At 66.1% G+C, this 114,102-nt stretch carries 102 protein-coding genes and 10 pseudogenes (1 of these 112 only partly in view); 60 read left to right on the top strand and 52 right to left on the bottom strand.

Features of this window, described 5'->3' with window-relative positions:
- Window positions 1-38, top strand: the end of a protein-coding gene (locus K244_RS0110910) for a substrate-binding domain-containing protein (RefSeq protein WP_051460021.1). The gene continues 1,018 nt to the left of window position 1, outside the view; the window shows 38 of its 1,056 coding nt (coding positions 1,019-1,056); the start codon falls outside the window, past its left edge; its stop codon occupies window positions 36-38.
- A gap of 77 nt (window positions 39-115) precedes the next feature.
- Here K244_RS0110910 and K244_RS24165 read toward each other — a convergent pair.
- From K244_RS24165 to K244_RS0110895, 3 genes and pseudogenes are all read right to left on the bottom strand, one after another.
- Window positions 116-265: pseudogene (locus K244_RS24165) on the bottom strand (IS5/IS1182 family transposase); the annotation flags it as partial.
- A gap of 425 nt (window positions 266-690) precedes the next feature.
- Entirely contained in the window at window positions 691-2,028 is a 1,338-nt protein-coding gene (locus tag K244_RS0110900) for a HAMP domain-containing sensor histidine kinase (RefSeq protein WP_020186298.1), read from the bottom strand.
- Window positions 2,028-2,699, bottom strand: a complete 672-nt coding sequence (locus K244_RS0110895; RefSeq protein ID WP_024816447.1) for a response regulator transcription factor — start codon at window positions 2,697-2,699, stop codon at window positions 2,028-2,030. Before K244_RS0110895 ends, K244_RS0110900 begins: the two co-directional genes overlap by 1 nt.
- A 208-nt stretch (window positions 2,700-2,907) precedes the next feature.
- Here K244_RS0110895 and K244_RS0110890 point away from each other — a divergent pair, with 208 nt between their 5' ends.
- The 3 genes from K244_RS0110890 (at window position 2,908) to K244_RS21855 (ending at window position 8,497) form a co-directional block, all read left to right on the top strand.
- A complete protein-coding gene (locus K244_RS0110890; RefSeq protein WP_036305684.1) occupies window positions 2,908-4,050 on the top strand; it encodes an efflux RND transporter periplasmic adaptor subunit in 1,143 nt (380 codons plus the stop codon).
- Window position 4,051: 1 nt separating this feature from the next.
- Window positions 4,052-7,207 carry an efflux RND transporter permease subunit gene (locus K244_RS0110885; protein WP_020186295.1) on the top strand — a complete coding sequence of 1,052 codons (3,156 nt, stop codon included), beginning with the start codon at window positions 4,052-4,054 and terminating at the stop codon, window positions 7,205-7,207.
- A 369-nt stretch (window positions 7,208-7,576) separates the two neighbouring features.
- The gene (locus tag K244_RS21855; protein WP_155931694.1) at window positions 7,577-8,497 is read left to right on the top strand and encodes a MipA/OmpV family protein; all 921 of its coding nucleotides are present in this window, start codon (window positions 7,577-7,579) and stop codon (window positions 8,495-8,497) included.
- A gap of 873 nt (window positions 8,498-9,370) precedes the next feature.
- On the opposite strand, the gene K244_RS0110875 is transcribed toward K244_RS21855, so the two are convergent.
- Window positions 9,371-10,315: a LysR family transcriptional regulator gene (locus K244_RS0110875; RefSeq protein WP_020186293.1), complete on the bottom strand. Its 945-nt coding sequence runs from the start codon at window positions 10,313-10,315 to the stop codon at window positions 9,371-9,373.
- A 99-nt stretch (window positions 10,316-10,414) separates the two neighbouring features.
- On the opposite strand from K244_RS0110875, the gene K244_RS0110870 reads away from it, so the two are divergent.
- From K244_RS0110870 to K244_RS0110850, 5 genes are read left to right on the top strand one after another with little or no spacing between them, the layout of a single operon-like run.
- On the top strand, window positions 10,415-10,840 hold the full coding sequence (locus K244_RS0110870) for a DoxX family protein (protein ID WP_020186292.1): 426 nt from the start codon (window positions 10,415-10,417) through the stop codon (window positions 10,838-10,840).
- 41 nt (window positions 10,841-10,881) lie between these two features.
- A complete protein-coding gene (locus tag K244_RS0110865) occupies window positions 10,882-11,775 on the top strand; it encodes a VOC family protein (RefSeq protein WP_020186291.1) in 894 nt (297 codons plus the stop codon).
- Entirely contained in the window at window positions 11,772-12,404 is a 633-nt protein-coding gene (locus tag K244_RS0110860; RefSeq protein WP_024816446.1) for a dienelactone hydrolase family protein, read from the top strand. Before K244_RS0110865 ends, K244_RS0110860 begins: the two co-directional genes overlap by 4 nt.
- A 27-nt stretch (window positions 12,405-12,431) precedes the next feature.
- Complete coding sequence (locus tag K244_RS0110855) at window positions 12,432-13,397, top strand: glutathione S-transferase family protein (protein WP_020186289.1); 966 nt, start codon at window positions 12,432-12,434, stop codon at window positions 13,395-13,397.
- A 7-nt stretch (window positions 13,398-13,404) separates the two neighbouring features.
- Window positions 13,405-14,382 (top strand): zinc-binding alcohol dehydrogenase family protein, encoded by a 978-nt coding sequence (locus K244_RS0110850; protein WP_020186288.1) that lies wholly within the window; start codon window positions 13,405-13,407, stop codon window positions 14,380-14,382.
- A gap of 4 nt (window positions 14,383-14,386) precedes the next feature.
- Here K244_RS0110850 and K244_RS0110845 read toward each other — a convergent pair whose 3' ends face one another.
- Window positions 14,387-15,295 carry a LysR family transcriptional regulator gene (locus tag K244_RS0110845; protein WP_020186287.1) on the bottom strand — a complete coding sequence of 303 codons (909 nt, stop codon included), beginning with the start codon at window positions 15,293-15,295 and terminating at the stop codon, window positions 14,387-14,389.
- A 79-nt stretch (window positions 15,296-15,374) separates the two neighbouring features.
- Here K244_RS0110845 and K244_RS0110840 point away from each other — a divergent pair, with 79 nt between their 5' ends.
- The 5 genes from K244_RS0110840 to K244_RS0110820 all read left to right on the top strand — a co-directional run bounded on the left by K244_RS0110840 (window position 15,375) and on the right by K244_RS0110820 (window position 19,271).
- Window positions 15,375-15,650, top strand: a complete 276-nt coding sequence (locus tag K244_RS0110840; protein WP_197027164.1) for a 4-oxalocrotonate tautomerase family protein — start codon at window positions 15,375-15,377, stop codon at window positions 15,648-15,650.
- Window positions 15,651-15,748: 98 nt separating this feature from the next.
- On the top strand, window positions 15,749-17,404 hold the full coding sequence (locus K244_RS21850) for a tannase/feruloyl esterase family alpha/beta hydrolase (protein WP_036305681.1): 1,656 nt from the start codon (window positions 15,749-15,751) through the stop codon (window positions 17,402-17,404).
- 82 nt (window positions 17,405-17,486) lie between these two features.
- Window positions 17,487-17,840, top strand: coding sequence for an antibiotic biosynthesis monooxygenase (locus K244_RS0110830; protein WP_020186284.1), 354 nt, complete (start codon window positions 17,487-17,489; stop codon window positions 17,838-17,840).
- 85 nt (window positions 17,841-17,925) lie between these two features.
- Window positions 17,926-18,570: a glutaredoxin 2 gene (grxB, locus tag K244_RS0110825; protein WP_020186283.1), complete on the top strand. Its 645-nt coding sequence runs from the start codon at window positions 17,926-17,928 to the stop codon at window positions 18,568-18,570.
- 116 nt (window positions 18,571-18,686) lie between these two features.
- Window positions 18,687-19,271, top strand: a complete 585-nt coding sequence (locus tag K244_RS0110820; protein WP_020186282.1) for a hypothetical protein — start codon at window positions 18,687-18,689, stop codon at window positions 19,269-19,271.
- Between the two features lie 433 nt (window positions 19,272-19,704).
- Here the strand turns inward: K244_RS0110820 and K244_RS0110815 are convergent, their stop codons facing one another.
- Window positions 19,705-20,604, bottom strand: a complete 900-nt coding sequence (locus tag K244_RS0110815; RefSeq protein WP_020186281.1) for a LysR substrate-binding domain-containing protein — start codon at window positions 20,602-20,604, stop codon at window positions 19,705-19,707.
- Between the two features lie 118 nt (window positions 20,605-20,722).
- On the opposite strand from K244_RS0110815, the gene K244_RS0110810 reads away from it, so the two are divergent.
- From K244_RS0110810 to K244_RS0110760, 11 genes are all read left to right on the top strand, one after another.
- A complete protein-coding gene (locus K244_RS0110810) occupies window positions 20,723-21,769 on the top strand; it encodes an ABC transporter substrate-binding protein (protein WP_024816445.1) in 1,047 nt (348 codons plus the stop codon).
- 48 nt (window positions 21,770-21,817) lie between these two features.
- Window positions 21,818-22,861 (top strand): ABC transporter ATP-binding protein, encoded by a 1,044-nt coding sequence (locus tag K244_RS0110805; protein ID WP_020186279.1) that lies wholly within the window; start codon window positions 21,818-21,820, stop codon window positions 22,859-22,861.
- Window positions 22,858-23,736 carry an ABC transporter permease gene (locus tag K244_RS0110800; RefSeq protein WP_020186278.1) on the top strand — a complete coding sequence of 293 codons (879 nt, stop codon included), beginning with the start codon at window positions 22,858-22,860 and terminating at the stop codon, window positions 23,734-23,736. Before K244_RS0110805 ends, K244_RS0110800 begins: the two co-directional genes overlap by 4 nt.
- Entirely contained in the window at window positions 23,733-24,533 is an 801-nt protein-coding gene (locus K244_RS0110795; protein ID WP_020186277.1) for an ABC transporter permease, read from the top strand. Before K244_RS0110800 ends, K244_RS0110795 begins: the two co-directional genes overlap by 4 nt.
- Window positions 24,534-24,549: 16 nt before the next feature.
- On the top strand, window positions 24,550-25,668 hold the full coding sequence (locus tag K244_RS0110790) for an FAD-dependent oxidoreductase (protein ID WP_024816444.1): 1,119 nt from the start codon (window positions 24,550-24,552) through the stop codon (window positions 25,666-25,668).
- On the top strand, window positions 25,649-25,951 hold the full coding sequence (locus K244_RS0110785; RefSeq protein ID WP_020186275.1) for a (2Fe-2S)-binding protein: 303 nt from the start codon (window positions 25,649-25,651) through the stop codon (window positions 25,949-25,951). Before K244_RS0110790 ends, K244_RS0110785 begins: the two co-directional genes overlap by 20 nt.
- Window positions 25,948-27,387, top strand: coding sequence for an NAD(P)/FAD-dependent oxidoreductase (locus K244_RS0110780; protein WP_020186274.1), 1,440 nt, complete (start codon window positions 25,948-25,950; stop codon window positions 27,385-27,387). Before K244_RS0110785 ends, K244_RS0110780 begins: the two co-directional genes overlap by 4 nt.
- A 4-nt stretch (window positions 27,388-27,391) precedes the next feature.
- Window positions 27,392-28,516 (top strand): FAD-dependent oxidoreductase, encoded by a 1,125-nt coding sequence (locus tag K244_RS0110775; protein WP_020186273.1) that lies wholly within the window; start codon window positions 27,392-27,394, stop codon window positions 28,514-28,516.
- A gap of 33 nt (window positions 28,517-28,549) precedes the next feature.
- Window positions 28,550-28,897 carry a RidA family protein gene (locus tag K244_RS0110770; RefSeq protein ID WP_020186272.1) on the top strand — a complete coding sequence of 116 codons (348 nt, stop codon included), beginning with the start codon at window positions 28,550-28,552 and terminating at the stop codon, window positions 28,895-28,897.
- Window positions 28,898-29,805: 908 nt separating this feature from the next.
- A complete protein-coding gene (locus K244_RS0110765) occupies window positions 29,806-30,645 on the top strand; it encodes a universal stress protein (RefSeq protein WP_020186271.1) in 840 nt (279 codons plus the stop codon).
- Window position 30,646: 1 nt separating this feature from the next.
- Complete coding sequence (locus K244_RS0110760; RefSeq protein ID WP_020186270.1) at window positions 30,647-33,313, top strand: bifunctional acetate--CoA ligase family protein/GNAT family N-acetyltransferase; 2,667 nt, start codon at window positions 30,647-30,649, stop codon at window positions 33,311-33,313.
- 832 nt (window positions 33,314-34,145) lie between these two features.
- Here K244_RS0110760 and K244_RS0110750 read toward each other — a convergent pair.
- The gene (locus K244_RS0110750) at window positions 34,146-34,988 is read right to left on the bottom strand and encodes a universal stress protein (RefSeq protein WP_020186268.1); all 843 of its coding nucleotides are present in this window, start codon (window positions 34,986-34,988) and stop codon (window positions 34,146-34,148) included.
- Here K244_RS0110750 and K244_RS24405 point away from each other — a divergent pair.
- From K244_RS24405 to K244_RS23595, 4 genes and pseudogenes are all read left to right on the top strand, one after another.
- Window positions 34,973-35,269 (top strand): annotated as a pseudogene (locus K244_RS24405) (cation-transporting P-type ATPase); the annotation flags it as partial. The gene K244_RS0110750 and the pseudogene K244_RS24405 sit on opposite strands and share 16 nt — an antisense overlap.
- Window positions 35,270-35,281: 12 nt before the next feature.
- Complete coding sequence (locus tag K244_RS22685; RefSeq protein ID WP_245259811.1) at window positions 35,282-36,733, top strand: hypothetical protein; 1,452 nt, start codon at window positions 35,282-35,284, stop codon at window positions 36,731-36,733.
- Window positions 36,734-36,735: 2 nt separating this feature from the next.
- Entirely contained in the window at window positions 36,736-37,476 is a 741-nt protein-coding gene (locus K244_RS22680; RefSeq protein WP_051460019.1) for an HAD-IC family P-type ATPase, read from the top strand.
- The gene (locus K244_RS23595; RefSeq protein WP_051460018.1) at window positions 37,470-37,760 is read left to right on the top strand and encodes a hypothetical protein; all 291 of its coding nucleotides are present in this window, start codon (window positions 37,470-37,472) and stop codon (window positions 37,758-37,760) included. Before K244_RS22680 ends, K244_RS23595 begins: the two co-directional genes overlap by 7 nt.
- Window positions 37,761-37,957: 197 nt before the next feature.
- On the opposite strand, the gene K244_RS0110740 is transcribed toward K244_RS23595, so the two are convergent.
- The 6 genes and pseudogenes from K244_RS0110740 to K244_RS24150 form a co-directional block, all read right to left on the bottom strand.
- Complete coding sequence (locus K244_RS0110740; protein WP_020186267.1) at window positions 37,958-38,941, bottom strand: zinc-dependent alcohol dehydrogenase family protein; 984 nt, start codon at window positions 38,939-38,941, stop codon at window positions 37,958-37,960.
- Window positions 38,938-39,261 carry a PhoU domain-containing protein gene (locus K244_RS21835; protein ID WP_024816442.1) on the bottom strand — a complete coding sequence of 108 codons (324 nt, stop codon included), beginning with the start codon at window positions 39,259-39,261 and terminating at the stop codon, window positions 38,938-38,940. The genes K244_RS0110740 and K244_RS21835 overlap by 4 nt, the downstream gene beginning before the upstream one ends.
- Window positions 39,262-39,276: 15 nt before the next feature.
- On the bottom strand, window positions 39,277-39,645 hold the full coding sequence (locus tag K244_RS0110730; RefSeq protein WP_020186265.1) for a PhoU domain-containing protein: 369 nt from the start codon (window positions 39,643-39,645) through the stop codon (window positions 39,277-39,279).
- A gap of 23 nt (window positions 39,646-39,668) precedes the next feature.
- Window positions 39,669-40,001: a phasin family protein gene (locus K244_RS0110725; protein WP_020186264.1), complete on the bottom strand. Its 333-nt coding sequence runs from the start codon at window positions 39,999-40,001 to the stop codon at window positions 39,669-39,671.
- A gap of 167 nt (window positions 40,002-40,168) precedes the next feature.
- The gene (locus K244_RS24155; protein ID WP_020186263.1) at window positions 40,169-41,308 is read right to left on the bottom strand and encodes an alpha/beta fold hydrolase; all 1,140 of its coding nucleotides are present in this window, start codon (window positions 41,306-41,308) and stop codon (window positions 40,169-40,171) included.
- Window positions 41,274-41,872 (bottom strand): annotated as a pseudogene (locus tag K244_RS24150) (poly-beta-hydroxybutyrate polymerase N-terminal domain-containing protein). Before K244_RS24150 ends, K244_RS24155 begins: the two are co-directional and overlap by 35 nt.
- A 217-nt stretch (window positions 41,873-42,089) precedes the next feature.
- Between K244_RS24150 and K244_RS0110715 the strand changes: the two are divergent.
- The 3 genes and pseudogenes from K244_RS0110715 to K244_RS21825 all read left to right on the top strand — a co-directional run.
- Window positions 42,090-42,362: pseudogene (locus tag K244_RS0110715) on the top strand (hypothetical protein); the annotation flags it as partial.
- A complete protein-coding gene (locus tag K244_RS22670; RefSeq protein WP_051460017.1) occupies window positions 42,359-42,832 on the top strand; it encodes a hypothetical protein in 474 nt (157 codons plus the stop codon). The pseudogene K244_RS0110715 and the gene K244_RS22670, both read left to right, overlap by 4 nt.
- Window positions 42,756-43,865, top strand: coding sequence for an AAA family ATPase (locus tag K244_RS21825; protein WP_197027162.1), 1,110 nt, complete (start codon window positions 42,756-42,758; stop codon window positions 43,863-43,865). The genes K244_RS22670 and K244_RS21825 overlap by 77 nt, the downstream gene beginning before the upstream one ends.
- Before the next feature lie 124 nt (window positions 43,866-43,989).
- Here K244_RS21825 and K244_RS23115 read toward each other — a convergent pair whose 3' ends face one another.
- Both K244_RS23115 and K244_RS0110700 read right to left on the bottom strand, forming a co-directional pair.
- Complete coding sequence (locus tag K244_RS23115) at window positions 43,990-44,490, bottom strand: hypothetical protein (protein WP_197027161.1); 501 nt, start codon at window positions 44,488-44,490, stop codon at window positions 43,990-43,992.
- A gap of 17 nt (window positions 44,491-44,507) precedes the next feature.
- Window positions 44,508-44,723, bottom strand: coding sequence for a hypothetical protein (locus tag K244_RS0110700; protein ID WP_155931690.1), 216 nt, complete (start codon window positions 44,721-44,723; stop codon window positions 44,508-44,510).
- A gap of 202 nt (window positions 44,724-44,925) precedes the next feature.
- On the opposite strand from K244_RS0110700, the gene K244_RS21820 reads away from it, so the two are divergent.
- The 7 genes from K244_RS21820 to K244_RS0110665 all read left to right on the top strand — a co-directional run bounded on the left by K244_RS21820 (window position 44,926) and on the right by K244_RS0110665 (window position 51,841).
- Window positions 44,926-45,495, top strand: a complete 570-nt coding sequence (locus tag K244_RS21820) for a universal stress protein (protein ID WP_020186258.1) — start codon at window positions 44,926-44,928, stop codon at window positions 45,493-45,495.
- 1 nt (window position 45,496) lies between these two features.
- A complete protein-coding gene (locus K244_RS21815; RefSeq protein WP_036305676.1) occupies window positions 45,497-45,820 on the top strand; it encodes an ATPase inhibitor subunit zeta in 324 nt (107 codons plus the stop codon).
- 74 nt (window positions 45,821-45,894) lie between these two features.
- Window positions 45,895-46,164, top strand: coding sequence for a cytochrome c (locus K244_RS0110685; protein ID WP_081761555.1), 270 nt, complete (start codon window positions 45,895-45,897; stop codon window positions 46,162-46,164).
- 87 nt (window positions 46,165-46,251) lie between these two features.
- Window positions 46,252-46,674: a YeeE/YedE family protein gene (locus K244_RS0110680; protein ID WP_024816441.1), complete on the top strand. Its 423-nt coding sequence runs from the start codon at window positions 46,252-46,254 to the stop codon at window positions 46,672-46,674.
- Window positions 46,671-47,108 (top strand): DUF6691 family protein, encoded by a 438-nt coding sequence (locus K244_RS0110675; RefSeq protein ID WP_020186254.1) that lies wholly within the window; start codon window positions 46,671-46,673, stop codon window positions 47,106-47,108. Before K244_RS0110680 ends, K244_RS0110675 begins: the two co-directional genes overlap by 4 nt.
- A gap of 776 nt (window positions 47,109-47,884) precedes the next feature.
- Entirely contained in the window at window positions 47,885-48,730 is an 846-nt protein-coding gene (locus tag K244_RS0110670; protein ID WP_024816440.1) for a universal stress protein, read from the top strand.
- A gap of 612 nt (window positions 48,731-49,342) precedes the next feature.
- Window positions 49,343-51,841, top strand: coding sequence for a cation:proton antiporter (locus K244_RS0110665; RefSeq protein ID WP_020186252.1), 2,499 nt, complete (start codon window positions 49,343-49,345; stop codon window positions 51,839-51,841).
- A 5-nt stretch (window positions 51,842-51,846) separates the two neighbouring features.
- On the opposite strand, the gene K244_RS0110660 is transcribed toward K244_RS0110665, so the two are convergent.
- From K244_RS0110660 to K244_RS0110650, 3 genes are all read right to left on the bottom strand, one after another.
- Complete coding sequence (locus tag K244_RS0110660; RefSeq protein ID WP_020186251.1) at window positions 51,847-53,838, bottom strand: adenylate/guanylate cyclase domain-containing protein; 1,992 nt, start codon at window positions 53,836-53,838, stop codon at window positions 51,847-51,849.
- Complete coding sequence (locus tag K244_RS0110655; RefSeq protein WP_197027160.1) at window positions 53,838-57,365, bottom strand: FecR domain-containing protein; 3,528 nt, start codon at window positions 57,363-57,365, stop codon at window positions 53,838-53,840. Before K244_RS0110655 ends, K244_RS0110660 begins: the two co-directional genes overlap by 1 nt.
- Window positions 57,366-57,583: 218 nt before the next feature.
- Window positions 57,584-58,075: a Pycsar system effector family protein gene (locus K244_RS0110650; RefSeq protein ID WP_020186249.1), complete on the bottom strand. Its 492-nt coding sequence runs from the start codon at window positions 58,073-58,075 to the stop codon at window positions 57,584-57,586.
- A gap of 305 nt (window positions 58,076-58,380) precedes the next feature.
- Between K244_RS0110650 and K244_RS21810 the strand changes: the two genes are divergently transcribed.
- A complete protein-coding gene (locus K244_RS21810; protein ID WP_245259758.1) occupies window positions 58,381-58,800 on the top strand; it encodes a transposase in 420 nt (139 codons plus the stop codon).
- An 83-nt stretch (window positions 58,801-58,883) separates the two neighbouring features.
- Here K244_RS21810 and K244_RS0110640 read toward each other — a convergent pair whose 3' ends face one another.
- Window positions 58,884-59,501 carry a TetR/AcrR family transcriptional regulator gene (locus K244_RS0110640; protein ID WP_024816438.1) on the bottom strand — a complete coding sequence of 206 codons (618 nt, stop codon included), beginning with the start codon at window positions 59,499-59,501 and terminating at the stop codon, window positions 58,884-58,886.
- 339 nt (window positions 59,502-59,840) lie between these two features.
- On the opposite strand from K244_RS0110640, the gene K244_RS0110635 reads away from it, so the two are divergent.
- From K244_RS0110635 to K244_RS23585, 5 genes are all read left to right on the top strand, one after another.
- On the top strand, window positions 59,841-61,976 hold the full coding sequence (locus tag K244_RS0110635) for a molybdopterin-dependent oxidoreductase (protein ID WP_020186247.1): 2,136 nt from the start codon (window positions 59,841-59,843) through the stop codon (window positions 61,974-61,976).
- 69 nt (window positions 61,977-62,045) lie between these two features.
- Window positions 62,046-62,354: a ferredoxin family protein gene (locus K244_RS0110630; protein ID WP_020186246.1), complete on the top strand. Its 309-nt coding sequence runs from the start codon at window positions 62,046-62,048 to the stop codon at window positions 62,352-62,354.
- A gap of 11 nt (window positions 62,355-62,365) precedes the next feature.
- Window positions 62,366-63,754 (top strand): FAD-dependent oxidoreductase, encoded by a 1,389-nt coding sequence (locus K244_RS0110625; protein ID WP_020186245.1) that lies wholly within the window; start codon window positions 62,366-62,368, stop codon window positions 63,752-63,754.
- 29 nt (window positions 63,755-63,783) lie between these two features.
- On the top strand, window positions 63,784-63,921 hold the full coding sequence (locus K244_RS23590) for a hypothetical protein (RefSeq protein ID WP_020186244.1): 138 nt from the start codon (window positions 63,784-63,786) through the stop codon (window positions 63,919-63,921).
- Between the two features lie 37 nt (window positions 63,922-63,958).
- Window positions 63,959-64,471, top strand: a complete 513-nt coding sequence (locus tag K244_RS23585; protein ID WP_155931688.1) for a hypothetical protein — start codon at window positions 63,959-63,961, stop codon at window positions 64,469-64,471.
- Between the two features lie 104 nt (window positions 64,472-64,575).
- Here K244_RS23585 and K244_RS21805 read toward each other — a convergent pair.
- Both K244_RS21805 and K244_RS24145 read right to left on the bottom strand, forming a co-directional pair.
- A pseudogene (locus K244_RS21805) lies at window positions 64,576-65,623 on the bottom strand (IS3 family transposase); the annotation flags it as partial.
- Between the two features lie 79 nt (window positions 65,624-65,702).
- A pseudogene (locus K244_RS24145) lies at window positions 65,703-66,025 on the bottom strand (integrase core domain-containing protein); the annotation flags it as partial.
- Between the two features lie 641 nt (window positions 66,026-66,666).
- On the opposite strand from K244_RS24145, the gene K244_RS0110595 reads away from it, so the two are divergent.
- Entirely contained in the window at window positions 66,667-67,641 is a 975-nt protein-coding gene (locus K244_RS0110595) for an LLM class oxidoreductase (protein WP_020186241.1), read from the top strand.
- Window positions 67,642-67,828: 187 nt separating this feature from the next.
- On the opposite strand, the gene K244_RS0110590 is transcribed toward K244_RS0110595, so the two are convergent.
- From K244_RS0110590 to K244_RS0110580, 3 genes are all read right to left on the bottom strand, one after another.
- Window positions 67,829-68,299: a DUF1931 family protein gene (locus tag K244_RS0110590; protein ID WP_197027159.1), complete on the bottom strand. Its 471-nt coding sequence runs from the start codon at window positions 68,297-68,299 to the stop codon at window positions 67,829-67,831.
- Between the two features lie 202 nt (window positions 68,300-68,501).
- Window positions 68,502-68,981: a thioredoxin TrxC gene (trxC, locus tag K244_RS0110585; RefSeq protein WP_051460016.1), complete on the bottom strand. Its 480-nt coding sequence runs from the start codon at window positions 68,979-68,981 to the stop codon at window positions 68,502-68,504.
- Window positions 68,982-69,398: 417 nt separating this feature from the next.
- Entirely contained in the window at window positions 69,399-70,028 is a 630-nt protein-coding gene (locus K244_RS0110580; protein WP_020186238.1) for an NAD(P)H-binding protein, read from the bottom strand.
- Window positions 70,029-70,186: 158 nt separating this feature from the next.
- Here K244_RS0110580 and K244_RS0110575 point away from each other — a divergent pair, with 158 nt between their 5' ends.
- The 6 genes from K244_RS0110575 to K244_RS0110550 all read left to right on the top strand — a co-directional run bounded on the left by K244_RS0110575 (window position 70,187) and on the right by K244_RS0110550 (window position 77,470).
- A complete protein-coding gene (locus tag K244_RS0110575) occupies window positions 70,187-71,299 on the top strand; it encodes an NADH:flavin oxidoreductase/NADH oxidase (protein ID WP_020186237.1) in 1,113 nt (370 codons plus the stop codon).
- A gap of 299 nt (window positions 71,300-71,598) precedes the next feature.
- Window positions 71,599-72,051: a DUF2924 domain-containing protein gene (locus K244_RS0110570; RefSeq protein WP_020186236.1), complete on the top strand. Its 453-nt coding sequence runs from the start codon at window positions 71,599-71,601 to the stop codon at window positions 72,049-72,051.
- Window positions 72,048-73,592, top strand: a complete 1,545-nt coding sequence (locus K244_RS0110565; protein ID WP_020186235.1) for a recombinase family protein — start codon at window positions 72,048-72,050, stop codon at window positions 73,590-73,592. Before K244_RS0110570 ends, K244_RS0110565 begins: the two co-directional genes overlap by 4 nt.
- Window positions 73,593-74,111: 519 nt before the next feature.
- Entirely contained in the window at window positions 74,112-74,897 is a 786-nt protein-coding gene (locus K244_RS0110560; protein ID WP_155931686.1) for a hypothetical protein, read from the top strand.
- Between the two features lie 324 nt (window positions 74,898-75,221).
- The gene (locus tag K244_RS22665) at window positions 75,222-75,968 is read left to right on the top strand and encodes a DUF5681 domain-containing protein (protein WP_020186233.1); all 747 of its coding nucleotides are present in this window, start codon (window positions 75,222-75,224) and stop codon (window positions 75,966-75,968) included.
- Between the two features lie 62 nt (window positions 75,969-76,030).
- Window positions 76,031-77,470 (top strand): DNA modification methylase, encoded by a 1,440-nt coding sequence (locus K244_RS0110550; protein ID WP_020186232.1) that lies wholly within the window; start codon window positions 76,031-76,033, stop codon window positions 77,468-77,470.
- Window positions 77,471-77,655: 185 nt separating this feature from the next.
- Here K244_RS0110550 and K244_RS0110545 read toward each other — a convergent pair whose 3' ends face one another.
- Both K244_RS0110545 and K244_RS23580 read right to left on the bottom strand, forming a co-directional pair.
- Complete coding sequence (locus K244_RS0110545; RefSeq protein ID WP_020186231.1) at window positions 77,656-77,961, bottom strand: hypothetical protein; 306 nt, start codon at window positions 77,959-77,961, stop codon at window positions 77,656-77,658.
- Between the two features lie 79 nt (window positions 77,962-78,040).
- Complete coding sequence (locus K244_RS23580) at window positions 78,041-78,649, bottom strand: SHOCT domain-containing protein (protein WP_155931684.1); 609 nt, start codon at window positions 78,647-78,649, stop codon at window positions 78,041-78,043.
- A 290-nt stretch (window positions 78,650-78,939) separates the two neighbouring features.
- Between K244_RS23580 and K244_RS0110535 the strand changes: the two genes are divergently transcribed.
- Window positions 78,940-79,158, top strand: a complete 219-nt coding sequence (locus K244_RS0110535) for a helix-turn-helix transcriptional regulator (RefSeq protein WP_245259757.1) — start codon at window positions 78,940-78,942, stop codon at window positions 79,156-79,158.
- A 358-nt stretch (window positions 79,159-79,516) separates the two neighbouring features.
- Window positions 79,517-80,587: pseudogene (locus K244_RS23110) on the top strand (IS3 family transposase); the annotation flags it as partial.
- On the opposite strand, the gene K244_RS24140 reads toward K244_RS23110, so the two are convergent.
- The 10 genes and pseudogenes from K244_RS24140 to K244_RS0110475 all read right to left on the bottom strand — a co-directional run bounded on the left by K244_RS24140 (window position 80,489) and on the right by K244_RS0110475 (window position 92,030).
- A complete protein-coding gene (locus tag K244_RS24140; protein ID WP_020186226.1) occupies window positions 80,489-80,815 on the bottom strand; it encodes a helix-turn-helix domain-containing protein in 327 nt (108 codons plus the stop codon). The pseudogene K244_RS23110 and the gene K244_RS24140 sit on opposite strands and share 99 nt — an antisense overlap.
- A gap of 92 nt (window positions 80,816-80,907) precedes the next feature.
- Window positions 80,908-83,004 carry a catalase gene (locus K244_RS0110515; RefSeq protein WP_020186225.1) on the bottom strand — a complete coding sequence of 699 codons (2,097 nt, stop codon included), beginning with the start codon at window positions 83,002-83,004 and terminating at the stop codon, window positions 80,908-80,910.
- Window positions 83,005-83,361: 357 nt separating this feature from the next.
- Window positions 83,362-85,353: a Fe(3+)-hydroxamate ABC transporter permease FhuB gene (fhuB, locus tag K244_RS0110510; RefSeq protein WP_024816434.1), complete on the bottom strand. Its 1,992-nt coding sequence runs from the start codon at window positions 85,351-85,353 to the stop codon at window positions 83,362-83,364.
- Window positions 85,346-86,203, bottom strand: coding sequence for an ABC transporter substrate-binding protein (locus K244_RS0110505; protein WP_020186223.1), 858 nt, complete (start codon window positions 86,201-86,203; stop codon window positions 85,346-85,348). Before K244_RS0110505 ends, fhuB begins: the two co-directional genes overlap by 8 nt.
- 28 nt (window positions 86,204-86,231) lie before the next feature.
- Window positions 86,232-88,295, bottom strand: coding sequence for a TonB-dependent siderophore receptor (locus K244_RS0110500; RefSeq protein WP_197027158.1), 2,064 nt, complete (start codon window positions 88,293-88,295; stop codon window positions 86,232-86,234).
- A gap of 443 nt (window positions 88,296-88,738) precedes the next feature.
- Complete coding sequence (locus K244_RS0110495; protein ID WP_020186221.1) at window positions 88,739-89,662, bottom strand: FecR domain-containing protein; 924 nt, start codon at window positions 89,660-89,662, stop codon at window positions 88,739-88,741.
- A 126-nt stretch (window positions 89,663-89,788) separates the two neighbouring features.
- On the bottom strand, window positions 89,789-90,289 hold the full coding sequence (locus K244_RS0110490) for a sigma-70 family RNA polymerase sigma factor (protein ID WP_245259756.1): 501 nt from the start codon (window positions 90,287-90,289) through the stop codon (window positions 89,789-89,791).
- 179 nt (window positions 90,290-90,468) lie between these two features.
- Window positions 90,469-90,822, bottom strand: a pseudogene (locus K244_RS23105) (IS5/IS1182 family transposase); the annotation flags it as partial.
- A 60-nt stretch (window positions 90,823-90,882) separates the two neighbouring features.
- Entirely contained in the window at window positions 90,883-91,731 is an 849-nt protein-coding gene (locus tag K244_RS0110480; protein ID WP_155931682.1) for an IS3 family transposase, read from the bottom strand.
- On the bottom strand, window positions 91,680-92,030 hold the full coding sequence (locus tag K244_RS0110475) for a transposase (RefSeq protein WP_020186217.1): 351 nt from the start codon (window positions 92,028-92,030) through the stop codon (window positions 91,680-91,682). The genes K244_RS0110480 and K244_RS0110475 overlap by 52 nt, the downstream gene beginning before the upstream one ends.
- Window positions 92,031-92,245: 215 nt before the next feature.
- On the opposite strand from K244_RS0110475, the gene K244_RS23575 reads away from it, so the two are divergent.
- Window positions 92,246-92,461 (top strand): DUF1810 family protein, encoded by a 216-nt coding sequence (locus K244_RS23575; protein ID WP_155931680.1) that lies wholly within the window; start codon window positions 92,246-92,248, stop codon window positions 92,459-92,461.
- A gap of 488 nt (window positions 92,462-92,949) precedes the next feature.
- Here the strand turns inward: K244_RS23575 and K244_RS24135 are convergent, their stop codons facing one another.
- A complete protein-coding gene (locus K244_RS24135) occupies window positions 92,950-93,099 on the bottom strand; it encodes a hypothetical protein (protein ID WP_020186214.1) in 150 nt (49 codons plus the stop codon).
- Between the two features lie 193 nt (window positions 93,100-93,292).
- On the opposite strand from K244_RS24135, the gene K244_RS0110455 reads away from it, so the two are divergent.
- Window positions 93,293-94,171 carry a hypothetical protein gene (locus tag K244_RS0110455; protein ID WP_024816431.1) on the top strand — a complete coding sequence of 293 codons (879 nt, stop codon included), beginning with the start codon at window positions 93,293-93,295 and terminating at the stop codon, window positions 94,169-94,171.
- A 51-nt stretch (window positions 94,172-94,222) separates the two neighbouring features.
- Here K244_RS0110455 and K244_RS0110450 read toward each other — a convergent pair whose 3' ends face one another.
- Genes K244_RS0110450 through K244_RS0110425 form a run of 6 tightly spaced genes read right to left on the bottom strand, consistent with a single transcriptional unit; the run spans window position 94,223 to window position 99,405 of the window.
- The gene (locus tag K244_RS0110450; protein WP_020186212.1) at window positions 94,223-95,017 is read right to left on the bottom strand and encodes a glucose 1-dehydrogenase; all 795 of its coding nucleotides are present in this window, start codon (window positions 95,015-95,017) and stop codon (window positions 94,223-94,225) included.
- A complete protein-coding gene (locus K244_RS0110445) occupies window positions 95,014-96,048 on the bottom strand; it encodes an NAD(P)-dependent oxidoreductase (RefSeq protein WP_020186211.1) in 1,035 nt (344 codons plus the stop codon). The genes K244_RS0110450 and K244_RS0110445 overlap by 4 nt, the downstream gene beginning before the upstream one ends.
- On the bottom strand, window positions 96,045-96,773 hold the full coding sequence (locus tag K244_RS0110440; RefSeq protein ID WP_024816430.1) for an aspartate/glutamate racemase family protein: 729 nt from the start codon (window positions 96,771-96,773) through the stop codon (window positions 96,045-96,047). Before K244_RS0110440 ends, K244_RS0110445 begins: the two co-directional genes overlap by 4 nt.
- 31 nt (window positions 96,774-96,804) lie before the next feature.
- Window positions 96,805-97,572, bottom strand: coding sequence for an ABC transporter ATP-binding protein (locus K244_RS0110435; RefSeq protein ID WP_020186209.1), 768 nt, complete (start codon window positions 97,570-97,572; stop codon window positions 96,805-96,807).
- A 4-nt stretch (window positions 97,573-97,576) separates the two neighbouring features.
- Window positions 97,577-98,398, bottom strand: a complete 822-nt coding sequence (locus tag K244_RS0110430; RefSeq protein ID WP_020186208.1) for an ABC transporter permease — start codon at window positions 98,396-98,398, stop codon at window positions 97,577-97,579.
- A complete protein-coding gene (locus K244_RS0110425; RefSeq protein ID WP_036306610.1) occupies window positions 98,398-99,405 on the bottom strand; it encodes an ABC transporter substrate-binding protein in 1,008 nt (335 codons plus the stop codon). Before K244_RS0110425 ends, K244_RS0110430 begins: the two co-directional genes overlap by 1 nt.
- 210 nt (window positions 99,406-99,615) lie before the next feature.
- Between K244_RS0110425 and K244_RS0110420 the strand changes: the two genes are divergently transcribed.
- On the top strand, window positions 99,616-100,323 hold the full coding sequence (locus K244_RS0110420; RefSeq protein ID WP_020186206.1) for a GntR family transcriptional regulator: 708 nt from the start codon (window positions 99,616-99,618) through the stop codon (window positions 100,321-100,323).
- Between the two features lie 248 nt (window positions 100,324-100,571).
- Here the strand turns inward: K244_RS0110420 and K244_RS0110415 are convergent, their stop codons facing one another.
- Both K244_RS0110415 and K244_RS0110410 read right to left on the bottom strand, forming a co-directional pair.
- Window positions 100,572-101,777, bottom strand: a complete 1,206-nt coding sequence (locus tag K244_RS0110415) for a RhtX/FptX family siderophore transporter (protein ID WP_197027216.1) — start codon at window positions 101,775-101,777, stop codon at window positions 100,572-100,574.
- A gap of 183 nt (window positions 101,778-101,960) precedes the next feature.
- Window positions 101,961-104,186: a TonB-dependent receptor gene (locus K244_RS0110410; protein WP_024816429.1), complete on the bottom strand. Its 2,226-nt coding sequence runs from the start codon at window positions 104,184-104,186 to the stop codon at window positions 101,961-101,963.
- 182 nt (window positions 104,187-104,368) lie between these two features.
- Between K244_RS0110410 and K244_RS0110405 the strand changes: the two genes are divergently transcribed.
- Window positions 104,369-105,322, top strand: a complete 954-nt coding sequence (locus K244_RS0110405; protein WP_020186203.1) for a helix-turn-helix transcriptional regulator — start codon at window positions 104,369-104,371, stop codon at window positions 105,320-105,322.
- A 209-nt stretch (window positions 105,323-105,531) separates the two neighbouring features.
- Entirely contained in the window at window positions 105,532-105,969 is a 438-nt protein-coding gene (locus K244_RS0110400; protein ID WP_245259755.1) for a DUF2218 domain-containing protein, read from the top strand.
- 579 nt (window positions 105,970-106,548) lie between these two features.
- On the opposite strand, the pseudogene K244_RS0110395 reads toward K244_RS0110400, so the two are convergent.
- Window positions 106,549-107,382: pseudogene (locus tag K244_RS0110395) on the bottom strand (IS3 family transposase); the annotation flags it as partial.
- On the bottom strand, window positions 107,343-107,693 hold the full coding sequence (locus K244_RS0110390; protein WP_020186200.1) for a transposase: 351 nt from the start codon (window positions 107,691-107,693) through the stop codon (window positions 107,343-107,345). The pseudogene K244_RS0110395 and the gene K244_RS0110390, both read right to left, overlap by 40 nt.
- 79 nt (window positions 107,694-107,772) lie before the next feature.
- Between K244_RS0110390 and K244_RS23090 the strand changes: the two are divergent.
- Window positions 107,773-108,117: pseudogene (locus K244_RS23090) on the top strand (haloacid dehalogenase); the annotation flags it as partial.
- Window positions 108,118-108,199: 82 nt separating this feature from the next.
- Here K244_RS23090 and K244_RS0110380 read toward each other — a convergent pair.
- The 5 genes from K244_RS0110380 to K244_RS0110360 all read right to left on the bottom strand — a co-directional run bounded on the left by K244_RS0110380 (window position 108,200) and on the right by K244_RS0110360 (window position 114,008).
- Entirely contained in the window at window positions 108,200-109,054 is an 855-nt protein-coding gene (locus K244_RS0110380) for a TonB family protein (RefSeq protein ID WP_020186198.1), read from the bottom strand.
- Window positions 109,051-109,656 carry a biliverdin-producing heme oxygenase gene (locus K244_RS0110375; RefSeq protein ID WP_020186197.1) on the bottom strand — a complete coding sequence of 202 codons (606 nt, stop codon included), beginning with the start codon at window positions 109,654-109,656 and terminating at the stop codon, window positions 109,051-109,053. Before K244_RS0110375 ends, K244_RS0110380 begins: the two co-directional genes overlap by 4 nt.
- A gap of 73 nt (window positions 109,657-109,729) precedes the next feature.
- Window positions 109,730-112,282 (bottom strand): TonB-dependent receptor, encoded by a 2,553-nt coding sequence (locus tag K244_RS0110370; protein WP_081761463.1) that lies wholly within the window; start codon window positions 112,280-112,282, stop codon window positions 109,730-109,732.
- A 141-nt stretch (window positions 112,283-112,423) separates the two neighbouring features.
- Window positions 112,424-113,395, bottom strand: a complete 972-nt coding sequence (locus K244_RS0110365) for a FecR domain-containing protein (RefSeq protein WP_020186195.1) — start codon at window positions 113,393-113,395, stop codon at window positions 112,424-112,426.
- 94 nt (window positions 113,396-113,489) lie between these two features.
- On the bottom strand, window positions 113,490-114,008 hold the full coding sequence (locus K244_RS0110360; RefSeq protein WP_020186194.1) for an RNA polymerase sigma factor: 519 nt from the start codon (window positions 114,006-114,008) through the stop codon (window positions 113,490-113,492).
- Window positions 114,009-114,102: the final 94 nt, after the last annotated feature.

Genomic DNA, 114,102 nt, shown 5'->3' with positions numbered 1-114,102 from the left:
CCGAGGGCCACGATTTCCGGTTGATGGCCGCATTCTAATCGGGTCGCGGCCTTGGAGGGCGGCCTTGTCGATCCGTGAGCGCGTGGATCTTGGTCGTGCGCCCTCCGCGCGATCAGCGGACCGTTTAGTGGCGCCCGCCTTTGCCGCCGGCGGCCGAGCGATGGGCCTTCACCGCGGAACTGTCGATCATGACGTGATCGGCCGGGCCCGCCTCGGCGACCAGCGCCATGAACAGCTTGCGCCAGACGCCCCTCACGGCCCCGCGAGATAGGCGGCGCCTCCCTCGGTCAGGGTCACGCGCCGGTGGCTTCGGACGAACAGCGGTCGGCCGAACCAGTCCTACAGGGCCCGCACACCCGTCCGCTTGACGCCAGCTTGGGGCATCCGTCTCGCCCATTGCTGGAAATTCAACTAAGCTGGGTTCGACGGCTTGCTGGAAGTCTGTCCCGGCTCACCACGGGCGATGAGCTCTGAAAACGGCTCAAGCCGCGGCATGATCCTCCGAGGCGCTAGTCGCGTGACATCGGTCGCAACGGTGGCCGCATTTGGCTCCGTCGACTTCCGGTTTCCCCCGCCGGACGACGGGGGCCCGAGCTGCGGGCGGCGATCGCGCCCCCACGTCGCCCGCAACTCCCCGCTTCACGCGGGCTAGGATACATAGGCCGGCCGCGCCTCGGTGGCGGCAGTGGTTCAAAGACGCAGCGTGAACGCGCTTCCGCTCGAACTGCTGGTCACGAGGACCTGGCCGCGATGCCTGTCGACGATTTGGCGGACAAGGCTCAATCCGAGCCCGGCGCCCCTGCTTCGCGGCGTGACGCGGTAGAACGGCTCGAAGATGAGGTCCTGCTGGTCCGGGGGGATGCCTCCTCCATGGTCCGCCACGACGATCTCGCCGGAGGCGGTCACCGTGACCGAGATTGTCCCACGATTGCCGCCATGATCGATGGCGTTTCGAACCAAGTTGCTGATCGCGCGGGGCAATGAGGAGGGACTGCCCTTCCGTTCCAGCCGCTCCACTTCGCTGTCGAACGTGATCTCGTAGCCGGCGCCGATGGCGAGCGGAGCCAGATCCGCCACGATGTCGCGGGCGATGTCAACCAGGTCGACCATCTCCTGGTGGTCGACGTCATGCTCCTGGCGTTCGAAGTCGAGCAACTGCTCCGCCATTTCGCCCAGCCGCGCGACATCGTCGAGCAGGCGCCGCTGATGCTGTCCTTCCGGCATGCCTTCGATGCGGGTCTGCATGATCGCGATCGGCGTGCGAAGCTCATGGGCCGCGTCGATCAGAAATCGTTGGCGGACCTGGAACTGCTCCTCAAGGCGTGCAAGGACGCTGTTGAACGCGACGATCAGGGGTACGACCTCCTTCGGCACGTCATCGAGCGGCAGGCGCGAGCCGGGCCGGTGCGGATCGATCTCGGGCGCCTTGTTCACGACCCGCTGCAGCCCCTCCAGCCGCTTACGGATGATCCTCGGGACGGTCGCAAACACAGCTGGAAGCGTAAGTAGCAGAAGCGGCACATAGACCGCGTTAAGACCGCTCAACAGCGTAAGGATATTAGCGCTGGCGCTCGTGTTGCCGCCATAAAGCACACGGACTTCGCCCAGAGGCGTCTCTATGACGTCGATCGAGGCGATGTCGTTGGTCTTGCCGTCTCCGCGGATATCTGCGTCCCTGAAGTACCGGGCGTAAGGCGCCAAGCCGAGATAGGGGGCCGGGGTTGCCCCATATGAGGTGATCTCGCCATCGGTCGTCACCACGACAAACCAGAGCTTCTCGTTCTCAGTTTTGAGCGCGTCGAGCCGCGGCCCCGCATCGATGATCAAGCGCCCTTGGGCATCGCGGTCCAGCGCTTCCTCAATCGCGGCCGCCAAGTGGTTTTTCAGGCCGATGTTGGGCGACAGGCGAAGGGACCCATAGACGGCGAGGCCAAGGATCAAAATCGCGATCATGACCACAAAGACGAGACTGAGCTGCCAGCTCAGCCTCCACCACAGGGATGGATTCTTCGTCTCAGCGTCGGCCATCAGTCTTCTCTCAGCAGATAGCCGACGCCGCGGATGTTGTGGACCGTCACACCCGCCGACGCGTCGAGGAGACGCTTGCGCAGCCGGGAGATGTGGGCGTCGAGAGCGTTCGACTGAATCTCGCTCTCGTAATTGTAGACCGCGGCCTCCAGGACCGATCTCAGGACCGTCTTCCCCTTCTTCTTCGCGAGAGCCACCAGAACGAGCATCTCTCGTCTCGGCATCTCGAACGGGACGTCGTCGATCGTCACGCCAAGATGGAGGGGATCGATGGTCATCCGGCCGACGACGATCTCTGGTTCCGCCAGATGCGGCGGTCGGCGCATGACCGCGCGCAACCGAGCCATGAGCTCGTCGACGAGGAACGGCTTGCCGAGATAGTCGTCGGCGCCGACGTCGAGTCCCTCGATGCGCTCCTTCGGCTCGTTTCGGGCGGTCAGGACGATGATCGGCGTGTCGTTGCCGCCCTTGCGCAGCCGTGGAATGAGGCTCAGCCCCTCGCCGTCCGGAAGCCGCCGATCGAGCAGGATGGCGTCGTAGACGTGCTGCCTGGTCAGCTCGAACGCGTCCGTGAGCGTCCTGGTGTGATCGATGATCACGCCCTGCTTCGCAAGCGCCGCCGCCAGGGCCGCCGCCATTTCACGCTCGTCTTCGACCAGCAGCACTCGCATGGACGCTCCACCCGCCTCGGCGTTTCCATCTGCCCAAACCATTGCGTGAACATTACGAGCTCGTGCGCTGACGGGGTAATGCTGACGCAATGGTCGATCGCCAGGAATAGGGGGACTGGTTCGCCATGACGGCGGAGGCCCCAAAGCTCCCGCGGCCGTCGAGTTTCTGGCCGCCAGCTTCGGTTCAGCACTTCCGAGGTGATTCTTCATGTCGCGCACATGGGCAAAGAGCATGGTCGTCGGCGTCCTGCTCATCAGCGCCGCCTATGTCGGCCTGGTGCATTTCGATCGGCCGAGCAAGGCGAACGCAAGGCAGGGTCCCGACGCTGCGCCAGCGGCCCAGACCGTCCGGGCGCCGATCGAACTCACCGACCTCGAAGTGATCAGGCTCGAGCCGACCTCCATGAAAGAGCGGATCCGCGTAAGCGGCGAATTGAGGCCCATCAACCGTGTCGCCCTTCGCTCCAAGGCCGCGGGGACCGTGAGCGAGGTGAATGCGCGTCCGGGCCAGCGCGTGGCCGCAGGCGACGTGCTGATCCGCTTCGAGACCGAAGATCTTCAGGCCGCGCTCGTCCAGCACATCAGCAATCGGGACGGAGCGGCGGCCGAACTGCTCCGCGCGGAGCAGACGTTCGCCCGGGTCGAGCAACTGGCCCAGAAGAGTTACGCGTCGCGGGAACAGCTCGACAGGGCGCGTGGCGACCTCGGAACGGCGCGGGCGAAAGCCGAAGCCCTTTCGGCGCAGATCGATATGGCGCAGACCGCGCTGCGCAATGCCGAGATCAGGGCGCCGTTCGGCGGCGTCGTCTCAGACCGGCTGGTCGACCCCGGAGCGGCGCCGGCGGCCAATGCGGAACTCATGACGGTTGTCGACACCTCGGTGCTCGAGGCCCAGATGCTCGTGGCGACGCGCGACGTCCCGCGGCTGATGGTCGGGGACTCGGCCGAGCTCGAGATCGACGGCTTGAATGGTCGCATGGTCGCCGGAACGGTGGACCGGATCAGTCCTGTCGCCAACGAAGGCTCCAGGTTCGTGCCGGTCTTCGTACGGCTCGAAAACCGCGAGGGTCGCCTGTGGGGCGGCATGTTCGCAACCGGGTCGGTTCTCGTTCGAGAAGAAGCGAACGTTATCGTCGTTCCCGCGACGTCGCTCCGCGAGGACGAGCAAGGCCGCTACGTGCTCAAGCTCGAAGGCGACCGACTTGTCCGCCAGGCGGTCGCGGTCCGCGGCCGCTGGAACGAAGGCGAGAGCCTGCAGATCGACGGCGCCCGCATCGGCGACCTTATCGTCGCCTCGCCTCTCCCCCAGTTCAGGCCCGGAGTCGCTGCGCTTCTCGGGCGGCCGAGCTGACGTGCTTCTGACACGCGTCGCCGTCACGCATCCGGTCTTCACCACCATGATGATGGTGGCGATCCTCGTCCTCGGTTTGCTCGCGCTTCAGCGTCTCGGCCTCGACCAGTACCCGAACGCGGACGTGCCGATCGTCATGGTCGCGACCAGCTATCCGGGCGCGACGCCGGAGACCGTCGAGACGGAGGTCACGCGGCCCGTCGAGGAAGCGCTGAACGCCGTCGGCGGCGTCGAGGAGATCCTCTCGACGTCCTATGAGGGGCGATCGATGGTGCGGGCGAGCTTCAGGCTCGAGGTGAACGGTCAGGCCGCGACCCAGGAGGTCCGCGACAAGGTCGCGGCCGTCGAGGCGCAGTTCCCGGACGACGTCGAGAAGCCGGTCATCTCCCGCTTCAACCTTTCCGATCAGCCGATCCTGTCGATCGCCGTGACGTCTCCGTCGCTCGACGCGCCTCAGCTCACGGCGATCGCGGAGCAGCGCGTCGTCCGTCAGATCACGATGATCTCCGGCGTCGGTCAGGCGACGCTGGTGGGCGGCAGGAAGCGGCAGATCGACATCGCGGTCGACGAGACGAAGATGCGCGCGCTCGGGATCGGGATCGACGAGGTCGTCGCCGCGCTGCGCAGTGGAAACCAGAACCGACCGGCCGGCAGCGTGGTGAGCCGCTTCGGCGAGAACACGATCCAGGTGCAGGGGCGGATCGAGAAGCCGGACGGCTTCCTCGACATGATCATCGCCCGCCGCGGCGGCGGGCCGGTCTATGTCAGGGACATCGCCTCCGTCACCGACGGCGCGGCGGATCCTGAAAGCCTGGCGATCTACAATGGCGAACAGGCGCTCGCGATCGACGTCGTGAAGGTCCAGGACGCGAACACCGTCGATACGGCCGCCGACGTGCGAGAACGGCTGAAGACGCTCAACGCCGAGCTCGCGTCCCATAATGTCGAGCTGCGCGTCGTCACCGACACCTCGATCTCGATCCGGGAGTCGGTCGACCAGGTGCGTTCGACTCTCATCGAAGGCGCCGCCTTGGCTGTGGCGATCGTCTTTCTCTTCCTGAATTCCTGGCGCAGCACTGTCATCACCGGGTTGACGCTGCCGATCGCGATGCTCGGAACGCTCGCCGTCGTCCAATTTCTCGGCTTCACGCTGAACACGCTCAGCCTCCTTGGGCTGACCCTGTCCATCGGCGTTCTGATCGACGACGCCATTGTCGTTCGCGAGAACATCACCCGCCACCTTCATATGGGGAAATCGCACGTGCAGGCGGCCGTGGACGGAACCGACGAGATCGGGCTCGCCGTCATCGCCACGACCGCGACGATCGTCGCTGTCTTTCTGCCGGTCGCCTTCATGGATGGGATCGTCGGCCGCTTCTTCTACGAATTCGGCGTGACGGTTTCGGCCGCGGTCCTGATCTCGCTCTTCGTGTCCTTCACGCTCGATCCCATGCTGTCGAGCGTCTGGTACGATCCGGACGTCCAGCCGGACGCCAGGCGCGGGCCGGTCGGTCGCCTCGTCGCGAAGTTCGACCGAGCCTTCGAGGCGCTGATCAAGCGTTATCGCAGTGCGATCGGCTGGACGCTGCGCCATAGGGCGATCACGCTGCTATCGACGATGGGCGTCTTCGTCGGCAGCGTCTTTCTCGTTCCGCTCGTCGGCACCGAGTTCGTGCCGACGTCGGATGAAGGGCGCTTCCAGATCAACGTGACGACGCCGGTCGATTCCTCGCTCGACTACACCAGCGCCAAGATCCTGCAGATCGAACGCGCGCTTCGGCAGTTCCCGGAGGTGTCCGCGGTATACACCACGATCAACACGGCGAACGCGGTTGGCAAGAACAAGGCCTCGATTCTCGTCAAGCTGATCCAGAACTCGGAACGCTCGCGCGCGCCGCTCGACCTCGCCGATCCGATCCGGAAGCGCCTTTCGGTCATCCCCGGCGTCGACGTCTCCCTCGTCCAGCTCGGCATGGGAGGCGGCGACAGCCCGATCCAGCTCAGCGTGCTCGGCCCGGACCGCGCGGTTCTGGAGCGGATCGCGGCGGAGCTTGTCGACGCCATGCGACGCATGCCCGGCATGGCGGACGTCATGTCCAGCGCCAGCGAGAAGAGTTCGGTCCTTGCCGTTCGCCTGAAGCGCGAGGCGGCGAGCGACCTCAGCGTCGGCGTGCCGGAGCTTGCGCGCATGCTCGCGCCGCTCGTCGGTGGCGAGGAAGCCACGAAGTGGACCGACCCGCTGGGGGAGACCTACGACGTGGTGGTCCGCCTTCCTCGGGCGCAACGGTCGGATCCTGCGGTCATAAGCGGACTGATGCTGACGACCGGCCGTACCGACCCGAACGGCGCCCCAGCGATGGTCCGGCTCGACCAAGTCGCTGACATCGCGGCGGTCCCCGCCGCTGCCGAGATTCGCCGCTTCGACGGGCGTCGGGAGGTCCTCGTCTCCGCGGCCATCTCCGGGCGCGTCCTTGGCGACGCGACGGCCGAGCTCGAAGCGCTCGTCGCGCGCAAGACCCTGCCCGACGGATACCAGATCCGCTTCGGCGGCCAGTCGGAGAACATGGAGAAGACCACCGGTCACATGATCACCGCGCTCGGCCTCGCGGTAATCTTCGTCTACCTCGTCCTCGCTTCCCAATTCGGGAGCTTCCTCCAGCCCCTCGCGATCATGGCCGCGCTGCCGCTGTCCCTGGTGGGCGTTCTGCTCGGCCTCATGGCGGCCGGCAGTACGATCAACATGTTCTCGATGATCGGCTTCATCATGCTGATGGGCCTGGTCACCAAGAACGGCATCCTGTTGGTCGACTTCGCAAACAGGGAGCGCCATCGGGGGCTGTCGCTTCACGACGCCCTCGTCAGCGCCGGCGCAGTCCGCTTCCGGCCGATCGTCATGACGACCCTAGCGATGATCTTCGGCATGATCCCGCTCGCCATGGCGGTCGACGGCGGCGGCGCCCAGCGCGCCCCGATGGCGCACGCGGTGATCGGGGGCCTCCTCAGCTCGACGCTTCTGACCCTCGTCGTCGTTCCGGTGATCCTGTCGTGCACGGACGGCGTCGCGCGCCGATTGACTCGGTTTCTACCAAAGCCACCGGGTCAAGGGATCTCCGCCGGAGGGTCTCCCGACCCTCTTGCATCCCGAGGGACGGATTGAACGGACGCCCGCCCGTCCCGGTCGGACGGCCAAACTCACCGAGAGGGTCTGTCCTTGGCCGCCCGATGGCGAGGGCGGCTCGAGCGGAACCGACTCCTTGAGCAGGCCGTCGGGTGGCGCGCGTCGTTCCTAGTCGACGGTGGCGCTATTGGCCAGCACACCACGAGCCTATATCAGTGAGCGTTTTCAGTTATTTAGACTGATCCCAGAACTCTTCGGCGCGACGCCGTCTCCCGTAATGTTGCGGCAATGCTGGCCTCCCAAACTTGATCTTGTCTTCGATGGCCGGACCGGAACCGTCCCTGGTTGCGAGGACGCGCATCGCACGTTCGGTTTTCACGTCGTCTGATCTGACAAGGAGTTTCAACCATGGGTCCGTACGTGCAGCGTCGTGACGAGAGCGCGTATCAGGGGGTGGGCCCTTCCGGTCGTCCTGGGCCGAAGACTGTTCCGGCGGCGCGACCCTCCGGAGCTCGGTTCGCCGCGATTGCGGCCCTGAGCGCGTTCCTCCCGGCGTCCGCCGCCGCCGCGGATCTAACGAGCTCCGAGTCCGCAGTCGCGGCTCCCGCCCAGTTCGACGAGCGGCGCTACGGCGATTTCCGCGACACGCTCCACGACTGGAACGTCGTGATCGGCGGCGGCGCGATTTACAAGCCGGAATACGAGGGGTCGGACAAGTTTGAGGTGAAGCCGTTCCCGCTGATCTCGGCCACCTATGGCGACTGGCTGCACCTCAACACCAAGGGTCTGACCGTCGACGTCTGGAAATGGGAGGGCTTCAAGGTCTCGGCGCGCGGCGGCTACGAGGTCGGGCGCAACGACAACGACTCCCGCTATCTCAAGGGCCTGGGCGACATCGATCCCGGCGGCGTGGTCGGCGGGCTGTTAAGCTACCAGGCCGGGCCCTTCCAGATCTATGCCGGGCTCGACCAGACGATCGGCGGCAGCGAAGGAATGACCGGCACGTTCGGCGGCAAGGCCTCGCATCAATACGAGCGGTTCATCTTCTCCGCGGACGCGTCTGCGACGTGGGCGAACAACAGGCATATGGACGCCTACTTCGGCATCTCTTCGCGTCAGTCATTGAACTCCGGCCTGCCGGAATACGAAGCGAAGTCCGGCATCAAGCGCGTCGACCTGTCGGCGTCGGTCACCTACATGGTAACCGAGAACTGGCTCGTGACGGGGGTTGGAGGAGCCGGGCTTCTCGTGGGCGACGCGAAGGACAGCCCGGTCGTGAAGGACGACGTACAGCCGTTCGTGATGCTGGGCGCCGGATACCGGTTCTGACCTGCTCTAAGGTCGTTAAAGCCGGGGCGGGGCGCGGCCTCCCTGACCGCGCCGACTGATGCCGCCGCCGAGTATCGGCGCAGAGAGCGAAAGTCATCCGCATCTCGACCGCGGACGTGGTAGGGCGCGTGCTCTCCGAGCAGGTCCCGATCGACGGGGTCGACCGGTCGGTTACGGGCGTGCGGTCCCTGCGGGTGGCGGCCAAGTACTGGCGCGACAGGATCCGCATGGGTGGTCCGACTTTCTCACGGGCCGCGACGTCGCGCACGGCGGTCATGAGGAGGTCGCCGGGTTGCTTGAGACCCACGGGGCCTTCCATGGGAAAGGCCAATCACGCGACCCCCGCCCTATCGCTTCGTTGTCGACGCGAACGGTGCTCGGCGCTACGACGGCATTCAGCCCCAACGTCATCCTTCGCCAATCATATCCGCGCTGGTCACGGCGGCTGTCGCCTTCTGGCACGTTGAGCAGAGCGAGAGCCCCACTATGCTGTCGCGGACGCAGCAAACCCTTCGCCGTCGGCCGCCATCCGGAAGATGATCCACCGGCCGGAACAGTGGGTTCGGAACGCCACGCCTGATCCGCTCGGATAGCAATGCCGCAGAGCGCGACGGACAGGCTGTCGCCCTGCAGGTGACCGACGCGGCCACGCGCCAAGCTCAACAGTCAGAAAGGGCTCGGCGTGTCTGGTGCGGATCCCGTCTCCGCGCTCCGAGCTGCGCAGCGTCGCTTAGCCGTGGCGGTCGCGCTTGCCGATCTTGTCCGGGAGCGCGAGCGCCTCGCTCTGGCTTTGGCTGGACCCAAGGCGGAACTTGGCAATGTCCGTTTGCGGGCGCGAACGGCTTCTATCGGTCGGAGCAGGAACGCGTCAGGTCAGGCGGTCTTGACCTGCGGGGGATAATCTAAGTCGCGATCCCAAGGCGCCGGATGACCGAATTGCAGCGCGAGGAAATCGATGAAGGCGCGTACCTTCGCGGGGGGGCGTCGGTTGGCGGCGTAGACAGCGAACACGCCCGCGAGCTCGAGAGGAGGACGATCAAGCGCGAGGGCGACTAGCCTGCCCGCGCGAATTTCGTCGCCGAGCAAAAACGTCGGCTCATAGACCAACCCCTGTCCGGCGAGAGCTGCGGCTATCAGAGCGTCGCCGTTGTTTGCGCGAAGGTCTCCACGGATAGGAACGTTAGCCTCGCCTTCGACGCCGAATTGCCATCGGTGTGGCCCGAGCGCGCTCGACAGGGTGTAGCCAAGGCAGTTGTGGGAAGCTAGATCGGCCAACGTGCGTGGAGTGCCGTGCCTTTGAAGGTAGCTCGGGGACGCGGCCACCAGGAGGCGGCAGCGGGCCAGCTTGCGCGCGTTCAGCGTCTGGTCGCTGATACGACCGATGCGGATCGCCACGTCCCATCCCTCTTCGACCAGATCGACGACGCGGTCGTTCAAGCCAAGATCGACGGTGATAGCAGGTTGGGCGGCGGAGAACGCGGCGAGCCGCGGCGCCAGCTCGCGCACGCCGAAGGAGACGGGCGCGTTCACCCGTAAAGTGCCGGTCACCTCAAGGCGTTCGGCCGAAGCGACGGCGTCGGCTTCCTCCAGTTCGGCCAGGATGCGCTCGCCGCTCTCGAGGTATCGCCGACCTGCCTCGGTGAGCGTGATCTTTCGCGTTGTGCGGTGGACCAGCTTCACGCCCAGCCGGTCCTCCAGCGCCGCCATATGCTTCGTCGCCATGGTTTGCGACATGTCGAGCGACCGGGCTGCCCCGGAGAGGCTGCCGAGGCCCGCGACGCGCGCGAACACCTGAATGCTCGTGATTCTGTCCAGCATATATCTCACTCCCTGAGTGTGAACTCATATGCCTCAAGGCCGGATTATCAAACTGCGGAGCGAAGTGCATATGGCAGGTATCAAACCTCGGAGACCAAAATGATTGACCTTCGCACCGCCCCTTATGCCGCGACCTCACTTCGCGTCGCACTCGGCATCCTTTTTCTTGCGCACGCCGGCTTGAAATTTTTTGTCTTCACTCCCGCTGGCGCCGCGCAGTTTTTCGCGAGCCTTGGCCTGCCCGGCCCGCTGGCTTACCTCGTAATCATCGCAGAGACCCTCGGCGGACTCGCTCTTGTCGCAGGCGTCTACAGCCGTGTCGTCGCCCTTGCGCTCGTTCCAGTCCTTCTCGGCGCAATTGTAACCGTGCACGGACCTGCCGGTTTCTTCTTCACCAATGCGAACGGCGGCTGGGAGTTTCCTGCGCTCTGGATCGTCGGGCTGGTTGCGGTCGCGCTTTTGGGCGACGGCGCCTACGCTTTCCGTCCGACACCTTCGGCCGGACTTCGATCAGCTCGGGCCTAACGGCTCAAGTGATCCCATTGAGGCGTTCAAAGGAGATCTCGATGACCGTCCCCACTTCAAGCACCATCGAGCGCTCTTCCGTCGATCCGGTGCTGGCGACGGCGCCGCACCGGATATCCAAAGTGACCCTCGTCGTACGGGACCTCGATCGCGTCGCCGGGTTCTACCAGGACGTGATCGGCCTGCGCGAGACGGGCCGCGAGGCCGGCGTCCTGCGCCTCGGGACCGAGGCGGCGACTTTGGTCGAGCTCCGGCATGATCCATCCGTCCAGGTTTCCTCGCCGCGAGACGCAGGGCTCTTTCACACGGCATTCCTCCTGCCTGAGCGTGCGGACCTTGCTGCATGGCTCTCCTTCGCGGCCCAGCGGCGCGTCCCGATCCAGGGCGCGTCCGACCATCTGGTCAGCGAAGCGATCTATCTCGCCGATCCGGAGGGCAACGGCATCGAGGTCTATGCAGACAGACCGAGCGCCGAATGGGTGTGGGACCGCGGGGCCGTCCGCATGTCGACGGACGCCCTCGACGCGCAAAGCCTCCTGAGTGCAGCGGAGGGCGAGGAATGGCGAGGCTTCCCCCAAGGCGGCAAGGTCGGCCACGTGCATCTCCAGGTCGGCGCGATCGCGCCTGCGGAGGCATTCTATGGCAGCGTGCTCGGCTTTGACGTGACCGCCCGCTATCCCGGCGGCAGCTTCTTCGGATCGGGCGGCTACCACCACCAGCTCGCCGCCAACATCTGGAACAGTCGCGGCGCGCGGCCGCGTACAGAGCGGACGACCGGACTGGCGGACGTCGAGATCGCCGTCGATTGCGACACCATCGAAGCCATACGTTCGCGTGCGACGGGGCAGCCTGAGGGCGGCGATGGGACACGCTTCACCCTTCGTGATCCCTGGAACACGTCCATCACACTCACGTCTCCTGAGACCGGCACATGACCTCCACACCATCACCGGACGGATTGGTCGTTCTTTTGCACGGCGTCGGCAGCAACGGCCGGGACTTGCTAGCCCTCGCCGCGCCTTGGCGGCCCTTCTTGCCGGACATCTCGTTCGTCGCTCCCGACGGTCCCTTCGCCTTCGACCAGGGGCCAGGGCGGCAATGGTTCAGCGTCGCCGGCGTGACGCCGGAGAACCGCCCGGCTAGGATTGCGGCTGCACGTTCGGCCTTCGACAAGGTCATGCGCTTCGAGCTCGACCGACATGGCTTCAGGGACAGGTTGGACCGGGTTGTCCTCGTCGGTTTCTCGCAAGGCTCCATGATGGCGCTGGACGCCGTCGCGTGCGGGCGCTGGCCCGTCACGGCGGCGGTGGCGGTCTCCGGCCGCTTGGCGTCGCCGACGCCCTACTCACCATCCACTGGAACGAAGATCTTGCTGCTTCATGGATCGTCCGATCCGATCGTCCCCTCGTGGGAGACGACGCGGGCCGAAGAGGTCCTTCGGGCGGAAGGCCTCGACGTGACTAGCCGGATCTTCCCCGGTCTTGGTCACGCGATCTCGGCAGAAGGCGCGTCTCTCGCACGGGACTTCATCGCGGCCGCCCTGAAGCCCGCCGTCGTCGCCTGACGCGCCGCACATCAGAAGGACAGCGACATGCTCATGAACGGCAAGTGGACCGCCGACTGGCAGCCCGTCCAGGCAAAGGACGAGAAGGGTGGCTTCGTCCGCCAGACCTCGAGCTTCCGCAACTGGGTGACGCCGGACGGGAGCGCTGGCCCGACGGGAGAGGGCGGGTTTCCTGCCGAGGCGGGACGCTACCATCTCTACGTCGCTCTGATCTGCCCCTGGGCGTCGCGCACTCTGATCGCGCGAAAGCTGAAAGGCCTTGAGGACGCCGTCTCCGTCTCGGTGGTGGAGCCGGCGCTCACCGACGAGGGCTGGCGCTTCGGCGACTATCCCGGATCGGATCGCGACGAGGTCAACGGCGTCACCTTCCTGCACGAGCTCTACACCCGCGCGGACCCGACGGTGTCCGGGCGAGCCACGGTGCCCGTGCTCTGGGACAGGGAGAGACAGACGATCGTCAACAACGAGTCAGCCGACATCGTTCGCATGATGAACTCCGGCTTCGGGGCGCTCGCAGACGAGGGAATTGACCTGTACCCCGCGGACCTGTGCGGCTCGATCGACGCCTTGAACGACCGGATCTACCCGCGTCTCAACAACGGCGTTTACCGTGCCGGCTTCGCGACGACGCAGGTCGCCTACGACGAGGCCTTCGGCGACGTCTTCGGCATGCTCGACGAACTTGAGACACACCTCGAAACTCGTACCTTCCTCCTCGGCGAGCGTCTGACCGAGGCGGACATCCGGCTGTTCGTCACGCTGATCCGCTTCGACGCTGCCTATCACGGCCTGTTCAAGTGCAACCTGCGTCGCGTCGCGGACTATCCGAACCTCTCGGCTTACGTTAATCGCATACTGGCCGTTCCGGGTGTCGCGGGCACCGTCAGCATCGACCACATCAAGCGCGGTTACTACTCGATCAAGAGTTTGAATCCTTCGGGGATCGTGCCGCTGGGCCCTCGGCTGGCCTTCGCCGATCTGCTCGTGGGGTGAAGCCGCCATGGCAACGATGAAGGCTGCGGTCCTGTGCGCGCCTGGCGCACCCGACGCCCTGAAGGTCGAGGATCGGCCCGTTCCGGTACCGAACGCCGGCGAGGTCCTGATCCGGGTGCGGGCGTTCGGGCTCAACAGATCCGAGCTCTTCACCCGGCAGGGACACTCGCCAAACGTTCGGCTGCCTCGCGTTCTGGGAATTGAAGCGACGGGAACGGTCGAGACTGCCCCGGGCGGCGAGTTCCAGCCGGGCGCGACCGTTGCGACGGTCATGGGCGGCATGGGACGCAACTTCGACGGCGGCTACGCCGAGTACGTGAAGGTCCCGGCCGGCCAGGTGCAGGCGGTCCGCACCGGCCTGTCCTGGGAGACGCTCGGCGCTCTGCCTGAGATGCTCCAGACGGCTTGGGGGTCGCTCTTCATCGCGCTGCGCCTTTGTCCGGGCGAGACCCTTCTCATCCGTGGCGGCACAACCTCCGTCGGATTAGCCGCCGCCGCCATCGCAAAAGCCGAAGGCGCGATCGTCTGCGCAACGACGCGACGTCCGAACCGAGAAGACCTCCTTCGCTCCCATGGCGTAAGCCATGTGTACATCGACGACGGATCGATCGCGGGACGGGTGCGGGACGCATTCCCAGGCGGCGTCGGAAAGGTGCTGGAGCTCGTCGGGACAACAACTCTCCTTGACTCGCTCGCGTGCGCGAAGCGCCACGGAGCAATCTGCATGAGCGGGATGGTCGGTGACCGCTGGACGCTCGAAGCCTTTGAGCCGATGGCGGCGATCCCGACGGCGGTCAGCTTGACCACGTACAGCGGCGGCGCCGGGGAGTTCATGGCGATGCCCCTTCAGAGGCTCGTCGACGAGGTCGAGAAGGGCGCGCTGCCCGTGAAGGTCGGGCGCGTGTTCCGGCTCGACGAGATCGTCGAGGCGCACCGTTGCATGGAGGCCAACGAGGCGGGCGGAAAGATCGTCGTCCTGCCCTGATGGGTTAATTCAACTCGCCTGCGGCTGCGCGCCCGACGAGATGGTCCACGACGTAACGTACCCGTGGGCTGAGGTGCGCTTGCCGCGGCCAGAGTGCGTGCACCTCGACAGGAACGGTTGAGAAGGTTTCGAGCAACGGCATGAGCGCGCCGCTCTCGACGTGGGGCCGGACCAGCGAGACCGGGAGCTGGCAGATGCCAAGCCCGCCGACGGCCGCGTCGACCATTGCCTCGCCGTCGCTGACCTGGTGTGTGGCGGGAGGCGACAAGCGCTTCACCGCGCCGTCCTCGCGAACCACCCAGGCCAGTGGCGGACCCTTGGGCGAGCCGACGATGCAGCGGTGTCCGCGAAGGTCTGCGAGCGCCTCCGGACGTCCGTGCGTCTCGACGTAGCCCGGAGAGGCGCAGATCACCCGATCCTGGTTGGCGAGGTGCCGCGCGATGAGATGGCTCGAGTCCCGAAGGGCGCCAAAGCGGATCATGAGGTCCACGTCGTCCTGGAAGGGATCGGTCAGGGCGTCGGTGAAGGTGAGACTCAGCGTGAGATCCGGATGCGGCCGCAAGATGTCGATCAGGACGGGCAGTAGGACGCGCCTCCCGAACGCCACTGGCATGTCGATGCGGATCCGGCCGCTCAGGATCCGGTTTGCGGAGGTGAGAGCTGCTTCGGCCGCGGCGATCTCGTCGAGGGCAGAAGCACACGCGGCCAGGTAGGCCTCGCCGTCGACCGTCAGCTTGTTGTTCCGCGTGGTCCGATGGAAGAGCTTCAGTCCGAGCCGTACCTCGAGGCGGGCGATGGTCTTGCCAACCGCGGACTTGGTGATGCCGAGACGGTCGGCGGCGCCCGTGAAGCTTCCAGCACGAGCAGCGGCTACGAAGACGCCGATGCCCGACAACGGTTCGATCTCATTCATGGAAAGGGTCCGTTTGTGTCCAGCGGCGCTACTCAGAATAGATCGGAGGTGTCTTTAAGCGCCATGAGGATACAGTACATTGCGGCTGCTTGTCTCTCTGGCCTTCGGCATCCGCCGAGGGAAGAGCGGCGGAACACATGGAAACAAGATCATGCCGGTCGTACGGGTAAGCTGGTTCGAGGGTAAGGACCACGGACAGAAGCAGAAGGTTGCCGCGGAGATCACGGAGAGCATCGTACGCAACACCGGGACCGACGCGAACTACATCTACGTCATCTTTGACGACGTCGCGCCGAATGACTGGGCTGGCGCCGGCAAGTTGTTCGGTGAACCCACCGCGGCCTCCAGCACTTAGGGACGAAGCGGGCTTCTGTCCTCCAGTCGACATCTCAAGAAGACTCGCGACGGCAGCGGCAACGCCCGCCGCGCACTTCACGTAAGAGGACAAGGTGGATGAGGATCCAGACCCTTCTGGCGATGGCGCTTTCGGTGGGTGCAGCGTTCCCGGGCATTCAATCTGTCGCCGCAGCCGGCCTATCGCGGGCCGCCTGCATTGATCTGGCGGGCCTTCCGGTACCGGAGGCCACGATCGTGTCTGTGTCCGCTGTCGGGGCGGGAAAGTTCACCCCGCCTCCAGCACCCTACGCACCGGACCTCGGCGACCGCGCGGCCAGGATGCCCGCCTTCTGCCGTGTCGAAGCGATCGCGACGCCAACGCCTGACTCTAAGATCGGCATCGAGGTCTGGCTGCCATCTGAAGGCTGGAACGGCCGCTTCCTCGGTACCGGAAACGGTGGTGGGGCGGGATCGATCGCCTATGGTATGGGCATGGTCGAGGGGCTGCGGCGAGGCTTCGCGGTTGCCAACACCGACCTCGGTACGGCGCCGGACATCAACTTGACCGTCGACCAGCCGGAGCGCTGGACGGACTTCGGCCACCGCGCGACGCATGAGATGACCCGTGTGGGCAAGCTGCTTGTCCGGGCCTTCTACGGGTCTGAATCCTTTCGCTCATACTTCGAAGGCTGCTCGACGGGCGGCCAGCAGGCGCTCGGATCGGCGCAACGGTATCCGGGCGACTACGACGGCGTGCTCGCTGGCGATCCCGGCAATAACCGGACCCATGTCGCGACCTCGTTCCTGTGGAACTACAACGCGCTGAACGAAGCGCCAGGCAGCCGCCTGTCGCCAGCGAACCTTGCGATGGTGTCGAAGGCCGTCGTCGACCAGTGCGGCGGCAAAGATGGCGGCGCCCCCGGCGACGCGTTCCTCACCGATCCCCGGCGATGCCGCTTCGACCCGGAGACGCTCCCGAGGTGCGAGCCGGGTGCGGCGGGTGACCAATGCCTCTCCAAGCCGCAGATGGGCGCGCTCGGCAAGCTTTACGCCGGCGCGGTCAACCCGCGCACGGACGAGCGGATCTATCCCGGCCTAACCCCCGGCAGCGAGGACCAGCCGCTCGGCCCCTCGCTTCAGGGCGATCCCGAGGTTTGGCCGGCCCAACAATTCTATCCCTTCAAATGGGCGCTCGGAGAAGGCTTCGACACGAAGTCCTTCGACTTCGACCGAGACGTCGACCGCCTGGACGCGCTCCTGTCCTCAAGGCTGAACGCCAATGGCGTCGACCTCAATGACTTCCGCCGACGGGGCGGCAAGGCGGTGATTTATACCGGGCTCGCCGATCCGGCCGTGCCTTTCCAGGAGGTCGTGCACTACTACGAGCGCGCCGTCACCGCCCGCGGCGGCCTCGCCTCGACGCAGGAGTTCCTCCGCCTCTTCCTCGTGCCGGGCATGGGCCATTGCTTCGGCGGGCCCGGGGCGACGGACTTCGGGCAACCCTTCTCGTCCTTGGTGCCGAGTGAACCTGACGCCGACATCCTCATGTCCCTCGTGCGGTGGGTGGAGGAGGGCGCGGCGCCCGACAGCCTTCTTGGAACACGGTACGGGGAAGGAGGCGACAAGACTGAGCCTCAGGCCCGGAGGCCCATCTGCGCCTATCCGAAGTTCCCCGAGTACACGGGCGGCGACCCGTCGAGCCCCGCCAGCTTCCGCTGCACCGAACACGAGCGCGGAAGTTCGATGTCGCCTGCGGCTCGGTACTTGAACTGAGAGACGACAGCATCCCGGAAGCGGCTCGCATGGCGGGCCCGACTTCCCGACCCCATCCACCACCTGCAATCGAGAGCGTCACATGACCGACGAAACCGTCTGCATCTATCACCTGACCCTGGATCCCGCGAACTTTGAGACGTTCAAGGAGCTGGTCGGCCGGATCGTGTCCGCGACGCGCGAGGAGCCGGGCACGCTCAGCTACGAGTACAGCGTGAACGCCGACCAGACCGCGGCGCATATCATCGAGCGGTACCGCACGCCCGACCTCCTGGGGCACGTCAAGGACACGTTCGCACCCTTCGCCAAGCGCTTCCTCGAACTCGTGACGATCGAGAAGCTCTTCGTTTATGGAGCGACCACGCCCGAGATCCGGGCGACGCTCGACGGGTTCGGCGCCATCTACATGACGTCCTTCGACGGCTTCACGCGCTGATACTGTCGGGGAGACGTCGGCCGTCTCCCCGACACCTGCCGGCCCCGAGCGTCGTGAACCTTACGCTGACTACAGGAGACGACGCATGAAGCTCTACGTCTACGACCACTGCCCATTCTGCGTGAAGGCGCGGGCGATCTTCGGCTTGAAGGGCCTGCCGTTCGAGCTCGTCGTGATGGCGAACGACGACGCCGCGACGCCCGAGCGGATGGTCGGGCGGAAGGTGGCCCCCATCCTCGAGCACGATGGGCGTTACACACCGGAGAGCATGGACATCGTCCGCGCGGTCGACGCCATAACCGAGCCCCGCGTCCTGGTGGGGCCGACCAACCCGGACGTGACCCGTGGGATCCAGGAAGGGTCCCAGACGCTCTACCGTCTGGCAATGCCGCGCTGGATTGCCGCCCCGTTGGCGGAGTTCGCCACGGAGGATGCCCGCGCCTTTTTCACGACCAACAAGGAGAAGGTCATCGGCCCCTTTGCGGACAGGCTGGCCGAGACCGCGGAGCTCCTCGCCGCGGCGAACGCGCATCTCCTCCAACTGGAGCCGCTCGTGCGCTCGCCGGACGCCGTCAACGGCGAACTGTCGGAGGACGACATCCACCTCTTCGCCCACCTAAGGGCGATGTCGATCGTCCAGGGCGTGTCATACCCGCCGGCGATCGACGCCTACCGCCGGGTGATGTCGGAGAGGATGGGAGTTCCCCTCCACGACGACATCGCCGCCTGAATGCAGACCCGGATCCTGAAGGTCAGTGGTCCGCAAACGTTCAAAGCGTGGCCGATGTCGTCTCTCAACACCGTCATTCACAGACAACCTTGAATCATCAGTAATAGGAGTGCCCCATGCCGAACCCGCCAGTAAACAACGATGAGATCAGCTCGAAGGTCGAAATCGAGTATCCGGACTTCGCGACTTTGCCCGAGGCCGTTCGGGCGAAATTCGAGAGCCTGTCGACGAAGGTAAATTTCTTCAAGATGCTGGGCTACAGCGTCGGTACTTTCATTCCCGTCATCGATCTGACGAATGCAATTTTCAGGGACTTGACCATCTCCGACTACCACAAGGAGATGATCGTGTTGCTGGTGGGAGCGCATGGAAGCGTAGCCTATGAATGGGAACAGCATGTTTCCATCGCCCAGGCCGCAGGCGTCCGCCAAGACCAGTTCATCGCCATCGCGGAAGACCGTCTCGACGACACCGATGCTTTTAACGAGGGCGAGCGCGTACTTCTGCGTTTCGGGAAGGCCATCCTCGTCAAGGGCATGGCACCGGGTGTCTTGTTCAAGCACGCGCTACGGCATTTTTCCGTTCACGAGCTGAGCGACGCCATCATCGTCCTTGGCTATTACCGGATGATCGCGGGCTTCATTCAAACCTTCAATCTCCCCATCGATGCGCAGGAAGATGGAAGTTGGATCAAAGGCTGAGGAGCGGGCGATCCCGAGCCGCCGGCGTCGAATAGATTTGTTTTCGCCATGCGCAAACTTCGACCCCAATGGGCGAGCCCAAACGAGCTATGGTACGGCGCGGGTGGTGGTCTTGCCCCTGACTCTGGTCCGCTCAGGATGCGACCTTTCGGGCGTATTGAGCTTGGTGAGCGAAGGCCTTTGGCGTCAAGAGACCCAAGGCCGAGTGGGAGTGTTGCGACGATCGCTCGAAGCCAGTCGCGACGCAGGCCCGCCGTTCGCGGATGTCGTAGGCCGCCCGAGATGAGCGACGACATCGCGACGCATGACGGGCCTCAGAACTAATGGAATGGTCCGCCCCGTCTCCCCGCTTCATCCTGATGGGCAACGCTTGATAGAGGAGATTGGCATGAGCATTCGGAAGACACCTCTCGTCCTTGGTCCGTCGTGGCTGTTAGTCGCCTACCCGGTAGGAGGAAAAGGCTTCGACAAAAGAGGCGGTGAACTCGCTGACGATGAGCGACTCCGGCGCGAGTGAGGCGGTGATGATGGCCCATTCGAAGGCGGCGATCGGCCGAAAGGGGCGAACGACGAGATTGCCGCCGCGATAGCGCTTCGCGGTAAAGGGATCGACCACGGCGCATCCGAACCCGGCGGCCACCATGCCGCAGGCGATCATCGTCAGCGGCGTCTCGGCCCGGACGCGCGGGCGCGCCTTGTGCTCCTGCATCACGACGTCGAACTTGAACCGGATCAGCGAGGGCGCAGCGATCGATATGAAATCCTGGCCCTCCAGATCTTCCGGCGTGACGACCTCCTTCTCCGCCAAGGCATGGCCGCCGGGAAGGACCGCCACGGCGGCTACGGGAGGAAGCATCTCAACGTTGATCCCGGCGTGCTGGAAATGCTGCCCGACGATCCCGAGGTCGCACTGGCCGTTCGTGACCCAATCCAGCACGAAGGGCGAGTTCATTCCGTGCAAGGCGATGTCCACCGTCGGCCGCCGCGCGAGGAAGTCGGCGGCGAGCTCCGGCAGAAATCCGACTGCGAGCGCCGGCAGCGCGGCGACCCGCAACGCTCCGCCGCGGCGTTCGCGCAGGTCGGTAGCCACCCGCTCGATCCGGTCGAGCCCCACAAAGGACCGCTCCACCTCGCGATAAAGGGTCATTGCGTCGCCTGTCGGCATCAGGCGGCCGCCGGTGCGCTGGAACAGCTTGATGCGGAGCCGGCGCTCGAGATCCTGAATCAGGCGGCTGACCGCGGGTTGGCTGATCCCGAGAAAATTGGCCGCGGACGTGGCGGAACCGCTCAAAATGAGGGCTCTGAACGCCTCGATCTGACGATTGTTGATCATTTCTGCCTACCTGCGCGGCGATATAACATTTGCGCATAAGAAGGCCTGATATCGGAATTTGACTGATGGTCGCAGTTTCGAATTCCTAAAGGGAGACGACGGCAAACGAGGCAAGAGCATGAGCAAGACGACGCGCTTGGCCCTATCCGCCCCTCTGGCGCTAATGACGGCCGCATCCGCCGTTCCCGCGAACGCGCAGCAGAAGACGCTCTACGTCGCGGGTTACGGCGGCTCCTACGAGCAGATGATGCGTGAGAAGGTGTTCCCCTCTTTCGAGAAGGCGCATGGCGTCCGCATCGAATACATGGCTGGAAACTCAACCGACAGCTTGGCCCGCCTGGTCGCGATGAAGGCGAAGCCGCAGATCGACGTCGTCGTGATGGACGACGGACCGATGTACCAGGCGATCGCGCTCGGTCTCTGTCAGGAGCTCACGCCGGCGCCGATCTACGACGAGCGCTACGACACCGCGAAGGTCTCCGGGAACAAGGCGACCGGGATCGGCATGGTGGCGACGGGCTTCATGTACAACACGAAGTACTTCGCCGAGCAGGGCTGGCCGGCCCCGACCTCGTGGGCCGACCTGCGCGACCCGAAATATGCCGGCAAGCTCGTCGTGCCCCCGCTCAACAACTCATACGGCCTCCACGCGCTCGTCATGCAGGCCGAGCTCGACGGCGGAAACGAGAAGAACATCGATCCGGGCTTCGCCGCCTTCGCCGAGAAGGTCGGCCCCAACGTTCTCGCCTACGAGGCGTCCCCGGGGCAGATGACCTCGCTGTTCCAGAGCGGGCAGGCGGCGCTGAGCGTCTGGGGTTCGGCGCGCATCAGCTCGTTCGCGCATACCGGCTTTCCCGTGAAGATGGTCTATCCGAAGGAAGGCGCCGTGGCCCTCGGCATCATGGCCTGCCCGGTGACGGGCAAGTCCGAGCCGGAGGCGCAGGCGCTGATCCAGTACATGCTGACGCCCGAAATCCAGAAGATTCAGGCGACGGCATACGGCTACGGGCCGGTGAACAAGAACGCCGTGCTGACGCCGGCGGAGGCCGAGGGCATTCCCTATGGTCCCGAGCAGGTCGGCAAGCTCCGCGTAATCGACTGGGATTACGTCAATCCCATCCGCGAGAAGTGGGACAAGCGCTGGACCCGTGAGGTCGAGCGCTGACCTTCGCCTTCACCACGCCGCCGCCGCGCCTTTTCACTGGAGCGCCTCATGAGCTTCCTGTCGCTCGACCGGCTGACGAGGTCGTTCGGGGATCATGTCGCCGTCGACGGCCTGACGCTCGAAGTCGAGCAGGGAGAATTCGTCTCCCTGCTCGGTCCCTCGGGCTGCGGCAAGACCACGACGCTGCAGATGATCGCGGGCTTCGTCGAGCCGACCTCGGGCCGAATCCTGCTTAAGGGCCGCGACCTCGCCGCCGTGCCGCCCGCGAAGCGCGGTCTTGGGGTCGTTTTCCAGAGCTATGCGCTCTTCCCGCACATGACGGTGGCCGAAAACGTGGCCTTCGGCCTCGAGATGAAGAAGGTAAGCCGTGCCGACCGCGACCGGAAGGTCGCAGCCGCGCTCGCGCTCGTCGGCCTCAAAGGCTTCGCGGACCGCTATCCCCGCCGCATGTCGGGCGGCCAGCAGCAGCGCGTGGCGCTCGCCCGCGCGCTCGTCGTCGAGCCGCCTCTGCTGCTGCTCGACGAACCGCTCTCCAACCTCGACGCGCTGCTGCGCGAGGAGATGCAGAGCGAACTCCGCGACATCCAGGAGCGGATCGGCGTCACGACGATCCTAGTGACGCATGATCAGACCGAGGCGATGGCGCTGTCCGACCGGGTCGTCGTGATGAACGCCGGGCGCGTCGAGCAGATCGCCGCGCCGCAGACGGCCTACGAAGCGCCGGAGACCGCCTTCGTCGCCGGCTTCCTCGGCAAGACGAACACGCTCGCGGGCCGGGCCGACGGCGGGACCGTCACAGTGCGCGATCGAAGCTGGAGCGTTCCGGAGAACACGCTTTCCGGCGACGTTCGGGTCGCCGTCCGCCCGGAGCGGGTGCGCTTCTCTGTCGACGGCGGCCTGAAAGGCGTCGTGCGCAAGCGCGTCTTCCAGGGTAGCCAATGGTTCCTTTCCGTCGACAGCGAGGCCGGCCCCGTGGCCGTGCTCGCGCAGAACGGCGGCCGGAGCCTTCCCGACGTGGGCGACGCCGTCTCGCTGACCTGGGAAGCCGGCGACATGCGGATGCTGCCCCGGGAGCGGGAGGAGACGGCGTGAGCGCCGCCTCTACCGCGCCGGAGGGCGCCCGCTTCGCGCCCTACGCGCTGAACCTGCCGGCCCTTGCCGTGGTCGGAACGCTGATCGTCGTTCCGCTCGCGATGACGCTTCTGCTCTCGCTGCATTCCTTCTCGACCTATACCGGCGTCGGGAGCGATTTTTCGCTCGCGAACTACGCTGAGATCTTCAGCGATTCCTATTTTCGCGAAATCTTCCTCCGCACGCTGCGCATATCGGCGCTCGTGACCCTCATCGCGGCCGTAGTCGGCGCTCCCGAGGCCTATATCCTCAGCCGCATGCGCGCGCCGTGGCGCGGCCTGTTCCTGCTGGTGATGCTCGGCCCGCTGCTGATCTCGGTCGTCGCGCGCACGCTCGGTTGGGCGCTCCTGCTCGCGCCGACCGGCGTCCTCAATCAGGGGCTAATGGCGGCGGGCCTGATCTCCACGCCCTTCCGTCTGCTGCAGACCGAGACCGGCGTCGTCATCGCGCTGGTCCACGTGCTCCTGCCGTTCATGATCGTCGCGGTCTGGGCCTCGCTCACCCGACTCGATCCGCAGGTCGAGAACGCCGCCGCCTCGCTCGGCGCGGGACCCTTCACGATCGTGCGGCGCGTGGTCCTGCCGCAGATCATGCCGGGGATATTGTCCGGATCGATCATCGTGTTCGCGCTCGCGGCGTCCGCCTTCGCGACGCCCGCGATCATCGGCGGCCGCCGGCTGAAGGTGGCGGCCACCCTCGCCTATGACGAGTTCCTGTCGACGATGAACTGGCCGCTCGGCGCCGCGATCGCGGCCCTGCTTCTCCTCGGCAACATCGTCATCATCCTCGGCTGCAACCGGATCGTCGAGCGGCGCTACGCGGAGGTCTTCCGGTGAGCCGCAACGGGCCGCTCGCGCTGGTCTTCCACGCGCTCGTGACGCTGTTCGTCGTCGCGCCGATCGCGATCGTCTGCGTGGTCGCCTTCACGTCGCACGGCTACCTTTCGATGCCGACCGAAGGCCCCTCGCTGCGCTGGTTCTACGCCATCGCTGACCGCCCGGAATTCCTACGCTCGTTCGTCGACAGCCTGTGGCTCGCGGCCGTCTCCTCCACGCTCGCGGTCGTTCTCGCGACGCCCGCCGCGCTCGCGATCGGACGGAGCCGGTTTCCCGGCCGCGGCGCGTTGCTGAGCCTGTTCCAGTCGCCGCTGATGATCCCGCATCTCGTGCTCGGGATCGCGCTGCTCCGCTTCTTTAACGAGACCGGGCTCGGCGTGTCGCGCTGGACGCTGATCGCGGGCCACCTCGTCGTGGTCTTCCCGTTCGCGCTCAGGCTCATCCTGACGGCGTCGACGGGCATCGACCGCACGATGGAGAACGCGGCCGCCTCGCTCGGCGCCTCGCGCTGGACGGTCTTCCGGCGGGTCACGCTGCCGCTGATCATGGCGGGCGTCCTGTCGGGCTGGATCCTATCCTTCATCCAGAGCTTCGACGAAGTCACCATGAGCGTCTTCATCTCGACGCCCGAGACGACGACGCTGCCCGTCCGGCTCTTTCTCTACATCCAAGACAACATCGATCCGCTGGTCGCGTCGGTGTCGGCGGTGCTGATCGCCGTCACCGTCGTCGCGATGGCCGTCCTCGACCGCCTGTTCGGGATGGAGCGGCTGCTGGTCGGGCCGGGACGCGGCTGAGAAGGCGATGCATACGATGCGACAAGACTATGATTTCGCCGTCCTCGGCGGCGGCCTCGTCGGCGCCGCGACCGCCTATGGGCTCGTGCGGCAGGGCCTCAAGGTGCTGATGCTGGACGAGGGCGACGTCGCCAAGCGCGCCTCGCGCGGCAACTTCGCGTTGGTCTGGGTGCAGAACAAGGGCCTCGGCATGCCGGCCTACGCCGGCTGGACGCGCCGCTCGTCCGACGCATGGGTCGGCTTCGCGCCGGAGCTCGAAGAGACCGCGGGCTTCCGGATCTTTCACCGCCGGACCGGCGGCTACCACCTCGCTTTGTCGGACGACGAGCTGACGCGCCGCGCCGCGATGATCCAGCGGCTCCACAACCAGCCGGGCGTCGGACCGTCCGAGGTCGAGGTTCTCGAGGGCGACGAGGTCCGCCGCCGCCTCCCCGAGGCCGGGCCCGAGGTCGCCGGCGGCACCTTCTCGCCGCTCGACGGCGACGTGAACTCGCTCAAGCTGTTCCGCGCGCTGCACGAGGCGTTCCGCCGGCTTGGCGGGACCTACCGCTCCGACGCCCTCGTCGACGCGGTCGAACCCGGCGGCGACGGCTTCGGACTCGCGACCAGGGTCGGGCGCTTCTCCGCCGGCCGCATCGTGCTCGCCGCGGGTCTCGGCAACGCGCGGCTCGGTTCGATGGTCGGCATGGACGTGCCCGTCCGCCCGCTTCGCGGCCAACTCCTCGTCACCGAGAAGACCGAGCCGTTCCTCGACGTCCCCGTCTCGACCGTGCGCCAGACCGACGAGGGAGGCGTTATGATCGGCGACAGCCAGGAGGAGGCCGACACCCATGACGCGATGCGGCAGGGGATCATGTCGGTCATGGCCGACCGCGCGGTGCGCATGTTCCCGCGGCTCGGCGGCCTCAACGTCGTGCGGACGTGGTCGGCGCTCAGGGTCATGAGCCGCGACGGCTTCCCGATCTACGACCAGTCCGCGGCCCATCCCGGCTGCTTCGTCGCGACCTGCCACAGCGGCGTGACGCTCGCGGCCGCCCACGCCGAGTTCCTCGCGCCGGCGATCGCCGCCGGAGCGCTCCCGTCCGAGTTCGAAGACTTTAGCCTGCGGAGATTCCATGTTTCAGCGGCTGCCTGACATCCGGGGCGACGCCCTGAGCTTCACGATCGACGGCAAGGCGGTCGAGGCGCGCGAAGGCGACACCGTCGCCTCCGCATTGCTTCTCGCCGGCGTCGAGACCTGCCGGACCACGCCGGTCTCGGGCGCGCCGCGGGCGCCGTACTGCCTGATGGGCGTCTGCTTCGACTGCCTCGTCACCATCGACGGCGTCGGCAATCGGCAGGCCTGCCTCGTCCCCGTGCGCGAGGGCATGAGCGTCGAGACGCAGCTCGGCCGCGGCAAGAGGGAGCTCGGCCGATGATTCCGATCGAAGAAGTCGCCGATCTCGAAGCGGCCTACGACCTCGTGGTGGTCGGCGCCGGCCCCGCCGGCCTCGCCTGCGCCGCGCTGGCGTCGCAAGGCGGAGCGAAGACGCTGCTCGTGGACGAGAACGCCGCGCCCGGCGGCCAGATCTACCGCGCGATCAGCGCGACGCCGTTGAAGGAAAGGAGGGACGTGCTCGGCGCCGAATACTGGATGGGGGAGACGCTCGCCTCGTCCTTCGCCGAGAGCGGATCGGCCTATCTTCCGGGCGCGACCGTCTGGCAAGTGTCGCCGGAGCTCGAGATCGGCGTGTCCAAGGCCGGCCACGCCCGCCTCCTGACGGCGCGCCGGGTTGTTATGGCCACCGGCGCGCTGGAGCGGCCGTTCCCGATCCCCGGCTGGACACTGCCGGGCGTGATGACGGCCGGCGCCGCGCAGATTCTGCTGAAGACGGCCGGCGCCACGGCGACGGGCCGCGTCGTTCTAGCGGGCTCCGGTCCGCTGCTCTGGCTGATCGCGGCGCAGTCGCTCGCCGCCGGTCGGACGTTCTCGGTCATTCTCGACACGACGCCGAAGGCGAACTGGACGGCCGCTCTTCCCAAACTGCCGGCCTTCCTAACCTCCCCCTATCTCGCGAAGGGACTGAAGCTCCTCGCCAGGGTCCGCAGGGAGATCGAGATCATCTCAGGCGTGACGTCGCTTGCGGCGGAAGGCGACGGCCGTCTCGACCGCGTGCGCTACGTCGCGAACGGCGAAGCGAGGACGATCGAGGCCGACCACCTCCTCCTGCATCAGGGCGTCACGCCGAACGTCAACATGGCGAGCGCGGCCGGCTGCGAGCTCGTCTGGGACGACGTTCAGCTCTGCTGGAAGCCGAAGACGGACGAATGGGGCCGCACGAGCGTCGAAGGCGTGAGCGTCGCGGGCGACGGAGCGGGGATCGCCGGCGCGGAAGCCGCGGCGCTGCGCGGCCGGATCGCGGCGCTCGATGCGTTGCGCGCACTCGGCAGGCTTTCCGAGACGGGGATGGCGGAGCGCGCGCGCCCCGTGCGCAAGGCGCTCGCGCGTTACGACCGGGGCCGAGGGTTTCTTGACGCGCTCTATCGTCCGGCCAAGTCGTTCCGAACCTGCGAGGGCGACACGATCGCCTGCCGCTGCGAGGAGGTCACCGGAGCGCAGATCCGGACGGCGGTCTCTAGCCTGAACGTCGCAGGTCCCAACCAGCTGAAGTCGTTCCTGCGCTGCGGCATGGGACCGTGTCAGGGCCGTCTGTGCGGCCTCACCGTCGCCGAGACGATCGCCGACGAGCGCGGCGTGTCGCCGGCCGAAATCGGCTACTACCGACTGCGCTCGCCTGTAAAGCCGATCACTCTCGCGGAGATCGCGACGCTCGACCAGACCGAGGACGACCTGAAGGCCGTTGTCAGGGGCTGACGCGATGGCCGCGCCGGACGTTCTGGTGATCGGCGGCGGCCTGCACGGCTGCTCGGCGGCGCTCCATCTCGCCATGCGGGGCGTCGCCGTGACGCTCGTCGAGAAGGATTATGTCGGTCGCCATGCCTCGGGCGTGAACGCGGGGGGCGTGCGCCGATTAGGCCGCGCTCTTCCCGAGGTGCCGCTGAGCGTCGCCTCGATGGAGCTCTGGCGCCGGATCGAGGACCTGACCGACGACGATTGCGGCTTCGAGAGCCACGGCCAGATCAAGATCGCCGAGGACGAGGCCGATCTGGAGAAATGCCGCGCGCGGCGCGAGACGCTGCTCGCCGCGGGCTTCGACCATGAGGAGGTCATCGACCGCGACGAGCTTCGCGCCCGCGTCTCGGCGATCTCGGAGCACTGCGTCGGCGGATTGCTGTCGCGCGACGATGGGGCGGCGCTGCCCTTTCGCACCGTGCAGGCGTTCCGCAACAAGGCCGAACGCCTCGGCGCGACGATCCTGGAAGGCGTCGCGGTCGCGCGTCTCGCGCGCGACAGGGAGCTCTGGACCGCAACGCTCGCGGACGGACGCGTGCTTTCGGCGCCGGTCGTCGTGAACGCCGCCGGCGCCTGGGCCGGTCGTTTCGCCGCCGCCTTCGGAGAGCCGGTCCCCGTTGAGGCGGTCGCGCCGATGCTGATGATCACCGAGCGGCGGCCGCCGTTCCTCGCGCCGGTCGTCGGCGCGATATCGCGCACGCTCTCCTTCAAGCAGTTCGCAAACGGCACGGTCCTGATCGGCGGCGGCTATCTCGGCCGCGCGGATCCTGATCGCGACCGGACGCTAGTCGATCATCGCAAGCTGGCGGAAAACGCGCGCACGGTCCGCGACCTGTTCCCGGTGATGCGCGACGCGCAGGTCGTGCGCGCCTGGGCTGGGATCGAGGCGCGCACGGCCGACGGCCTGCCCGTGATCGGCCCCAGCTCCAGGGAGCCCGGCCTGTTCCATTCCTTCGGCTATTCCCTGCACGGCTTTCAGCTCGGTCCGATCGTGGGCTCAATCCTCGCCGAATTGATCGTCGGCGGCCGGACCAACCTGCCGATCAGCCCCTTCGCCATCAATCGCTTCGCCCGGTCTGCGGCGGTGTGACGGCTCCTCCTCGCTCAGTAAAGGAAAGATCCAATGATTAAGCGTTCCGTCCAGACCCCCATCATGCACCGTTTCGTGGAGCATGCCGGCACGATTTATTTCGGCGGCCTGATCGCCGACGACGTGGCGCAAGGGATGGGCGAGCAGACCGCCGACATCTGCCGCAAGCTGGACAAGCTGCTCGCGGAGGCCGGCTCGGACAAGACGAAGCTGCTTTCGGCCACGCTCTACGTGACCGACATGAGCCTGAAGAAGGAGATGAACGACGCTTGGACCGCGTGGCTCGCGGCGGACGATCTGCCGGCTCGCGCGACGCTGGGCGTCGCCGAGCTCGGGAAGGGCGTTCTGATCGAGGTGGTCGTCACGGCCGCACGGTCTTAATCCCCGACGTCGGGGCGAACGCGTCGCTCTGGAGGCAGCGTGTCCGCTTTCGCTAGAGCGGTCAGAGGAACGCCGACCGCGCCATAAATCGGCGTCGGTCGGCGAGGCCTCGTCAATTCTCACCATCACCACGAAGGCCGCGAGGTCGGCGATCTCATCCCGCCGCATTCATCGCCTCCGTGATGGCGCAACGGGTCCGCGAACCGCGCGTCGGCCTCGTCGCAGCGCACGTCTTGGTGACTATAGAGGGCATACCGATCCTTCGAAGTCGGGGAGGGGTTCGGGCGAATGCTGATCTTCTCCTCCCCTCGCTTCCCGCCTCCGGAAAGTTCGCGCGACGGGATCAGCCAGAGCCGCTCCAATCCCCCAGCCCCGTTCTGATCGAACAGGATCGCAATCAGCAAAGCGTCCGAGTGCTTCTGAAAGGTCCTGAGCCCTACGTCGAACTAAAGGGTTCCAGTCGACGCGTCCCGCGCTCTCCGAGCCTTGACCTGAAGCGCGGGAACGCGTCGGGTCTTCTTGTCGAGCACGAGAAGGTCGACGCCGTCGTTGTCGGCGAACGCCGTGAACGGACAGAGCCGCCCGCCTTACGCGAGCAGCAGCTGCGGGCTCCGTTTATCCAAACCCCAACACTTAGAGCGGTGCTCAGCAAATGATAGTTTCGCGGTAGGAGCGGACGGTCGGACTTGGTTGAAAGGTAGGCATTTTCGCCTTGTCGGCCATGCCGCCTACCGGCGGAACCTGTTCGGAGTGCTGCCAATGCGAGCTTTCGTGCTGGCCGTGATCGTTTTCTTTCATTTGGGCCGCTGGCCATGTCATGGGGCGTGACTCTCAAGTTTTGATCGAAATCAAAGCTTTCGGGAGCGATCTGAAGATGCTCGGGGCTCAGATCGCAGGAGGAGCGGCTCATGAACTCCACGCAAGTTGGCGCCGGTTTCGCCAGCATTCTCGTGCACTTCGATCTTACGCCCTATGCCGAGGCGCGAGGACGGCTCGCGGCCCAGTTCGCGGAGCGGTATGGCGCATATTTCGTCGGAGCCGCAGCGGAGCAGCAGCTTCTGGAAGTTTATGCGGAAGGAGCCGTCAATATTTCGGCCTCGGTCTCTGACGAAGAGCGGGCCCGCGTCGAGGGAGATTTGCGTGCGGCGCGACGAACGTTTGACGCAGTCGTCGGCTCGCGCAACGACGCTGAATGGCGCGCCTGCGTCACTGACCCGGAACGGTTCCTCATCGAGCAGGCGCGCGCCGCGGACCTCGTGGTGGTGGGACGGCGCGCGAGCTACGACATCGAAGATGGCGCGCTGGGGGTTCGCCCCGGCGCGATCGCGCTGGAATGCGGCCGGCCGATCCTCGTAGTGCCGCCGGAAAAAGACTATCTCGCGGCTCATAAGGTCGTCGTCGCCTGGAAGGATACGCGGGAAGCGCGACGTGCGGTGCGTGACGCGCTCCCCATCCTGAAGAAGGCGAACGAGGTGGTCATCTTAGCGGCGACGCCGGCGCTTCGCGACGCCGGCGCTGAGGACGTCGCGGCATGGCTCGATCGGCACGGCGTGCGGGCCCACGCCTCAGTCCACTCCGGACAGCTGGAGACCGTGGCGAACGACCTTATGGATCAGGCCGACGACATCGGCGCGGATCTCATCGTCTCCGGGGCTTACGGTCACAGCCGCACCCGCGAGTGGCTCTTCGGCGGCGTGACGCGCGATCTCTTGGAGACGTCGAAACACTGTCTGTTCATGTCGCATTGAAATGAGCAGCTTTGCGCTCGACCGGCTTTTTCGGCCGGCCTCTGTCGCGGTCGTCGGCGCAAGCGACCGGCCCGGTTCGCTGGGTCGGGCGGTGATGGCCAATCTGGCCGCGGGCGGCTTCGCCGGACGCATCGTTCCGGTCAATCCCAACCATGCGACGGTGTCCGGCGCCGCGTGCGTGCGCACGCTCGCGGGTATTGGCAGCGCAGTGGATCTCGTCGTGGTGTGCACGCCCCCGGGGGTCGTGCCGGCTGTGATCGCGGAGGCGGCGGCGGCCCACGCGGGGGCCGCGGTCATCCTCACCGCCGGCCTGTCGCGCGGCCCAGGCTCGCAATCCGAGGCGACCGCCAAGGCGGCCAGGGCGCATGGCTTACGGCTTCTGGGCCCGAACGCCTTTGGTCTCCTCGCGCCGTCAGCCGGCCTCAACGCAAGTTTTTCGGCGGGCCCGTGCCTGAAAGGCGATCTCGCCCTCGTTAGCCAGTCCGGGGCCGTGGCCGCCGCCCTCGTCGGCTGGGGGACCAAACGCGCGCTTGGCTTCTCCGCTGTTGTGTCCCTTGGAGACGCCCTCGACGTGGATGTCGCGGATTGCCTCGACCACTTCGCCGGCGATGGCCGGACCCGCGCGATTCTGCTTTATGTCGAAGCTATCACCGACGCCGGCAAGTTCATGTCGGCCGCCCGCGCGGCCGCGCGCGTCAAGCCGGTCGTCGTGGTCAAGGGAGGCCGGCACGCCGAAGGCGCCAGGGCGGCGGCCACCCATACCGGCGCCCTCGCGGGCGCTGACGGCGTCTACGACGCAGCCTTCCGGCGCGCGGGGCTTTTGAGGGTCCTGGATCTGGATCAGCTGTTCGTCGCCGCAGAGGCGCTCGGCCGCGGTCAGTTCGACCGGGGGGATCGGTTGGGCATCCTCACAAACGGCGGCGGGATTGGCGTCCTTGCGATCGATCGCCATCTCGACGCTCACGGCGCGGTCGCCGCGATCTCCCCCCGCACCCTGATCGCGCTCGATCAACTGCTTCCCAGCACATGGTCGCGCTCCAACCCCGTCGACGTCATCGGCGACGCCGATGCGGCGCGTTTCGCCGGCGCGCTCGACGCCCTGCTCCGAGACGAACAGGTCGACGCCGTCGTCGCCCTCGACGTTCCGACGGCGTTGGCGTCCTCAGAGGCGACCGCGCGGGCCGTCATCGCGACGATCGCCGCGGCGAGAGCGCGTTCCTCGCCCCCGAAGCCGGTCTTCGCCTCGTGGCTTGGCGCGGGCGAAGAGATCAACCGGCTTTTCGCCGAAGCTGGAGTTCCCCATTTCGACACCGAGAGCGACGCCGTCGCGGCTTTCAGCTATTTGACCCGTCACCGGCGCGCGCAGGCTGCGCTGAACGCTACGCCCGCCGCGGCGATTCTTCCGGATGCCCCTGCGACCACCGCCGCGACCGCCTCCGTCCGCGCCGCCGTCGCAGAAGGGCGCGCCTGGCTCGACCCGATCGAGACGAGCCGGCTTCTGAAAGCGTTCGGGGTGCCGATGGTCGAGAGCGTGACCGCGGCGACCCCCGATGCGGCGGCCGCAGCCGCCCGCCAGATCCTGCGCGGCGCAGACGCCGTCGTCCTCAAGATCCGTTCGCGGGTCATCATCCACAAATCCGACGTAGGCGGCGTTCGCCTCGGTCTCGAAACGCCTGCCGATGTCGCTCGAGCGGCGAACGACATGTTGACGAAAGTGCAATTGGCGCGACCCGACGCCGACGACGCAGACTTCCTTTTGCAGCCGATGGTCAAGCGCCCCGGCGCGCGCGAACTGATCGCGGGCCTGTCCGACGACCCAACGTTCGGCCCCGTCATTCTGTTCGGGCGCGGCGGCGTCGGCGTGGAAATCTACCGCGATACGGCGATCGGCTTGCCGCCGCTGGATCGGACGCTGGCCTCCGACCTGATCGACCAGACCGATGTCGGACGAACCCTCGCCGCATACCGCGACGTGGCCGCAGCCGACCGCGCTGGCGTGGAAAACGTGCTGATCGCGCTCGGCGAGCTGGCTTCCGCCTGCCCGGAGATCCGATCGATTGATCTCAACCCATTGCTGGCGGACGAAGCAGGCGTGCTGGCCGTGGACGCGCGCGTTGCGATCGCCGCCGCCGGAGCGTCCCGAGTGGTGATCCGGCCCTATCCGTCGGGTTGGATGCGATCGCTCAAAACGACGTCCGGCGCAGCTTACGGGGTGCGGCCGTTGCGCGCCGAGGACGAAGAGCTCATTGGCCGGTTCCTGACGGCGGTCGAGCCGAACGACCTTCGACTGCGCTTCTTTGCGCCGGTTCGCCATCTCGAGCACGGGTTTCTGACGCAGCTGGTTCATCTTGACTACGCGCGCGCCATCGCCTTCGTCGCTCTCGACGCCGCGGGCGAAGCGGCTGGCGTCGTCAGCCTCCACTGCAACGGCGATCGAACAGACGGCGAGTTCGCCATTCTCGTTCGAAGCAATCTGAAGGGCCGAGGAATCGGCTGGGCTCTCATGCGCCTCGTGCTGAATTGGGCGAAGGCGGAAGACGTGGCGACGGTGCGCGGAGAGGTGCTCAAGGAAAACGCCGAGATGTCCGCGATGTGCCGCGAGCTTGGCTTTGAGGCGCTGGCTGGTGATGATCGCAGTGTGACTACGTTCTCGTTGAATTTGAGATAGTAGGGAAAGGGGACCTAAGTTTCTAGCCATATTTAATAAAGTAGTAAAAATAGTAAAGTTTTTACAATTAATATGATTAACATCGGTCTGAGATTATTTTGGTAATTACTCGGCTGCTGGTCTGCCGAAAATTGTTCAAATGCCTTATTCGGCTCCTGGCGGCGGCGTACGCGATGCGTTGGATTCCGGTGGCCTCGCATTACTCAAGTTACTTAAGAAAAAAGTATGCTTCAATCCAAAATAGATGTTGTCTTTCCAAGATGAGATGGCATCGTCAGTTTACGATGTAACATCGGATAGGCCCGTTTGTACAAGTTTTTTGCCTGACGGGCGGCGACAGATTGTCGGATTTATGATGCCTGGAGATTTCATCGGTCTTTTCTAAGCGAGCGTAACGGTTATTCTTCTGACGCTATCGATACTGTGCACGAGTGTCGGTTCAATAGGATCGATTTTGTCTCGTTCGTCGTCGCGAAGCCTCATTTGCTTAGAAAGCTTCACGAGGCCGCCACTCATGAATTGACCGTGGCGCAGGATCATATGGTGTTGCGGGGCCGCCGTTCCGCCGATGAAAAGATGGCGTCCTTCCTTGTCACAATGCGCGAACGCCTGATCCGCCTGGGCGCCAGCGCAGTGACGATACCGCTGCCCATGACCCGTTAAGATCTGGCGGTCTATCTGGGATTAACGCTCGAAACAGTCAGTCGCGTCATTTCGAGGCTCGGCCGCGAACGCGTCCTCCTTGTGGTGCCGAACGGGATCAGAATTCTGAACCCGTCTCGGCTCGAGGAGCTTGGATCGGGCTAAGCGGTCGGTGCTCGCTATTCGGTTCTCAACGAGCCACAAGAAGCGGCGTGGCGCTATTTTTCAGCATCTCCTGCGTAACTCCGCCGAAAATCCATTCGCGGATCGGCGAGTGGACAAAGGCGCCCATCACGATCAGGTCCGCACGATAGATGCCCGCCTGCCCACGCAGACGCGTGCCGACGTCATTCCCCGCAGGAAGCTCGTTGACGGTCGCGTTTATTCCGTGGCGGACGAGCGCGACGGCGAGATCCGCTCCTGCGGCGCTGCGGGGAACGTCCTTGTCGCCGACATAGCAGACAATTTCCACGCTCGTAGCGGCCTTGAGGAAGGGCAGGGCGGCGGCGACTGCCCGGGCCGCAGCCGCGCTTGCGTCCCAGGCCACGACGATGCGGTCGCAGGCGAATGTATCCGAGCCTCGAGGAACGACGACCACGGGCCGCCCGCTTTCGAAGACGAGCGCTCGGAGCAGGCCGCCGTCCACCGTCATTGCGCTGGGATCTGCGTCGACGACGACGACGTCGTTCACGCGAGCTTGGGCCAAGGCCGCTGCTTTCAGTTCCACGTAGGTCAACTGGGGCGCGTCGACTTCGCATATCACGCCGGCCATGGCGCCTTCGGCGCGCGAGTTTTCTGCAATCCTCCGGGTAAGCTCCTGAAGGCGTCGGTTTTCCTGATGGACCAAGCTTGCAACGACGGCGGAGCGGTGGGCGCTGGGGATGTCCAGCTTGACCGACGCCGCCTGCACGGAAACGTGGGCGTCGGTCGCCTTCCCAAGCGCCAGTCCATAGCTGAGCGCGTCGGACGGACGTCCATCGCCGTCCTCATTCAGCGCAATCAGCACGTTCTTGATGTTTGCGATCTTCAGCATGGCGCGGACCTCCGGTTTCGGGATCAATCAAACGTCCGGTCCTGCGGCAGCGCTCTGATCGAGATCAAACATCTCCGTTCCCAGATCAAGGAAGCTTGGCGTCCTGTCGATGGACATCACGCCATGACCCAGCCCAACCCAACGGAACAGCTCCACCGGATCGTGCGGCTCAGCAGCCGCCTCTGTCGCGTGGGCGTGGCCTCTCAAGCGCCGAAGCCGCGGTTCGTCTGCAGACCTTGGGGCCGAATGAAGCGCCCAGTCGAAACAGAAGCACGCTCAGGATCGCGTTGGGCGTGATCCGCGAACCAATGTTCCTCCTTCTGGCAGGCGCGGCCGGCCTGTATTTCGCTGTCGGCGACCATGCCGAAGGCGCGATCATGGTCGCCGCTGCCGGACTGTCGATTGGACTCGTCGTCGTTCAGCAGGTGCGCTCGGAACACGCGCTCGACGCGCTGAAGGCCCTCGCCGAGCCGACGGTCAAGGTGATGCGCGACGGCGCGGTGGCGCGCATCCCAACCCGCGATCTCGTATCCGGGGATCTAGTCATCCTCCTCGAGGGCGACCGTGTCCCGGCGGACGGGGTCCTGATTGAAGGCGGGCCGCTTCGCGTCGACGAGTCGGCGCTTACTGGAGAATCGGCGCCAGTCACGAAGACCGCCGCTTTGGACGACGCCGCACGGCAGGCTGCGGTTCTTATGGAGCCCCGAGGGTCCGCGGTCGCCGCGGCGTTCGCAGGGGCGATGGTCGTCGGAGGACAGGGCTCGATCGAGGTCTCGCGCGTCGGTCGCGCGACGCATCTGGGCCGCATTGGCGCGTCCCTGGCGTCGATCGAAACGACGCCTTCGCCTTTGCAGGTTCAGACCAATCGGCTCGTCATGAGGCTGGGCGTCGCCGCGCTGGGGTTCTGCGCCGTCGTTGCGATCGCCTATGGACTTCTCCGCGGCCAATGGTTTGAAGGCGGCCTTGCAGGCCTCACGCTCGCCATCGCTTTGGTGCCGGAAGAGTTTCCCATGGTGCTGGTCATCTTTCTGGCGCTCGGGGCTTGGCGGCTGTCGCGCCAGAAGGTCCTGACGCGCAGGCCGGCCGCCGTGGAGGCGCTCGGCTCCGTTTCCGCCCTGTGCGTCGACAAGACCGGCACTCTCACCAAAAACCGGATGTGCATCGCCGAAGGCTGGGCCGGCGGTGGACCCTTCCCGTCGAGGACGGCTCCTGATGTCCAGCCGGACCCATCGTTGGTGCGCACGGCGGCCCTCGCCTGCGCTATTCCTGCAATCGATCCGATGGACCGGGCCATCGCCGAAGCCGCGGGAGCGCAAGACGCCGTCTCGCCGGATCAGCGTCTCGGGGCCGTATTTCCGCTCAAGACGGGTCGGATGGTCTTCGCCCAAGACTGGATCAGTCCCGGCTCTGCTTCAGTCATCGCAGCAGCCAAAGGCGCGCCCGAGACGGTCTACGATATGTGCCGGCTCTCTCCGGCGGCGCGCGATCAAGCTCAGAGGGTCGCTGAAGGCATGGGGCGCCGAGGCCTCAGAGTCCTTGGGCGTCGCGGAGGCGGAACGGGCGCAAGCGTCGGCGCTCGTCGATATCGACGATCTCGCGTTCATCTTTCGCGGTCTGATCGGGTTCGAAGATCCGGTTCGAACGGAGGTCCCGGCCGCCGTCGCGGTCTGCCAGCGGGCGGGCATCCGCGTGATCATGATGCCCGGCCGCCGTCGCGGTCTGCTAGCGGGCGGGCATCCGCGTGATCATGATGACGGGCGACGCCGCTCTGACCGCGGCCACGATCGCACGCGACGCTGGAATCACGTCTGAAGACCACGTTCTGTCCGGCCCGGACATTGCTCGCCTAACGTCGCACCAGCTGGCCTTGCGGGCTGCCGAGACCTCGGTGTTCGCGCGACTGACGCCGGCCCAAAAGCTCGCGCTTGTCAACGCCCTGAAGGAGAGCGGCGACGTGGTCGCCATGACTGGCGACGGCGTGAACGACGCGCCGGCTCTTCGCGCGGCCCACATCGGAATCGCGATGGGCGAACGCGGCGCCGATGTCGCGAGGGAGGCCGCAGACATCGTGCTGCTCGACGATCGGTTCGCGTCGGTGGTGAACGGCGTTCGGCTGGGCCGGCGCATCTCCGAAAACCTACGGCGCGCGATGACCTATATTACGGCGATACACGTGCCGATCGCCGGGCTGTCTCTGCTGCCGATCCTGATCGGCCTGCCGCCGGCGTTCTTCCCGATGCACGTGGTGCTGATGGAGCTCATCATCGATCCGGTGTGCTCCATCGTGTTCGAGGCCGAGCCAGAGGCCGCGGACATCATGGAACGACCGCCCCGTCCGGCCACGCGATCTCTGTTCGGATGGCAAGACGTAAGCCGGGGGCTGTTTCAGGGGCTTGTCGTGCTCGCAGTCACGCTGTCCGGCTTCGCCCTCGCCCTTCGATCAGGTCTGCCGGAGGAGCAAGCTCGCGGCCTGCTTCTTCCATGCTGATCGTGGGAAACCTGTCGATGGCGTATGCCGAATTGTCCGTTCCGGGCCAAAGCTTCGTCCAGCCCCACAGGATGCCGTTCTATGGTGTTGTCGCCGCCGCCGCTGTCGTCGTCGGGGCGGCGCTTTACGTTCCAGCTGTCGGCTCTTTGCTGAAGGTCGCCGCGCCGTCCGCCGCGATCGAAACCGTTGCTCTGGCCGCGGCAATGCTGGCCGGCGGTTGGTATCTGGTGGCGAAACGGCGCAAAGCGAAGCCTATAACCCTGGCGACCGGGACGAGTGTCTAGCCATCTGATCTCGGTCGAGGCGCTGACTTTCGGCGACTCCGACAGTGCGGATGCCGATAGCTAAACCGCTCCGGGATACCCAATGAGACCGGCCATAGCGTCCGCCTTTGACGCGGCGCGATGCGCGCCGGCGGGGCCCTCCGTGGGGGACCGCGGAGCAAGATCGCTCGCCATTTGTGATGGCTGCAGCATCGCGCCTAAGGAACCAGGACGGCGGCGCCGTGAACTCGGCCTGCGCGAAGATCATCAAGCGCCTGGTTGGCATGGTCGAGCGGATAACGCTTGGTGACTGTTCGGACGCCGGCCATCGGAGCGATCGCTAAAAACTCAGCGGCGTCCTGGCGGGTCAGGTTGGCGACCGACAGCACCGCTCGTTCTCCCCAAAGCAGCCGGTAGGGAAAGCGAGGCAGGTCCGTCATGTGAATCCCTCCACAGACCACGCGCCCTCCTTTGCGCGCCGTCTTGAGCGCGAGAGGCACAAGCGCCCCCACCGGCGCAAAGATGATTGCGGCGTCCAGTTCCTGCGGACAGCTGTCTTCGGAGGCGCCGGCCCATTTGGCGCCGACCGATAGGGCAAGATCCTGCGCAGCGTTATCGCCTGACCGGGTGAATGCGTAGACGTCGCGATGCTGCCAGACGCAGACTTGGGCAAGGATATGAGCCGCGGCTCCAAAACCGAACAGCCCTATCCGTCGGGCGTCGCCCGCCACGCGGAGCGATCGCCAGCCGATAAGTCCGGCGCACATCAGGGGCGCGGCGGCGACGGGATCGTCGTAGCCCGCGAGCGGAAAGGCGAAGTCCGACCGAACCAGCGCGTGCGTCGCAAATCCGCCGTCGCGCGTGTAGCCCGTGAAAGTTGGATCGTCGCAGAGATTTTCGCGCCCGCTCGCGCAGTAGCCGCAAGCGCCGCGGACGCCGCCCAGCCAAGGAACGCCAACGCGCTCGCCGAGGCGGCGGTCCGCCACGCCTTGCCCCAGCGTCTCGATCCTCCCGACGATCTCATGCCCTGGCGTGATGGGAACCGGTCCTTCCGTCAGATCGCCGTCGACGACATGAAGGTCGGTGCGGCAAACGGCGCACGCCTCGATCTGGACCAGGAGTTCGCCGAACGAGGGGCTTGGCGTCGGCCGCTCTTCGAGCGCGAGTGAGGCTCCGCGAACTCGCAGGACCATCGCCTTCATGCCGCTTCGGCGACGTGCCGCCCAGCTGGTCTGGCGGCGTGGTCCGCGGTCCTCTTTTCTCGCCCGGTCTTCATGAAGACAATCGCGCCGGCGATCACCGTGGCATATGTGGATATCCGCTCCAAGTTCCTCGCGCACGCCAAAGCGTCGACGACGGTGTACATGGTGCGGGGCGTGAGCCTCAGCATTCGCGCAGCGGCGAAGAGAACTTCAGCCCGGGCCATTTTGACCGCGTGGTCCCTTTCAGACAGGGTGCGAGCGAGACCCGCATCAAAGCTTCGCAGAGCGCCGCCGGCGATTTGCAACTGATTTGCTGTCATCGCCAACAGCGCTGCCTATGCCCTGTCTAGCTCCGGTAATTCCGGAAGCAGCTTCGCCAATTGCGGACGCGACGCGATCTCCATCCAGAGGTCAGCTATCCGCGTGTAAGCGTCGGCGATTTCGAGAGATGCGACGATGGCCCGAACATCGCTAGGCGAAGGTTCCCGTTGGGCCAAAAGCGTGAGCGCGAAGTCGGCTAAATCCAGCTCCGTCTCGCTAATCTGGTTCCGCTTGTCGGCGACCCGCACGCTCTCGAGGGCGCAGCCGTCAAGAAACGCGAGAGTTGCATGCTTGACCAATTTTTCCACCGCGCCGCCGACGGAGACGACGCGGTCGGTCAGTTCGGCAATCTCATCGGCCGAGGAGTGCATGGCGCGGCTCATAACGAAGGCCTTCCCACTAGACCTCACGCGGCCTTGGCTGGATCCGATGACCTGTCACGGACCTTTTGGACGATCGCCTCGGTTTCGCGACCATACTCCTCCAAGGTGCGCCGCATGAAGCTCGACTGGTTTTCGAAGGCTTGGGCGGCGTCCTTGCAAGTCAGTAAGTTCGCGAGAAACTCAGCCTGCGCCTCCAGGCGTCGGCTCCCGAAATGCAGCGCTTCGATCGTGAACGCAGTGGAAGCCGACAGCATGGATCGCCACGCGCCAAAGGCGAGCTTGGGCGAAAGCATGTCGGCGAAAGGCGGCGCGGAGCCATTGCTGGCGGTGGAACGGATCGTCTCGGTTGTCGGCATATGAGCCTCCTGTGACACTCGGCGGATCGCTGAGGGCGCTCATCGTGGGGGCCTGCCAAAGCGAGGTCTTTGATCGGGATCAAGATCGGCTGACCGCCGAGCTTGGCTTCAAAGCGCATCTGGCCGGCGGTGTTGGATAGCTTTGGTCAAACCGAAGCTATTGGGTGTCACCGTTTCAGAACGTAGGCCCCAGGCGCCGGCGCAAGGCTTTCCCTCGGCGCGCGCGCAGCCGCGTGTCCAGACGAGCGCGTTTTCATCCAGTCGGACCAGAGCGGCCACCATGAGCCATCTCTCGGTTCGTGAGACGAGCGCCAGTCATCCGGATCCCGATATGGGTCCTCCCGCGTCGCGGTGCCGATGCGAGCATAGGCGCCCGTATCCTGACCGGGCGCCGAGACCACGCCGCGATTATGGCCACCGGAGACGAGAGCGAACGTGACCTCAGTGTCGGTCAGGAGATTGATCTTGTAGACCGATCGCCATGGCGCGACGTGGTCGCGCTCTGTACCGAGCGCGAAGATCGGCGTGCGGATATCTCCCAGGGCGATTGGCCGGCCATCGACCGTAAACCGCCCCTCGGCGAGGTCGTTCTGGAGAAAAAGGCCGCGCAAATACTCGCCTTGCATGCGGGCGGGCATGCGCATGGCGTCCGCATTCCAAGCCGAGATGTCGGTCATCGGCGTCCGTTCGCCCAGCAGATAGTCTCGGACGACCCGAGACCAGATAAGGTCGTTCGATCGCAACATTTGGAAGGCGCCCGCCATCTGTCGGGCTTCCAAAACGCCCTCGATCGACATCACGTCCTCGAGGAAGCGGACCTGAGCTTCGTCGATAAACAGCGTGAGCTCGCCCGCTTCCGTGAAGTCGACCTGGGATGCGATCAAGGTAAGCGACGCCAGTCGCTCGTCGCTGTCCCGCGCTATGGCTGCCGCGCCGATCGCGAGCAGCGTTCCCCCGAGACAATAGCCTGCGGCGTGAACTCTCTCGCCAGGCGCGATGGTGTCGATCGCGTCAAGCGCAGCGGCGAGGCCGCGGCGAAGATAGTCCGCGATCCCCTGGCTGGCGTCTCCGCCATCCGGGTTCTTCCACGAAATCATGAAGACGGTGAAACCCGACCCAACCAGATGACGAACCAGTGAGTGGGTCGTCGAAAGGTCGAGGACATAGTATTTCATGATCCAAGCTGGAACGATCAGCAGCGGTTCGGCCGCCACTGTGGTCGTCGTCGGCGCATATTGAATGAGTTCGATCAACTCGTTTCGAAAGATCACCTCACCCGGCGCGGTTGCGACGTCCCGGCCGACCATGAAGTCTTCCGCCCACCGGCGGCTTGCCTGCGACCATTCTGGACCAGTCTTCGTAGAGGTTGGTTAAACCTGCGCATAGATTTTTACCGTTGCTGTCCAGCGTCGCTCTCAAGACAACTGGATTGGTCGCGACGAAATTCGACGGCGCCGCCATATCAAGAGCTGACGCGCTGCGAAGGCGACCATGTCCTGATGATGTGACGACACACCGGCGACGTCGTTGGTGGCGTTGTGCCACCACTGCTGCTGAAGCTGGAACGCCTGAAAATAAAAACTGAAGGGCAAACGACGCCATGCAGGGTCGGCGAACCGCCTGTCTTGCGGCAGTGGCTGAATACAAAGCTCAGCGTCCGAATTGCTGGCTGATCGTAACATGAAATCTGCAAGCTTCAGCGACTTCCGAAGCGCTTTGTCGACGAGCGCCATCTGCTTGCCGGGCGAAGCCGAAAGATGGAGCGCCCAGTCGAACCAAGCTTCCGCTAGGCCGGCTGGAGAGAGACCTGCAGTCAACCGCGCCAAGCCCGCATTGAGCGAGCGATCGATGGTCGCGCCCAACGCCGGCATGACAGGCAGATTTTCGGCTTCCGCGATCCGACGCGGCGGCGGCCCGAGACCCGGCCGCGGGAGCGCTCGGCGCTTGGCCTTTGAGTTCAGCAAAGTAAGCGCGAGATTTGTCATGGGCACCCCCGGGGCGGTCATGAACGTAAATTTCGCCGCTTCATCACTGATGTGGATCAACAACGAAGCAGAACGCTCGTGCCGTGGAGATGTCGTCCGGGCGGCTCTGCGCGTCTTGCGTCCAGGCGGCGTGCTGCCGAGCCTCGGCGCCTATTCCAGCGATCTCACGATCCCGCTCGACGCGTTCGCGGCAGGTCTTGGCGACCACACAATTGTCACGACGCTCTGTTCCCGCGGCAAGGAGCGGATGCACCGCCTGATGGCCGTCATGCGCCCTCTCGTCACTCCCTGTTTAAAGCTCGATGAGATCGAGGAGGCTTACGATCTATTCTCGCATCAGCGCGACGGCGTCCTGCAGGCGGCGATTACGCCATGAGCGATCCCGAGGAAAAACAGGCGGCGGTCATTGCGTTCTTAAAAAGCCGGCTCGGCCCGGATGCGCGCGAGCAGAAGACTCACATTTCCATAGTCCTGTTCGGCCCCAACGTGGTCTGGAAACTCAAGCGCGCCGTAGCTTTGCCCTATGTCGACTTTTCGACAGTTCGGTCTCGGCTTGAAGACTGCGAGCGTGAGCTAGCGCTGAATCAGCGTACGGCGCCGACGCTTTATCGCCGCGTGAGGCGGGTGACGAGATCCGGCGACGGCCTTGATCTTGACGGCGTCGGCGAGCTCGTCGACGCCGTGGTGGAGATGGCGCGATTTCCGGAAAAGGATCTCTTCGCCCACATGGCTGCACGAGGGGCGCTAACGGGGAAGATCGTCGCGCGTCTTGCCAAGTCGTCGCAGCTTTCCATCGCGCCGCGCGTCCGCTCGCGGGGGCGGGCGCCGTGGGAATGCGCAGGGTGATCGACGGCAACGCCAGAACGCTTGGGCTGTTCGGGGCTTCGACGACGAAGCGGTCGAGCGATATTGCGCAACCTGCGACGCCGCCTGGATCCGGGCGCGGGACCTGCTCGACCGGCGGGCCGAGGCCAAAGCGATCATTCGCGGCCACGGGGATCTGCATCTTCAGAACATTTGCTTGTGGGAGGGAGAGCCGACCCTGTTCGACTGCCTTGTGTTCGACGAAGAACTCGCCACGGTCGATCGGCTTTACGACTTGGCGTTCCTGCTGATGGATCTGTGGCGGTGTGGGCTTCGGACGTTCGCGAACCTCGCGCTTAACCGCTATCTGGACAAGATCGACGATGAGCAGGCTCTCTCGCTCGTTCCGCTTTTTATGTCGGTCCGCGCCGCGGTGAGAGCGCATGTCGCGGCAAGTCAGGCGCAGGTCGATGATCGAAAGGCGCGTGAAGCGCGCGCGTACTCGGATCTTGCGCAGACTCTGCTTGGGCCGAAGGCGCCACAGCTGGTGGCGATCGGTGGATTTTCGGGTTCCGGCAAGTCGACCGTCGCTGCGGCTGTCGCGCATCTCGTGGGCCCGCCGCCTGGAGCCCGCATCTTGGGAAGCGACCGTATCCGCAAAGCGATGCTCGGCGCGGTCCCGGACCATAAACTGCCCTTGGAGGCGTACGGCGCGGGCGTGACGGGCAGGGTCTACGAATCGATCGCCGGGCGCGCGGAGGGGATTCTCAGAGCGGGTCATGGCGCGCTCGCCGAGGCGACATTCCAATCACCGCTCGAGCGGGCCAGAATCGAGCAGGCCGCCGCGGGGGCTTCGGTGCGCTTCCAAGGTCTGTGGCTGGAGGCGGACAAATCGCTTTTGGAGCGCCGGGTCGCTGACCGGGTCGGCGACATCTCGGACGCCGACGTCAATGTGCTGAGTCGTCAGCTACGGATGGGCGCGGGACACATCACTTGGCCGAAGCTCGACGCGTCGAGGACCGTCGCCGATGTCATCACGCGCGCCGAGGAAGCTGCGATCCAACAAGAGCCGTGAGATAAGGCTGCCGTCAATCGCGCCCCGGGAAACCGCCGTATCACGTCAATATTGCAACGGTCTCCCAACCAAGCGGCCGGCGCCGGATTGGGGCGGCCGCGTGGTTGGGACGCCTGATTCGCCGTCAAGCCGCCGACGGCGTCAGACGCGATGAGGTGGGGCAGGGCGCTGTCAGAGGAGCAGGTCGGTTCACCGGGGCGAAATCATCAACGCTCGCCACGTGGAACACATGCGGTTCGCCCTCATGCTCAAGGGTGACGTATTCGCCCGTACGGAACCGGCGAGCATCAAGACGGTGGCCGATCTCATCGTCGTCGGATCGATCCGGATCGAAATCGAACACCCAGGTCGATCCGCCTGCGCCGCCGGCTCTGTGCTTCAGCAACCCGAACATCGCCTGCTCGCCGGCCCAGAACCGGACGGCGCGACAGCGTGTCCTTTCTTTGCGCCAGAGCGAAGGATCCAGCATCCCATGGCGGTCGAGCGGCGCGACAAACGCGTAACCGTGGACCTCGCTTCCCCGAGGATATTCAGGCTCGCGAGCCAAATGCAGCCGCACGAGCCTTAGTTTTGCGCGCGGCCGCCGAGCGCTTGGGCGCTCAACCGAAAAGCTCTGTAACGTCATCGAAACATCTCCGCTGGTCAGGCCGCGAGCTTGGCGGCGACGGCGTAAGGCGACGTGGGAGCGACGCTGACGGGAGGACCATCGTTCGGCTTCATCAACGGGCCTGCGTCCGGCGGGCCGTTCAGCGCGGCGACGCGGCCGATGTGATCGAGCCAAGCGATGGCGAGCCGGACGTTGAAGCGCATGGTCTCGGCGCCGATCGCGAGCGGGAGATCTAGGACAAGCGACTTCAAGCTTAGCGCGATCAAGGCGGGATCAGGTATCGCCGCTTCGATAGTTGCGGCCGCTGCTGCTGCTTCTTCAAGCGAGATCATGGGATCCTCCGTATCTGGAAGCTGAGGCAGGATCACCGACGCGTGGCCTCGCCGCTTTGATCCGGATCAAGGCGGCGCACGCGCCCACGTGGAAAACGAATGTTCTCCTAGGGAGGATCCGATGTCACAAGCCACCATCTCAATCGTGTCAGTCGGAGAACTCGCGACGCGGGCGTCGCCCTATCAGGGCATCCTCGTGCCGACCGATGGAAGCGAGCTCTCGACCTTTGCCGTCGACCAGGCCATAGCACTCGCCGCGGCGACCGGCGCCGCGATCGTCTTCTTGACCGTCAATGAGCCATTTCACCTGTTCACGACTTCGACCGAAATGATCGAGGCCTCTCGTGAGGAGTATGAGCGACAGCGCGAGACGCATGCGGACCGCATTCTGGAACAAGCCGGGGCCGCGGCGCTGGAGGCGGGCGTGCCGTTCATCGCGGTCCGACAATGGAATGACGATCCGTTTAAAGAAATCATCCGGGTCGCCGAGGAGCGTTGCTGCGAGCTGATCGCTATGGCTAGCCATGGTCGTCGGGGGCTTTCGGCAATGATGCTCGGCTCAGTCACCAACAAGGTGCTCGCTCACTCCACTCTTCCGGTGCTTGTTGTTCGTAAACCGGTCAATGTCTCGAAAGTGCCAGTCTACCTCGCTGAGGAATTGTCCGGCGCTTCTGGACACGGGGTCGATTGACATGTTCGAGACACGAGAACGCGCGGAAGAAGCGAACTACGTTCGTCGACGTGACCTCGCATTTCAGGTGCGCGCGCTTCGGGACCGGATGTTTGGTCGCTGGGCCGCTCGTCTGATGGGCATGAAGGACAAAGCCATCGAAGATTACGCCCGCTATCTCGTCGTGTCGGACATCGACGGAGACGACGAGCAGCTCATAAAGGTTTTGAGCGGGAATCTGGCGGATCGCGGGGTGCTCGGCGACAAGGCGTCCGAAGACCGGTTGCGCCAGAAACTCGAGCGACTCCATGTTATTGCGCGAACTCATCTCGGCGCGACGCCGTGAGGTTCTTGAGGGTCTTCGGAACCTGCGCGCTGTCGTTGGCGCTCTGGGGCCGCCTGGTCAATTCACCGCTCGCGATGGAGCCGGGTGAGCAACGGGGCCTCGCCTTCGCCAAAGCCAACTGCGCCGGCTGCCATGCGATCGGCAGGGCGGGCGGTAGCGCGCTGAGGATTGCGCCGCCGTTCCGTGACCTTCACGTGCGCTATCCGGTCGACACGCTCGCCGAGGCGCTTGCCGAAGGCATCGTTACGGGACACCCCACAATGCCGACGTTTCAGCTCGACAACGCTCAGATTTCAGATCTGATCGCGTATCTCGAAACACTTCAACATCCGCGCGACGACTAGAAAACGGTCGAATTTGGCGGGCCCATAGCCGTCACAAAGGGCAAGGCGCATTATTCCGCCGTTCCTGGACGCTGGAGATCGCGCATGATGGTTGCTTCGTATTTGCCTTTCCTCTCCGGCGGCGTCGCGATCGGCTTCGCGGCGACGCTGATGATGACGTTGAACGGCCGTGTCGCAGGCGTGAGCGGCATCCTGAGCGGGCTCTGGCGTCGCACCGACGCGGGACCGGCGGCAAGCGGCGCGTTCGCGATCGGCCTCGCGCTGGGTCCGGCGCTGTATGCGCTCGCTTTTGGTCGGTCGCCGGAGGTCCATGTCACCAGTTCGGCTCCGGTGTTGGTGGTCGCCGGCCTGCTCGTCGGCTACGGCGCACGCATGGGATCCGGCTGCACCAGCGGCCACGGCGTCGTTGGGCTGGCGCGTCTGTCGCCTCGCTCTATCGTGGCCGTCGCGGTGTTCCTCGCAACGGCGGTCGCCACCGTCACCCTTATGCGCGTCGGGAACGTGTCGTGAACGGCGCGCGCGTCATCGCGGCCGGTCTGAGCGGTCTGGTGTTCGGTTTTGGGCTTGCCCTTTCGGGCATGCTCGACCCGGCGCGGGTGCGTGGCTTCCTGGACGTTTTCGGCGCTTGGGACCCGAGCCTCGCTTTCGTGCTTGGCGGGGCGGTCGCAGTCGCTTCGGTCGGCGTCTGGCTCTCGCGTCGGTTGCCGCGACCGATCCTCGACGAGAGCTTCCACCTGCCGCAGGGGCGTACGATCGACGGAAGGCTCGTCGGGGGCGCCGCGATCTTTGGCGTGGGCTGGGGCTTGGCTGGGCTCTGCCCCGGGCCGGCCGTCGCCTCGATCACGCTCGGCGTGCCGGCGACGCTGCTGTTCCTAGCCGCAATGGCGGCGGGAATGCTGGTTCATGACCGCGAAGCCATCCGTTTTATCCGATCGGCGGAATGACTGGATCGCTGTACGCCAACGGGAGCGGCGCCCCGACCATAGGGACGCCGCGGATCGATCGCTCTTGGCGGGCCACGTCGGTTTACGCAGTCCGGCTCCGCACCAGACTCCGCGGTGATGCGGACTTACGCAGGCGGCCCAGGGCGGGAGAAGACCTTCTCCGCCTGACCGGAATGGGGGGTTACGTTTGTGTGCTTTGCTCAGATGTCACGTCATCTGAGTTACATCGGCTTGAATGCTGCCAACATTTTCCTTCATTTCCTGCAGCACGTTCGCAATAGGCATCGACAAACGTCCAACGTCCTGCAGATATGAATCTGCGGTCGATAGCCTTGCGACGAATGGGTTCACTGCATTTGCGCTTTATTTCAGTCCTTTCTTTGTCATCCATCATGTCACCTAGCGACTGATTGAGACAGTGACCATCGTGGCGACAAGTCTAGTCTGACGTATTGATCTAAATCAAATATCGTTCCTGAGCCTTACAAATCTCAGATATTGTAGCGATTTCAAATAAATTTTAGATTGTTGCGGCACACGCGACTGGTCGGTGAATCGTAAATGCGCGGGCAGGGTTCGACCCCACAACTCTGACAAGACGCTCAGCCTTTTTTTAAAGAGTTCGTTGACCGATGACGTCCTGCAATCGTCAGATGGGAACTTGGTAGCGAGGAGGTCTGAAGCAGATCTTCCGCTCGGGTGTCATTGAGCCAGATCAAGGCGGCGGATTGGGCTCGGGCCGAACGTGAGGCAAAGATCGATCACGGGAGCCGACGATGACACTCTCCCCGACACAAGCTGCTGCAAGCTTTGCAAGCATCCTCGTCCATTTCGATTTGACGCCGCAGTCGAAGTCTCGCGGCAAGCTTGCGATGGGGCTCGCCACCGACTTCGGCGCCCATCTCATCGGCGCCGCCGCCGAGCAGATGCTGGTCCCGATTTACACGGATATGACGCCAAACGTGTCCGTGACGATGATGGATGACGAGCGGGAGCGGGTCGAGAGCGACCTGGTCGCCGCCAAAGCGAGTTTCTTCTCCACCGTCGGCGCCGGCAATAACGTCGAGTGGCGATCCGACATCTGCGACCCTCGACGGTTTTTGACCGAACAAGCGCGCGCCGCGGATCTCGTGGTGGTCGGTCGACAAGCTGGCGGCGACCCTCGCGACGGAGGGCTCGGCGTATCGCCCGGAGCGGTGGCGATCGAGTGCGGGCGCCCCATACTCGTCGCGCCCCCAAAGATCGATCGGCTGTCGAGCAAGCGCGTCGTGATCGCCTGGAAGGACACGCGCGAAGCGCGACGCGCCATTCGGGACAGCATGCCGTTCCTGCAAAAGGCCGAGGAGGTCCTGGTGGTGAGCGCGACGCGGGAGTTTCGAGATCGCGGCGCGGAGGACGTCGTCGGCTACCTTGGCCGGCATGGCGTCACAGCGCGTTCCGTCGTGCGCACCGGCGAGATCCCCTCAATCGCCGCCGAATTGCTGGAGGTAGCCCGGGAAGCAGAAGCCGGGCTGATCGTGTCAGGGGCTTACGGGCACAGCCGGACCCGCGAGTGGATCTTCGGGGGCGCCACCCACGACCTGCTTCAGAGTTCGAACGTCTGTCTGCTGATGTCGCATTAGCCCGTTCGGAAATAGCCATAAAGCCACACGTGATGCTTCACGAGTGAGGATGCGCCTTATCGCCCTTTTGCGAGCCCACCCCGCCGCGCCCAGGGCGAATGCGGAACCGAGAAAGACGAAGATCAGCCCGATGTCGCGGAGGAAGTGCTGGTTGAGCGGGCCCGTCGTGGTGACGCCCGGTATCGCGAAGTGCCACGCCTGCGGATTCGCGAGCATGTACACCTGCCGTTTCCGTCCGTCGGCCGGGTCGCGGTCGAGGACGAAACGCTCCGCTGGGCGCCGGCATATTTTGACTATTGATCTAGCGACGGGGTGAGGCCTCGGATCTGGGACGCGCCCACCTTGGTGCGTGTGCGTCCCAAGTCCTCAGGCGTGTCCGCCGTTCCGCGCCACGAGCGGGCATTAGCGCATCTTTCCGAAGCGAACGTCGGCCCCGTCGCAGCGCCTGAAGCGGGCAGTCCTCGCGCTCTCGATACTGCTGCGCGCTTTTGCGCCCCGCCTCCTCAAAGCGAAGCCCGGAGCACTGCGCAGCGGACAGCTCCCTCGGCTCGCGTCTTTGCGCCTCAACGCTGACAAGGGCTGAGATCACGGCTAAAAAGCCGCTCCCGATGGATGAAGTACCGGGTCATGTCGGTCGCGCTCGTCGTCCTGATCATCGCTCTTCTTCTGATGGCCGTCAGTCTGGCCGAGCCCGTTGCGGCGCGGCTCCGGCTGCCGGCGAGCGTGCTGCTCGCGATCTTCGGGGTCGCGATCGGGGCGCTGGCGCTGGTGCTGCGCAGCGGTTCGTTCGGGCCGGCGGCGCAAGACGTCGCCGAGGCGGTCACGGACCTGCCGCTCGGATCGGACGCGTTCCTGTTTCTGTTCCTGCCCGTCCTGCTGTTTCAGTCCGCGATGAACACGGACGCCCGCCAGCTGGCCGAGGACGCGAGCTCGATCTTCACGCTTGCGATCGTCGCCGTCGTCGTCTCGACCTTCGTGATCGGCCTCGCGCTCGCGCCGTTTGCGCCCATGCCGCTCCTCGCCTGCCTTCTGGTCGGCGCGATCGTCGCCACCACGGACCCGATCGCGGTGATAGGCATCTTTCGCGAGGCGGGCGCGCCCGGCCGCCTGGTCCGGCTGGTCGAGGGCGAGAGCCTGCTCAACGACGCCGCCGCGATCACGCTGTTCGCGCTTTTCCTCGATCTCATCGTGTCCGGCCGGGCCTTCGATCCCGCCCAGACCGCCGTCCAGGCCATAGCGCTGCCGCTTGGCGGCGTCGTGCTCGGCGCGGTTGCGGGGCGTCTCGCGGCCTCGCTGGTCGGACGGCTCCGCGAGAGCCCTTTGGCCCCGACCTCGGTCAGCGTCGCGCTGCCCTATGTCGCGTTCGTCGTCGCCGAGCACACGCTGCGCATTTCGGGCGTGATGGCGGTGGTGGGCGCCGGCGTCACCTTCGCGATGTATGGGCCGGCGAAAGCGCCGCCCGACGTCTGGCGTCACCTCAAGACGGTCTGGGAGCAGATCGATTGGTGGGCGGCTTCGCTCATCTTCGTGCTGTCGTCGATCCTGGCCCCGGGACTCATCGCGGGCGCAACGCTCCTCGATTTGTTCCTGTTGGGCGTTGTGGTCCTCGCCTCGCTGGCGGCGCGCGCCGCGATCGTGTTCGGGCTGATGCCCGTGATGTCGGCGCTGAGGATCGGCCCGCAGATCAGCGCGGCGTTTCGCTGGGTGGTGCTGTGGGGCGGCCTTCGGGGCGCGACCACGCTGGTCCTGGCGCTCGCCGTCACCGAGCGCGAGGAGCTGTCGCCGGAGATCCGCAGCTTCGTGGCGGTGCTCGCCACCGGCTATGTGTTCTACACGCTACTCATCCAGGGCACGACGCTGCGGGCGCTCGTGCGCCGCACCGGCGTGGACCGCCTGTCCCCGGTCGATCTCGCGCTCCGGCGCGACGTGCTGGCCGCGGCGCGGCGGCACGTCGCGGACAGGGTCGAAGAGACCGCGCGCGCTCACGGACTTACCGCGCCCGAGCGTACGCGGGCGGAAGCCGCCCGCGCGGATGGTCCCTCCGCGATGGCGGATCCAGCCGAGCGCGTCGCGATCGCTCTGGCGACGCTTGCGCGCGCGGAGCGCGAGATCATCCTGCAGCGGGTCCGCGAACGCAGCGTGTCGCTCAAGCTCGTGGACCGGCTGCTCGGGGACGCCCGGCGGTTGGGCGACCGCAGCCGCGCCTCGGGCGCCGAGGGCTACGCCGAGGCGGACGCCTACGCCCTGCGGTTCTCGGGCGCCGAACGGGCGGCCCAAAGGGTCGCGCGCGCGACAGGCTGGACGGGGTGGCTCGCACGCGTGATGGCCGACCGCTTCGAGATGCTGCTTGTGACCTCGGCGGCGGTCGCGCGGCTCGAGCCGTTCGCCCGCGAGACCATTGCGCCGGTGCTCGGGCCGGACGCCGCGGCGGCGGCCTCCATGGCCCTGGCCCGCCGGCGCGAGACGGTCGGCCGCGCGCTTGCGGCGCTTCGGCTTCAGTATCCCGGCTACGCCGAGGCGCTGGAGCGTCGCCTGCTCGCCAACGCCGCGATCCAGATCGAGGAGAGCGAGTACGATCGGATGCTTGAGGACGGGCTGATCGGCCCGGAGTTGCATCGCGATCTGGTGATCGAGGTCGGCCGACGGCGTCGTGGCGTCGGCGCGCGGCCGGCGCTCGACCTCGGGCTTGATCCCGAAACTCTGATCGCCCGGCTGCCGCTGTTCGCGCGTCTGCCGGACGACGCGTTGAAGCAGCTCGTCCGGCTGATCGAGCCGGTGTTCGTGCGGCCAGGCGAACGCCTGATCCGCCGCGGCGACCGCGGGGACGCGGCCTACTTCGTGTCCTCCGGCGCAGTCGAGGTCACCAGCGTCAGCGGCTCCACATACCGGCTGGGGCGGGGCGAGATCTTCGGCGAGATTGCGCTTCTGACCGACAGCCCCCGCACGGCGGACGTCGACGCCATCGCCTATTGCTCGCTGCTGCGGCTTAGGCGGCGCGCGTTCCTGGCCTTCCTCGACGACCATCCCGAGCTCGCGGCCGAAGTCGCGGCGACAGCGGAGCGACGCCGGCTGGAGAACGCCGCGGCGACGTCCGCCGCGGCGATGTCGTAGCGCGGCTACTTCACAGTTGCGGCGAAGACGCCGTTCCAGTCGTCCGGCGGGGGCGCGGCACGGTAGCCGGCGATCCGCGCCGCCATGACGCCGGCGTAGAGCGCGAGCCGAGGCTCCGCCGCGCGCACCGCCGCCAACGCCTGCTCGGCGTCGTCCCAGCGTCTCGCCCTGTAGGCCCCAAGGAACGCCGCCTGCGCGTCCGAGACGTCGGCGCCCGGGAGCGCCGTATGGATCAGCGCGCCGTCCCGGCGTCCCTTGACCGCGATGCGGTCGAGTTCGATCAGCGGCGTGGAGAACCGCGTCGCCGTGTCGTCCGCGACGAGCATGCGGACGCCATAGAGCTTGGACGCGCCTTCGAGCCGCGAGGCGAGGTTCACGGCGTCGCCGACGGCGGTGTAGTCGAAGCGTCGGTCGGAGCCGAGGTTGCCGACGACGCAGTCGCCCGTGTTGATTCCGACGCCGACCGCGAACTCGAGCGGCGCGACGCCGGGGCCGGCCTCGGCGTTGAGCTCCGCGTTCAGCCGCTCGACCGCGTCGAGCATGCGCAGCCCTGCGGCGATGGCCCGCTCCGCATGGTCCGGCGCGTCGAGCGGCGCATTCCAGAACGCCATGACGCAATCGCCGATGTATTTGTCGATCGTGCCGCCTTCGGCGAGCACCGCGTCGGACAAGGGGCCGAGCAGCCTGTTGATCAGCAGGGTCAACCGTTCGGGATCGCCCTTCATGCGCTCGGCGAGCTCCGTGAAGCCGCGGATGTCGCAGAACAGGATCGACAGCGTCCGCCGCTCGCCGCCGAGCTTCAACGCGGATGGGTCACGGACGAGACGCTTGACGACCTCGGGCGCGAGATACTGCTCGAAGGCGCGCGCGATCTCGCGCCGGGTTCGCCGCTCGTGGCCGTAATCGAGAGCGGCCTCCGCGCCCACCACCAGCAGCACGGCGAGCGAAGGCGCCGCAGGAGGGAGCCAGAACCCTGCGTGCTGGAGCGCCAGCCAGCACGCGGCGATCACGCCTGCGACAAGCGCCGCCGCCCCCGCGACGGAGCGCCAGGAGACGCGGCCGCTGCCCGCGAGACCGAGGCCCGCGGCGCCCGCGACGGCGAGCGCCAGAAGCTCCGCCCACAACGGCGCGGGCGTCACCAGATCTCGCGATCGAAGCGCGTCCACCAGCGTGGCCTGGATCTCGACGCCCGAGGTCAGCCGGCCTGTCCGCGACGTGTACGGGGTCGCGAAGGCGTCGGTTCCGCCGGCGCTGGCGTCCGCCGCGGTCTGGGTGCTCAGGCCCACCACCACGACCGCGTCGCGCAGCGCGCCGGGCGGCAGGAACGTTCCCGGGTCGAGCGCCTGATAGTAGGAGATCGTCCGGTACGTCCGGGGTCCCCCACGGAACCGGATCAGCGCGCGCTTCGGCGACGCGCCTGAGGCGGCGCCCGATGCGGCGGCGACGGCCCCGGCGAAGGCGTCCTCGGCGGACCTGACGCGACGCAGCACGCCGTCGCGGTCGAGCGTGACGGCGACGAGGCCGGGAGTCGCTCCGCGGGCGAGGAACGCCGGCAGGGGATCGACGCGGATCGTCTGCGTCGCGTGCGGCGTCTCGATCACCGTCAGGTCCGCGCCGAGCACGACGTCCGGCCCCAGCGCGTCGGCGAGCGCCTGGTCCCCCTCCGCCGAGGAGGCTTCGGCGAATACGATGTCGAGCCCGACCACGCGCGCGCCTGCGGCCCTCAGCGCTGTGACTAGTTGGCCATGCAAGGCGCGCGGCCAGGGCCACTGCCGGCCGATCTCGGCGAACGAGGGCTCGTCGATCGCGACCACCACGATGTCGTCCGCCGGCGCAGGCGGAGCGATCGTCGACAGCAGATCGTAAGCCGGCGCGTCGAGCCGCCAACCGAGCGGGCCGGCGACGATCAGCGCCAGCGCAAGCACGACCGCGGCGGCGACCGCCGCCCGGACGGCCAGCCGTCGTCGCGGCTCCGAGCGGGCGCCGCTCGCGGCCATTAGAAACGAAGACGCGCGGTGGCGTTGAAGGTGCGGCCCTGGCCGAGCACCCCCGCGGCCAGATCGAACCGCTTGTCGAAAATATTGAGCGCCTGAAGATCGATCAGCAGGCGCTTGTCGAGGCCTTCCCAGCTAAGCGACAGGTCGGTCGTGAAGAACGAATCGATGTCCGCGCCGATCTCGTCGACAAGATCGCCCACGTAGTTCTCGGCCACGGTGAACTTCATCATGGACGGATGGACGAACGTCAGGCCGAACCGAGCGGCGTCCTTCGGCGTGAAGGGAACGCGGCTGCCGGCGGGCAGGACCGCGCGGACGATGTCAAAGGCGTCGGTCAGCACGATGTCGTCGCGCGTCTCCGACCAGGTGCGGGCGTAGCTTGCGAAGACGCCAACGCCGTGGCCGAGCCAGGCGTTTGCGGCGATCGACAGACGGTCGATCTCCGCTTTCGGGGCCGACAGCTCCAGCAGAGACTCCGGCACCCCGACTGTCACCCCGCGCAGGTTCTGCGACTGGTACTCAACCGCCGTGAACAGCCGCGGGGACCATTCCGCGTCCCAGCGCGCCGCGATCGTCTCGACGCGGCCGCCGAAGATGAGCGGCGCCTGGTTCGGCGTCAGGCCGACCGTCGCGATCGGGGAAAGCGTGAAGGGCGTGCTGAACGAGGTGTCCGTGCGGTAGGCGGTCCGAAGCCATTGCCCCGGCAGGAGCTCCAGGGCTGCGCCGATGCGCGGATCGACCCGGTCGCTGCTGGCGTCGCCCCGAGACGTGTCGAACGCCGCCGAGGTGGCGAACAGTCCCGCTTCGATCTGCAAGCCACCACCGACGTCCCAAAGGGCGTCCGCGTAGAGCCTGCCCGCTTCTCCTGTCGCCTTGGTGCGAACGACGGTCGTCGGGCCTGGGGAAAGCGCCGTCTGCGCCAGTCGTCCGTCGATCCGGGTCACGACCCCCTCCGCGCCGTACCGCAGGTCGATGTCGCCCAGGCCGACGAGATGACTGACCGCACCGACGAGATTCCGCTGCTCGAGCCGATCGCGCTGATCGACGAGCCCGAGGAAATCCGCCCTCGACGTCTGTTCGCTGAGCGAGCCGACCGCCATGGCCTGAACCACGTTGCGTTCGCCGAACACATGGCTCCACGCCGCGCCGACATTTCCGGCGCGCGCGTCGGACACGTCCCCGAGCGGCGAGAGCAGGTCGGGCAGCCTGAGGCCCTGCTTCTGCCGCCCGTAGTTTCCGAACAGCACCACGTCGTCATAGACCGTGGGCTGAACGCCCACGAGCGCGACGCCGGACTCGAGCTTACTGTCGGCGTCGTCGAAGCGGTTTCCGGGGCGGAGCACGCTGGCGTTCAGGAAATAGCCGAACGGCGTCGGCTCCATGACCTTGCCCTGGAGGGTGGCGTCCGCGATCCAGCCGCGATGGCCCTTTTCTGAGGAGACGCCGCCGCCGACCGTCGCTTCGACGAACGGGGCGTGGACGAAGTCCGTGCGGCGCTCCCGCCCGGAGACGGCGAGCGAATCCAGCAGCAGCCCCTGGATCAGCGAGGGGAACGCGGTGGTCGCCGCTCCGCCGGCCTCGTCTGGCGCAAGGGTGGACGCGGTCTGCGTGAAATAGGTCGTCCGGTCGGCGATCGCCTGGTCGAAGTAGCCGGTCGAGGAGAAGGGATCGAAGAACCGGTCGCCGTAGTACCGCGCCCATGCGTCCAGCTCGAGAAAGCGCAGGGCGTTGCCGATGGTGGAGCCATCCTGGCGGCTGGAGGTGATCTCGGCGTAGCCGCCGCCCTTGGCCACGCGTCTGCGGGTCGCTTCGCGCGCCTCGCCAAGCGCGTCGTCGGCGCGAAACGCGTCGACCGCGATGGCCGAGCGGATCAGCGGCGCGACCGCGTTGTCGCCGTCGAAACGCTCGGCGTTGTCGAGCGCCTGCTGGGCCTGGTCCAGGTCGCCCGCGCGGTACATGGCCATCGCAAGCTCGAGCTGGCCGCCGGCATAGGTCGGGTTGACCGCCGCGGCGGCGAGCAGCTTCTCGGTCCCCTCGTCCAAACGACCCTGGCGGACAAGCAGCCGGCCGCGGGTGACGAGCGACAGATAACCGGAGGGGTCGATCGCCTCGCTCGCGCGCAGCGCTTGGTCGGCCAGTTCCAGTTGGTTCTGATCGATCAGAAAATTGGCGTAGTTCGAATGGGCGAGCGGGCTTTCCGGATCGAGCGCGATCGCCTTCAAATGCGCCGCCTCCGCCTCGCGGATCGCGTCGCGCTCCGCCTGGACCAAAGCGATCTCGCCCCAGACGAAGCTCGAGCCCGGCGCGATCTCAACGGCGCGCGTCAGCTCGGCGAGCGCGCCGTCGAGATCGCCGGTCACCGTCCAGCGGCGCCTCGCGCTCACCGTCAGCGCGAACGGGTCCTCCGGATCGATCGCCAGCGCGCGGTCGATCTCGCGCTTAGCCGCTGCCTCGTCGCTGTCGAGCAGCAGCAGGGCGGCCTTGCCCGCCGTGATCATGACGTCGTCCGGATAGCGCCTCTGGGCGTCGTCCAGCACGGCGATTCCGGCATTGGCGTTCTCGACGAAGCTCTGGACGCTCGCCTCGGCAAGCGCTTGCTTCGCCGCTCCCCGGCCGCCTCCGGCAGGTCGCGGTCTGGGAGCCTTGGCGGGCTCCCCCAGCGTCTCGGCGATCCACAGCGCATAGGCCCCGGTGTCTCGCCGCCCGACGTCGAGGTCGGACTGCGCGCGGCGGAAGGCGGTCGCGGCCTCGCGCCATTTCTGGCTGCGCGCGGCGATGAAGCCGCGCACGAGCTCCGCCCGCGCCGCCTCTCGTTTCGTCAGGCGCATGGCGGCGACGTGCTCAAGCGCGCGGCTTGCTGCGGCGGGGCCGTCGAAGTAGAGCCCCGTCTCGGCAAGCGTGAGCCAGTCGGCCGCGCTGCGGCGGACGTCCGGCTCAGCCAGAGCTCGCGCCCGAGCGGCGCGTTCGCCCGTCCGACTCAGATCCGACGGCGACAGTTCGAAGAAGGAATCGCGAAGCTCGCGGTAGAGCAGGATCTGTTCGCGCCCCTTGAAGTTCACCAGCGTGATCTTGCGCGGCGTCTGTCCGATCAGCGCCTCGGCGGCCTCGCCCTGACGGACGGTCACCGAGCCTTGCGGGTTGCTCAGCGTCACCACGCCCTCGAGCACGACGAGCGAGGTCTTCGCGCCCTGGACGGTGAGCGACCAGTCGGTTCCGCGGATGGCGGCCGCCGCCGCGGGCGTATCGACGATGACGCCCGATCCGCCCCGAGCGGCGCGGGCGAAAATGCTGCCCTCCGGCAGCGCAAGCTGCGTCTCGCCGTTCGGGCCGCGTGCGACGTCCTTCACGACCAGCGTCGAGTTTCGGCCCACCCGGATCTGCGTGCGATCCGCAAACAGCAGCGCCAGATTGCCCAGCGCGTGGGTCCGCAAGGCGTCGCCGCCGATGACGTTCTGCCGGATGACGACGGACCGCCAGTCCGCCTCGGACTTGAGCTGCAGCTCCTCGCCGCCCTTGGCCGCGATCACCTCTCCGGCGACAGGAAGCGGCCGCGCAATCAGCTCCTGGGCTTGGCCGTCGCCCGCCGCGCCTATGCACGCCGCGAATGCCGCCGCCGCGGCGGGCCGCAGAAACCTTGAAAGCATCGCCCCCGGCGGCCAGGCCGCCCCCCTTAGTCCTTAGGGGCTCTTTACCCAATCCCGCGGTGGGCGTCGACTGGGTTGCATGTCGGCGGCGCTACGCGCCCTCACCGCAGCGCGAGGGAGATCCCGTGGAGCGCGATCGCGACGATCAACGACGTGATCGCGACCGAGACGAGCCGATACTTCGACCGGCAGATGGCGGCCAGGTTCTGCGCGTTGTCGGCGTAGGTCGCCAGCAGCGTGGCGCCGTCCGCGTCCGCGGCGGCCGCGACGTCGAGCGCCGCGGATCTCGCGGCCGGCCACGCCCCCCAAAACAGCGCCGTCCCGCCGCGCCGGCGCCGCGGCAGCACGACGCCCAGCGCGCTGATGAGCGCCACGACCAGGGCGGCGGCGACCAGCAACGAGATGGCGCGCGCGGGTTCGGCGGCCAGTGCCTGCGGGGGAAGGAACGTCTGCCGGAGCTCGGGCGACCAGACCAGAAGGAGAATGATCAGAGACAGGATGTAGGTCGCCTTCTGGTCGGCGACCTTGATCTGGTCGTAGAAGACGTCGTTCACGCCCTTGAGGTACGCGATCCCCGTCGTCGTGTCCGCCATGACCTTCAATATCCGCAGCGTGGATTAGTTTGACCTGTAGTCTGCCAAGTCGGACACCAATAAAGCGTTAGCGGTTGCGATGCGCATCGGGCATCGGGCGACCGGCCCGCATCTGCTATGCCGCTGCCAACCGTTCGTCTGAGCTCCTTCGACCCTCGCTCGCGCTTGGGCGGCGGTGATGCCGATCGTCGCCGCCGTAGGGCGTCACAGCGCCCGGAAGGTTGACGCTGGAGTGGCCCCCTTGGAGCGGACGGATTGAGCTTCGGGAATTGACCGGGAGCCGGGCTTTCAGAGGATGAGACCCCATGACCCGCCACCGGTCCCACAGCATCGCGTTCAAACGCCAGGTCGCGCAGGAGTTTATCTCCGGCGAGGCGCTTCATGGGCTTGCGAAGCGATATGATCTGTCGCGCAACCTGATCCGTGTTTGGGTCCAGAAGTACGAGGCTGGCGCCTTCGACGAGGACGCGGAGGCCGCGGACCGGATGCAGGAATACGAGGCGCGGATCGCCGCTCTCGAGCGGCTCGTCGGCCGGCAGGCTCTCGAGCTCGATTTCCTAAAGAGGCTCTTCGAGCGGGCCGCGGCCGAGAAGCGCGCCTATGTCCGTGATCACCGGTCCTACGGCCTCTCCGTCGCCGAAGGCCCACTCCAGGGAGGGGCGCTGCCTGATCCGATGTTGACCCTTGCCTTCGCCGAGAAATCGTTCTGTCGGTTTGGCTTATGAAGATTCTGGTAGTGTCGATCTTTGGCGCTGGTTCACACAAGCGATCAGCGGCCTATTGAACCGACGCGTCTTGGCGCTTGGGGTCAGTCGCTGAAGGCGAGCTTTTCAATGTGCGCGGCCGCCGCCTGCTCGAGGCCGACGAGCTCGCGACGCCTGACTCTTTTCGGACCGATCAGAATCATCAAACCCTCGATCTGGGCGGTGATCAGAGCGGCCCGGAGCTCTCGGCTTTCGTGGTCGACGTCGGGACGCACGCGCTCGATCATGCCCGAGATCCAGGACCGCATCCGCGCATAGAATGCGCCCAGCATCTTAGACACGGGCGGAGAGTGATTGGCCATCGCCCACATCTCCATGAGAAGCGTCACGGTCCGCTCCCTCTTGTTCTCCTCGATCATGAACTTGATCGAGAACTGGAAGATCTCGCGGTCACTCTTGAGCCGTGAAGGCACCCGCTTCTTCAAGCGTTCGTCCCAGCGATCGAAGATGAACTCCGCTAGGTCGACCATGAGGTCGTCCTTCGACGGATAGTAGTAGTTGACGTTGCCGACCGCGATGCCGACCCGCTTGGCGATGTTGCGATAAGACAGGTTCGCAAAGCCCTCGGACACGACTATGTCCTTAGCGGCCTCCAGGATCGCGGCAGTGCGGCCGGCGCCCTTCATCGTAGAACCTTTTGGGGTCGGCAGCAGATTGTCCATGCAGGCTCCCCATCGCGGGCGCAGCCCGCCGAACGGGCGCGCGCGTCTTTGCAGTACGACCGTACAAGAACTTTGGCTAGAGCGCGCGTCGCACCGCGACGACCTCATGCCAGCTATGGACATTCCAGCTGGCGGAGCGTTCAATTGCGGCAGCGCACGCGGGCGCGGTCGGGCGCCCAGCTTTTTTGCTAGGCAGCGTACTAATCTGCACACCATTTGATCGATCTAGGACGGCCGTACTATTTACGGCGGCAGGCTCCTTGGTATCGTTCCGGGCAATCGAAACGTCTTCGCCGATGGGCCCGACGTTCGCAACGTCTTAGAAGGACGGAGCCAGCCATGAACGCTGAGATCGACACCATGATCGTGCGCGGCGCGTGCCCGCACGACTGCCCCGATACCTGCGCGTTCGAGTATCACGTGAAGGGCGGGAAGCTGGTCGAGGTGACCGGCGACAAGAACCATCCGATGACGCAGGGTCGCCTCTGCGTGAAGCTGAAGGACTTCGCCAGCCATCATTACAATCCCGACCGAATCCTCGCGCCGCTGAAGCGCGTCGGACCGAAGGGGTCGCGCCAGTTCGAGCCCATCACCTGGGACGAGGCGCTCGCCACGATCCGGGACAAGTGGAACGGGATCATCGCCGAGTACGGGGCGCAGGCAATCATGCCCCATGCCTATCTTGGCCATCAGGGCACGCTGAACGGTCTCACCTCCGGCGACGCGTTCTTCAACCGTCTCGGTTCGACGGTCGCCGAGAAGACCTACTGCGAGAGCGGTTCGTCGACCGCCTGGATCATGACGGTCGGCCCGTCCGGCGGACTCGACATCGAGAGCTTCGTCCACGCGAAGTACATCATCGTCTGGGGCATGAACATGACCTCGACGAACATCCACGGCTGGCCGTTCATCGTGAAGGCGCAGGAGGCCGGCGCCAAGATCGTCGTCATCGATCCCGTCCGCACCCGCACCGCGAAGGCGGCCGACTGGCACGTCCAGATCAATCCGGGCACCGACGGCGCACTGGCGCTCGGCATGATGAACGTCATCATCGCCGAAGACCTCGTCGACCACGACTATGTCGAGAACTACACGCTCGGCTACGAGGAGCTGAAGGCGCGCGCCGCGCTCTTCCCGCCGGAGCGCGTCTCCGAGATCACAGGCATTCCGGCCGAGGACATCGTCACGCTCGCGCGTGAATACGCCACCACGCCGCCGGCCGCGATCCGCGAAGGCGTCGCGATCGAGCGCAGCCGCGGCGGCGGACAGGCGATCCGCGCCATCACCTGCCTTCCGGCGCTGATCGGCGCATGGCGGCATGTCGGCGGCGGCGCCATGGAAATGCCGATCTGGGAGTTTCCGACGAACTTCGACCGGATCTGCCGCCCCGACTGGATTCGCCCGGGCACCCGCGTCGTCAACGAACTCGATCTTGGCGCCGCGCTCACCGGCGAGCTGCAGCTCGACCCGCCGATCAAGTCGCTGTTCGTCTATAACTCCAACCCGATGAGCCAGGCGCCGGCGCAGGCGAAGATCGCCAGGGGCCTCGAGCGCGAGGACCTGTTCACGGTCGTCAGCGAACTCTTCATCACCGACACGGCGAAATACGCCGACATCATCCTGCCGTCCGCCATGCAGGGCGAACAGCTCGACATCATGGTGACCTGGGGCCACCTCTACATCAGCCTGAACCAGCCCGCGATCGCGCCGCCGCCGGACTGCGTGCCGAACGTCGAGATGTTCCGCCGCCTGGCGAAGACGATGGGGTTCAACGACGACTACTGGGACCGCACCGACTGGGAGATGCTACAGGATTTCTACGACTGGAATTCCCCGGCCCTCGAAGGCATCACGCTCGAGACGCTGAAGGCGACCGGCTGGGCGCGCATCAACGTCGGCCTCCCGCATGAGCGGAAGCCCCATGCTGAGGGCAACTTCAAGACCCCGTCCGGCAAGTGCGAGTTCAAGTCGAGCATCACCGAAAACTTCGTCGTGCCGGTCTGGCGGTCGATGTACGAGGGCATGCAGCCTGGCGAGCCGATCGACCCGGTTCCGGACTACGTGCCGCCTTACGAGTCGCGCGAGACCAACCCCGAACTCGCCAAGCGCTTTCCGCTTTCGATCGTCTCGCCGAAAGCCCACGCCTTCCTGAACTCGCAGTACGCCAACGAGGCGCCCAAGCAGAAGCGCCAAGGGGAGCAGACCGTGTTCATGCATCCCGACGACGCGGCGGCCCGTCAGATCGTAACCGGCTCGACGGTCCGCGTGTTCAACGAGCGCGGGCACTTCGACGGCCGCGCCGAGATTGTCGATGCGCTGATGCCCGGTCTCGTCATGGCCAACCTCGGCCATTGGCCGAGCTTCACGACGTCGGGCACGGCCGTGAACTCGATCAGCTCCGACGCCCACTGCGGCATGGGCATGGCTGGCAGCTACTCGGACAACCTCGTCCAGGTCGAACACGTCGCTGCGTGAGGCCTACGCCTCGGCGCGTCGCCAGGCGCGCCGAGGCCGAACGCGATCGATGCCCATCAGGATGCCAGAATGACCCACGTCATCACCGCCAACTGCCAGGCCTGCCGCTTTACCGATTGCGTAACCGTGTGCCCGGTCGCCTGCTTCCACGGCGACGAGGAGCGGCTCTACATCGATCCCGATGTCTGCGTGGACTGCAGCGCGTGCATTCCGGCCTGTCCCGTCGGCGCGATCAAGGAAGAGTTCGACCTCTCCGGTGACGAGGAGGAGTGGATCAAGATCAACGCGACGAGAGCAAGCGACCTTCCGATCATCCGGTCGAAACAAGCGCCGCTCCCGTCGGCGGAAGCCCGCCGAAGCGAGCTTGGACTGAACTGAGGAGGCCGCGCATGAACCCGTCTGGACCACTGAAGGTCGCTGTCGTCGGCAGTGGTCCGAGCGGCTTCTACGCCGCAGAGGCGTTGCTCGCCGCAGGCGCGGAAGTCGATCTTATCGAGCGCCTGCCGACGCCGTTCGGCCTCGTGAGGTTCGGGGTCGCGCCGGACCATCCCAAGCTCAAGCAGGTCTGCCAGAATTTCACCGAGATCGCGAGCCACGAACGCTTCGCCTTCTTCGGCAACGTGACGCTCGGCAGCGACGTGGCGGTCGACGAGCTTCGAGAGCTCTACGACGCCGTCGTCGTCGCCAGCGGCGCATCGGCCGATCGGAAGCTCGGCGTTCCCGGCGAGGATCTGGCCGGAAGCTGGTCGGCGACGGAATTTGTCGCATGGTACAACGGGCATCCCGATTTTCGCGATCGGACGTTCGATCTGTCCGGCGACGCCGCGGTAATCCTTGGCCAGGGCAACGTCGCGATCGACGTCTGTCGTCTTCTGTCCAAATCCGCCGACGAACTGCGTCAGACGGACATTAGCGCCCACGCACTTGAGGCCCTGGCGGAGAGCCATATCCGCGACATTCATCTCGTCGGCAGGCGGGGTCCCGCGCAGGCGAAATGGACCGCGAAGGAGTTACGGGAGCTCGGCCTCCTCACAGAAGCCGAGGTAGCGCTCGAACCTGCAGATCTCGTGCTTGGCGCGGCATGTGAGGCGGAGCTGAGCGATCCACGAGGGCAGAGTGCGGCGCAAAGTTTCAAGATTCTCAAAACGTTTCAGGCGCGAGCGGCCGGGCAGAAGCGAAAAACGATTCATCTGCGGTTCAACTTAAATCCCGCCGCGATCGAGGGCCAAGGACGCGTCGAGAGCGTGATCTTCGAGCGCTGCAGCCTGACGGGCGAACCGTTTGCGCAGGTCGCGACTCCCACCGGGGAAACCGCTGCGATCGCCGCCGCCGCTGTGTTCCGGAGCGTCGGGTACAGGGGCGTGATGACCGAGGGGCTGCCATTCGACGCGCGCTCCGGCGCGATTCCGCATGACCGTGGCCGCGTGCTGGAAACCGGCGCGCCTGTTCCAGGCGTCTATGTCGCGGGCTGGATCAAGCGTGGGCCCTCCGGCGTCATCGGCGTAAACCGCGCTTGCAGCCTCGAAACGATCGAGAGCCTTCTAGCCGACATTGTACGCCCTTCCCCTGGCAAGGTCGGCCGACGGGCGCTGGCGTCGCTGCTCGAGAAACGAAAAACGCACGCCGTCGATTTCAACGGCTGGAAGAGGATCGACGCCGCCGAGCGGCAGATCGGCAGCGAGAACGGCAAGCCGCGCGAAAAGCTGACTTCAATTGCGGACATGCTCGTCGTCGCCAATGGCGCACGCGTCGGCCACGGACCCTTCTTACTGCAGTAAGGAGATATCCATGACGCTCGGCGCGGCTGATGGCCTTCGGGCTGACCTTCCGCGACGTGATGACGGCTTTGAGCTCCAACAACAGCAACGTGGGCGCCGCCTGCATCCATCGAGCCGACGGCGCGGAAATCGCCGCATTCTCCGTCGCCGAACTCGCTGCGAGATGAGACGCTCGCTTCTGGCTCGCTCAAGCCGGGAGTCGGAATGACAGGACCGATCGAAGGCTATGCCACGCCCGCGGAGCGGACTGCGCGACGGTTCTGCTCGCTGTTCGCCATTCAGACCGCCGCCGTGTGCGCGCTGGTGTATCTAGCGTTGCCGGCTTTCGTCGCGATCGCCGACAGTCTCGGACGCGCCGTCGAGTTGCCGCCGCACCGCGTAATCGGGATGGCGGCGGCGTTGACGGTCTTTCACGCGGCCTACTGGTCTCGCCTGCGTTGGGCGCCGATGCCTATCATGCCGAAAAACATTCTCCTGACCCACGCGTTCCTATTTCTGAATCGTCTGAGTTTTGTCTTCGCCGCAGCGTTCTTTTCACTTGTCTCGTTTAGGCAACTCCCGCGCTCACGAGCTCGCCGGAGGTCTTCGGCATGGCGGCGCGCGGAGCGCTGCTGCTCGCCATGCTTTTCTCCCTGTTCTGCTACTTCCTGGAATTCGACCGGATTGGCAGGGCGATGGATGGCCAGTGAGGGTCCCCCGGATTTGTATCCGGTCTGAATGTGAGACTCCGGGCCTCTGGTCTTGCCCCGGACTCTGGTCCGGGCAGGATGCGACCTTTCGGGCGTATTGAGCTTGGTGAGCGAAGGCGTTGGGCGTCAAGTGCCCAAGGCCGAGTGGGGTCGTTCGGTGTTGTAGTCGATCCTCCAGGCTTCGATCCGGTCACGGGCGTCGGGTAGCGACAGGAACCAGCTTGCGTTGAGGCATTCGGCCCGGATGCGGGCGTTAAACGCTTCGATGAAGGCGTTGTCGGTCGGCGTTCCAGGCCTTGAGAAGTCGAGCTCGACGCCGTTGAGGTAGGCCCACTGGTCGAGCAACCGGCCAGCGAACTCCGGTCCGTTGTCGACCCTGATCGTCTTCGGCTCGGCCCGCGTTCGACTGCGAGCCGGTCGAGAACCTCCACGACGTGGAAGGCTCTGAAGTTCGCTCTTGGAACCGTTGCGAGCCCCTCGCGCGAACAGCAGTCCAAGATGGTCAGCAGCCGGAACGGCCGGCCGTCGAAGAGCGCGTCGGACATGAAGTCCATCGCCCAGACGTCGTTCGGCTCCGTGATATCCGGGCGTCCGATCCGGTAGCGCCAGGCCCGCTTTCGTCGGGGCAGCTTTGTGCGGATCGACAGCCCTTCTTCGCTGTAGAGCCTGTAGACACGCTTGTGGTTCACCGCCCAGCCCTCCCGGCGTAGCAGGACGTGAAGGCGGCGATAGCCGTAGCGGACTCGAACCGCGGCCAGGTCCTTCAACCGGATCCGCAGGGCTGTCTGAGGATCACGCTTCGACCGGTAGCGTTGCGACGACCGTTCGAAGCCGGTGGCGACGCAGGCCCGCCGCTCGCTGATGTCGTAGGCCGCTCGAAGATGAGCAACGAGATCGCGACGCATGACGGGCCTCAGAACTTTTTTCTCAGCACGTCTTGAAGCATCGACTTGTCGAGCGAGAGATCGGCGACCAGGCGCTTCAGCTTGGCGTTCTCCTCCTCGAGCTGCTTCAGCCTCCGGATCTCGACGACGCCCATGCCGGCGAACTGCTTCTTCCACCGGTAGAACGTCGCCTCCGAGACGCCGAGCTTGCGGCAGATCTCTTCGACCAACGTGCCGTTCTCAGCCTGCCTCAGGGCGAAGGCGATCTGCTCGTCCGAATACCGTTTGCGTTTCATGGCATCCCCCTCCTGCAGGGATCAGGATGCCCGAAAAAATCGCGCTCAAACCGGACCAGTTCTGAGGGTCAGGACCACCTCATTGGCCGGGGTTAACCCCGGCCAATGAGGCAAATTCGTTGGGCGTCAGCCAGCCCAGGGACGTGTGAGGCCGGCTCTCGTTGTAGTCCCCCGCCGCCACGCCTCAATCTTGGCCCGGGCGTCGTCCAGCGACAAGAACCAATGGGCGTCGAGGCACTCCGCGCGGAACTTGCCGTTGAAGCTCTCGACCAAGGCGTTGTCGGTCGGCTTGCCGGGCCGCGAGAAGTCGAGCGTGACGCCGTTTTCGTAGGCCCAGCGGTCGAGCGCCTTAGAGACGAACTCCGGACCGTTGTCGACCCGGATGGTCTTTGGGGCGCCGCGGGTCGCCGTGATCTGAGCCATCGCGAAGACAACCTGCTCGCCTTTGATCCCCTCCAGCGCCAGCGCCGTGAAGACATAAGGCGTCCATGCGTAGCCCATGAAGGCGAGCCAGGAGCCGGAGACGTCGACCCAGCCGAGATGCGCGGCCCAGCTGCCGGCGGCCGGCGCCGTCATAGCGCGAAGCCCGGCGACGAATCCGATGAGACCCGCGGCGACGATCAAACCCATAACGGCGTCCGCCCTTTTCGAGGATGTGGCACGCCGACAAGGCCGGCGGTCAAATCTACCAGCGCTAAGAACGCTAGCAAATCCTTGCTGGCGGCGTCCTGCGCTTGCATGTTCAACTACCTCGGACCAGAAGCGGTGTTAGGAGTTTAGTCGCACGGCCCGTTCGATTGCTAGATAGTCGAGGTCTCTGCAACGGGACTACGCCAGCGAAGAGAACGAGGCCGATGTCGAGGGACGCCTGACTTCTTCAACGGGAGAGACGCCCGTATCGACGCTGCCTGCACGCGGCTATCGCGTGTCGATCGTCCAGAACCTGCTGACCTCGCTCGAGGACGACGTCACAGCTTCCTCTCTCGTCCTTAAACAACTGACGATTGTCATGGCGCCGATGCGGCCCTCGTCCAGAATGAGTCATGATGCTGAAAGCCAATAAAGCTGCGTCCATCAGCGATTCCGCCGGCTTCCGGCGCATGTTCTCGCCTGGCCGGCTATCGCTCGGACTGTTCTTCCCTATCGAGGCTTTCGAGCGGGACAAGCCCAGCATGCGCGATCAGCCGCGGCTTGCCCGGCGCGCCGAGGAACTCGGCTTTGCCGGTCTCTGGACACGAGACGTGCCTCTGCGAGATCCGAGTTTCGGAGATCTGGGCCAGATCTACGATCCTTGGGTGTGGCTGAGCTGGATCGCGGCGCAAACCTCGACGATCGCGCTTGCGACCGGATCGATCATTCTCCCCTTGCGCCACCCGCTCCATACCGCGAAGGCGTCCGCATCGGTCGACCAACTCACAGGCGGGCGATTCGTCCTCGGCGTCGCTTCCGGCGATCGCCCCGTTGAATTTCCGGCGTTCGGAGTCGACTGGGACCAGCGCGACGTCCTCTTTCGCGATAACCTGTCGGCGATACGCAAGGTGCTCATGGAGGAATTTCCACGCGTCCAGTCGAGCTATGGCGCCTTGATGGGAACGGCGGACCTTGTGCCCAAGCCCGTCTCTCGCCTGCCGATCCTGATCACCGGTTCGAGCCGCCAGAGCTTTGAGTGGATCGCCGAGCATGCGGATGGCTGGATCACCTATCCACGCGACCTCGCGCGGCAGGCGGAGCTGGTCGCGAAATGGCGCGCAGCGGTGGAGGTCAAGTCCCCTGGTGTGTTCAAGCCCTTCGTGCAGTCGCTCTATGTCGACTTGGCCGACGGGCCGGCCGAGCCGCCTCGGCCAATTCATCTCGGCTTTCGAGCCGGCCGCAACTTCATGATCGACTTCCTGAATGAACTCGCCGGCGCCGGCGTCAATCACGTCATCCTCAACCTCAAATATGGCCGGCGCCATGCGGCCGAGGTGCTTGATGAGATCGGCAGCGACGTGCTTCCGCGTTTGGGTAAAGGCGGGTGACGCCCCTCTCGAAGCGGCCACTGCACGCTAGAGCATCGGAGCGAACGCGAATTCAGCCGTCTGCCGGCTTTGCCCTATCGTCCGGTATGCTGCGACATGCGCATTGAAACGGCTCGTTACGGGTGTCTATCCACTTGTGCAGGCGAGCGCTTTCGGGCGATCTGCATGAAGCAGGGGCAACGGGCCCCTAGAGCAGCAGGTCGAACAGGCGGTACGCCCGTTCCCAATCCTTCGTCGTCGGATTGTTCAGATCCTGGTCTTTGATCTTGAAGGTTTCCGCGAGGGCGAGGCACAGTCCTCCGGCGATTTCGAAGAACCGTGCCTGGGTTTCGTCGCCGATCGCCAGATCGCTTGGCGGCGACCCTATAAGCCCGCCCAGGTAATCCGTGAGCTGCAGCTCCGCGTTGATCAGCCGGAACCGATGGATCGTCTCTTGGAGCCCCTTGGTGATTGGAAGATCCCAAGGCTCGACCACGTCGCGGCTGTTAGCCTTGGCGTTCGCCTCGCCACGGACGACAAGGTCCTGGACCTTCCGACGAACGAAATTCTCGAGCCGTTCGAGATCGCTCTTGTCGAGATCGAGATCGCCCGCCCGCCGAAACATCTTCTCTAGCCGATGAATGGTCGCTATTGCGCGCCTCCCCTGCTGAACGGCCAAACATGCACGCTATCTGCAGGCTTGGCCTTGACGTTCGTCAGGGCGGGCCGCCGCCAACCGGTCGACGACCGGGCCGCCAAGGATTTGCTGGCAGGCAGAGGGGCGCCCTCGACGCATGCTGCTTTGCAGCGTCGCCCGCCGGTTGACCCGGCGCGGTCCCTTGCCGCCTTTCCTTACTGTCGGGAGCTGCGCAACGGAGCCGTCAGGCCCGCTTCAGCGCCTGCTCGACCCACTCGACGATCGCCGACGTCGGCATCGCGCCCGATGTGCGAGCCATCTCCTGGCCTTTCCTGATCATGATTATGCTCGGAATGCTGCGAATCCCGTAGCGCCCCGCGATGGCGGGCTCCGCCTCGGTGTCGAGTTTGCCGAGCCGCACCCGCGGCTCCAGCCGCGGCGCCGCCGTCTCGAAATTGGGAGTCATCGTTCGGCATGGACCGCACCATTCCGCCCAGAAGTCGATCACGATCGGCAGGTCGCTCTTGAGCGCGTGCGAATCGAAGGTCGCGCCGGTGAGCTCGACGACCTTGCCCGCGAAGAGAGGGGCATGACACTTCCCGCATTTCGGGCTGCGGTCGAGTTTTGCGCGGGGGACGCGGTTCACTGACGCGTCTATCGGACAGGCGACCAATAGGATCTCGGCAGATGCCTCCGGCTGTCGGTTAGCGGTCGAGTCGGACATCTGGGTCTCCTTGCCACGCCCCGGCAGGCCGGGTGTCGTCGCAGCAGCGCGCTGGCTCTGACTCGGACCAGCATGAATCCCCCGTCGTCTCCGGAACCAGATGGACACAGCACGGTCGCAGCCGGCTGGCAGCCCGTTGGGCCACCGATCTGTAGGGCTTTGTACCGAACCGGCGCCGGTCCGGCATTGACGGGCGTCAGGAAACGCCCGCGACCGATACCCGCTGATTCTCATCCTTGGCACGAACGATCGCTGGCCGAGCGCCGTCGTCGGTCCCGGCAGCCAATCCTGCGCATAGCAGCGATGACGTCGACTTTGGCCGCGCGTGTGGATCGACGGAAAACCCGCCCGACGCCTCGGGGGTCCTCCGACTTCGGCGCAACGTCGTGTCGACGCTGAGCCGCAGTGACCGCGACCTCACGCCAAGTCTTCCGCCGACACCACGCGGACGCCCGGGACGCCAGCGACCGCCGCTTCGATCAGTGCGGCCGCGATGTTGGACGCAGGGTTGATCCGCCAGCCGCGCGGCAGCGCAGGTCCGAGCGCTCCCAAGACAATAGATGCGATGCGCTCGAGCGGACGACTCTCTTCGCGCGGGCCGCCGATCAGGCCCGGGCGCACAAAGGTCAGCGACGGGAAGCCGAGCCTTGAGAGATCCTGCTCGAGCTCGCCCTTCACACGGCTGTAGAAGAGGCGGGACGCGGCGTCGGCTCCAAGCGCCGAGTTCAGCGCGAAGGCCTTTGCGCCCGCAGCGCGCGTCAGGCGCGCGACGGCCATGGGATAGCCGTGATCGACGCGGCGGAAGGCCTCCCGGGAGCCTGCCGTCCGCATAGTGGTTCCAAGCGCGCAGACGACCGCGTCCGTCGTCCAGAACGGAGCGTCGACCGGCAGGCGGTCGTAATCCACGTGCGGCGTCGTGAGCTTCGGATGGTCGGGCAAGGGCCGGCGGACGGGAGCCGTCACCGCGTCAATACGCGGATCGGCGAGCGCGAGATCAAGCGCTTGGCGGCCGACCAGCCCGGTCGCGCCCAGGATCAGAAGCCTCATAGCATCACCCTCCTCGAACGCGGCGCCGCGCCGGGCTGCAGGGTCAGCCATGTGCGCGCGGCTCGACCATGATCCAGATAGCCCCTATCTGCTCCGGCAGTCTCAGTCGTTTCAAAGGACAGACGCTCGCGCCGGTCCGCCACAACAGGAACCCGCCTTTGGCCCAGCCTCAGCTTTTCACGCCGATTTCCGTCGGCAAGCTCGAACTCGAGAACCGGATCGTGATCGCGCCGATGTGCCAGTATTCGGCGGAGGACGGCCGCATGACGGACTGGCACCTCATCCATCTCGGCCAACTCGCGCTGTCGGGCGCCGCGTTGCTGACCGTCGAGGCCACCGCCGTGCTCCCCGAGGGCCGCATCACCTATGGCGACGTCGGGCTCTACGATGACGCCACCGAGGCCGCGATGGGCAAGACGCTCGACGCCGTGCGGGGCTGGTCCGACATGCCGATCGCAGTGCAACTCGCCCATGCCGGCCGCAAGGCCTCGACCGAGAAGCCCTGGCTGGGCGGGCATCACATCGCGCCGACGTCCCCGAACGGCTGGCGGACCGAAGCGCCGTCCGCGGTTCCCTTCGCCGACGGCGACACGCCGCCCCGGGCGCTCGACGCCGACGGGCTGAAGAAAGTCAGGGACGCCTTTGCCGCGGCGGCCGCCCGTGCGGGCCGGCTCGGCGTCGACGCCGTCCAACTCCACGGCGCGCACGGCTATCTGATCCACCAGTTCCTGTCGCCGCTCTCCAACCGGCGTGACGACGCGTATGGCGGGTCGCTCGAGAACCGCATGCGGTTCCCGCTTGAGCTGTTCGACGTAGTGCGGGCGGCGTTCCCGCCGGAGCGCCCGGTGACCGTGCGCGTGTCGGGCACGGACTGGGTCGATGGCGGCTGGGACGCGGAGCAGACGATCGCGTTCTCCAAGGCGCTTGAGGCGCGCGGCTGCGACGCGATCCATGTCTCAAGCGGCGGGCTGCATCCGGCCCAGAAGATCCCGCTTTCGCCGAGCTACCAGGTGCCGCTCGCGCGCGCGGTGAAGGCGGAGGTCGCGATCCCTGTGGTCGCCGTCGGGCTGATCACCGGCTACGAGCAGGCCGAGGCGATCGTCGCGACTGGCGACGCCGACATGATCGCGCTCGCCCGCACCATCCTCTACGATCCGCGCTGGCCATGGCACGCGGCGGCCGAACTCGGCGGACAGGTGCGCGCCGCCGACCAGTATCTGCGCTGCCAGCCGTCGCGGTTTAAGGACCTGTTCGCAAAGCACGGCGCTTGAGGGCCTCTCGGAGGGCCGGCCGCGCAAACGCCCGAGCTGTTTCCACGACGAGACAAATCACCTGAGCGAGGAAGCTGGGGTCGTCCAAGAGCGGTCTTTTCCAACGGGTCACTTGCAGTTGCTGAGGCTTGGCGCCGCCGGAGGGAGTTGAGTTGCCGCGAACAGAATGCTCGGCTGCCCTTGAACCGCTTGTCGGCTCCGGCGCTACTTAGCACGGCGTCACGACAATGCGTCCACGACCGCCTTGCCGCAGGTGACGGTGTCGGCCTTGCCGCCGAGATCGCGGGTGCGGCCGCGTAATGGCGCCTCAGGCGATGGCTCGCATCGATGTCGAGGTCGCCCGGCTGGGCGACCTCGACATCGCCGTGCTGCAGGCGCGATGGCGAAGCGTCACGGGCAGGACCGCGCCAGTGGGCGTGTCGAAGGGCCTGCTGCTGCGGATGCTGGCGTATCGCGTGCAGGCCGACGCGCTGGGCGATCTCGACGCCAAGACGGCGCGCTTCCTCGATCGTGTCGCCTTAAGCCCGACCGCGGCGGCCGTCCCGCTGCCCGATCGCGAGCGGATCGGTGGGGGAGGCGTGCTGGTGCGTGAGTGGGAGGGCGTGACCCACCGCGTGATGGCGCTGAAGGATGGCTACGCCTGGAACGGCGGGACCTACCGCAGCCTGTCGGAGGTCGCGCGCGCCATCACTGGCGTGCGCTGGAACGGTCCCCGTTTCTTCGGGCTCCGCGACAAGGGGAGGGCGGCGTGAGCCGTCCTGCCCCGACCACCCGCCGATGTGCGGTCTACACCCGCGTCTCGACCGACCATCGGCTGGAGCAGGACTTCAATTCTCTCGACGCCCAGCGTGAGGCGGCGGAGGCCTACGTGCGCAGCCAGGCCGGGGAGGGGTGGAAGCTGGTCCGGAACGGCGTGTTCTCGGACGGAGGCTTCTCCGGCGGCTCTATGGAGCGTCCGGCGTTGCAGCGGCTGCTGGAACTGGTTCGGTCGCGCGGGGTCGACGTCATCGTCGTCTACAAGGTCGACCGCCTGACGCGGTCGCTTGCGGACTTCGCCAAGCTCGTTGAGCTCTTCGACGCCAGCGGCGTGTCGTTCGTGTCGGTGACTCAGTCCTTCAACACGACGACCAGCATGGGTCGGCTCACGCTCAATATGCTCCTGTCGTTCGCGCAGTTCGAGCGCGAGGTTACGGGCGAACGCATCCGCGACAAGATAGCGGCGTCGAAGAAGCGGGGCATCTGGGTCGGCGGCGTCGTGCCGCTTGGCTACCGCGTCGAGGCGAAGAAGCTCCAGATCGATGAGAAGGAGGCCGCGACCGTCCGGCTGATCTTCGGGCGCTACCTGGCGCTCGGGTCGCTTTCGGCGCTGCAGCGAGAGCTCAGGGAGCAGGGCGTCGTCACGCGCATCCGCACTCTCGCATCCGGCGCCACGGCCGGCGGCGTGCCGCTTACCAACGGACCTCTCGCGCATCTGCTGGCGAACCGGGTCTACCTCGGGAAGATCAACCACAAGGGGCGCAGTTACCCCGGCGAGCATCCGGCGATCGTGGATGCAAAACTGTTCGAGGCGGTGCAGGCGAGAATCGCCGCCAACCGCAGCGGCCAGAGAACCAGTCGAGCGGCCTCGGGCGCGCTGCTGATGACAAAGCTGTTCGACGATCGGGGGCATCCGATGACGCCGAGCGCGACGAACCGGAAGGGCGTGGTCTACCGCTACTACGTCTCGTCGGTGATCGCGCAGGGGAGGGGAGCCGAGGCGGGATCGGTGAAGCGCATCTCGGCGCAGCAGATCGAACAGGCGATTCTCGCCGTCCTGCGACTGAGGGACATCTCGGGCCTCGACGACACAGCGCTGGTCGCGGAGCATCTGAGCCGCGCGACGATCTCCATCGACGAGATCGAGCTCACGCTCGCCGACGGCGACGTGATTCGACTGCCGTCGCCGCGCCGCACGAGCGGCCGGCAGATCCTCGCAACGTCCGACGCCGCGGCCCGTCCGATGAAGGCGGAGGCGCGTGCGGTTCTGCTGCGGTGGATCGCGCTCGGCCGGCAATGGATCGGGGAGCTCAGCCGCTCCTCCGCGCTCGACCTCGATCAACTGGCGCAGCGCCATGGCTGCACGAAGCGGCATTTGGAGCGGATGATCGGCTACGCCTTCCTCGCCCCTGACATCGTCACGGCCATCGCGGAGGGCCGGCTGCCGCGCGGCGTCACCGCGAGCATGCTGGCGGATGCGCCGATGCTCTGGTCCGAGCAGTGGCGAACGATCGGACTCGAGCAGCCCGAGCGCTGAAGCAGCGATTCTTTTCCACCCCGAATCGATGAAGCCGCCGGCCCAACAACCCGGCGGTTTTCTGCGTCCGCTCGTCCGCTGAGAAGCTTCTGGCGATGGCGCCATCAACCGTCACGTACGACATGGCCTTGCGGCGGCGGAGACAGGCGCGGCCGGAAGGCCCATAGGTCTCGAATCGGAGGCTGCAGAGACGCGCTCAGGCCAAGCGGGCGGAGCTAAGTCGCGGACAGTCCGGAGACATCGCCGCGGGCGTTCAAACCGGGAGTTTTCAGGGAGTGATTGGTGGTGGACGCAGTCACCCCCGAACCGGTCTCCACATCGACGCGTGACGCAGGGAAGAATTAGCGCGGGGCAGGGAAGGGCTTTCGGCGCGAGCAGGGAATTCTTATCACCGGAACAGGGAATTCTTAATGGGGGCCCGGCTGAAACCGCCACCGTGAACCACGTCGCGACAGCTAAAATAATATAATTTAATTTAGAACATTGACGTGTGGATTTTTATCCATCAGACTTAGATTTATGATGACGACGATTTACAACAAATCGGCGCGCGAGGCTCTTGCCGCCCTTAAGGCGGTAGCGGCAAAGCCCCCGCCCCCAAAAAGGCGCGCCGGCGAACGCGCCGGCATCACGATGGAAAAGATCGTCCAAGCGGCGCGGGCAGTTGTCACGCGCGGTTCTGGTGAGCTTAACGTCAAACTTGTCGCCGAGGAGCTCGGGGTCGCGTACGGCTCGATTGGTGAAAAGCTCAGACGAACAGATACGACGCTCGAGCGTGAACTCGCCAAACACTTCATGGCGTCATTGCTTGGCCCGCATGCGCCGGGAGACAAGTGGCGCGAACGGTTGCAGGGGTTGTTTCAGACCGCTCTTGCAAGAGCCGCGGCCGAACCTGCATCAGTTCGGCTGGCGACCCCGTTCATAACAGAAGCGCCGATTCTAGCACCTGAGTTTGCAGACCGGCTGTTGTATATCCTGAGGGACGCCGGGCTCAGCGCAGATGATTGCGCCGCCGCGTTCGATATCGTGCTCGCCGGCCTGTGCGGAACCTTGATAGTGTCGTGCCCAGATTACCATGGGGAGCCGTCGGTCTGGAGCGAGGGGCTGAAGAAGACTTTGGAGGACACCCAAAAAGACCCTTGGTCCTCGTTGCACTATGCGAGATCTCAGCTGGCGCTCCGAGCGAGCGCCAAGGCGGCCTCTGCCGGCGGTCAACCCAGTGCGGAGATGACCGCTCTCGCGATCACTATGGCAGCTTTAGTCATAAATGAAATCCATCGCGTTCATTTGAAAACGAGTTTGTAGCCTTAATATTTGCGAGGATGGCGTTTTTGAGGGTGGATGCAAGGTGAGCCCACCCGTTAATTTTCGTCTTCTCGAGCTCTTTGATATGTGATGCGGTCGCCTTCGTAGTTCGAAGGAGGTGGCGCGATGTCTAATCGGGTTGGAGGAAAGCTCTCTGCGGGCAGAAACCCATACGAAGAGGCCCGAAAGGCGGTATTCCGAACGACAACCATAAAGGCCGGGGCAACGTCCCGGAGCGAACCCTTTCTGTCGGCATATCTTTCTCAGATTAATTTGGAGGCTGCGAAGGGCAACCCAAGCGCGATCAAAGAGCAGCACTGGTTCATGAAGCGTCTCGACGACCGCGGGCAGCTGGTTGAGCCGGATTGCAAAACTGAGCTTTCAGCGATCGAGAAGCGCGAGCAGGAGCATGACCGGAATACGAGGACATGCGTTATGCTGGTCGTTAGCGTCTCGGAGCTTGTGCGCTCTAGGGTCGTTGCGGAAATCGAAGAAGAACATGGCCGTGTTCACGGCGCCAATGACGTCCTGCCGGACCTGTTCACTGATTCAGTCTACGATTCGTACCGACCGGCCATCCACGATTTTCAAAAGAGCCTTCGACCGAAGGACCCGGCGGTCGGTTACCGCCGTCCGCCAGTGCATTCCCAGATACCGAAGGGCAAGAGCGGTAATCCGTCGGGCCGGCCGAAACGGCAGGACGACGCGTGGAGCGCCTTCCGGCATAGCCTGCTCAGGTTCATCCCTCTGACCGTGGACGGTGTCCCGGTTCCCAAGACGACCGCTTATGTCGCCTGCCTGCAGCTGTGCCAGCAGGCGATCAAGGGAGAGCCGGCTGCAAGGCGCCTGCTTCGCGACCTGATCGTGATGCTCGACGACAAAGGGTTGTTGTCCCCGCCAAGAAAGCGCCGTCGGCGGCGGCGCGCTTTGTGGACGACCGCTAAGCACGAGGAGCTCCTCGAACTGGCTAGAGAAGCGATCAGGGCGATGATCCCCGACGTTTGGGACAGCCTGAAGAGAGCCATCCTCAAGCGCAACGGCTTTTCGGCGGACGCTCTGGCCGCGACCTGAGTGCGGGACGCGCTTCCTGAGAGCTCTTGTGCAGATACACCCGTTCGCTAGGGAGAGATCCTGTGGCACGTAAGACTCAAGGCTCGGACGCCGCGCCGGGCACGGTCCGCGAGGCGCTCCTCGCGAAGGACGTCGCGCGTCGTGCGGACGTGAAGGCGGTGTCGAGGGCGTCCGCGGCCGAGGCGCGCCCCCGCAACGACCTGCTCCCCCAGCTCGCCCTGGTCGACCGCGATCCGAGCGCGCTTCGGGCGCCGAAGCGCAATGTCCGTATGATCGAACCGGGCCATGTTCGCGACGTCGCGAACTCGATCACGGTGTTAGGGTTCACCGCGCCGGTCATCATCGACAAGGCCGGCGTCATCATGGACGGGGCCGTCCGTGTCGAGGCGGCGAAGGCGCTTGGTCTGCCGACGATCCCCTGCGTCGTCGCGGATCATCTGAGCGCGGCGGAGCGCAAGCTGCTGCGCGTGGCCGTGAACCGGCTCCAAGAGAAAGGCCGGTGGGATCTTGAGGAACTGCGACTCGAGCTTGAGGAGTTGATCATCGACGAGTCGCCGATCGAAGTCTCAGGATTCGAGAGCTTTGAGATCGACGCCATCCTCGCCGACCCTACGCCGGACGCAACCGAGGTGGGGCCGCTTGCTCCGACGGCGGACGCCAAGCCGGTCGTAAGAGTGGGAGACGTCTATCTCCTCGGCGACCATCGTGTGATCTGCGGAGATGCGCGCGACAAGGCCGTGCTGAGCGCGCTCATGGCCGGAGCTCGAGCGCGGTTCGTCTTCACAGACCAGCCTTACAACGTAAAAATCTCTGGCCATGTCACGGGCGGCGACCACCGCGAGTTCGCGATGGCGAGCGGCGAGATGAGCGACGTTCAGTTTGGTGAGTTCAACGAACAGTGGATTGCGGCCGTTACGGAATATCTCCTCGATGGCGGTGTTCTTGGCACGTATATCGACTGGCGCGGTCTCAGTTCTGTGTCGGCCGCGGCTGCGCAGATCGGCCTGTCTCAGCTAAATTTAATTGTTTGGGCGAAGACGAACGCGGGCATGGGTAGCCTCTATCGCTCTCAGCATGAGCTTCTACCACTGTTCAAGAAGGGTGATGCGCCGCACAAAAACAATATTGATCTTGGCCGTAAAGGTCGTTGGAGATCAAACCTCTGGACGTACCCAGGGGCGTCGACGGTCGGCTCCGAGGCGCAGCGCGGGCTTCAACACCATCCGACCGTCAAGCCCGTGGTGATGCTCGAGGAGGCGCTTCTTGATCTCACCGATCGAGGGGAGATTGTGATTGATCCCTTCCTCGGCTCGGGCAGTACCCTGATCGCCGCCGAGCAGACCGGGCGCATTTGTCGAGGTGTGGAAATCGACCCCCTTTATGTGGCCGTGATCTTGGAGCGGTATCAGACGCTGACCGGCCGCAGAGCCGTTCTCGAGCAGACGGGGCAATCGTTCGCCGAGGTCGTGCAGCAGCGAACTGCCGAAACGGCCTCCGCGTGAACGACGTCTATCCGCGTGGTCGTTCGCCGCTGATCCGATTCTTGAAACGGATCGTCTCGGGCGGCTTCGCGGGCATGCGTGGCGCCATGTCGCCAAATCAAATCGACGAAGAAGTCGGTGAATCGATTGATGTTTTTCACGACCACGATCTCGCAGACGATGTTATTGCATTCTTGAGTTTTTGGTCATTGATCATAATCCGGTGTGATGACCCTGTAGGTCTTCTCGCCGATCTTCACGAGAGATAGCGAGAGCATCGTCCCGACCCGTTGTACAGCTAAGACTTCGGTGCCAACCGGCAGATACCTGCAGCCCGAAAGTCCTTCAATCTGAGCCTGGGTCGCACCTTCCTGTTGAGATAAAGTCGCGGCGATTTCAAAGTTGGCGACCGAATCGCACGCCAATTGCGGATGGGTAAGCTTTCGCCACTCCGCGGACGCGGAAGCCGCGGTGAAGATCAGGACGGCGACTGCGACGCAGATTGTTTTCATGATCAGGTCTCTTGTTTCTGCTTCAAATAGGTGAACCGCCGGGCTGAACGCGGTGGCGCCGGCGCACCTGGGTTCACGGTCACTGTCGCCAGCGGCACAGATTGGTCAGGGCGTCGTTGATCATCGCTTGGCGAGTGGCCAAGATGGCCGTCTTGTCCGAGGGCTCGAACGGGCGCGGATCTGGATATCCGCCGACGCCCAGCGCCGGTCCGTTCAGGCCATAAGTGACGCCGCCGAGCTCTACCGTCGCAACAGGCCGGTCGGTCGACCCGAACGTCTTCACCGTGCAGCGGACCGTTGCGCTGTCGTAGGCGGGATACGGCCACGCCGCGCCATAATCCGCGCGCTTGTAGTGCTTCTGACCGGCGATCGATCCGAGCGCCAGGATGCCGAACAGCAATCCGCCGACGACGAGAAGCGCCTTTCGTCCAAGCCGGAATGGCTTTTTGGCAGTAAAGCCTACTTTGGGGGCTGCGCTCGGTCTCACCCCATGCTCAACGGGCTCGGGCGCGGCCAGCGCGGCTGGCTGCGGGTCGGAATGGAACGGCGCCTCCCGCTCTGAGGCGGCCGCTCCCGCTGTCTCGCCGCGAAGCCGTCCTCGGGCGGCGTTGAACTCATCCGGTGTGATCTCGCCAGCCGCCCGCATGGCGATTAACTCCGCTACCGCGTCCGACACCGGGCCGCTCATGCGGGCGACGTCCCGCCAAGCTCAGCCAGTCGATTCATCGGCGCAGAGGCGCTCTGTGTTGAATGCGGCTGCCCGGGAGGCCCGACGGCCACCCCACTCATGCCGATCCCGCCGGTGGCGCGATGCTGACGATGGTCCATGGAGCCTCCCCAAGTTTGCGGCTCGGCGCTTTCGCGAGCCCCGGCCGACATTGCTCGAATGTCGGCGAGTGTCGAGCAAAATGAGACTCATAGTCTGTAGATTGATAGTCGACAACGTCGCACGCCCACGTCATGGATGTGCGACGCCGCGTGGGCCTCAATCTGAAGCGTCTTCGGCTGGAGAAGGGGCTCTCGCAGGAGGAGCTCGCCTTTCAGGCCAAGCTTCACCGCACCTACGTCAGCGGCGTCGAACGCGGCGTCCGCAATCCGACCGTGACGGTGCTCGAAGGCATCGCCGCCGCGTTGGGAGTGCCGAGCTCTAGGCTACTCGAGGAAGCCGCCGGCGCCGCAGCGTCGAAGCAAGGTTGAGTTTTACCTATCCGTCAGGCGCGGCCCCGCGCCGTGCCTGGGCCCTAGCATGCGGGCCGTTCAACCGCTTTGTGAATCCGGGCCCCGAGCAGGTCGCCGCACCCGCCGCAGCTTTTGCCCTCACGTGCGGGACAAGATTTAGGGCTCTGGCGTGTTTCCCTATCGCTCCGTAGACACCCGGGACCGCAGACGGCTGCAGGTTTTTAGTACGTAGGGTTAAGAGCCAGTTGCAGCTCCGCGCTTCGGCCTCTTGCACCCGCCATCAACGATGGCTCAGATCATGGTCCTGACCCTCAGAACTGGTCCGGTTTGAGCGCGATTTTTTCGGGCATCCTGATCCCTGCAGGAGGGGGATGCCATGAAACGCAAACGGTATTCGGACGAGCAGATCGCCTTCGCCCTGAGGCAGGCTGAGAACGGCACGTTGGTCGAAGAGATCTGCCGCAAGCTCGGCGTCTCGGAGGCGACGTTCTACCGGTGGAAGAAGCAGTTCGCCGGCATGGGCGTCGTCGAGATCCGGAGGCTGAAGCAGCTCGAGGAGGAGAACGCCAAGCTGAAGCGCCTGGTCGCCGATCTCTCGCTCGACAAGTCGATGCTTCAGGACGTGCTGAGAAAAAAGTTCTGAGGCCCGTCATGCGTCGCGATCTCGTTGCTCATCTTCGAGCGGCCTACGACATCAGCGAGCGGCGGGCCTGCGTCGCCACCGGCTTCGAACGGTCGTCGCAACGCGACCGGTCGAAGCGTGATCCTCAGACAGCCCTGCGGATCCGGTTGAAGGACCTGGCCGCGGTTCGAGTCCGCTACGGCTATCGCCGCCTTCACGTCCTGCTACGCCGGGAGGGCTGGGCGGTGAACCACAAGCGTGTCTACAGGCTCTACAGCGAAGAAGGGCTGTCGATCCGCACAAAGCTGCCCCGACGCAAGCGGGCTGGCGCTACCGGATCGGACGCCCGGATATCACGGAGCCGAACGACGTCTGGGCGATGGACTTCATGTCCGACGCGCTCTTCGACGGCCGGCCGTTCCGGCTGCTGACCATCTTGGACTGCTGTTCGCGCGAGGGGCTCGCAACGGTTCCAAGAGCGAACTTCAGAGCCTTCCACGTCGTGGAGGTTCTCGACCGGCTCGCAGTCGAACGCGGGCCGAGCCGAAGACGATCAGGGTCGACAACGGACCGGAGTTCGCTGGCCGGTTGCTCGACCAGTGGGCCTACCTCAACGGCGTCGAGCTCGACTTCTCAAGGCCTGGAACGCCGACCGACAACGCCTTCATCGAAGCGTTTAACGCCCGCATCCGGGCCGAATGCCTCAACGCAAGCTGGTTCCTGTCGCTACCCGACGCCCGTGACCGGATCGAAGCCTGGAGGATCGACTACAACACCGAACGACCCCACTCGGCCTTGGGCCACTTGACGCCCAACGCCTTCGCTCACCAAGCTCAATACGCCCGAAAGGTCGCATCCTGAGCGGACCAGAGTCAGGGGCAAGACCACCGCGTCCTCATCGAACGCGCCGGCTTCAAACTTCTGCACCCATAAGCGGATCAGCTTGCGCGACAGGTCATGCCGCTTCGCAAGTCCATGCAGCGTCTCGCCAGAGATGAACTCCTGCGCGATCTGGCGCTTGAACGCGATGCTGTGGGATCGATGACGTGTCATGGGGCCTCATCCTCTGATGGTCAGGCCCACGGTCAATTCCTGGAGCACAACCCTTCCACCCCGAAGGGCCCACTCCAATTGGGGGGCGGCGCTCAAGCGAGGATTCGGACCTGTGGTTCGCGGTCCCACTGACGGGTGCGCGCGGGCTTGAGGAACGCCTTCGCGCCGCTTTCGAGTTCGACCACGCCTGCGTCGGGCTCGACGCGGGCCTTGTCGAAAAGCCGCTGCGCGTCCTTGGTGTGGCCTATCGCCTTAAGGTGACCGAACGCATCCTTCACGAAATCGACCGCCGCGCCTTCCTCCAGAAGCTCGGCGCAGCCCGCTTCGGACGCCACGATCGCGACCGCCCCGAAGATGACCGAAGGGGAGCCCTGCAACTGGGCGTCGGCTTTCAGTTTCTTGCCGCCCTTGAGCGTCACGCCGCCGATCTTCAGCGCGACGATCTTGACCGTCGCGCCTTCCGCCTCGGCCGCCGTCTTGAGCGCCTCGACGATCGCGCCGTCGGCCTCGTCGGTGACCAGCAGCCCCACGGCCCGGCCCAGGAGCGTGTCCGGATACTTGCCGACGATGCGGAGCGCCGGCGACGGATCGAGCTCGATCGGTTCGACGGCGGCTTTCGCCTTCTCCGGCAGGTCCATGGCGAGTCCGGCGGCGACGCGCGTCGCGAGCTCTTCATCCACGTTCATGAGGTTGGCGAGCACCCGCAGCCGCACATGTTCGAGCGACACCTTCGAGAGCTCGAACACGATCGCGCTCGCCAGATGCGCCTGCTCGGGCTTCGTCTGCGACCGGAAGAACAGCCGCGCTTGGCTGAAGTGGTCGGCGAAGGTCTCGGACCGGATTCGCGCCTTGGTTCCTTCGACCGGAACGGCCGCCGTCCGGAAGCCGCCCTTGGGGTCGGCGCGCGGGCCGCCGTCCTCGCCGGCCTCAGAGAGGCTGTTGGGCTTGTAGTTCGCCCGGCCCTTCGGAACGTTCGTCTGCATCTGTCCGTCGCGCTGGAAATTCTGGAACGGGCAGCCCTTGGCCTGATTGATCGGAATCTGGTGGAAGTTGACCGTCCCAAGCCGCGAGAGCTGGGTGTCCTGGTAGGAGAACAGCCGGCCCTGCAGCAGCGGGTCTTCGGAGACGTCGATTCCGGGCGGGATGTTGGTCGGCAGGAACGCGACTTGCTCCGTCTCGGCGAAGAAGTTGTCGGGGTTGCGGTTCAGCACCATGCGGCCGATCACGCGGATCGGCGCGACCTCCTCGGGGACGATCTTGGTCGCGTCGAGGATGTCGAACGGCAGCGCGTCGGCTTCCTCCTGGGTGAAGAGCTGGACGCCGAACTCCCATTCGGGGAATGCGCCGTCGGCGATCGCCTCGTAAAGGTCGCGCCGGTGATAGTCCGGGTCGGCGCCGGCGATCTTGACCGCCTCGTCCCAGCAGGTGGACTGCGTGCCGAGCTTGGGCCGCCAGTGGAACTTCACGAGCGTCGCGACGCCGTCCTCGTTCAACAAGCGGAAGGTGTTGACGCCGAACCCCTCGATCATGCGAAGCGAACGCGGGATGCCGCGATCCGACATCGCCCACATGATCATGTGGGTCGATTCCGGCATCAGGCTGATGAAGTCCCAGAAGGTGTCGTGGGCCGAAGCCGCCTGAGGATAGCCGCTGTCGGCCTCCATCTTCACCGAGTGGATCAGGTCTGGGAACTTGATCGCGTCCTGGATGAAGAACACTGGGATGTTGTTGCCGACGAGGTCCCAGTTGCCTTCGCTGGTGTAGAACTTCACCGCGAAGCCGCGCACGTCGCGCGGCGTGTCGACCGAGCCGGCGCCGCCGGCGACGGTCGAGAACCGCGTGAAGACCTCGGTCTTCTTGCCGACTTCGGTGAGGATCTTCGCGGTCGTGGCGTGGGCGAGCGACTCCGTCAGCTCGAAGAAGCCGTGGGCCGCCGAGCCCCGCGCATGGACGATGCGCTCGGGGATCCGCTCATGGTCGAAATGCTGGATCTTCTCGCGAAGGACGAAGTCCTCGAGCAGCGTTGGGCCGCGGCCGCCCGCCTTCAGCGAATTCTGGTTGTCGCTGATCGGCGCGCCGTGATTGGTGGTGATCCGGGGGTCCGGGCTCGATGCGGTCTGATGGAGTTCTCCGCCTGCGCCGAGGTGGGTCGCCGAGGTCGTGTTCTTGGTGCTCTTTGCGTCCGCCATCCTGATCGCCTCATGTCTGTGACACTTCGCGCCCGCGGTGCGTGAGCAAGCTGCGGCTCGTCAGCCGAGCGAAGCCGCCGCTCTCTCGCGAGCCAGCTGAACTGAAGCGCTCAGCTGTTCGAAACGCCCAGGCTAGAGGCGCCAATTCGAGCCTTTGTGGGAGCCAACCGGGCGTCGAAGCCCGACGAACGCCCCATTGGTCGAGGCTGACGCCAGCCTCGGCGACGGTGAGCGGCGAAGGCGTTGCAACGCGCGCCTCGGCGCAGCTTCGCGCAGATTGCCAGGCCCTAGAGACGCCGGGCTGCGACGGGGCCCTGACGAGCGTCGCCCGCTCCTACTGTCCCTGCACCCGCTCGATTATCGGAAACGTCGAGGCGACCTATGGCCGACCATCATGGCGAGCGCCGCCGGCGCGCCAATGAAGGCTGAGACCAGGCCGGCGGGAAGCGGCCATGGATAGGCGACGTTTCGGCCGATCCAATCCGCCGCCGTGAGCAGGGCGGCGCCCACGACCGCCGTGGCGAACGCCCCCGTCCCGTCGGCGCGAAAGCCGGCGAGCCGGGCAAGCCGCGGCGCTATCAGCCCTATGAAGCTCAGCGGCCCGACGATCATGGTCGAGACGCCCGCCGCGAAGGCCGCGAGCCCGAACAGCAAGGCTCGCGCCCGTTGAGGAGGCAGGCCTCCGGCGGAGGCCGTGGTGTCGCCCAGGCTGAGCAGCGCGAGGTCGCGCCGCCCGAGGACGCAGAGCGAAAGCGCGATGACGGCCGCGCCAAGCGCGATCAGGGCGCTCGTCGACGTGACGAGAGAGGTCGAGCCCGACATCCAGTTGAGCAGCGCGATCGCTCTTGGGCCGGACAGCAAGAGCAGCAGCGTGGCGACCCCCGAGAGGAACGCGCCGAGCGCCGCGCCGGCGAGCAGGATGTGGTTCGGCGAGGCTGCGCCGCCCCGGCTTACCAGAGCGAGCAGCCCGAGCGCGACGGCGGCGCCGCCGGCGGCGGCGAGCGGTGGAGCGAGTCCGGCCGCGGCGGGAGCCACCACCGCGATCGTCATGAGGCCGACGCTGGCGCCTTGCGCGACGCCCAGTATTTCGGGACTGGCCATCGGATTCCGGAACAGCGTCTGCAGCACGAAGCCCGACAACCCCGCGAGCGCGCCGGCGGCGCACGCCCCCGTGACGCGCGGCCACCGCAGATCAAACGCGAGGTCGCCTGCGAGAGCCGCCAACTGCCAACCGGACTCCGAACGGACGATGAAAAGGGCGCAGAGCGCAACGAATGCGAGCGTCGGCAACGCCGACGCGAGTTGGCCCGTCGACCATCGGCGTCGAGTGACGTCGTCCGCCATCGCGGCTCCCCCGCCCGACGACTTCAGTCGTCGCATCAGCCAAAGCAGCAGAGGCGCGCCAAGAAATGTGGTCGCCGCCCCGGTCGGAACGGAGCCGAGGCCCGGCGTCGCCTGCAAGATTTGGTCGGTTGTGAACAGCAGGACGGCGCCGACGGCGGCGCTGGAAATCAGTCGCGGCGTAAGCCGTCGCGCGCCCATGAGGGCCGCGACATGAGGCGCGGCGAGCCCGACGAAGCCGATGACGCCGACCGCCGCCGTCACGCTCGCCGCGAGGGCGGCGGCCAGCGTGAAGGCCATGATCCGGACAGCCGCGACGGGCAGGCCCGCGCCTCGCGCGGTCTCGTCCGACAGATCGAGCAGGCTCAGCGATCGAGCGAGGAGCGATGCGAGAGCCGCGGCGCATGCGAGCCGCGCCGCGAGACGAGCGGCCACGCTCCAGCCCGTCTGATCGAGCGCGCCCGACTGCCACAGCAACAGGTCGCTGAGGTGGTCGCGATGAAAGATTATGACGAGCGCCGTGAGACTTGTGCAGTAAAGACCGAAGATCAGGCCGCCGAGCGTCACCGCGACGGGCGCCGCGCGCCGCCGCGCCGCGACGAGCAGCGCAAATCCGACGGCGAGCGCCGCCCCTGCCAACGCGGGAACCTCAGCTCCGAAGACAAGAAGGCCCGGCGCGTAGAGCGTCGCGAAAACAAGGCCTAGCTGAGCGCCGGCGCTGACGCCGAGCACGGAAGGCTCCGCAAGCGGATTGCGAAGCGCTTGCTGGCAAAGCGCGCCGCCAAGACCGAGCGCGGCCCCCGCGATCAGTGCGACGGCTGCGCGCGGCGCGACGGCGAGAGCGAAGACCGCCTGCCTGACGTCGTCGGGAGACGGCTCGCGCAGGGCGTCGAGCCAGAGCGCCGCCGGCAGGGCGGCGTCCGACCGCGCGAAGAAAATCACCAGCCCCAGAATGGCCGACAGAACGAGAAGAGCGATCGGAAGCCGTCGTCCCCGCATGCTAGCCATGGGCGGCTTCCACGGCCCCGACGGCCTGATCCGCGAAGCGAAGCAGAGACGCGAGGCCTCCATAGGGATAAAACCCGCCGAGCCGCGCGATGCGGCCCTTCCGGACCGCAGGCAGGCTGCTCCACAGGGCGTTTGCTGCCGTGGCCCTCGCGAAAGAGCCGCTCGCGTTTTCCAGATCGACGGCCAGAACGACCGCCTCGTTCTCGCCTGCGAGCGCGTCGAGGCCGACGACGGCGGTCCCTAAGTGGGAGAACCGGCCACGCCACGCATTGGGAAGGCCGAGCCGCTCCAGTGCGCCGCCGACCAGCCCGGAGCCGCCGTACAGGGTCGCGTTGCGTCCGGTCTGCGACAGCAGCGCCACGTAAACCGGCGGCGCGCCGACGGCGGCGGCCCGCGCGCGCAGCGCCTCCATTCGCTTTTCGGCTTCGCTCAAGAAGAGACTGGCAGCCTCCTCCCGGCCGAGGCGGAGGCCGAGATCTCCCAGGAGGCCCGCCGCAAAGGCCCAACCCGACGCTTCCGGCGGATATGCCGGGATCGGCAGGACAGGGGCGACGCGCTCGAACGTCCGGCGGTCCAGCGCGGACCAAGAATCCATCAGGATCAGATCCGGCTTCAGCGCGATCAGCCGCTCGAGGCTCGGCTCCCAGAACGGTCCGAGATCGGCGATCGTGTCCGGCAAAGGCGGCGTGGCCACGCGGATCCTAAAGTAACCGACGTCCGAGACGCCGACCGGCGTCACGCGGAGCGCCAGCGCGTGCTCGGCGCCGAGCCAAGCGATCGCGGCGACGCGCGACGGGGCCGGCTCCGCCCGCGCGGCCGTCGCCGCGAGCAGCGCGCCCCCGGCAATCATCGAGAGCGCGTCGCGCCGTGTAGTCGCCTCAGAAATCGACGCGCACCCGGCCGATCACCGTGCGGCGCTGGCCCTGGTAGCAGGACGTCTCTTCCTCGCAGGTGGTAAAATACTTTTTGTCGAACAGGTTCACCGCGTTGAACGCGAAGGTGGCGTTGCGCCACTTGTAGCTCAGCCCGGCGTCGAAGACAGTCCAACTGCCGACCTTCACGGTGTTCGCGGCGTCGCCATAGGTCTTGCCGACGAAGCGAGCGCCGCCGCCGACGCTGACGCCCTGCAAGGCGCCGTCTTGGAACGTGTAGTTCAGCCAGCCGGACGCCGTGTGGGCCGGGACCAGCATGGGCCGCTTGCCGGGATAGGCGCCCTTCTTCACATCGACGTCCGCATAGGTGTAGGAGCCGATGAAATCGAGGCCCTGGTTCAGGCTGACCTTGGCCTCGAGCTCAAACCCCTGTGAGTTTGTCTCGCCCATCGGAACCGGGAAACCGTTCTGATAGACGGTGGCGTTGGTCTTGGTGAGGTCGAAGACAGCGGCGGTGAAGAGAGCGTTCCAGCCCTGCGGCTCGAACTTGACGCCCGCCTCGTACTGCCAGCTGGCCGAAGGCTTAAGCGTCCCGCCGCCCTGCGTGAGGCCCAGCTGCGGAACGAAGGCTTCTGAATAGGACACATAGGGCGCAAGGCCGAACGGCGTCACGTAAGTCAGGCCAACCCGGCCCGAGAACTTGCCGTCCTTGCGCTTGTAGTCATCGGCCGCCAGCCGGTCATGCGTGTCGACCTCGAGATGGTCGTAGCGACCGCCGAGCGTCAGGATCCAATTGTCCCACTTGATCTGGTCCTGCCCGTAAAATCCGATCTGCGTCAGCTTCTGCCGGTAGTTCTGGAAGCTGGTTCCGACCTTGCGCGGATCCGGCATGTCCACGCCGTAGATCGGGTTCGACGGGATCAGGATGGTCGAGCCCCAGGCCGTCTGCCACCCGCGGACGTCGGCGTCGACGTAGTTGTTGTCGACGCCGAAGAGGACCGTGTGGTCGACCGGTCCGGTCGAGAACTTTGCTTCCGCCTGCGTGTCCGACGCGAAGGCGGCCATGTCTTCGTCGAAGGTGCGATTGCGTCTGGCGATGACGCCGAAGTCCGAAGCCCAGTAGCCCTGCGTCACGTCGAGCAGGGTCTCGGTGTGACCAAAGCGGCTGTTTTGGCGCAAGGTCCAGACGTCGTTGAAGGCGTGCTCGAACTCGTAGCCGATCTGCTGCTGGTCCTGTTTGAAGCCGTCGAAGGTCGGATCGCCCACGGACACCCAGCGCGAGCCGGGCGCGCGGGAGTACAATGCGCTGCCGCCTGAGCGGTCGCGCAGCACCTCGCCATAGACGGTGAGCTTGGTCTGATCGTTCGGCTTCCAGGTGAAGGACGGCGCGAGATAGAGCCGATCGTCCTTGCGCTCGTCGCCGGTCGGGTAGTCGAACTGAGTGTTGGACTTCCGGGCGACGCCGATGACCCGGTAGAGGAGTTCGCGGTCGGCGCCGATCGGGCCGCCAATGTCAAATGCGCCCTGGAAGCGCTCGTAGGACCCGACCTGACCCTCGATCTGGTAATGGGCGTCTTCGGTCGGACGCTTGCTGACCTTGTTGATGAGGCCGCCAGCGTCGCTCTGGCCATACAGCGCCGAGGAGGGACCGCGCAGCACCTCGACGCGCTCCAGCGCGTAAGGCTCGGTGCGGAAGAAACTGTAGCTCACGGACGACTGCCGCAGCCCATCGCGGAAATCGCTCGAGGACTGCGCGTTGAAGCCGCGCATATAGACCCAGTCATAGCCCTTCGGATCGGGACCGTACGTCTCGACCAGGACGCCCGGCACGTAGCGCAGCACCTCGGTGACGCTGGTCGCGCCCTGCCGCTCCATCTGCGTGCGGCCGACGACGGAGATCGACTGCGGCGCTTCAAGGATCGGCGTGTCGGTTTTGGTCGCGCTCGCCGTGCGCTTGGCGACGATCCCGTTCACCGGACCCCGGGCGTTCTCGCCCGCGCCTAAGACATCGATCGGCTCCAACGCGATCGTCACGCCGTCGTCGGCCTCGGAGGTCCGGTCGAGACGCACGAGCGTGACGGCCTGAGGGTCAGTGCGCCTTAAATCGACGCCTGCGCCTTCCAGGAGGCGACGCAGAGCTTCGCCCGGCTTCATGACGCCTGCGACCGGCTTGGAAACCATTCCATTGGGAAGGTTGGCGGGGTATCCAATCTGCCAGCCGGTCGCGCGCACGAAGGTATCGAGAGCGGACTGAAGCGGTTGCGCAGGAATGAAGAAAGTGATCGAGCGACTTTCGGAAGCCGCTGCTTTGGGTTGTGCTGCCTGCCCGTGCGCCGCCGAGCACAGCAGCGCAAGCGCCAGTCCGCCCGCGACGCCCCGACGCTTCTTAAGTCCGTTCCGCATGAACATCCCCGCTCGCGAAAGGCAGGTCGCGCCGTTGCGATCACCCTCCCCATGCGGCTGAGACGAACGAGGCGTCGCAGCCTCACAAATTTTTCTGACGCGTTTGACGCTCAGCGGAGCAGCGCGATCCCGCCCGGCAGATCAATCAGCGTCGCCCCCGCCGCGGCGGCGAGCGAACGGAGCGCCACGTCCGCTTGATCCAGGCGGTAATCGCCGCTCACGCGGACGTGCGCCACGCCGCTCCCGAGCAGCACGATGCGGCCTTCGCGATAGGCGCGCAGCCGGTCGACGATCTCGCCGAACGTCCTGTCCCGGAAGCTGAGCCAGCCCTCCATCCAGGCGACCGTGCGCGCGGAGTCCACGGTTCTGGGCGAGGACAAGGCGCTTCGCGTCACCTCGACCGTCTGTCCGGGCTGGAGCGCACGCCGCTCGGATGGCGCGGCCAGTCGTTCGACGTCCACCCGGCCTCGAACGAGAGTGATCTGATCGGCGCTTCCCTCGCGACGAACTTCAAAGGCGGTGCCGATCACCTCCACCAGGCCGAAAGCGCTCTCGACGCGGAAAGGCCGCGCCGGGTCGGCCCGGACATCGAAGAAGGCGGCGCCTTTCAGCAGGCGCACCGAACGCCTGTCGCCCGAGAAATCGACCGCCACGGCGGAAGCTGCATCGAGCGTCATGAGGGATCCGTCGGACAGTGCCACGCGGCTGCGCTCGCCGGTTCCGGAAACGTGGTCCGCCTCGATCTGGACCAGCAATTCCGGCGCCCGGAGTGCGCTCAGTACAGCGACCGCGGCGAAGGACGCCGCAGCGGCGACGACGAGACGGCGGTTTACGGGCGCGCGCGCAGGAGGCGGTTTGCGAAAGCGCAGCGCCGCGCCGCCGATCTCGGGCGAGCTCCAGAGCTCGGCGATGGCGGCGAAGGCCGCGGCGTGCGCCGGATCAGCCCCGCACCATGCGTTGAACGCGCGGACGACCTCCGCCTCTTCTCCCTGAGCCTGGATCTTCAGAAACCAGGCGAGCGCTTCGTCGCGCACGTCATCTGGAGACTGATTATGGTCGCCTGCAGTCTCTCGAAACAATGTCGCCGTCCGCTGTCGTGCGAGGCCTTATAGTCCAGACGATCCGCGACGAAGAACATCACAATCGTCGATCCTCGCTCGCTAGCGGCGATCGAACCTCTCGATGGCGTCAATGCACGCGCTCATCGCGAGCTTCATGTCGTTGTAGACGGTATTTGGCGACACCCCCAAAGCTTCGCCGATGCGCGGATAGGACCAGCCGTCCAGACGGCTCAGCGTGAAGACGCGGCGCGCCCGCTCCGGCAGGCGCCCGAGCACGGTTTCCAGCGCCGCCAGCCTTTCGCGGTCAATCAGCGTCTGGTCGGCCGGCGGCGCGGGCGACATGACGAGCCGAGACTCGGCGCTGTCCGGATCCGCCTCGACGAGCCTTCGGGCGGCTTGCCGACGGGCGTGATCAAGCGCGAGGTTCCGCGCCGTCTGAAACAGAAACGCCTGAACGTGCTCGACGGGATTCTCGCGGATGGCCTGCGCGACGCGCAGGTAGCTTTCCTGCGCGATGTCCTCTGCTGTCTGCGCATCGCGGACGACGCGAAAGATCGAGCCGATCAAAAGACCCCTTCGGCTCAGATAAATCGCGTTCAAGGACGAGTTCGGCATGGAGCACCCGGCGGCGACGGCACCGTAAGCCTCATAACGGACACACGACGACGGCCATTGTTCTGGACAGAAGAAAAAAATATAGCAAGTTCAGTATTTTAGAATTAATACAATGATATGAAGGGTAGGCGTCGGACACGCTTCGCGATCGGATGTTTGGGCGCGCTTCCGTCGGTCCGAGCGCTCTTGTCGAACACCGGGATGTGCGGCTCGATTCCGCGTTCATGGACCAGCCAGGCGAGCGTCTCGGCCGCTCCATAGGCGCTGTCGGCTGCGAGCCGCTCGGGCCAGAACCCGAAGAGCTCTGGGTCCGCTGGATCATGGTGCGGGCCGCCCCGACCTCCGCTTGCCGAATCGCTCGAGAAGCCTCGACGTCGACGATGACGGCGTGGTCGATGTCGATCAGGTAGTCGGTGGCGTAGGCGAAGAACGCGTGTCCTTTGTGTGCGCCCGTCCATTGCGCGGCCGGACCGGACCGCGAGAAACTTCGGCGTCGTCGGGCTCGCCGCGCCCCAGGCTGTCAATCGGCGCTGAACTTTGACCCCTTATTGGAGTGGGCCCCTTGAGGCGGACAGCGATCAGGCTTCGGTTTGGACCGTCTGCTGGGCGTGGTGATCCTCGAACTGGCGCGGGCTGAGGTAGCCGAGCGCCGAGTGAAGCCTCTTTGCGTTGTAGACGTCGTCGATGAAGGTCGGGAGGCTCTCGGCGACGTCGGCGAAGGTCTCGTAGGCCATCGGGTAGACCGCCTCGACCTTGAGCGTCTTCATGAAGCTCTCCGCCTCGGCGTTGTCGTAAGGGTTACCGCGCCGGCCCATCGAGCCGATCAGGCCATGAGCGGCCAGGACGTTGCGGTAAGCTTGGCTGGCATATTGCGACCCGCGATCCGAATGATGAATGCAGCCGGCCGGTGGCCGCCGGCGCTCGATCGCCGTTTCCAGCGCGGCGAGGGTCAGCCGGGCGTCGATCGAGCGGCTGATGGCGTAGCCGACGACGGTTCGCGACCAGGCGTCAAGGACGACCGCCACGTAGATGAACCTGCCGACGACCGGAACGTAGGTGATGTCCGCGACCCAGAGCTGGTTCGGCCTGGTCAGAGCGACGTCCCTGGCGCGGTTTGGGAAGATCGGCCCGTCATGGCGGCTGTCGGTGGTCACGACAGTGCGGCGCCGGCGCTTCGGCTGCAGCCCGTGCTCACGCATCAGCCGCCGAACCTTTTTGTGGTTCACGATCAAGCCCTGCTGACGCAGCGCCGCCTGGACGCGCCGCCAGCCATAGGCTTCAAACGCAGCGGAGATCGCAGTCATGGCTTCCACCAAGGCGGTGTTGTCGAACGCCCGGGCAGGTTCGTCGTAGTAGGCCGATCGCGCGATCCCCATCAGCCGGCATCCCTCGGCAACGGAGAGGCCGTAGGGCCGATGATCGCGGATGTAGGCGCGCTTCTCGGCCGTGGTGCGCTTCGAAGAGCCCCCTTTAAAAACTCGAGTTCGAGCGCTTGCCGGCCGACAAGCCGCTCCAACGCGGCGATCCGCGCCTCATACTCCTGCATCCGGTCCGCAGCCTCGGCGTCTTCATCGAACGCGCCGGCCTCGAACTTCTGCACCCATAGACGGATGAGGTTGCGCGACAGGTCATGCCGCTTTGCAAGGCCGTGCAGGGTCTCCCCGGAGATGAACTCCTGCGCGACTTGGCGCTTGAACGCGATGCTGTGGGATCGATGGCGCGTCATGGGCTCTCATCCTCTGAAAGCCCGGCCAACGGTCAATTCCAAATGCTCGATCCGTCCACCCCGAGGGGCCCACTCCAATCGGCGTCCAATGTTTGACCCCCTGAAGCTGGTTGAGCGGTGTCGATCCCGCCGGCGCGGAGCTGGTCGGGGTTGCGCAGCGTCGGCGGGATCGACGTCCAGAGGGCTGGGCCAGGGGCGGATCTCAGGCGCGGTTCTTGAAGCGCCAGCTTTCGTTGCCGGTCTCGACGATGTCGCAGTGCGCACCCGATGACATGAAATTCCGATCCAGCATGACCCTGTTCGAGCACGCGGCGGCGACCTCGGCACTCCTGTTTGCGACGGCGTTGAACGAGCTCTGCGCGGGAAAACGAGGTGAGCAGACACTCGCCCTTCTTGTGGGCGATCACGGCATCAGCAGTCGCGGGCACTAGGATTGGCGTCTTTTGGCGTGAGCCAGCCAGCATAACGCACCAGCGGCCGCCAGCGGGGAGAACAAGCTTCACGTCGAAACGGAAGCGGCCGTCCTCGTCCATCATTTCGACCGCTTCACAGCGGGGAAGCAGCCATTGAGGCAAAGGGAGCCCATGGAAGCGCCCTGCGACGACGTGTAACTCGAGCCGGCCTTGGCGTACGGAAAGGTCGAAGCGGAGCGTCACGTCACCAGAACGCTCCACGAACTGCCCCTCGGGGATTCGGCAGAGGGGGGAGGAGAATCGCGTTCCACCGAAGTTCCGTGTCCAGATCTCCGCGCTTCCCTTCTCGGACACCTGCCGTTCGACGCTGACTGTCAGCGGAACGTCCGCGCCGGGTGGAGGCAAGCTGATCACTCGGCGGAAAAGGCGGGCGACCAGGCTTTGTCCCCCCTCAATGCCGGCCCGGCCTTGCCAGACGGGATAGCCGTCGGACCGGTGAAACGCCTTCAGCGGCTCTGGCAGCGCGGCGAAAGCCTCCGCTCGGACACAGCGGGGCCGTTCGGCGCGGTCTCGATGGTCGTCGAGATCGCATAGGGCGTCATCTCGGCCTCGATGCAGCGGAGCGACAAAGCGCCAGCGGCCGAGCGGCGATCCATCTGGGCCAGTCTGCGACGGACGCAGACGATTGGCCGGGAAAGCCCCCTCGAATCAATCCTTCCACAGTTGATATCCATAAACGTCCATCAACCAACGGTCGGTAGCCGGCCGCATTGCGAAATAGTTATCGGTGGAGCATCAGCGACGTGCGCGGTTTTCCGCGCCTTGAATGCCTAATGCAGGGGAAGATGGATGGTGAAGGTCGTCGGCACAAACGGCTCGGACACTCTCAAGGGCGGATCGGGTAGCGACGCCCTTTACGGTCTCAGCGGCAACGACGACCTCAGAGGCGGGGCCGGCAACGACAAGCTGACCGGCGGCGCGGGCGACGACCTTCTGCGCGGCGGGGCCGGCAAGGACCAGTTCATCTACGACGCGCGCGGCTTCGGCCGCGACACCGTCGCGGACTTCGCTGCCGGCGACCGGATCAACCTCTCCGCGCTGAACGTCGGCGATCTCGCCACCCTGAAGCCCTACATCACCAACACCGTCGACGGCGCCAAGATCGAGATCGCCTACAACGGCAGCGTCGAGAGCATCCTGCTCTCCGGCGTCTCCGCCGACGATCTCACGAGCAGCAGCTTCGTCTTCAACGCGTCGACGACCGGCCTGACCGTCAACGGAACCAACTATTCCCGCGACGTGCTGTTCGGCGGGTCCGGAAGCGACAAGCTCTACGGCTTCAGCGGCAACGACGATCTGAACGGCGGCGCCGGAGACGACACGCTCGTCGGTGGCGCCGGGAACGATGTTATCCGCGGCGGAGCCGGTAACGACGTGTTCCGCTTTGACTCCCTGAGTGGAACCGACCTCATCGTTGACTTCAAGCGGGGAGCGGACGTGATCGAACTCGATAACGCGGCGTTCACCGCGCTATCGCAAGGCGCCCTTGCGGCGGGGGCGTTCCGGCTGGGAACGGTCGCGACCGATTCGACGGATCGCATACTCTATGACCGTTCGTCCGGAGGGCTTTGGTATGACGCGGATGGCGACGGCGCGGCCTCGGCCATCAAGATCGCAACGCTCGACAACCATGCGAGCCTGACGGCCTCGGACTTCCTTATCGTGTAACGATCAGCGAGAGCCCTTCGGCCTCAGGTGGCGGCAATCACGCGACGATCGCTACGCCGCCATCCAACCGCCGTCGACCATCAGCGTGGCGCCGGTGACGAAGCTCGCCTCGTCGCTCGCGAGGAACAGTGCCGCCTTCGCCACGTCCTCCGAACGGCCGAGGCGAGGCCAGGGCGTACGCCGGCGGGCGCGGTCGAGGACATGGTCGGTCTGCAGATGGCCGCCCTGGCCGGTCACGATCTTGCCCGGCGCCACCGCGTTGCAGACGATTCCCTGCGGGGCGTAATCCGTGGCGATCTGTTTGGTCATGTAGTCGACAGCCGCTTTGGTGACGCCGTAGCCGAGGTCGCCCGGGGCGGCGATCATGCCGTGCTGCGACGACAGGTTGACGATCCGACCGCGCGCCTCGCCGTGGGGCTCCTGCGCCACCATCCGCCGGACCGCAGACTGGCAGCAGAGGAATGCGCCGGTGAGGTTCACCGCGAGCAGCCGGTTCCACGCAGCGAGGTCGAGCTCCAGCAAGGGCCGTTGGTGGCGGACGCAGGCGTTGTTGACCAGCACGTCGATGCGGCCGAACCGGGCGACGGTCTCCGCCATGAGCGCCTCGACGGCCTCCGGCGAGGCGACGTCGGTCGCGACGAACAGCGCGTTGCCACCCTCCGCTGCGATCGTCGCCGTGGTCGGCGCGCCGCCCTCGATCACGGTCTCGGTGACGTCGGCGATCACGACCCGCGCGCCTTCCGCGGCGTACAGCCGGGCGATGGCGCGGCCGATGCCGGAGGCGCCGCCGGTGACGACGGCGACGCGGCCCGCGAGACGGCCGGCGGGCGGGGAGGTGGAGGTCATGGGGCGCTTTCCCAGGGGGCGGAGACGAGGGCGAGGTTTGCGTCGGAGAAGGCGAGCCAGTCGGCAAGCGCCGCGTCGAGGTCGAAGCCGGGCGTGAAGCCGGTGTCGGCGCGGAGGCGTCCTATCGCCATCGACGCGCGGTCATAGGGCGCGTAGAGCGCGACGGTCCCGGGTTCGCCTGCTTTCGCAAGTCGCCAGCGGAGATTGGGCCGAGCGGCGCCAAGGCGTTCGCAGAGCGCCGTCAGCGGCCAGACGTGGCCGGCGCCGAGGTTGTAGACCCGCCGGGGCGGGTTGGACGCGTCGAGCAGCGCGCGGATCGCGGCCGCGGCGTCGCGGGCGTAGAGCCAGTCGCGCGGGTGCGGGCGCGGCAGAACGATCTCCTCGCCCCTGAGCGCCTGGGCCAGAATCTGGAACGGCGCGCTCGGCGTGTCGCGGGCGCCGGTCGCTCGCTCCCAGCGGCCGAAGCATGTTCCAAGCCGGCCCACGCGGATGTCGAGCCCGCGGAGGGCCCCAAACCGGAGCACGGCCGCTTCCGCCGCCTGTTTGGAGATTTCGTAAAGGCCTTCGGGCGCGAGCGGTGTCGCGTTCTCGTCGAGGACGTCCGCCGTGCGGCCGCTCGCGCCGTAGACGGAGCCCGAGCTGAGGTGGACGACGCGCGCCGCGCCGCACGCGGCGGCCGCCTCCGCCACTGCGAGCGCGCCGCCGACGTTGACCTCAAAGATCGCGCGCGGGGTCGCGCGCTCGCGCTCCGGTCCCGCCGTCAGCGCCGCGAGCGACGCGACGCGCGGGGCGCCGCTGCGCGCCATCGCCTGGAGAAGCGCCCCGCCGTCGCGGACATCTCCCCAGACGGCGTCGAACGCGCCGGGAAGCCGGGCGAAGAGGTCGGTCGCTTCCCGCGGGGGCGGCGCGAGATCGTAGCTCGTCACCGCGACGCCGGCCTCGAGCAGGGCCTCGCAGAGCGCGAGGCCGACGAAGCCGGAGCCCCCGGCGACGAAGACCGGGCCGTCCGCGCTCGCCGTCGAGGCGGTCACGCCACGTCGCGGAACAGCGAGCCCCAGCCCTCGACGCGCTTGGGGTCGACGCCCGCGAGGATCAGGCTCTTCCAGACGACCGTCGCGATCGTGTCGTAGACCGGCAGCTCCAGCTCGCGCTCCAGCGCCTCCACCAGCGGCCCGGCGCGCAGGTTGGTGCACACCACCGCGAGCGCCTGGACGCCGTCCGCGGCCACCGCGCGCGCCATTTCCGTGAGCTGCTCGGCGGTGACCTCGGAGAAGGAGAAGTTGTCCTGCAGGCCAAGGTGGCGTTCGTTCGAGAAGTCGACGCCGAGCTTGGCGTAGTTCGCGAGGATCTTGGCCTGCACGTCGTCGCGGTAGGGGGTGACGAGGCCGGCGCGGGTGACGCCGGTCGTCTTCAGGATCTCGTTCAGGGCCAGCATGGAGGTCGTGGTCTTGATCCCGGTCGCGGCGGTGATGCGCTCGCACAGCCGCTCGTCGGCGTTGAATCCGAGCCAGCCCGAGGAGGTGCCGTTCCAGGCGATGACGTCGACCTTGGCGTGGGCGAGCAGTTCGGCCGCCCGCAGGATCTCGGCGTCCTCGAACTGGGCCAGCGCCGCGCCGGAGAGCGCGATCTCGGTGACCTTGAAGCGCCCGAAATGGGCCGAGACCTCCGGCAGGCCTGCGACCATGGCCTGGGTGACCGGCTCCAGCACGGTGTTTGAGGACGGAGTGAGCATGCCGAGGAGTACGCGTCGCGTCATGATGCTTGAACCTGTGGAGACGGGAGTGCGCTCAGGCGGCCGCGACGCGGCCAGGACGGAGCAAATGGAGGATGTGGCGCTTCATCTCGTTGAAGCGCGGCCCCGTGACGTCGCGCGGGCGCGGCAGGTCGATCGGGATGATCTCGGAGATCCGGCCGGGACGGGCGCTCATCACCGCCACGTGGGTGCCGAGGGTGAGCGCCTCGTCGACGCCGTGGGTCACGAACACGATCGTGCCCTGATGCCGCTCCCAGATGCGGATGAGCTCGGTCTGCATGTCCATGCGGGTCTGCTCGTCGAGCGCGCCGAACGGCTCGTCCATCAGGATGACGCCAGGGTTCATGAGCAAAGCGCGGGCGATGCCGACACGCTGGTTCATGCCGCCCGACAGTTCCGAGGGGTAATGGTTCTCGAAGCCCGTGAGGCCGACGAGGTCGATGTAGCGCTGGGCCTGCTCGCGCCGAACGGCCTTCAGGCCGCCGCGGAGCTTCAGGTGGAACGCCACGTTCTCCCACACCGGCAGCCAGGGCATCAGGTTCGCCTGCTGGAACACGACCCCCCGGTCGGAACCGGGCCCTGCGACGGCCTGGCCGTCGACCAGCACCTCGCCGGAGGTCGGCGTCTCGAAGCCGGCGATCATGTTGAGAAGCGTGGACTTTCCGCAGCCGCTCGGCCCCAGCAGGCAGATGAACTTGTTGCGCCGCACCGTGAGGTCGACGTCGGTGAGCGCCGCCACGTCCACGTTGCGCTTGGAGTCCCGGAACAGCTTCGAGACGCCGCGAATATCGATGGTCGCCATGGGGTCAGCCCTCTCCGCCGCGCAGCGTCGCGCCGCGCCGCCACCGCAGCGTCCGGTTCATCACCGCACGGATCGCGAGATCGCTGAGGAAGCCGAGGAGGCCGATCGAGGCCATGGCCGCGAGCACGATGTCGTAGCGGAGGAAGTAGTAGGAATCCCAAAGCACGTAGCCGAGGCCGCTTTTCACCGCGACCATCTCGGCCGTGACGGTGAGCATCCAGGCGGAGCCCACCGCGATGCGGAGGCCCGCGAAGATGCTGGGCATGGCGGCCGGCACCACGATGAAGCGCAGCAGCTTGCCCTGATCCCCGCCGACCATGGCGCCCGCGCGGATCAGGTCCCGGTCGCAGCTCTTCACGCCGTGGATGGTGTTGAGCAGGATGGGAAAGAACGCGCCGAGGAACACGAGGAAGATCGCCGGCTTGTCGGCGATGCCGAACCAGATGATCGCGAGCGGGATCCACGACACGGGGGGGATCGGCCGCAGGGTCTGCAGCGTCGGTTCGATCACCGCCTCGATCCGCCGCGACCAGCCGATCGCGACGCCGAGGCCGACGCCGAGCGCGGCGGCGATCGCAAAGCCCGCGAGCACCCGGGCCGAGCTCGCAGCGGTGTCCGCGAGCCACCTGCCGCTGTGGCTCTGGGTGTCGCCGCTGTAGCCCGTCAGCCAGTCGGCCCAGGCCAGCGCCACCATCGACGGCGCCGGCAGCAGGGACTCCGGCAGCACGCCGGAGCGGGAGAAGATCTCCCACCCCGCGACGAGCAGGACAGGGACGGCCGCGCGCTCCAGCACGCGCTGCCAGCGGGCCGGCGCCGCGGTCCCCATCAGTAGCCGAGCTCGGTCTTCGGCTTGCCGGTCGCCGCTTCCAGGAAGCTGTAGTCCATGTTGGCCTCGACCTTGGCCGTTACGTCCTTCGAGATGTACTTCAGGTCGCGCATCATGCCGGCGATCGCGATCGCCTCGGGACGGTGCATCGGCGCGTCGGGGTAGAGATTGCCGATCGCGCCCTCGGCGATCTTTCGGTCGAGGCCCGTGACCTTCACGATCACGTCCGCCCAGAGGCCCTTGTCGGCCGAGATCTTCTCGTTGACCGCGACGACCCCTCCGACGACGGCCTGCACGCCCTCGGGATTGGAGGCGATCATGTCGGAGCGCGTGACCATCAGGTTGGTCAGCCTGCCGGCGGGCTGGTCGTAGGGGTGCGTGAACAGCTTGGCGCCCTTCGACTGCAGGATCTGCGTGCCGAACGGCTCGACGGTGCAGATCATCTCCACCTCGCCGCGCCGCAGCGCCTGGATGTGGTCCGACGGGTTGGGGATGTTGACGAAGGTGACGTCCTTGTTGACGTCGATGCCCTGCTTGGCGAAGGCGCCGCGCATGTGGATGTCCTGCGCATTGCCGCGCGAGGCGGCCACGCGGAACGGCTTGCCGTCCTCCTTGTGCTTGGCGATCAGCGCCTTGAGGGCGGTCCAATCGTCGGCGTCGACCGGCAGGTCGTTCGCGGCGAGCAGGGTGGAGCCGCCGCTGACCTGGCCGGAGATCGCCACCACGTCGAAACCGCGGTCGAGCGCGGTCGCGTAGTGCAGGTAGGTGACCTGCGCCACATCGATGCTCTTGGAGACCAGAGCGGTCAGCACGTCGTTGCCGGTGGTGAAGCCGATGGCCTCGACCTTGGCGCCCTTGGCGTTCTCGGGCACCAGCGTCAGCGGGGTGCAATGCGCGCACTTGGCGTAGCCAAGTTTGACCGGCTCCTGCGCAGCCGCCGCGCCTGCGGCGAGCGTCACGAAGGCGAGCGCCGCCGCGAAGCGGCGGGCGACGCGGAAGAGGGGCATGCTGCTCATCGACGGGTCTCCGGTTCGCCCGCTGCGCCCTTGCCGCGGATCTGCAAGACGCATGCGGTATGCGATATGAATTTACGTTCGATATTTCAGTGTGATAAAATATGTTTCGAAGGATGTCGTGTCGATTTGTGAAGCAGGGGTGGCGGGCAAATGCCGAAATCAGAGGCAGGGGCGACGAAGCCGGCCCGGGCGCGCGCCCGGATGAAGTTCCAGCCGGACCGCCTCAAGCTCTCCGGCGGTTCGGCCGCATCGCCGCTGAACACGGCCTCTCTGCACGATCAGCTCACCGCGCGGCTGCGCCAGATGGTGCTGGAGGGCGAGTTGCGTCCCGGCAGCCCTTTGCCCGAGAAGATGCTGTGCGAGACCTTCGGCGTGTCGCGCACACCGCTGCGCGAAGGCTTCAAGGTGCTGGCCTCGGAAGGGCTGATCCTGTTGCGTCCGCACCGAACGCCGGTGGTCGCGCCGGTGGATGTGGCGGAGGTCGCCGCGGCGTTCGACGTGCTCGTCGCCCTCGACCGGCTGGCGGGGCTCCGCGCCGCCGCCGCCGCGACCGCGGCTGACGTGGAGCGCCTCGAGGTCATGCACGCCGAACTCGTCGCGCATCACTATGCGGGCGCGCGTCCGGAGTACTTCCGCCAGAATCAGGACATCCACCGCGAGATCACCCGGCTCGCGGGGAACGCCGTGCTGGACGGCCTGTGGTCGGGCCTCAGCGCCAAGATTTACCGCGCCCGCGCCCAGGCGAACCTCGATCCCGGCCGCTGGGACGCCTCGCTCGCGGAGCACGAGCGCTTCACCGCGCTGTTCGTCGCCGGCCGGGCCGAGGCCTTCGCGGAGGCGCTTGCCGAGCACACCGTCCTGACGAGCGCCGCGGTGGTCGCTGGGCTGAAGGACATAGCCCAAGCCTGAGCTGGCGCTCTATTTCGTTGGCGTTGCGTCCGGATATAGCCGTCGGTGCGGCTGAGGATCGCGACGGCGACGGCAAGGCGATGGGCTGGGCGCCTTACGCTGTCCAGGTTGTGGACCGATCGGGATGGATGCGGCGGCCGTGAACAAGCGCCTTAAGGCTCAAGCGCTACAGCCGCCGCAAGCCAATATGGAAAGCACGCTATAAACGTCGGGTAGCCGACAACTCCCTCAGAACACCACACTATGGATCAATTTTGCGCATCGGTCTGAGTGTGAGGTTCGGCGGCGTTCCTTCGTTCCATTGTTCCAAGCAACAGCGATGACGCGGCGACCCCGAGGATAGAGACCGCCGTCGCCAGGCCGAACAGCGCGCCGTAGCCGAGCGCGTCGGCGAGCAGTCCCGCGAGCGAGGAGCCGACGAGATAGATCACGAGCTCGGCGCAGACGAGGATCGTGAAGTCGGTGCCGGGCTGGTCGTCTGAGGCGACGCTCATGAACAGCGAGTAAATCGCGACCAACTCCATGTAGCGGATGAAGGTCTGGACCGCGGAGGCGGACATCGCGACCGCGAAGCCCGGCAGCACGTCGAACGCGCTGAGCGTGAAGGCGAGGAAGCAGAGGCTGCGCAAAACCCCGAGCAGGATCAGGGTAGCGGTCAGGCCCGTCTTTCGGATCAGCGCCGCCGCGATGAGGGCGCCGAGCAGGCCGGCGGTTGCCGCCGAGCCGCCCGACAGATAGCCGATCCAAGACATCGGCAGACCGCGGTCGATGAGATAAGGTCCCTCCATACCGCGTACGAGGCCCTCGCTCGCCCGGTAAGTCAGCGCGAACGCGAGGATGAGCCAGACGTTCGGCCGGCGAAAGAATCCGAGCACGCTCGGACGAGGAGCTCCAGGCTCGGATGGACGCGCGTCCTCCGTCATCCAAACTGTCGCGGCCAGCGGAAGCAGCGACAGCGTGGCGACCGTGAGGATGGTCGCCTGCCAGCCCACGGCGCGGAACAGCACCAGCGCCAGCGTCCCGCCGATGATGACGCCGAGCGCCACCGCGCCGGCCTGGATCGCGTTGCCGATCGGGCGCGACGTCGCCGTCAGGTTGCGGACGGCGTAGCCGTCGGTCGCGATGTCCTGCAGGGACGACAGCACGGTGATGCAGAGTCCGATGGCGAACAGCGCCCCCGCCTGGTTGGGCTCGAACAGCGCCATCGAGGCGATGCCGAGGCTGACGAGGATCTGAGTGGGCGCGACCCAGCCCCGGCGGTGGCCGAGCCGCGGCGCCGGGGACCATCGGTCGACCAGCGGCGCGACGGCGAACTTCAGGATCAGCGGCAGCATCAGCAGCGAGAACAGGCCGATGACGGTGAGCGAGGCGCCGGACTCGCGCATGATCGGGGGCAGCGCCACTAGCAGCAGATAGGTCGGCACGCCCTGCGCGAGGTAGAGCCCGCCGAGGATGGCGTAGAGGCGGACGACTCCCGCCCGCGCCGGTGCGTCAGGGGCGGGGCGGTCGAGGGGGGCGGGGTGCGGCACGGGCTGTCCTGCGGTGCGGATGTGGGCTCAGGAAACGCGCGTCGGCCGCGGGGCGCGCCCGCGGCCGGAAACGAGCCAATACGAGGAAGCGCGATCGCCGGTCACGCCTCAGAACGTTTTGGTGACGGAGGCGGCGAAGGTTCGGCCGCGGCCCTTGTAGTCGAAGATCGACTCGTCCGCGAGCGCGCCATAGAGCGCCTTGGCGCGCTGGCCCCAGACCGTCGTGTAAGTCTTGTCGAAGAGGTTGTGGACGCCGAAGTTCAGCGTCACGTCGGCGGCCGCGAAGGTGTAGGCCCCGGTTAGGTCGAACAGCGTGTAGCTGTTGATCTTGTAACCGTCGGAATCGCTCAGGTCGAAGACGTGCTGGCTCTCAAGGCGGAGGCTGAGGCCATAGCCCTGCCAGCCGAGGTGGCCGCCGAGCTTCGACACGCTGGCGCTGCCCACCGTGTCGTTGCGCCAGCGCCCGTCGTCGCGGACCTCGGTGTCCACCCAGTGCCCGACCGCGCCGATCTCGAAGCCATGGCCGAGCTGCGCTCCGGCCTTGGCCTCGACGCCGTAGACCCGGCGCTTCTGCTTCTCCACGTCGATCGCAAGCGTCGCGCGGTTCAGCACGATGGAGCGGTCCGACAGCGAGTAATAGGCCGATGTTTCGAGATTGTAGACGCCGTCGTTGAACCGGTAGCCCACCTCGAACGAGTTGGTCTTGATCGCGTCGAGCGCCGATCCGCTGACGCTGGCGCCGTTCAGCAGCGTGTAGTGGCCGCCCGACAGCTGGTACGATCCGACGCCGTAGTACTTGGCCGGATCGGGCAGCTCGAAGCCTTGGCTGAAGTTGGCGTAGATCTGCTGGGCGTCGGTCAGGCGGTAGGCCGCGCCGGCGTTGAGCAGGATGGCGTCGTAGTTCGTCGACCCGCCGGGTATCGAGCCCGCCGAGACGGCCGCCCCCTGCAGGATGGCGACCTGTTGCGCGGCGCCGACGAAGCTTCCCACCTTGGTTCGGACGTACTGGTAGCGCGCCCCGCCGGTGAGCGTCAGCTTGTCGGTGGCGTCATAGGAGGCCTCCGCGAAGCCCGCGATCGTCTGGACGTCGATCTTTGGATAGAGCCCCGTTGTTCCGATCGTCTCGAAGGTCAGGCCCCCGGTCTGAGCCGCGGTGAGCGTGTCGAAGATGTGCTGCTTCGATGCGAGCCGGTCCTTGTCGCCATCAACGCCGTAAGTGATGCGCAGCTTGTCGATCGGCTCGGCGACCAGCGCGGCCTTGAAGCCGTAGTAGTCGGTGTTCTGTTCGCTGCCGCCGAAATAGCTGCCGTAGGGGAAGGGGTGGAAGTTGATTTCTTCCCGCCGATAAAAGCCCTGCAGCAGCAGCTCCTGGCCCAGCACGTTGGAGTCCGTGTAGCTGGCGTTGATCATCGACCGCTCGGTCTTGGGGTCGAAATCCGATTTGTAGCCCTTGCGGGTCTCGAACAGGCTTGGATCGCGCAGAGCGGCGAAGTTCTGGCCGTAGTACAAGCCGTACTTCGCGTTCTGTTCGCTGCTGAAGTGTTGCGCGCCGATCTCGAGCCGCCGACCGGGATCGATTTGGAGGCCGAGCGAGCCCATGACGTCGATGCGCCCGTTGAAGGCGGTCGAGGTCTGGGTGATGTCGGGCACCAGGATCGTGCCGCTTCCGTCGTAGAACGCGCCGGACTTGGAGCCCGCCATCGAGAGCCGAGCGTCCCAGCGCTCGCTGTTGTAGGTCAGCGCCCCCGCGGCGTTGCGGTCAAGGTCGTTCCCCTTGTTGAAGCCGCTCTCGAGCCCGGCCGTCGCCTCGCCGTGGACGCCCGGCGCCGCGTCCTTCCCCTTCTTGGTGATGATGTTGATGATGCCGCCGGTGGCGTTGCCGCCGTAGAGCGCTGTCGCGCCGGAAAGCACCTCGACCCGCGCGATGTTGAATGGGTCGATCGAGTCGAACTGCCGGCTGAGTCCGCGGGCGGAGTTCAGCGACACGCCGTCGATCAGGATGAGCGCCGTGCGGCCGCGCAGATTCTGGCCATAGGAGGTGCGGCCGCCGGCGCTCGCGGCGTCGAAGCTCGGGATGTCCTGGCCGAGGATCTGCTGCAGCGTCTGGCCGGCGCGGGCCTTGGCCTGGATCTTGTCGCCGTCGAGGACGTAGATCGTGCGCGCGGTCTCGGAGATGCGCTGAGGCGCGCGACCGCCCGTCACTGTGATCTCGTCGAGCTGGACGGCGGCGTCCTGCCCTCCGGCGGCGTCCTGCGCCCGGGCCCCTCCGGCTCCCGCAACCGTCGCGGCGCACAAGGCAAGCCATGAGACCTGCGCGCGAAAATTGATGTTCATCATTATCCCCAAAAGCAACCGCGCGCCCGAAAGGCCTCTTCCAGCCGCACCGCACGCATCTCTACTAGATAAGATAAATTCTAATCTAGTAGCGTCCGCTTACATTTAAGGGATGATAATGCTACGCGCTTGGAGAATAGCGAACTGACTGCGGACAATTGCGAACCGGCCGAGGCAGAGATTTGGAACGATTCGAAACCAGCGGCGCGCGAACGTTCGGCGACGCCGGGTCCGCCAGCGGCCAGGGTGACCGGATCTGCAACGCGATGTTGCAGGACCTGTTCGGCGCCGGCACGACGATGCTGACCGAGGGGGCTTTGGGGAGCGCTAAGGGTCTGTTCTGGAGTGATCACGCACTGTCGCTCGCCACATTCTACTTCCAGAAAAGCGCCGTTCGGCTGCAGACGCCCGGCGCCAAAAGAACGAGCGTCGTCATCCTGCGCGCCATGGACGGTCCCGCGGTCGTTCACCAGAAACGGCGGATCGTTGAGGCGGAGCGCGCGGACTACGTGTTCCTGTCGCCGGGCGAGCCGTTGGACATCCGCCTGCCCCAAGGCGGCCGGCTCGACTGCGCCTGCCTGCCACCGCACGCTCCCGGCGTGACGAACCACCGGCTCGCGAGCCTGATGATGCGAACGCTGCCGCACGACTTCCTGCCCCTTCAATTGCTGACAAGCTACGCCGGCTACCTACTTCAGCGCGCCCCGCGCAGTCGGGATGAGGCTAGCTTGATGGTGGCGCACTTCTACGCCCTGCTTCCGTTGGTGGCGGACGTCTCCATTGAGACGCCCGCGCCCAAGCCGGGGAGGGCGGGCTCCGTCAAGGCGCGGATCGAGCGCGGGCTGACAGACGCCGCGTTGTCGCTTCCCGATCTCGCCGCAGAGGAGGGCGTGACCTCCCGTACCCTCCAGAAGCTGTTCAGCCGGGAGGGCACCACCTTCTCGCGCTATGTGCTGGAGCGCCGGCTCGAGCGCGCGAAGGCGGCGATCCTGCTCAGCCCAGCCGACTCCCCGATCCACCGGATCGCCTACGACGTCGGCTTCAACGACCTGTCCTACTTCAACCGGACCTTCCGCCAACGCTACGGCCTAAGCCCCTCAGAACTTCGTTGCTCAACGGCACGGGACCACGGCTGACGGGCGGCGTCGATCCGCTCATACCCTGACAGGGAACGTCCGTCGCGTTGTTGGATCTCGTCTGACGGCTTGACGCGCACGGCGCTTTGATCGCATTGGGCGCCAACGCGTCGTCTATGCCGCCCCCCGCCGCGCGAGGCAACAGGAGGATCGGGACGCTCCCGATCGCGAGTCCCATGACCCGTCTTGTCGCCGAGACCGACATCGCGATGGCGGACGCGGAGGCGCTCATCGGGCCGGTCTGCGAGCATCTCGCCGAGCATGGCGCTACGATAGATCGCGACGGCGACGCCGGGATCCTCATCTGGCCGCAGGCGCGGCTTCAGGCGGGCGGCGGGCGACTAACGGCCCGCGCGGAGGCGGACGACCGCGAGTCGCTCTATCTCCTGAAATTCGGCATCGCGTCGCATGTGATCGAATTCGCGGGCGAGCCTTCGCCGTCGATGGCTTGGTCCGGGGGCGGGCTGGACATCGTCACCCCGCCCAATTTCCGGGTGGCGACCGTCGTCGCGGTCGCCGAACCGCTCTGCCCGCGATTTCGCGCATCCTCGAGACGGCGTCGCCCGAGCTGCGGGGAACCCCGATCATCGAGATCGGAGGGGCGGACGACCAGCAGTCGCTCGTTCGGCCCGAAGGCGTCGAACTGATCTGGCTTCGGCGCGATCGCGGCGACCGATCCCTCGCGGACACGGTGGAATCGACGCCGCTCGCCAGCGGATCGACATCGCGTTTCCTCTGGCGGGATGTGAGTTCGACGGCTTCAAGCGGATCCGCGCCCATGCGCGTAAGACGCTAGGGCTCGCGAAGGCCGAGCATGTCGTCGTCTCCTACTGGCGTCGAGGCGGCACGGGGTCGGAGTCGGAGTGACGCCTCTGCTTCGACGTCGCCGAAGAACGGTGCGCCGGGCGCAAGCCTCTCTTCGGCTTTCTATAATGACGTCGAAACACACTTCGCGCCGCTCGGCGTATTCCTCCCGCCGCCTCGCGTAAGCTGGAAACGATATGTCGATCAGTTTTGCGCCGAAGCATGGCGATGAAGAACGCGCCCCGACGATGCCGGTCACAATCCCAATCGGCATGTCGTCAGGCGCGATCACCGTTCGCGAGACGATGTCGGCCAGCACGAGGAACAACGATCTCAGCCGCGCGCTGGCGCGCAAGATGAGACGGTTGTCGCCGCCAAGGATCAGGCAAGCCATGGAGTGGGCCCCTCAAGCCGGACTGCGGTCAGACTCCGGTTTGGACCGTCTGCCGGGCGTGGTGATCCTCGAACTGGCGCGGGCTGAGGTAGCCGAGCGCCGAGTGAAGCCTCTTGGCGTTGTAGACGTCGTCGATGAAGGCCGGAAGGCTTTCGGCGACGTCGGCGAAGGTCTCGTAGGCCATTGGGTAGACCGCCTCGGCCTTGAGCGTTTTCATGAAGCTCTCCGCTTTGGCGTTGTCGTAAGGTTTGCCGCGCTGGCCCATCGAGCCGACCAGGCCATGAGCGGCCAGCACGTCGTGGTAGACTTGACTGGCGTATTGCGAGCCTCGGTCCGAGTGGTGGATGCAGCCTGCGGGCGGACGCCGGCGCTCGATCGCCACCTCCAGCGCCGCGACGGTCAGGCGGGAGTCGATCGAGCGGCTGATGGCGTAGCCGACGACGGCTCGCGACCAGGCGTCGAGGGCGACCGCCAAGTAGATGAACCGGCCGACCACCGGAACGTAGGTGATGTCCGCGACCCAAAGCTGGTTCGGCCCGGTCATAGCGACGTCCTGGGCGCGGTTCGGGAAGATCGGACTGTCATGGCGGCTGTCCGTGGTCACGACAGTGCGACGCCGGCGCTTCGGCTGCAGCCCGTGCTCGCGCATCAGCCGCCGAACCTTCTTGTTCACGATCAAGCCCTGCTGACGCAGCGCCGCCTGGACGCGCCGCCAGCCGTAGGCTTCGAACGCATCGGAAATTGCAATCATCGCCTCCACCAGTGGGGTGTCGTCCAATACCCGGCGGGGCTCATCGTAGTAGGTCGATCGCGCGATCTCCATCAGCCGGCATCCTTCGGAGACGGAGAGACCGCGGGGCCGATGATCACGGACGTAGGCGCGCTTCTCGGCCGCGCTCCGCTTTGAAGAGCCCCTTTTAAAAACTCGAGTTCGAGCGCCTGCCGACTGACAAGCCGCTCCAACGCGGCGATCCGCGCCTCATACTCCTGGATCCGATCCGCGGCCTCCGCGTCCTCATCGAACGCGCCGGCTTCAAACTTCTGCACCCACAAACGGATGAGGTTGCGCGACAGATCATGCCGCTTCGCAAGGCCATGCAGCGTCTCGCCGGAGATGAACTCCTGCGCGACCTGGCGCTTGAACGCGAAGCTGTGGGATCGATGACGTGTCATGGGCCCTCATCCTCTGAAAGCCCAGTCCACGGTCAATTCCCATAGCGCGACCCGTCCACCCCGAAGGGCCCACTCCAGAATTGACCAGCTCGAGGCCAATGTACAGCCTGACCAGGAGGCTTCGATCGTAGAGCGTCTGAAGACTGAGGGCAGAGCGGTCGCTATGGCCGGCGACGGAGTGAACGACGCGCCGGTGGTTACCAGCGCCGATGTGCGTATCGCCATGGGCTCGGGAGTCGATGTGGCGATCGAGAGCGCCGGCGTGACGCTGCTCAGGGACCTGACCGGCGTCGTCAAAGCGCGCCGCCTCTCTGAGGCAACCATGGCGGATATCCGCCAGAGCCTCGTCTTCGCCTTCATCTACAACGCCGCGGGCGTGTCGATCAGAACTGGCGTGCTCTATCCTGTCTTCGGTCTCGTTCTCTGACCGTTATCGCGGCAACTACGATGACACTGTCTTCGGCAAGCATTAGAATTACTTTAAATCAAGATCTAAAGTAGAATAATTACCGTCGGTCGAACTTGACGGGGGCGGTGATGGTGCGGTTTGCCCCTTGGGGCGGCGGAGGGAGCGGAGAGGCGCGGCGGACGAGGGCGAGGACCTCGGCGTCGAGCTCCGCAAAGCCCGACGAGCGGGCGAGCGCGGCGGAGAGCACCGCGCCGCTGTCGTTGATCGTGAAGCGCACATAGGCCACGCCCCGGCTCTGGGCTCCGGACGGGTAGCGCTTGCGCCGCTCCAGATGCGCCATCAGCCGCGCCTGCCAGGTGGAGGCGGCGGCCGAGATGCCGACGGAGCTGCGGCTCGCCGCGGTGCGGTGCGATTGGGGGACCTGCGCCTGGGCCTGCACGGCGCTCCGGGACTGCGCCTGGGCCTGCTGCGGCATCGGCCGCTCACGGGTGTCGCGCCGGGGCCGCGGCCGGCGGGCCTCGCGGACCGGCGTCGGCGGCGCCGGCCGTGCGCGCGGCCGGGGCCCGGCGACCTCGGCGGCGGCCACCTCCTCCAGCGGCGGCTCGTCCGTCTCCATGGGTTCAGGTTCGATCATTTCCGCGCTCTCCTGCTGGGCCTCCTCCACCGGCTCGGCCTCGGCTGGGGCGGAGGCCTCGGCCGCCGCCGCGTCGGCGGAGATGTCGGTCGTCTCCGTGTTCGCCGCCTCGGGTTCGGGGGCAAGGTCGATCATCACCGCCGGCGGCGGGGCCCCGTCGGCGGGCTGGGCCGGCGGCTGGCGCAACAGCCACGCCGCCACGCCGACATGCAGCGCCAGCACGGCGAGCCCCGCCGCCGGCCACCGCGCCAGCTCCGCGCGGGCGAGCGGACGCGCGCGTGGGGCAAGAAGCGCTTCCGCCGTGGCCTCCCCGTTCATCCGAGGATTTGTCGTGCGAGCTCCTGGACCCGTGCGAACGCCGCCTCCGCTCCCGCAACCACGCCCGCCTCTTCCGCCTCGGACAGCGCCGCTCCATCGAGCGCAGCGACGAACGTGCGCCAGCGGAGGCCACGCCCCACCAGCGCCCCGGCCAAATGGCGCGCACCGAATGTCTCCGACAGCCCACGCGCCGCAGCTGCCTTCAGCAGAAAGGCGGCGCCAAGGTTGGAGCCCTCGGCCACGTAGAGCGAGCCAAGAGCGGCCGGCTCGTCGAACTCGACGTCCGGCGCGAAGGCCGGGGCTGCGGCGTCCGGAGCGGCGCCGACGCCAAGGTCGGCCATGTCCTGCTCGATCAGGCCCAGCCTGCGGCCGCCGGCGAGATCCGGCAGCAGGGCCCCGAGGGCGGGATCTGCGTAAAGGGCGTCGATGTCGCGTTGGACGCTGCGCTGAAGAGCGAGGAATTGGACGTCGCGGTCCCGGCTTTCGAACGGCTGCCCGGCCATGATCGCGCGGTCCAACGTCTCGTGGGCCGCCTCCGTCGCTGCCTTCAGCCGGCGCGCGCGGGTCGCGGCGACGGGCGCATCGGTGATAGCGTTGGTCATCTAGATCCCAGGAAGAACAGGCGAAGGCCGATCCCGCGCGGCTTGATCCCGCGCGCGATCAAGCGCCGCAAAGTCAGAACGATGCAGTGACGCCGAGTCGGAAGGTCCGCCCCGGAGCCGGCATGGCGGTCGTGTTCAGCGCGTCCATGTAAAATCGATCCGTCACGTTCTCGAGGCTGGCGTTCATGCTGACGTGGTCGTTGACCTTGTAAGATCCGAAGAGATCGAAGACGGCGTATTCGTTCCACGTCACCGACCGCAGGCCTGCCGCTGGACCTCCTTTGCGCTCGTCGACGTAAGTCATGCGTCCGCCGACGACGATCCGCTCTTCCAAAAAGCGGGCCCCCAGCGTCAGGCTCACCATGCTCTCGGGGGGCATGTTGAAGACCGCGTAGTCTTGGCTGTAGGAGCCGCCTTCGCATTCAGTGGGTCTGGCGTAGGCCGGGCAGCCGAAGTCCGCTTTCGTATAGTGCGTGTAGGCGAAGTTGGCGAAGGCCCTCCCCATGTCGTAATTCAGCTGAATTTCGACACCCTCGAATTTAGCCTTCGAGATATTGTCCGTGATCCAGCTGCCCAAGGAGTAATTCAGGGACCTGACTATGTAGTTTTTATAGGTATTATTGAAGTATGCGGCCTTAAAGGACAGCTTATCGTCCTCGAAAAGCGTGTCATTGCGCAAGGCGTTGACGCCGACTTCCCAGTTCTGAGCCTCTTCAGGCTTCAGGTTCGGATTGACGAAAGTCACGAACGGGTTCGACAATTCGCGAATGCTCGGCGGGCGGTACCCTTCCGCGTACTTCGCGAAGATCTGCAGACCCTTCCACGGCTCGACCGTCACGCTGGCGCCGGGCAAGGTTTTGGCGCCGTCTCCCCGCACCCCGAAGACCGGCTCGAAAGTCCCAGGCGTAAAGGAGTTTCCAAGCGCGTCGCCCTTCATGTCGTAGCGGACATGCTGCAGATCGGCGCCGACGGTGAGCCAATGCGTCGGCTTGTAGGTCAGGTTGGTGAAGAGGCTGCTGATTTTGCGCGTCCCATCCACGCCTATGATCACCTCTCCGTCGGCGGGATCCGTATCCTCGGCCGCGTATGAGGCGCCGTAGCGCCAGCTCAGTTCGCCCCATGCGCCGGTGAAGAGCGAGGAGTTGTTGAAGTCGACGCCCCAGGTCTGCGTCTTGATGAACGATCGGCTGAACCCGCTGCCCGCGGCGAGATACTGCGTCTCGTCCGCGTTAGCGGACCAGGCGTTGAGCTTGAAATTGATGAGATTGGACGCCGGATCGTAGGCGTAATTGGCTACGAAGCGATTGCTCGTCACGCTGTTCAGCGGCTTCTGCTTCTGCCGGTCGGACGTGGCGCCGACGTCGCTCAGCCACATCTCGCCGTACTCGCTGTCGTAGTAGCCGTAGCTCACGTCGAGACGGTGCTCGTCGTTGAACACCGCGCCTTTCACCAGGGCTGATTGCGTGTCGAACGAGGTGTTCGGAACCTCGTCACCCCGGCTGAAGGCTTCAGCCAGATCTTTCGAGCCCCGGCCGCCGGAGACTGGGGTGAACGACCCCGCCTCGCCCTTCGAGCCGGCGGAGTAGTTGCCGGCTTTGCGACGGCCGTAGGCCGCCAGGACCTCGAAATGATCCCCCTTCGCGGCGCCCGCGATGTTGCCGTAGCCGCTTTCGAAATCGAACAGGTCCCCACGGCCGCTCCTTTGGCCAGTGGCTAGGACGTCGGGGGACATGGCATTGTCGGCGACGCCGCCTTTGATGCGCACGCCGTAGAATTGGCCGTCTCGGAGAACATCCGCCGCGCCGATCGTGCGCATGTCAACCACACCGCCGTTGAAACCTGCGCCTAGGGCGCCCGACGAAGGCCCCTTTGCTATCGAGACGCCGCCCAGGAAGTCCGGATCGACATAGGTGCGGTTATCAACCCCCATGTAGCCGCGATAGGTTGAGAAGGTCTGCTGAGCTCCATCGACCGCCATATTCACGCGGTTCATGCCCTGCATGCCCCGAATATTGACGTTAATCGAAGATCCATTGTGCCCGCTTGCGGAGATCACGCCGGGTGTCGTCTTGAAAATGTCGCTGCCGCGACCAGTCGCGACCCTTTCGATCTGCTCGGAGGAGATATAGGCGCTCGACCCGGACGTCTCGAACGGCGCGTCGGCCATCGCGGTGGCGCCTCCGGCGGTCACGTTGATCGTGTCGAGCACCAGCGAGCCGTTCTCTGGCGGCGCGGTCTCGCCGGCGGCACCCCTCCGGGCCAAGGTCACGGTCGTGGGATCCGTGAAGCGGTAGGTGAGACCCGAGGGCCCGAGAAGCCGGACGAGCGCCTGCTCGGCGGTAATCAGGCCCGACACCGCCGGCGAAGTAACGCCCGACGCGCTCGCGGTATCATAGGCGATCTGGAGCCCGGACCGGTCGGCGAGAGCGCGCAGCGAGCGGGTGAGCGGTTGGCTCGGGATATCGAACCCATATGTCGGCACCGTCTGGGCGGAGGCCGACGTCGCCCCTCCCAGGGCGGCGCCTGCCGCCAGCGTCATCGCCGCGCTCATCAGCGCGGACGCCAACCCGTCCACAATGCCGCGACGCCGTGCGACGCGACCTCCAACCGACCCCTGCATGTCCATCGTCCCCAATGTCTTCGACCTTTGGTCGCCGCCGTGGCGAAGGGACGTGCGGGCGGTCTCCCGCGCCCTTCACGTCATAGACGTGCGAGGGGCACCATCACCTAGAGAGGCTGAAGTCGCTTTTTTTGCCACGAGAGGCGATCACGCGATCAGCAGCACCACGCCCGGAATGCGGCGCGTCGAAAGGCCCTGCGTGGCGGCTAGCGCCGCGACGGCCGCGTGCGGCGCACGGAGGGAGAAGATGGCGCTGACCGCGGCGCGGCCGTTCACGTTCGGGGCGAGAAGCACGCGTTCGGGCAGGTAGCGCGCAAGTTCACCCACGGCGTCCGCGAACGGTCGGCCCTCGAAGACCACCCGCCCGCCGCGCCACGCCAGCTCAGTCTCCACGTCGATCGAGACTGGCGTCGTCGGCGTTCCTCCATCCGGCACCTGGGTCCGCCGTCCCGCTTGCACGAGCACGGCGCCGCCCGCGTTCGGGGGCTCGACGCCAGCGACCCGCACTTCGCCGCGGGCGGACGTCACCATCGCTAGGCCTGGTTCCGTCCGGACGGCGAAATCCGCATCGCTCGCGTCCGCCGAGCCGTTGAGCGTCGAGACGCGAAGCATCTGTGCCGCGCCTGCGCGGACCTGAAACATCGCTTCGCCCTTGAGCAGCCGAACGACGCGTCTCTCCGCTTCGAAGTCCAGCGCGAGCGCCGTGTCGGTGTTGAGGAAGACCGCGGAGCCGTCGGACAGACGCGCTTCGCGCTGCTCGCCCGGGGCTGTCCAGAGGTCTGCGGTCCACGACAGGCCGAGGCGTGGGGCCGCCACCGCGGCCGCGCCGGCGAGCGCGAGCGCACCACCCCCCGCCAGGACGGCGCGGCGGCCGACTGAACGCGCCACAGTAGGGACCGCGTGCGGCTCGAGCCTGCCGCCGCCCAGCATTTCCAACTGCCGCCAGAAGGCCGCCTCGCGCGCAAAGGCGCGGCTGTTCTCGGACAATGCGTCCCGCCAGGCGCGGAAGGACGCCATATCGGCCTCGCCCACGTCGCCGGACGTCAGCCGTACCAGCCAATCGCGGGCTTCAAGCGCCGCACGCCGGTCGACAACCTTTCGCGTCTCCGGATCGTTCATGCTGGAGAGGCTCTCTCGCGAAGCTCTGCGGATTTCGACGCGTTCTACAGGATAGACGCGCGAAAGTCGGTTTCGCCTAAAGGGCCGCAAAAATTTACGGCTGAGAGCGCTGATCGCGCATTTCGGCCAAGCGCTCGATGGCGCGGCGAACGTGGTAGTACACTGTTTCCTCCGTCACCCCGAACTCCTCCGCGATGCGCCGGTGCGACACGCCATCGATCCGGTTGCGTAGGAAAATCCGCCGCGTCCTTTCAGGGAGCGCGTGGAGCGCCTCGCGCACGGAGGCGAGGGCGTCCCGATCCAGCGCCAGCCGCTCGGGTGAGATATCGTCGCTCCGCTCCCACAACGTCGCCGCCAGTTCGGCGTCGATCGCCGACCGCCGGCGTCGCTTGCGCTCATGATCGATGATCACGCGGTCCAGGATGCGCTGGATGAACGTCGTGGGATAGGCGACGGGCTTACTTCGCTCCGCATTCTGAAGACGCAGCCACGTCTCCTGCACCAGATCTTCAGCGACATCGTGGTCTCGGGTCCGCGCACGCGCCACGATTTCGAGGCGGGGACGGAGCCGGAGGTAGGCCTCGCCGAGTTTCGTCAGATAGTGCGAACTCACAGCCGTCCACGCCTGTCGCCGAGCGCCTGATGCGCCGCATCACGCGCCAGCCATAGGTCGGGCAAAATATTGCTGCAACCCCAACGGGTTATAA

The organism is Methylopila sp. 73B (genome assembly GCF_000526315.1).
Classification (GTDB): Bacteria; Pseudomonadota; Alphaproteobacteria; order Rhizobiales; family Methylopilaceae; genus Methylopila.
This window is presented reverse-complemented; position numbering and strand designations above follow the sequence as displayed.

Coding starts and splice junctions, on each gene's coding strand:
- K244_RS0110900 (WP_020186298.1), bottom strand. CDS start 2,028: ATGGCCGACGCTGAGACGAAGAATCCATCCCTGTGGTGGAGGCTGAGC.
- K244_RS0110895 (WP_024816447.1), bottom strand. CDS start 2,699: ATGCGAGTGCTGCTGGTCGAAGACGAGCGTGAAATGGCGGCGGCCCTG.
- K244_RS0110890 (WP_036305684.1), top strand. CDS start 2,908: ATGTCGCGCACATGGGCAAAGAGCATGGTCGTCGGCGTCCTGCTCATC.
- K244_RS21855 (WP_155931694.1), top strand. CDS start 7,577: ATGGGTCCGTACGTGCAGCGTCGTGACGAGAGCGCGTATCAGGGGGTG.
- K244_RS0110875 (WP_020186293.1), bottom strand. CDS start 10,315: ATGCTGGACAGAATCACGAGCATTCAGGTGTTCGCGCGCGTCGCGGGC.
- K244_RS0110870 (WP_020186292.1), top strand. CDS start 10,415: ATGATTGACCTTCGCACCGCCCCTTATGCCGCGACCTCACTTCGCGTC.
- K244_RS0110865 (WP_020186291.1), top strand. CDS start 10,882: ATGACCGTCCCCACTTCAAGCACCATCGAGCGCTCTTCCGTCGATCCG.
- K244_RS0110860 (WP_024816446.1), top strand. CDS start 11,772: ATGACCTCCACACCATCACCGGACGGATTGGTCGTTCTTTTGCACGGC.
- K244_RS0110855 (WP_020186289.1), top strand. CDS start 12,432: ATGCTCATGAACGGCAAGTGGACCGCCGACTGGCAGCCCGTCCAGGCA.
- K244_RS0110850 (WP_020186288.1), top strand. CDS start 13,405: ATGGCAACGATGAAGGCTGCGGTCCTGTGCGCGCCTGGCGCACCCGAC.
- K244_RS0110845 (WP_020186287.1), bottom strand. CDS start 15,295: ATGAATGAGATCGAACCGTTGTCGGGCATCGGCGTCTTCGTAGCCGCT.
- K244_RS21850 (WP_036305681.1), top strand. CDS start 15,749: ATGAGGATCCAGACCCTTCTGGCGATGGCGCTTTCGGTGGGTGCAGCG.
- K244_RS0110830 (WP_020186284.1), top strand. CDS start 17,487: ATGACCGACGAAACCGTCTGCATCTATCACCTGACCCTGGATCCCGCG.
- grxB (WP_020186283.1), top strand. CDS start 17,926: ATGAAGCTCTACGTCTACGACCACTGCCCATTCTGCGTGAAGGCGCGG.
- K244_RS0110820 (WP_020186282.1), top strand. CDS start 18,687: ATGCCGAACCCGCCAGTAAACAACGATGAGATCAGCTCGAAGGTCGAA.
- K244_RS0110815 (WP_020186281.1), bottom strand. CDS start 20,604: ATGATCAACAATCGTCAGATCGAGGCGTTCAGAGCCCTCATTTTGAGC.
- K244_RS0110810 (WP_024816445.1), top strand. CDS start 20,723: ATGAGCAAGACGACGCGCTTGGCCCTATCCGCCCCTCTGGCGCTAATG.
- K244_RS0110805 (WP_020186279.1), top strand. CDS start 21,818: ATGAGCTTCCTGTCGCTCGACCGGCTGACGAGGTCGTTCGGGGATCAT.
- K244_RS0110790 (WP_024816444.1), top strand. CDS start 24,550: ATGCGACAAGACTATGATTTCGCCGTCCTCGGCGGCGGCCTCGTCGGC.
- K244_RS0110785 (WP_020186275.1), top strand. CDS start 25,649: ATGTTTCAGCGGCTGCCTGACATCCGGGGCGACGCCCTGAGCTTCACG.
- K244_RS0110780 (WP_020186274.1), top strand. CDS start 25,948: ATGATTCCGATCGAAGAAGTCGCCGATCTCGAAGCGGCCTACGACCTC.
- K244_RS0110775 (WP_020186273.1), top strand. CDS start 27,392: ATGGCCGCGCCGGACGTTCTGGTGATCGGCGGCGGCCTGCACGGCTGC.
- K244_RS0110770 (WP_020186272.1), top strand. CDS start 28,550: ATGATTAAGCGTTCCGTCCAGACCCCCATCATGCACCGTTTCGTGGAG.
- K244_RS0110765 (WP_020186271.1), top strand. CDS start 29,806: ATGAACTCCACGCAAGTTGGCGCCGGTTTCGCCAGCATTCTCGTGCAC.
- K244_RS0110760 (WP_020186270.1), top strand. CDS start 30,647: ATGAGCAGCTTTGCGCTCGACCGGCTTTTTCGGCCGGCCTCTGTCGCG.
- K244_RS0110750 (WP_020186268.1), bottom strand. CDS start 34,988: ATGCTGAAGATCGCAAACATCAAGAACGTGCTGATTGCGCTGAATGAG.
- K244_RS22680 (WP_051460019.1), top strand. CDS start 36,736: ATGATGACGGGCGACGCCGCTCTGACCGCGGCCACGATCGCACGCGAC.
- K244_RS23595 (WP_051460018.1), top strand. CDS start 37,470: ATGCTGATCGTGGGAAACCTGTCGATGGCGTATGCCGAATTGTCCGTT.
- K244_RS0110740 (WP_020186267.1), bottom strand. CDS start 38,941: ATGAAGGCGATGGTCCTGCGAGTTCGCGGAGCCTCACTCGCGCTCGAA.
- K244_RS21835 (WP_024816442.1), bottom strand. CDS start 39,261: ATGACAGCAAATCAGTTGCAAATCGCCGGCGGCGCTCTGCGAAGCTTT.
- K244_RS0110730 (WP_020186265.1), bottom strand. CDS start 39,645: ATGAGCCGCGCCATGCACTCCTCGGCCGATGAGATTGCCGAACTGACC.
- K244_RS0110725 (WP_020186264.1), bottom strand. CDS start 40,001: ATGCCGACAACCGAGACGATCCGTTCCACCGCCAGCAATGGCTCCGCG.
- K244_RS24155 (WP_020186263.1), bottom strand. CDS start 41,308: ATGGTCGGCCGGGACGTCGCAACCGCGCCGGGTGAGGTGATCTTTCGA.
- K244_RS22670 (WP_051460017.1), top strand. CDS start 42,359: ATGAGCGATCCCGAGGAAAAACAGGCGGCGGTCATTGCGTTCTTAAAA.
- K244_RS23115 (WP_197027161.1), bottom strand. CDS start 44,490: ATGACGTTACAGAGCTTTTCGGTTGAGCGCCCAAGCGCTCGGCGGCCG.
- K244_RS21820 (WP_020186258.1), top strand. CDS start 44,926: ATGTCACAAGCCACCATCTCAATCGTGTCAGTCGGAGAACTCGCGACG.
- K244_RS21815 (WP_036305676.1), top strand. CDS start 45,497: ATGTTCGAGACACGAGAACGCGCGGAAGAAGCGAACTACGTTCGTCGA.
- K244_RS0110685 (WP_081761555.1), top strand. CDS start 45,895: ATGGAGCCGGGTGAGCAACGGGGCCTCGCCTTCGCCAAAGCCAACTGC.
- K244_RS0110680 (WP_024816441.1), top strand. CDS start 46,252: ATGGTTGCTTCGTATTTGCCTTTCCTCTCCGGCGGCGTCGCGATCGGC.
- K244_RS0110670 (WP_024816440.1), top strand. CDS start 47,885: ATGACACTCTCCCCGACACAAGCTGCTGCAAGCTTTGCAAGCATCCTC.
- K244_RS0110665 (WP_020186252.1), top strand. CDS start 49,343: ATGAAGTACCGGGTCATGTCGGTCGCGCTCGTCGTCCTGATCATCGCT.
- K244_RS0110660 (WP_020186251.1), bottom strand. CDS start 53,838: ATGGCCGCGAGCGGCGCCCGCTCGGAGCCGCGACGACGGCTGGCCGTC.
- K244_RS0110650 (WP_020186249.1), bottom strand. CDS start 58,075: ATGGCGGACACGACGACGGGGATCGCGTACCTCAAGGGCGTGAACGAC.
- K244_RS21810 (WP_245259758.1), top strand. CDS start 58,381: ATGACCCGCCACCGGTCCCACAGCATCGCGTTCAAACGCCAGGTCGCG.
- K244_RS0110640 (WP_024816438.1), bottom strand. CDS start 59,501: ATGGACAATCTGCTGCCGACCCCAAAAGGTTCTACGATGAAGGGCGCC.
- K244_RS0110635 (WP_020186247.1), top strand. CDS start 59,841: ATGAACGCTGAGATCGACACCATGATCGTGCGCGGCGCGTGCCCGCAC.
- K244_RS0110630 (WP_020186246.1), top strand. CDS start 62,046: ATGACCCACGTCATCACCGCCAACTGCCAGGCCTGCCGCTTTACCGAT.
- K244_RS0110625 (WP_020186245.1), top strand. CDS start 62,366: ATGAACCCGTCTGGACCACTGAAGGTCGCTGTCGTCGGCAGTGGTCCG.
- K244_RS23590 (WP_020186244.1), top strand. CDS start 63,784: ATGGCCTTCGGGCTGACCTTCCGCGACGTGATGACGGCTTTGAGCTCC.
- K244_RS23585 (WP_155931688.1), top strand. CDS start 63,959: ATGACAGGACCGATCGAAGGCTATGCCACGCCCGCGGAGCGGACTGCG.
- K244_RS0110595 (WP_020186241.1), top strand. CDS start 66,667: ATGATGCTGAAAGCCAATAAAGCTGCGTCCATCAGCGATTCCGCCGGC.
- trxC (WP_051460016.1), bottom strand. CDS start 68,981: ATGTCCGACTCGACCGCTAACCGACAGCCGGAGGCATCTGCCGAGATC.
- K244_RS0110580 (WP_020186238.1), bottom strand. CDS start 70,028: ATGAGGCTTCTGATCCTGGGCGCGACCGGGCTGGTCGGCCGCCAAGCG.
- K244_RS0110570 (WP_020186236.1), top strand. CDS start 71,599: ATGGCGCCTCAGGCGATGGCTCGCATCGATGTCGAGGTCGCCCGGCTG.
- K244_RS0110560 (WP_155931686.1), top strand. CDS start 74,112: ATGATGACGACGATTTACAACAAATCGGCGCGCGAGGCTCTTGCCGCC.
- K244_RS22665 (WP_020186233.1), top strand. CDS start 75,222: ATGAAGCGTCTCGACGACCGCGGGCAGCTGGTTGAGCCGGATTGCAAA.
- K244_RS0110545 (WP_020186231.1), bottom strand. CDS start 77,961: ATGAAAACAATCTGCGTCGCAGTCGCCGTCCTGATCTTCACCGCGGCT.
- K244_RS23580 (WP_155931684.1), bottom strand. CDS start 78,649: ATGAGCGGCCCGGTGTCGGACGCGGTAGCGGAGTTAATCGCCATGCGG.
- K244_RS24140 (WP_020186226.1), bottom strand. CDS start 80,815: ATGACACGTCATCGATCCCACAGCATCGCGTTCAAGCGCCAGATCGCG.
- K244_RS0110515 (WP_020186225.1), bottom strand. CDS start 83,004: ATGGCGGACGCAAAGAGCACCAAGAACACGACCTCGGCGACCCACCTC.
- fhuB (WP_024816434.1), bottom strand. CDS start 85,353: ATGGCTAGCATGCGGGGACGACGGCTTCCGATCGCTCTTCTCGTTCTG.
- K244_RS0110505 (WP_020186223.1), bottom strand. CDS start 86,203: ATGATTGCCGGGGGCGCGCTGCTCGCGGCGACGGCCGCGCGGGCGGAG.
- K244_RS0110475 (WP_020186217.1), bottom strand. CDS start 92,030: ATGACGCGCCATCGATCCCACAGCATCGCGTTCAAGCGCCAAGTCGCG.
- K244_RS24135 (WP_020186214.1), bottom strand. CDS start 93,099: ATGGATCGCCGCTCGGCCGCTGGCGCTTTGTCGCTCCGCTGCATCGAG.
- K244_RS0110455 (WP_024816431.1), top strand. CDS start 93,293: ATGGTGAAGGTCGTCGGCACAAACGGCTCGGACACTCTCAAGGGCGGA.
- K244_RS0110450 (WP_020186212.1), bottom strand. CDS start 95,017: ATGACCTCCACCTCCCCGCCCGCCGGCCGTCTCGCGGGCCGCGTCGCC.
- K244_RS0110440 (WP_024816430.1), bottom strand. CDS start 96,773: ATGACGCGACGCGTACTCCTCGGCATGCTCACTCCGTCCTCAAACACC.
- K244_RS0110435 (WP_020186209.1), bottom strand. CDS start 97,572: ATGGCGACCATCGATATTCGCGGCGTCTCGAAGCTGTTCCGGGACTCC.
- K244_RS0110430 (WP_020186208.1), bottom strand. CDS start 98,398: ATGGGGACCGCGGCGCCGGCCCGCTGGCAGCGCGTGCTGGAGCGCGCG.
- K244_RS0110425 (WP_036306610.1), bottom strand. CDS start 99,405: ATGCCCCTCTTCCGCGTCGCCCGCCGCTTCGCGGCGGCGCTCGCCTTC.
- K244_RS0110420 (WP_020186206.1), top strand. CDS start 99,616: ATGAAGTTCCAGCCGGACCGCCTCAAGCTCTCCGGCGGTTCGGCCGCA.
- K244_RS0110410 (WP_024816429.1), bottom strand. CDS start 104,186: ATGAACATCAATTTTCGCGCGCAGGTCTCATGGCTTGCCTTGTGCGCC.
- K244_RS0110400 (WP_245259755.1), top strand. CDS start 105,532: ATGGCGGACGCGGAGGCGCTCATCGGGCCGGTCTGCGAGCATCTCGCC.
- K244_RS0110390 (WP_020186200.1), bottom strand. CDS start 107,693: ATGACACGTCATCGATCCCACAGCTTCGCGTTCAAGCGCCAGGTCGCG.
- K244_RS0110380 (WP_020186198.1), bottom strand. CDS start 109,054: ATGAACGGGGAGGCCACGGCGGAAGCGCTTCTTGCCCCACGCGCGCGT.
- K244_RS0110375 (WP_020186197.1), bottom strand. CDS start 109,656: ATGACCAACGCTATCACCGATGCGCCCGTCGCCGCGACCCGCGCGCGC.
- K244_RS0110370 (WP_081761463.1), bottom strand. CDS start 112,282: ATGGACATGCAGGGGTCGGTTGGAGGTCGCGTCGCACGGCGTCGCGGC.
- K244_RS0110365 (WP_020186195.1), bottom strand. CDS start 113,395: ATGAACGATCCGGAGACGCGAAAGGTTGTCGACCGGCGTGCGGCGCTT.